Source organism: Escherichia sp. E14V7 (assembly GCF_004212225.1).
Lineage (GTDB): Bacteria > Pseudomonadota > Gammaproteobacteria > Enterobacterales > Enterobacteriaceae > Escherichia.
The window spans coordinates 229,645-344,987 of record NZ_RHJJ01000010.1; the positions used below are offsets into that span (position 1 = coordinate 229,645).

Sequence of the window (115,343 nt, forward strand, 5' to 3'; positions counted from 1 at the left end):
TCATTAACAGAATACCGATACTTTTATGCAACTCTGGCGCCTTGTGATACCAACCGTCGTAATAACTTAACGTTACCATCCACAAACCTAAAGCAAACATGCCATAGACAATAATTGCCGTCAGCCAATGTAAAGCGGCAGAAATAACACCATAGCGTTGAGGGGAATTTATGAATTGCATAACTGCATCCAGAACATATTCACGAGGTAATGAAAATGGCCTGTCATGAGATGAATTGCAACTTAAAAACAACAATCCGAATGATATTTATTTTTATTTCAATAATTTTGATTTAATAATGAAAGAACCTTCATAAGTTTAGTGGTTCCAGGCTGAGGGATGTCTGGTGAATGCTGCTGCGACTGGAATAAGCTTATTCAAATTTTCACGCCAAATGAAAGGGAAATTAAATTTTTGTCAGTTTGTGTCAGCGCCTGGTGATTAAAAATAAAACACATAGATCAGATCCATAATCGCCAATACCCCCCAGAGAAAAAGATAAAGCATGAGATGTTCGCGAATATTATTGATGAGATAGTTCACCAGGCGACGCATTAAAAGCTCCTGTAAAAACGGCCTCAACTTGGAGGCCGTGAAGATGATTATTGGAAGCGGGAAAGCCGGAATGGCGTTAAATCAAAATCGATTTTTTTGTCTTGCGCAAAGTCAGCGGCTATTTCCCCTAATACCGAAGCAAATTTAAAGCCATGCCCACTCAGGCCGGTAATCAGTAGCGTATTAGCGTGTCCTGGTAGGGTATCGATAATAAAATCTTCGTCAGGCGAATTATCATAGGTGCAAGCCGCGCCATACAGGCAGCAGCTGATACCTGGCAACACACTACGTAAGAATGGGAAAGCTTCGGAACCGTCACTGTCAATTTCCGCAAACGGAACACGTTCATCCGCTGAATGAATGACCTGACCACCGTTATGTTTCCCAATCTTCAGAGCATCGTTTTCCGCCGGAAAACCGTAGTATTGATCGCCATTGGGCAATTCACCGGTAAAGGCCGGGAATTTATTTTTCACGCTATAGCGGCCATCGGCCTGATACCAGGCGAATACTTTACGTACGGGCTGGATGGGCAGTTCTGGTAGCAGCTCTTTTACCCAGGTACCCGCACAGACGATCGCTTTCTTCGCCTGGTACTCGCCGTCCGCCGTTTCAATAGTTACGCCGTTATCATCATGACGAATTGCGGTGACCGGACAGTTAAACAGTTGCGCGCAGCCAGCTTCATTCGCCAGTTTGATCCAGGTTTTAATCGCCAGTTCGCTGCGTAAAAAACCGGAATCGGCCTCAAACAAGCCGATGTAATTGTCAGGGACGCGTATTTCCGGCCAGCGGGCCATAATGGTCTGTGCATCCAGTTTTTCGACGTTGAGTTGCCATTGTTCCGCGCTGTGGGCTACATTGGCGAGAAACTCGGAGTCGGCAGGGCCGAGGTTGATGACGCCGGAGCGCACAAAAACGGGGTCTTCTTCGTTGTGACGGGAGAGTTCATCCCACAGGGTTTGCGCACGGAGTACTAGCGGGACATACTTTTCGCCTTCGCCATAAGCATGGCGAATTAATCGGGTATCTCCGTGGTGACTGCCGTGTTGATGTGGCGGCATATGGCTGTCGGTCATCAGCACTTTCAAACCGGCCTGGGTGGCATAATACCCGGCTGCAGCGCCTACGGAACCGCTGCCAATAATGATGAGATCGTATTTCATTTTTTTCTCTCTGCTCTCATGGTTTAAGCAGAGTAAATAAGTAACAAACGATATACAACCCAGAAATGGTAAAGGCACCGTTAAGGTGCCTTTTGGGTGGATGGTCATGTCATGTTAATGACGACGATACTCATTGACATGGAAATCACCAGATTCAATTTTGGCGATTCCTGCTTCTAATATCGAAATAAATTGTCTGGCAACATCAGTAGTTAACCAGAGTGTCTGACCAACTTCAGTCCCTTCCTGCTCGGACTTATTTGGGGTCTGGTAGTGCAAACGCAACATCAGCGCATCATAGCTATCAACGGTGCTGATGTCCCACCCTACGAGCGGATGAGTCTGAATGACTTCATTGTTTTTTTCCATCATGGCCCCCTAATTCGTGTTACTAGACAACGTTATTCGAGGTTCAATGCGTTTTTATCTGAAGCAACTTCAGTATATCAATAAATATGGCTATTCACCGAAATTTTAAAGGGGTAGTGAGATATTTTTTTGCTTTTAAGATTTATATGAACAATAAAACAGCATGTCGTTCATATTTTTTTAGCATATTGTGCAATTATTTTGAGGGAGTGTAAAATTTGTACGAACAATCTTAAAATATAAAAAAGCCGGGGCGACCCGGCAAAAACAAACATCACTGCATATTATTCGCTAACAAACCAGTCATCGGCGCTTTCCCACGTTTCTTGTAGAATTTCGCTAATGCGCTGTTTATCTTCTTTTGTTGCGCCAATAACCGATAAATTATTTGCCGCAGCATATCGTACCGATACGTGACCTTCATTGTCCGGAAACGCATACTGAATGCGACGAGAAAGTTCACCCGCCAGAGCGTCAATGGCCCCAGTGGGTAGTGGAGAAGTTTTCGCTATGGTGACTTCAATTCGCATAATAGCCCCCTGTTGAATATACTGGTTATTTATACAGGTAAAATAACCTAATGACAACAGGAAGCTACGATTTTTATTGTTTAACGGACCAGCGTACCGTTTCCCCGGCGAGGAATGGCACCAGTGTGTCATCAGTCAGTGCGATGCTTTCAGCAACCTGTTGCTCTTCACGTACCAGTTCGATGAATGTGTCGTTGACCGGTAATCCATAGAATTTCGGCCCGTTTAAAGAACAGAATGCTTCAAAATGCTGTAGTGCATTCATCTCTTCAAATACGGTTGCATAGCTACCCAGTGCCGATGGCGCATTAAAGCAACCTGCACAGCCGCAGCTACTCTCTTTACGATGACGAGCATGAGGCGCGGAATCGGTACCCAGAAAAACGCGATCAAAACCACTGGCGACCAGCTCACGCAGCGCCTGTTGGTGAATATTGCGTTTGAGGATCGGCAGACAGTAGAGATGCGGACGCACACCGCCAACCAGCATATGGTTACGGTTAAACATCAGATGCTGGGGAGTAATGGTGGCAGCCAATAGTTCATTTCCGTCACGGACATAGTCGGCAGCGTCTTTGGTGGTGATGTGCTCAAAAACGACTTTCAGCGCGGTCAGGCGCTGGCGTAGCGGCTCCATGACCGTCTCAATAAAGCGCGCTTCACGGTCAAAAATGTCGATGTCAGCATGGGTCACTTCACCATGCACCAGCAGCGGCATACCGATTTTTTCCATGCGCTCAAGTACTGGCATGATTGCGTCAACCGACGTCACACCGTGGCTGGAGTTGGTGGTGGCGTTCGCAGGGTAAAGTTTTGCGGCGGTGAACACGCCTTCGTTAAATCCACGCTCCAGCTCATTGGGGTCCAGCGAGTCTGTTAAATAACAGGTCATCAGCGGGGTGAAATCGTGTCCGTCCGGTACGGCGTCAAGGATACGTTGGCGATAAGCCACAGCAGCCTCAACGGTTGTTACAGGCGGTGCCAGATTGGGCATAACGATGGCCCGACCATAGGTTTCGCTGGTATACGGCACGACAGTTTTTAACATGTCGCCATCGCGGAGGTGAAGGTGCCAGTCGTCTGGGCGGCGGATCTTTAATACCTGGGATGGTGCAGTCATTAATTTCTATGCTCCGGCTGAAGGGATGTTTTTGCCGGACACAAAGGATAAGCGGAAACGTTTTCCTTTGCACGAAAAATAAAGGGCGCAAATACGCCCTCGTAATTAATCAGTGAACGGAATGACTATTTCACCTGGTTTCACTTCAATGCCTTTTGCCAGTTTTTTAGCCATTGCTTCGCCTTTGCTGCCATCTTCGCGCAGGACGTAAGCCGGCTGCTGGTTAAAGTAATTGCGTAATGCCTGATTCAAATAGGGAAGTAACGTTTGCATCACGGTTTGCATTTTTTCCGGCTGCACGGTCGCGTCGACCACTTCCATCTCTTTCAGGAAGATGGCGCCTTTCTCTTTATCAAACACAGGCAGCGCTTTCAGCTTCAGTTTCATGGTTGCTTTTTGGCTACCGAACAGAGAGTTCATATCCAGATTGGCGTCCCCGGTTAGGGTAACCTTATTAGGTTCTTCACGACCAATTTGGCTGGTCAGGTTTGTCAGAACTATATGGGCGTCAGCCACGCCGGGCAAACCGATATCTTTTGAGAAATTATTATGTTTCGCAAGCGACTGGTTAATCTCTTGTTCGGTGATGGTGTATTGGGTGAGTTGATTACAGCCAACGAGCAGGCCACTGACGATTAATGCAGCGGCAAATAAAAACTTGTTCATGGTAGTCCTCGACATGAAATCTGCGTCAATATCCTGACACAACGCAGCATGTGTCACCAGCGATAAACTCGCCAGCAGAAAAAACTGAAAACAGCGGCAACCCGCGAATACAGGCTGCCGCGGCAGGCCAGGATTAAATCGCCATTGATGATAGCAAATTGATTTGCGTCTGTTTGGCCATGTTATCGCGGTAATCAGCGACGCGGCTTGGCCAGTTTATTCCTGCAACCAGCGTCAGATTACGCAGCAGCGGAAAAAGTTGAATGTCATCTTCCGAAAGCTCGCCATTCACGGCGTTTGGCTTGACGATGAGTTTATCCAGTGCACGTAAATCATCGCTGATATTTTTAATTAACCCATCAGAATGAGAGAGAAGCTCGGCAAAATTACCCGCGCTGGCCTCTTTCTTGTCGATGAAGTATTTGCGTGCGGCGGGAGTAGAAAACTCATCAAAAGCCGATTTGGCAAAACGCGGCAACAGCAGTTTATTGGCATAGCCGTTGACCTTGCGCAGCCACTCTTCAATGGCAGGGGAGCGTTTACCCGTCAGTAACGGTTTGCCGTCGAGCTTATCAACATAGTGAACAATGTCCATGCTTTCTGGCATATAGCGGCTGTCATCTTTTTGCAGAATGGGAACCTGTTTTTGACCGACCATCCGGGTGGGTGTTTCTGCATCGTCGTTGAGCAGAACGTGTAATTCGACGGGGATATTTTTCAGGCCGAAAATCATGCGGGCTTTGAGGCAGTAAGGGCAGTGATCGTAAATATATAGCTTCACGTGACTCCTCCATTTGGCTGTCAGTTCACTTTCAGTATGGAGGAGTCAGGGGGGAGTATCAAATCAGGCGTCGTGTTCCAGCAACCGACGCGCGGCACGTTTATGGCTAAATTGCCAGCCCAACGCAAGGAAGGTGATGATGCCAATAACGCCCAACATCATCCACGGCAACTCCGGTTGTTGCGTGGATTTACCCAGGTCAAACAGCCAGCCGCCGCCGATATAGCCAATAGCGCCGCCTATTGCCAGGCCCAGCCGACTAAATCCCATATAACTGCCGCGCGCTCGTGCATCCGCTAACGAGGCGCTAAGAGTTTCACGCGCAGGTTCGGCAATGATCGAGCCAATATAAAACAGACAAATCAGGGTGAAAAGTTGTTGCAGGCCACTGACCATGCCCACGGGTATCATGCTTAATGACATCACCAGTAGCCCCGCCATCAACCGGTGTTCCAGACGAAAACGCTTTTCGCTCCAGCGGGCGATAGGGTAGAGCAACGTTAACGACAGACACGCTTCGATGGCATACATCCATTTAACGGCAGAGGGCGCTCCGGCAACGTCGTTGACCATAATCGGCAGCATCAACATCACCTGCACAGCCAGCATGTAGTAGCCCGCGAGTGTCAGGACATAGGTGACAAAACGTTTATCGCGCATCACGCGGGTCATGCCTTCGCGGACTGGCGTGCGCACGGTAGAGAGTTTCCATGCGGGCAACAGCCAGGCGTTAAACGCTGCACACAATACAAACAGAATTGCCCCCGTGGCGCAGACCAGGCGAAAATCGTATTGCAATAACCAACTCCCCAACAGCGCGCCAATGACCGCACCGGCACTGTCCTGCATCATCAACAGGGAGAAAAAACGGCCCCGTTGTTCCGGACGAATTAATTTCACCACCAGCGCCGAACGCGGCGGATCAAATAACGTACCGCCGAGGCCCGAGAGCAAACAAGAAAACCACAGCATCCAGGGCTCATGGGCGATGCCCATGGTGGCGAATCCGGCGGCGCGCATCAGCATACCGGTAACGATCATCGGTTTAGCGCCAAAACGGTCGGCAATAGCACCGCCGAAAATGCCTAATCCTTGCTGAATGAACTGACGCAGACCGAGGGCAATACCGACCATTACGGCGGCCCAGCCCATTTGATCAACGAAGCGGATAGAGATCAGCGGGAAGACAACAAAGAACCCCAGCACGACCAGCATATTATCGACGAGAAGGAAATATTTACCCAGGTTCCTCGCCTGCGACACGCGCGACATTTCCCCTCCCGGGAAATAAAAGATGAGCACTTTCTATTCTGCATTGCTGCTAAGATTTTTCCCATCATATCGGGGACAATATTTTTTTATCAAAACGTCGCTTTGATAGAGAGTTTTTATCAAATATGTGAATAATGCAGAAAATGGCATTTTGGACTTTTCACAGGCTCTGGTTGCGCAGGTATAGTAATACTTACAGCGTATTAAAGACGTTACGGGAAGGAGTAGGTATAGAATGTTTGGCTATCGCAGTAACGTGCCAAAAGTGCGCTTAACCACCGACCGACTGGTCGTGCGTCTGGTGCATGAACGTGATGCCTGGCGACTGGCGGATTATTACGCAGAGAATCGCCATTTCCTGAAGCCCTGGGAGCCGGTGCGCGATGAAAGCCACTGCTATCCTTCAGGCTGGCAGGCCAGGTTAAGCATGATTAACGAATTTCATAAACAGGGCTCAGCCTTTTACTTTGGATTATTTGATCCAGATGAGAAAGAGATTATCGGCGTAGCCAATTTTTCCAATGTGGTACGCGGCTCTTTTCACGCCTGTTATCTCGGTTATTCGATCGGACAAAAATGGCAGGGTAAAGGACTGATGTTTGAAGCTCTGACCGCCGCCATTCGCTATATGCAACGTACCCAACATATTCATCGCATTATGGCCAACTATATGCCGCACAATAAACGCAGCGGTGATTTGCTGGCGCGGTTGGGGTTTGAAAAAGAAGGCTATGCGAAAGATTATTTGTTGATTGATGGAAAATGGCGCGATCACGTACTGACGGCATTAACCACCCCGGACTGGACGCCCGGCCGCTAAGGAGAATTTCATGAAGTATCAACTTACCGCACTGGAAGCCCGTGTGATTGGCTGTTTGCTGGAAAAACAGGTGACGACGCCAGAGCAATACCCGCTTTCCGTGAATGGCGTGGTAACGGCCTGTAACCAGAAAACAAACCGTGAACCGGTAATGAATCTGAGCGAATCCGAGGTGCAGGAGCAACTGGATAATCTGGTAAAACGCCATTATCTGCGCACGGTGAGTGGCTTTGCTAATCGAGTCACCAAATATGAACAGCGTTTCTGCAACTCTGAGTTTGGTGACCTGAAATTTAGCGCCGCGGAAGTCGCATTAATTACCACCTTGTTGTTGCGTGGTGCTCAGACGCCAGGTGAACTGCGCAGTCGCGCGGCGCGGATGTATGAATTCAGCGATATGACGGAAGTAGAAACGACGCTGGAACAACTGGCTAATCGCGAAGATGGGCCTTTTGTCGTTCGTCTGGCTCGCGAACCGGGTAAACGCGAAAGCCGCTATATGCATCTTTTCAGTGGCGAGGTGGATGATCAGCCTGTGCTTACGGAAACGTCGGACGCGGTTGGCGGTGATTTACAATCCCGCGTCGAAGCCCTGGAAATCGAGGTGGCAGAACTGAAACAGCGTCTTGATTCGTTGCTGGCCCATCTGGGAGATTAACGTGAAAAAATTACGTATCGGCGTAGTGGGTTTAGGCGGCATCGCGCAAAAAGCGTGGCTGCCAGTGCTGGCAGCGGCGTCTGACTGGACGCTACAAGGGGCGTGGTCGCCAACGCGTGAGAAAGCCATCTCAATTTGTGAAAGCTGGCGCATTCCTTACGCCGATTCGTTATCTAACCTTGCCGCCAGTTGCGATGCGGTATTTGTCCACTCCAGCACCGCCAGTCATTTTGAGGTGGTCAGTGCATTATTAAATGCAGGTGTACATGTCTGTGTCGATAAACCGCTGGCGGAAAATCTGCGCGATGCCGAGCGACTGGTTGAACTCGCAGCGCGCAAAAAACTGACACTGATGGTCGGCTTTAACCGCCGTTTCGCGCCGCTGTACTGTGAGCTAAAAACACAACTTGCCAGCGCGTCCTCGCTAAGAATGGATAAACATCGTACCAATAGCGTCGGGCCACACGATCTTTATTTCACCTTGCTGGATGATTATTTGCATGTGGTTGATACCGCGCTGTGGTTGTCTGGCGGCAATGCAACTCTCGAAAGCGGTACGTTGCTGACCAATGAGTCCGGCGAAATGCTGTTTGCCGAGCACCATTTTTCGGCAGGTCAGTTACAAATCACCACCTGTATGCATCGTCGTGCCGGAAGTCAGCGTGAAGCGGTGCTGGCAGTGACTGAAGGGGCATTAATCGACATCACCGATATGCGTGAATGGCGTGAGGAGCGCGGGCAGGGCGTGGTGCATAAACCGATTCCTGGCTGGCAAAGTACCCTCGAGCAGCGTGGATTTGTCGGTTGTGCGCGCCATTTCATTGAATGCGTGCAAAATCAGACAGTTCCGCAAACCGCGGGTGAACAGGCGGTGCTGGCGCAGCGCATCGTTGATAAGATCTGGCGCGATGCGATGAGTGAATAAACCCTGTAACATCTGGCGGTAGCAATTCACCATAATCCAGGTAGACTATTCGCCTCTTTCAGCGCCTGCCTTGCAGGCGTTTTGCCGTGGGTCTGGATTAGAACACCGATGAATTTATTAAAATCGCTGGCCGCCGTCAGCTCGATGACCATGTTTTCGCGTGTGCTTGGCTTCGCACGCGACGCTATTGTCGCCAGAATCTTTGGCGCAGGGATGGCAACCGACGCCTTTTTTGTCGCGTTCAAACTTCCTAACTTGTTACGCCGTATCTTTGCTGAAGGGGCATTCTCCCAGGCTTTCGTGCCAATTCTGGCGGAATATAAAAGCAAGCAGGGCGAAGACGCCACGCGGGTCTTTGTCTCCTATGTCTCTGGCCTGCTGACACTGGCGCTGGCGGTTGTGACGGTCGCCGGTATGCTCGCCGCACCGTGGGTGATCATGGTAACTGCGCCGGGCTTTGCGGATACTGCCGACAAATTCGCACTTACCAGCCAGTTATTACAGATTACCTTTCCTTATATCTTATTGATTTCACTGGCATCGCTGGTGGGGGCAATTCTGAATACCTGGAACCGTTTCTCGATTCCGGCATTTGCCCCAACGTTACTCAACATCAGCATGATTGGCTTTGCGCTGTTTGCTGCGCCGTACTTTAATCCACCCGTGCTGGCGCTGGCGTGGGCAGTTACGGTGGGCGGCATCCTGCAACTGGTTTATCAGCTACCGCATCTGAAGAAGATTGGCATGTTGGTATTGCCGCGCATTAACTTCCACGATGCCGGGGCGATGCGCGTAGTGAAACAGATGGGACCGGCGATTCTTGGCGTCTCTGTTAGCCAGATTTCCTTAATCATCAACACTATTTTTGCCTCATTTCTTGCCTCCGGCTCGGTGTCATGGATGTATTACGCCGACCGTTTGATGGAGTTTCCGTCTGGTGTACTGGGCGTGGCGCTGGGGACCATTTTGCTGCCGTCGCTGTCGAAAAGTTTTGCCAGCGGTAATCACGATGAATACAACCGTCTGATGGACTGGGGGCTGCGTCTTTGTTTCCTGCTGGCGCTGCCAAGTGCGGTGGCGCTGGGCATCCTCTCCGGTCCGTTAACTGTTTCGCTGTTCCAGTACGGTAAATTTACCGCCTTTGATGCGTTGATGACCCAGCGGGCGTTAATTGCCTACTCGGTAGGTTTGATTGGCCTGATTGTGGTGAAAGTGCTGGCTCCGGGCTTTTATTCACGGCAGGATATTAAAACGCCGGTGAAAATTGCCATCGTCACGCTGATTTTGACGCAATTGATGAACCTTGCATTTATCGGCCCGTTGAAACATGCCGGACTGTCGCTTTCCATTGGTCTGGCGGCGTGTCTGAATGCTTCGCTGCTTTACTGGCAGTTGCGTAAGCAGAAAATCTTTACTCCACAACCCGGCTGGACTGCGTTTCTGCTGCGTTTACTCGTGGCGGTTCTGGTGATGTCTGGTGTGCTTTTAGGCATGTTGCATATTATGCCGGACTGGTCGTTAGGCACTATGCCCTGGCGTTTACTGCGTTTGATGGCGGTCGTTGTTGCGGGAATTGCAGCGTACTTTGCCGCACTGGCCGTGTTGGGCTTCAAAGTAAAAGAATTTGCTCGTCGCACTGCTTAACGTAGAATTCCGGCCTGCATCGCAGGCCGGAGAAAATCTTCAAATAGAAATCTTTTTACCACCGCGCCAGGGTGTTGAGGTCTGACCGTTCGCCCCGTACAGTGTCGGCTCCTGATGCGGTTTCAGCATTTCCAGTGCCTGTTGATTGCGCTCAATCTGCCCTTCCAGTAGCCAGCCGTTATGCTGATTTAACTGGCGCAATTGCTGCGTTTTCTCGGTGATTTCCTGCCAGCATTGCGCAATATCTTCACTTATTTCTGTATCCGGTGCCTGTCGACGCAGCTGTTCCAGGTAATCCAGAGTCGCCAGCATTGAGCTTTTTTGTTCTGTAATATGTTGCAACTGGCTACCGGTGAACTGCCCCATAGAGAGATGTTGCTGCTCCTGGACCATCACTATATTAAGCTCGTTAAGCACCACAGACATCTGGTTGAGAATCTCAGCAAGACGCGGCATCTGATTATTTACTCATTAAATCTTGTTGCACTTCGTTGATCAGCGCATCGGCAATTTTGCCGACATCCATTTTTAGTTCACCATTACGAATCGCCAATTTTAATGCTTCAACGCGTTCAAGATTGATATCACTGCTGCCCGGTTGTATCAGTGTGGCCTGCGCATCGCTTAACTTGACGTTAGTACTGGCGGTAGCCGTCGTTTTTGCTGCGCGGGTATTGGCTACCGGAGCGTCACTGGTTTCACGTGGCTGAACGGTGCTTACAGGCTTCAGGGGGGAAGTGCGGTCAATACTCATGGTTTATTCCTCATTGAGGGCGCTTTATCATTTGTTGCTTATTTATCGGCAATGGACGGGCAATCTTTAATAGCTTACAGGTTTATAAGAATATTCCCATCGGCATCCACTACGCCACTGACTACCTGACCCGATATCATTCTCACGCGGGCTTTTTGCGCGACAGAAGCGTTATTCAGCGCCAGACCTTCAGCATTTGCACTGAACCCATCGCCACTGGCAATCACGTTAACGCGTTGTCCTGCTTTTACCCGCCAGGCCTGACGCAGCATAGTCAGCTGTATAGGTTGTTCGGGGACCAAATCGCGCAGGCTAACCGCATCAACCAGTTGATTAACATCCAGAACGGTACGCGGCGGTAGTGTATCCAGTCTGCCACGTTTAAGTTTTACACTGCCAGCGTCAAGCTTTCCCCCACGCACAACAGGCATTGCTGCAACAACATAATTCCCTGTCGCCTGTACATTCACTTGCACGTAATGCTTATCGTTGCCACAACGTGCCAGCACATTCACATTGCCCCACAGGCGGGCGTTATTAGTCATGGAAAGCAGCGGCTGTTCGCATGGCGGCAATAAATTGGGAGCAGTACGAATAGAGACGTTGACCTCATCACTTAGCCCTGCCAGTTGTGCAACGAAAAAGGTTTGCAATTGTGAGGGAAAATCGCCAGCCGCACTAAGTGGACTGAACAACATCGAGATGATCGCCACACAGCGCATTATTGTCAGCATTTTTGCCCCCGGCCATTTTCACAGCCTGAATTGTACCCGTACGCAATGACCATCAACGGCATAAATAGCAACCCATTTTGCTTTTATTCCGCCGATAACGCGCGCGTAAAGCCTTTAAGCTGACGGCAGAATTTTGATATCTGCGGAGGAGATATGCTCGATATGCTCGATAAGCTCGACGCCGCCTTACGTTTTCAACAAGAGGCACTCAATCTGCGCGCCCAGCGTCAGGAAGTGCTGGCGGCAAATATCGCCAATGCCGATACCCCTGGTTATCAGGCGCGCGATATGGATTTTGCCAGTGAACTTAAAAAAGTGATGCAGCGCGGGAGAGATGAAACCAGCGTGGTCGCGCTGACGTTGACCTCGTCGCAGCATATTCCAGCACAGGCGTTGTCACCTCCTGCCACAGAATTGCAATACCGTATTCCGGACCAGCCTTCACTGGACGGCAATACCGTGGATATGGATCGCGAACGCACCCAGTTTGCCGATAACAGCCTGCAATACCAGATGAGCCTTAGCGCGTTGAGCGGGCAAATCAAAGGCATGATGAACGTATTACAAAGCGGAAATTAACGGATGGCACTGCTGAATATTTTTGATATCGCCGGATCGGCGTTAACCGCTCAGTCTCAGCGTCTGAACGTGGCTGCCAGCAACCTGGCCAACGCCGACAGCGTGACGGGGCCAGATGGTCAGCCGTATCGGGCAAAACAGGTGGTGTTCCAGGTGAACGCCGCGCCAGGGGCTGCGACGGGCGGAGTCAAAGTGGCTGACGTGATTGAAAGCCAGGCCCCGGACAAACTGGTCTATGAACCGGGTAATCCGCTGGCGGACGCGAAGGGCTACGTGAAAATGCCAAACGTCGATGTGGTAGGCGAGATGGTTAACACCATGTCGGCGTCGCGCAGCTATCAGGCTAATGTTGAAGTGCTCAACACGGTGAAAAGCATGATGCTGAAAACCCTCACGCTCGGTCAATAAAGGAGAAAGCCATGTCCATTGCGGTAACCACCACCGATCCGACAAATACCGGCGTCAGCACTACCAGCAGTAGTTCGATTACGGGCAGTAACGCCGCCGATTTACAGAGCAGCTTTCTGACTTTGCTGGTGGCGCAACTGAAAAACCAGGATCCGACCAATCCAATGGAAAACAACGAGCTGACGTCACAACTGGCGCAAATCAGCACGGTCAGCGGGATTGAAAAGCTCAACACCACACTCGGTTCGATTTCCGGGCAGATTGATAACAGCCAGTCGCTACAGGCCAGCAACCTGATTGGTCACGGCGTGATGATCCCCGGCACCACCATTCTTGCCGGTACTGGCAGTGAAGAAGGGGCGGTGACCACCACCACGCCGTTTGGTGTTGAGCTGCAACAGGCCGCAGACAAAGTGACCGCGACCATAACCGATAAAAATGGCGCAGTTGTGCGCACCATTGATATTGGTGAGCTCAGCGCCGGAGTCCACAGTTTCACCTGGGACGGCACGTTGACTGATGGTACGACCGCGCCGAACGGTTCTTATAACGTGGCAATTAGTGCCAGCAACGGCGGTACGCAGTTGGTTGCCCAGCCATTGCAGTTTGCGCTGGTACAGGGCGTGATTCGCGGCAATAACGGTAACACGCTGGATCTCGGCACTTACGGCACCACCACCCTCGACGAAGTACGGCAGATAATTTAAGCCTTCACATTTCAGGAGTCAGTCATGGCCTTTTCTCAAGCGGTTAGCGGATTAAACGCTGCCGCCACCAATCTCGATGTCATTGGCAACAATATCGCCAACTCCGCCACCTATGGCTTTAAATCCGGCACGGCTTCTTTTGCTGATATGTTTGCTGGTTCGAAAGTGGGACTGGGGGTAAAAGTTGCAGGCATCACTCAGGATTTTACCGATGGCACGACCACAAATACTGGTCGTGGGCTGGACGTTGCTATCAGCCAGAACGGTTTTTTCCGTCTGGTAGACAGTAACGGTTCGGTGTTTTACAGCCGTAACGGGCAATTCAAACTGGATGAAAACCGTAACCTTGTGAATATGCAAGGTTTACAGTTGACTGGGTATCCGGCAACCGGTACGCCTCCGACCATCCAGCAAGGGGCGAATCCGGGTAATATTTCGATTCCAAATACCTTGATGGCGGCGAAGACCACGACCACGGCGTCCATGCAGATTAACCTTAACTCCAGTGATACGCTTCCTACCGTTACGCCATTCAGCGCCAGTGATGCCGATAGCTATAACAAAAAAGGTTCGGTAACGGTGTATGACAGTCAGGGTAATGCCCATGACATGAGCGTCTACTTTGTGAAGACGCAAGATAATACCTGGGATGTCTACACCCAGGATAGTAGTGCTCCAAACAGCATTGCAACGATAGCGACAACACTGGAATTTGATGCCAATGGTGTTCTGACGTCGGATCCAACAAAGGATATTACCACTGGCGCGATTAATGGCGCGGATCCTGCAACATTCTCCCTCAGCTTCCTCAACTCTATGCAGCAAAACACCGGCGCTAACAATATTGTGGCAACCACCCAGAACGGTTACAAACCGGGCGATCTGGTGAGTTATCAAATCAACGATGACGGCACGGTAGTCGGGAACTATTCGAACGAACAAACCCAATTGCTGGGGCAGATTGTGCTGGCCAACTTTGCCAACAACGAAGGGCTGGCATCAGAGGGGGACAACGTCTGGTCTGCAACGCAATCTTCTGGTGTCGCGCTGCTGGGAACCGCCGGGACCGGCAATTTTGGCGCACTGACCAACGGCGCCCTGGAAGCGTCCAACGTCGATCTCAGCAAAGAACTGGTCAATATGATTGTCGCCCAGCGTAACTATCAGTCTAACGCCCAGACCATCAAAACTCAGGACCAGATCCTCAACACGCTGGTTAACTTACGCTAATTGCTGACGGGATAGCTCGATGGATCACGCAATCTATACCGCGATGGGCGCCGCCAGCCAGACGCTGAATCAACAGGCGGTGACCGCCAGCAATCTGGCGAATGCCTCCACGCCCGGTTTTCGCGCGCAGTTAAACGCCTTGCGCGCAGTGCCGGTGGAAGGGCTTTCTCTGCCCACACGCACTCTGGTGACGGCATCTACGCCAGGTGCAGATATGACGTCCGGCAAGATGGATTACACCTCGCGCCCCCTGGATGTTGCGTTGCAGCAGGATGGCTGGCTGGCCGTGCAAACCGCTGACGGCAGCGAGGGGTATACGCGTAATGGCAGCATTCAGGTTGATCCCGGTGGACAACTGACGATTCAGGGGTATCCGGTGATTGGCGAGGCGGGGCCGATTGCCGTGCCGGAAGGGGCGGAAATTACTATCGCCGCCGATGGCACCATTTCGGCGCTCAATCCGGGCGATCCGGCAAATACCGTTGCGCCAGTAGGACGATTGAAACTGGTGAAAGCCATGGGCAGTGAAGTGCAGCGTGGTGATGACGGGATCTTTCGTTTGAGTGCGGAAAGTCAGGCCACGCGTGGTCCGGTGTTACAGGCTGACCCGACGTTACGGGTGATGTCGGGCGTGCTGGAAGGTAGCAACGTCAATGCCGTTTCGGCAATGAGCGACATGATTGCCAGTGCGCGGCGTTTTGAAATGCAGATGAAGGTAATAAGCAGCGTCGATGATAACGCTGGTCGCGCCAACCAACTGCTGTCGATGAGTTAATTGAAAGGATACATGACAAACATAAGTTGCCCGACGGGCCTGCGGGATGATTCGCAATTTATTGATTTTGCGAGCTCTTGTAGGCCGGATAAGGCGTTTACGCCGCATCCGGCAAGAAGACATATGCGATTTGTCAGCAATCCACTACAGGACATTTTATGATCAGTTCATTATGGATCGCCAAAACGGGCCTTGACGCCCAGCAAACCAATATGGACGTCATTGCCAACAACCTGGCAAACGTCAGTACCAATGGTTTCAAGCGCCAGCGGGCGGTGTTTGAAGATTTACTTTATCAAACTATTCGCCAGCCTGGCGCGCAGTCTTCCGAACAAACTACCTTGCCATCCGGGTTACAAATCGGTACGGGAGTACGTCCGGTCGCCACTGAACGCTTACACAGCCAGGGCAACCTGTCGCAAACCAATAACAGCAAAGATGTGGCGATTAAAGGGCAGGGCTTTTTCCAGGTCATGCTGCCGGATGGCTCATCAGCCTATACCCGCGACGGCTCTTTTCAGGTGGATCAGAACGGACAACTGGTGACGGCGGGCGGTTTTCAGGTGCAGCCAGCAATCACCATTCCGGCGAATGCGTTAAGTATTACCATTGGTCGTGATGGCGTGGTCAGCGTTACCCAGCAAGGCCAGGCTGCTCCGGTTCAGGTTGGACAACTCAATCTCACCACTTTTATGAACGACACTGGCCTGGAGAGCATTGGCGAAAACCTCTACACCGAAACACAATCCTCCGGCGCACCGAACGAAAGCACGCCAGGTCTGAACGGCGCTGGGCTGTTGTATCAAGGATATGTTGAAACGTCTAACGTCAACGTGGCGGAGGAACTGGTCAACATGATTCAGGTACAGCGCGCCTACGAAATCAACAGTAAAGCGGTATCCACCACCGACCAGATGCTGCAAAAACTGACGCAACTCTAAAGCATACCGGTAGGGCAACTTACCGGTTTATTGATTTTTGAAGATGATAGCCATGCAAAAAAACGCTGTGCACACTTACGGCATTTCCACCTTGTTGGTGCTTTCACTGACCGGCTGCGCCTGGATCCCGTCTACCCCACTGGTGCAGGGGGTGACCACGGCACAACCTGTACCCGGCCCGACGCCCGTCGCCAATGGTTCCATTTTTCAGTCTGCCCAGCCGATTAATTATGGCTATCAGCCGTTATTTGAAGATCGCCGACCACGCAATATCGGCGATACGCTGACTATCGTGTTGCAGGAGAATGTCAGCGCCAGCAAGAGTTCGTCTGCTAATGCCAGCCGCGACGGAAAAACCAACTTCGGGTTTGATACTGTGCCGCGCTATTTGCAAGGGCTGTTTGGTAATGCCCGTGCCGATGTCGATGCCTCTGGCGGTAATAGCTTCAATGGTAAAGGCGGGGCGAATGCCAGCAATACCTTTAGCGGTACCTTGACCGTGACGGTTGATCAGGTGCTGGTCAACGGCAACCTGCATGTGGTGGGCGAAAAACAGATAGCCATTAATCAGGGTACGGAATTTATTCGTTTCTCCGGCGTGGTCAATCCACGCACTATCAGTGGCAGCAACACTGTACCGTCAACCCAGGTGGCAGACGCGCGTATTGAGTACGTTGGCAATGGCTACATTAACGAAGCACAAAACATGGGCTGGTTACAGCGTTTCTTCCTTAACCTGTCGCCAATGTAAGTGAGGCTGTGGTGATTAAATTTCTCTCTGTATTCATTCTTCTGCTGGTAGCGACCGTTGCACAGGCTGACCGCATCCGCGATCTCACCAGCGTACAGGGCGTACGACAAAACTCGCTGATTGGTTATGGTCTTGTTGTTGGCCTTGACGGTACGGGCGATCAGACGACCCAGACACCGTTTACCACTCAAACACTTAATAACATGCTCTCACAGTTGGGAATTACCGTTCCGACTGGCACCAATATGCAGCTAAAAAACGTCGCTGCGGTAATGGTGACGGCGTCACTTCCGCCGTTTGGACGCCAGGGGCAAACCATCGATGTGGTGGTTTCTTCCATGGGTAATGCCAAAAGCTTGCGTGGCGGTACGTTGTTGATGACACCGCTTAAGGGCGTCGACAGCCAGGTTTATGCGCTGGCGCAGGGCAATATTCTGGTCGGTGGCGCGGGGGCATCAGCGGGAGGCAGCAGTGTTCAGGTTAACCAACTGAATGGCGGGCGGATCACCAACGGTGCGATTATTGAGCGCGAATTGCCCAGCCAATTCGGCGCTGGCAATACCCTCAATTTGCAGCTAAATGACGAAGACTTCGCGATGGCACAGCAGATCGCCGATACCATCAACCGCACCCGAGGATTCGGCAGTGCCACGGCGTTAGATGCCCGAACTATTCAGGTTCGCGTGCCGAGCGGTAATAGTTCCCAGGTGCGTTTCCTTGCCGATATCCAGAATATGCAGGTCAATGTCACCCCGCAGGACGCCAAAGTAGTGATTAACTCGCGCACCGGTTCGGTGGTGATGAATCGTGAAGTGACCCTCGACAGCTGCGCGGTGGCGCAGGGCAATCTCTCGGTTACGGTAAATCGTCAGGCCAATGTCAGCCAACCAGATACGCCGTTTGGTGGCGGGCAGACCGTGGTAACGCCACAAACACAGATCGACTTACGCCAGAGCGGCGGTTCGCTGCAAAGCGTGCGTTCCAGCGCCAGCCTCAATAACGTGGTGCGCGCGCTCAACGCCTTGGGAGCCACCCCGATGGATTTAATGTCCATACTGCAATCTATGCAAAGCGCGGGATGTCTGCGGGCAAAACTGGAAATCATCTGATGATTAGCGACAGCAAACTGCTGGCGAGCGCCGCCTGGGATGCACAATCACTTAACGATCTGAAAGCGAAAGCGGGCGAAGATCCAGCAGCAAATATTCGCCCGGTAGCTCGCCAGGTGGAAGGGATGTTTGTGCAGATGATGCTAAAAAGTATGCGTGAAGCCTTACCGAAAGATGGCCTGTTCAGCAGCGAGAATACCCGGCTCTACACCAGCATGTATGACCAGCAGATAGCCCAACAGATGACAGCAGGCAAAGGTCTGGGACTTGCGGAGATGATGGTAAAACAGATGACGCCAGAGCAGCCATTATCAGCAGAAGAAATGCCTGCCGGACCGATGAAATTCCCACTTGAAACAGTGATGAGTTTTCAAAATAAAGCGCTCAAGCAGATGGTGCAAAAAGCTTTACCGCACAATTTCGATGCTTTGTTGCCTGGTGACAGCAAAGCGTTCCTTGCACAGCTCTCGCAGCCAGCTCAATTGGCAAGTCAGCAAAGCGGTGTGCCACATCACCTGATTCTCGCCCAGGCTGCACTGGAATCAGGATGGGGACAACGACAAATTCGTCGCGAAAATGGCGAGCCGAGCTACAACGTGTTTGGCGTAAAAGCGTCAGGTAACTGGAAAGGGCCAGTTACTGAAATCACTACTACCGAATATGAAAACGGCGAAGCGAAGAAAGTTAAGGCGAAGTTTCGTGTTTACAGTTCTTATTTCGAAGCATTGTCAGATTACGTTGGGCTGTTAACCCGTAATCCACGCTACGCCGCCGTGACTCGCGCTGCCAGCGCCGAGTTGGGGGCGCAGGCATTACAGGACGCGGGCTATGCTACCGATCCTGAGTATGCCCGCAAACTCACCAATATGATTCAGCAATTGAAATCGGTAAGCGACAAGGTGAGCAAAACCTACAGTATGAGTATCGATAATCTGTTCTGAATAATTCAAGTCCGGCGGGTGTCTGCCGATAATGCTCTGTAATTGAAGGCTTACAAGGAACCTCCATGTCCAGCTTGATTAATAACGCCATGAGCGGACTTAACGCTGCCCAGGCGGCGTTAAATACGGCGAGTAATAATATTTCCAGCTATAACGTTGCCGGATATACCCGACAAACCACCATTATGGCGCAGGCTAACAGTACGTTAGGTGCGGGCGGTTGGGGAGGCAATGGCGTCTATGTTTCTGGCGTGCAGCGTGAATACGATGCGTTTATTACCAATCAGTTACGTGCGGCCCAGACCCAGAGTAGCGGCCTGACTTCCCGTTATGAGCAAATGTCGAAAATCGACAATATGCTCTCTGGCAGCACCACGTCGCTGGCAACGCAAATGCAGGACTTCTTTACCAGTTTGCAAACGCTGGTCAGTAACGCAGAAGATCCGGCTGCGCGGCAGGCGCTGATTGGCAAGGCGGAAGGTCTGGTAAATCAGTTTAAAACCACCGACCAGTATCTGCGCGACCAGGACAAACAGGTCAATGTCGCGATAGGTGCCAGCGTCGACCAGATCAATAATTATGCCAAACAAATCGCCAGCCTGAACGATCAGATCTCCCGTTTAACAGGCGTGGGAGCAGGGGCTTCACCCAACGATCTCCTTGATCAACGCGATCAACTGGTGAGTGAATTAAACCAGATCGTTGGTGTTGAGGTCAGCGTTCAGGATGGCGGTACTTACAATATCACTATGGCCAATGGGTATTCGCTGGTTCAGGGCAGTTCGGCACGTCAGCTTGCAGCAGTCCCATCCAGTGCCGATCCTTCTCGTACGACAGTCGCTTATGTTGATGGGACGGCGGAACATATTGAGATCCCGGAGAAATTACTGAATACGGGGTCACTGGGCGGTATTCTGACATTTCGTTCTCAGGACCTGGACCAGACGCGTAATACGCTCGGGCAACTGGCGCTGGCATTTGCTGAGGCTTTCAATGCCCAACATAACAAGGGGTATGATGCCAATGGTAAAGAAGGGGAGGATTTCTTTGCTATTGGTAAGCCCGCTGTTCTGGAAAATAGCAAAAACAAAGGAAGCTCCGCGATCGGTGCTACGGTGACCGATAGTTCCGCTGTGCTGGCGACAGATTACAAAATCTCGTTCAAAGATAATCAGTGGCAGGTCACCCGTCTGGCCAGCAATACCACTTTTACGGTGGTGCCGGATGCCGACGGTAAAGTCTCATTTGATGGTCTGGAACTGACCTTCACCGGAACGCCAAAACCAAACGACAGCTTCACGTTGAAACCGGTAAGCGATGCCATCGTCAATATGGATGTACTAATCACTGACGAAGCGAAAATCGCCATGGCAAGCGACGAAACTGCCGGTGAAAGCGACAACCGCAATGGTCAGGCGCTGCTGGATTTGCAAACTAATGGCAAAACGGTCGGCGGGGGGAAATCCTTTAACGATGCCTATGCCTCGTTGGTTAGCGATATCGGGAATAAAACCGCCACGTTGAAAACCAGCAGCACTACTCAAAGTAATGTGGTGACGCAACTTTCTAATCAGCAGCAGTCTATCTCTGGCGTCAATCTCGACGAAGAGTACGGCAATCTGCAACGTTTTCAGCAGTATTATCTGGCCAATGCCCAGGTTCTGCAGACGGCGAATGCCATTTTTGATGCGCTGATTAACATTCGCTAAGGGGAGATAAGATGCGTTTCAGTACCCAGATGATGTACCAGCAAAATATGCGTGGTATCACCAATTCTCAGGCGGAATGGATGAAGTACGGCGAACAGATGTCGACGGGTAAGCGAGTCGTTAACCCTTCTGACGATCCCATTGCAGCATCACAAGCCGTAGTTCTCTCCCAGGCGCAGGCGCAAAACAGCCAGTACACACTGGCGCGGACTTTTGCAACCCAAAAGGTGTCGCTGGAAGAAAGCGTGCTTGGCCAGGTGACGACGGCAATCCAGAATGCCCAGGAAAAAATTGTTTATGCCAGCAACGGCACGTTAAGTGATGATGACCGGGCATCGTTGGCAACGGATATTCAGGGGATCCGCGACCAGTTGTTAAACCTGGCGAATACCACGGATGGGAACGGGCGCTACATTTTTGCCGGTTATAAAACAGAATCCGCGCCGTTTAGTGAGGCTGACGGTGATTATGTCGGCGGAACAGAAAGTATTAAGCAGCAGGTCGATGCCTCTCGCTCAATGGTGATAGGGCATACCGGTGACAAAATTTTCAACAGTATCACCAGCAACGCGGTAGCGGAACCTGACGGTAGCGATTCTGAAACTAACCTGTTTGCTATGCTGGATAGCGCCATCGCGGCGCTAAAAACGCCAGTCGCAGATAGCGAAGCGGATAAAGAAACCGCCGCTGCGGCATTGGATAAAACCAACCGTGGCCTGAAAAACTCACTGAATAATGTCCTGACCGTACGCGCGGAACTCGGCACGCAACTGAATGAACTGGAGTCGCTGGATTCATTAGGAAGCGATCGCGCTTTAGGGCAAACGCAGCAGATGAGCGATCTGGTTGATGTGGACTGGAATGCAACTATTTCCTCTTACATCATGCAGCAAACGGCATTGCAGGCATCGTATAAAGCATTTACCGATATGCAGGGATTGTCACTCTTCCAACTCAACAAATAAGCTCGCTTTAAAACATATCATGAAACTGGGTATGTTTTGTCTGCCTGCTCTGGGATCGCCGGGGCGGGCATTTTTTTGCTATGAGTTCACCGATACTGATCTGCGTTGATGTCATTCACTGAAATAAAAAGCCCCGGCGGTTGCCAGGGCTTGATCACTTTGAGTTAAGTTTTACTCAACAGGTTGCGGACGCGCAGGGCCAGCAGATGCATGATGTGTTGCCGCATGACCACCTGCGGCACCTTTACCTTCAAAGGCAAAGCTTGGGCGCTGCCAGTCACTGTGACGCGGTGCTTCCGGAACATATTCCGGTGCCGGAGCGCGCGTCATCGGCGCGGTAGCGTGGTTATGTTCAACGATTACCTCGGATACAACAGGAGCTACCGTTTCAACTTCAGCTGCGACTTCAGCGACGACCGGGGCGGCAGGTTGAGCGACAACTTCAGGTTCGGTAACCACAACCTCGGCAGTTTCGGCAACTTCTTCAATGTCTGCCGTCTCTTCCTGCGGTTCAACTACCGGTTCTGCGTGCTCTGCAACGTCCTGCGCTACGGCAACATCGGCCTCGGCAATCACCTGAGGCTGTTCTGTTACCGCTGCGGCAATCACGTCAGGATGCGTTGTTTCAACAACTTCTGGTTGCGGTTCTGCAACCTGAACAGGTGTTTCTACAACTTCAGCCACCTCTTCAACAACCGGCGCAGCAACAACAGGTTCGACAGCGGCAGCAACAGGGACTTCTGTCACCATCGGCTGCACCTGCACTTCTTCCTGTTCGCGTTGCTCCTCAACCTGTACATCTTGCGGACGTACAATTGGATAGCGGATCCAGACTTTGCCAGAGGCCAGTTCCGGAGACGCGCACGCTACGGTCAACGGCATTGGCGACTGGGTTGGATAACGCTCATCACGATAGCGACGACGACGCTGACCACTCACGCGCAGGTGACGAGGCGAACGGCGAGAACGACGCGGCATGCCACCGTTGTCACGGTTGTCGGCATTGTTCTCTTCTTGCTGTTCCGGCGCAGTTTGCGCTACGACTGGCAGCGGTACTTTCACCAGTTCAGTGCTCGGGGCTTGCGCTTCCTGAGTAACCGGCTCGGCAGCGACAGTTTCTTCAACCACCGGTGCGGTGACCACTTCTTCCGCAACGCTTTGTTCATAGCGCACTTTCTGATTCAGCTGACGTTGTTTACGACGCGGCTGAACCGGACGTACACGTTCTTCCTGTTCGGTTTCCTGAACAGATTGCTCTTCAACATTCAGCGCCTTCACTTCTTGTTGCGCCTGACGTTTATCATCGTTACGGCGGCGGCTACGTTCACGACGCGGCGCTTGCTGTTCGTCTGTGGTACGCGCTTTTTCCGTTACATCAGCCTGCTGACGGCTCTCACGCGTCTCAGCCGTTTGCTGCTGCGCCTGGCGACGATTACGACGGTTCTCTTCGCGATTATCGCTACCCTCCGTACGTTCGTTACGCGTGTCGCGGCGTTCATTACGGTCACGGCGGTTGTTCTGACGAGGCTTACGGCGATCCTGTTGGCGTTCCGGTTTCGCTTCCTCTTTTGGTGCAGGTTGCTCGACCGATTTGGTTTCTTCACCGCCACTGAACAGCGATTTCAGTACACTGAAAAGGCGGCTCAACAGACCCGGTTGTGCCGGAGCTGCTGGCGTTGCTGGTGCCGCTTTAGGTGCCGGGGCTGCTGCAGGCGCTACAGGTTCAGCCGGAGCTGGCGCTGGTGGCACATCCGGCATAGCAAAGGTTGCCAGTGCAGGTTGTTCCGGGCGCTTACGTTCAGCGAACTCTTCTTCAGACGGCAACGCCATCGCTTCTTCATGCAGTTTCGGCAGCATGTAGCTTAAGGTCGGCGTTTCTTCCCCTTTACGCACGCGCAGCACGTGGTAGTGCGGAGTTTCCATCTGATCGTTTGGTACAATCACACAGCGTACGCCGTCCTGACGAGTTTCAATGGCATTTACCGCAGAACGTTTTTCGTTCAGCAGGTAAGAAGCGATTGGCACAGGAACAATGGCGTGGACTTCTTGGGTGTTCTCTTTCAGCGCTTCTTCTTCAATCAGACGCAGAATAGAGAGCGACAGGGATTCATTGTCACGCACGGTGCCAGTACCGGAACAACGCGGACAAACGTGATGACTGGATTCACCCAGCGACGGGCTCAGGCGCTGACGGGACATCTCCAGAAGGCCAAAGCGAGAAATATGGCTGATTTGAATACGCGCACGGTCCTGACGCACCGCTTCACGCAGACGGTTTTCTACCGCACGCTGGTGGCGTACTGGCGTCATGTCGATGAAGTCGATAACAATCAGACCACCGAGGTCACGCAAACGCAGCTGACGAGCAATTTCATCAGCAGCTTCCAGGTTGGTGTTAAACGCAGTTTCTTCGATATCGCCGCCGCGAGTTGCACGTGCGGAGTTGATGTCGATGGCGGTTAACGCTTCGGTGCTGTCGATAACAATGGAGCCACCAGACGGCAGACGGACTTCACGCTGGAAGGCGGACTCAATCTGGGATTCAATCTGGTAGTGGCTGAACAGCGGAATTTCACCGGTGTACAGTTTGATTTTGCTACTGAAATCCGGGCGACCTAATGCAGCGATATGCTGACGCGCCAGTTCGAGCACTTTCGGATTATCGATAAGAATTTCGCCGATGTCCTGGCGTAAGTAATCGCGGAATGCGCGAACGATTACGTTGCTCTCCTGGTGAATCAGGAACGGAGCAGGGCGGCTTTCAGCGGCTTTTTTGATCGCTTCCCAGTGTTTCAGACGGAAGCTTAAATCCCATTGCAGCGCCTCGGCAGATTTGCCGACGCCAGCGGTGCGCACGATAAGCCCCATGCCTTCCGGCAGTTCCAGGCTTGCCAGTGCTTCTTTTAATTCGGTACGGTCGTCGCCTTCAATACGGCGAGAAATGCCACCCGCGCGCGGGTTGTTCGGCATCAGAACCAGATAGCTACCCGCCAGGCTGATAAAGGTGGTCAGCGCAGCCCCTTTGTTGCCGCGCTCTTCTTTATCAATCTGAACAATAACTTCCTGGCCTTCACGCAACACATCTTTAATGTTGGGGCGACCATGAGCACTGTAGTTAGCTGGGAAATATTCGCGGGCAATTTCTTTAAGAGGGAGGAAACCGTGACGTTCAGCGCCGTAATCAACAAAAGCAGCTTCCAGACTCGGTTCAATGCGGGTGATTTTACCTTTGTAGATGTTAGCTTTTTTCTGCTCATGCCCCGGGCTTTCGATATCCAGGTCATACAGACGCTGCCCATCTACAAGGGCAACGCGCAACTCTTCCTGCTGAGTTGCGTTAATTAACATTCTTTTCATCGTAACTTACTCATTATTCTTACATTGACGACTAAGCTGCGGGCAAAGTAACGCCTTGCCGGGTGTGAACCGATGGCCTCGTGTCTAGTCGCGTCGCCAACCTCACGGTTATCGTCAGCTCAAAGAGGCGCAGAGTGTCGGTTGCCCGTTTTTCATGCGGAAAAACAGCGCAATTATCAGAGAAACAGACTGGGTATTACTCTCCAGAAATATTTCCATCTACCGGTAAGGACTGCAACCCGCAGCCCGCTAACTGCCTGAAAGATCAATACGTCTTACGCCATTGCTGCGTTGATGATCGGTCGGGCAAAATGGGTTATTCCGTAAAATTTCTTGTTTTAACAAGGTTGGACACGGAAACGTTCTCATTATTCCATTGCAAGCCTTGTTATAGCAAGATGACTTTTACCATTTATCACCCACTTACTCACAGTTTTTTCACTTCTTGCTGGCGATTGGTTTAATAACCACCAATTAGGTGATCACCCTGCGAAGTAATAAGGTGCAAAACTAAATATAAGCATAGAAAAATGAGTGGCGCGAATCCTGCTGGCTATTTAGAATCGCCCACCATGAAAACAGAGACTCCATCCGTAAAAATCGTTGCTATCACTGCTGACGAAGCAGGGCAACGTATCGATAATTTTTTGCGTACCCAACTGAAAGGCGTACCAAAAAGTATGATCTACCGTATTTTGCGTAAAGGTGAAGTACGGGTGAACAAAAAACGTATTAAACCTGAATATAAACTCGAAGCTGGCGACGAAGTGCGTATTCCGCCAGTTCGCGTTGCCGAACGGGAAGAAGATGCGGTGTCGCCACATCTGCAAAAAGTGGCGGCGCTGGCGGATGTCATCTTATATGAAGATGATCATATTCTGGTGCTGAATAAACCGTCCGGCACGGCGGTACATGGCGGCAGTGGTTTAAGTTTCGGCGTTATTGAAGGTTTGCGGGCGTTGCGCCCTGAAGCGCGGTTCCTCGAACTGGTGCATCGACTCGACAGAGACACTTCAGGCGTGCTGCTGGTGGCGAAAAAACGCTCGGCGTTACGTTCGCTGCATGAGCAGTTACGTGAAAAAGGCATGCAGAAAGATTACCTGGCGCTGGTGCGCGGCCAGTGGCAGTCACACGTGAAGAGTGTACAAGCGCCGTTATTGAAGAATATTTTGCAAAGCGGTGAGCGTATTGTGCGTGTGAGTCAGGAAGGTAAACCATCCGAAACGCGTTTTAAAGTGGAGGAACGCTATGCGTTTGCCACCCTGGTGCGTTGTAGCCCGGTTACCGGACGTACTCATCAGATCCGTGTGCATACTCAGTATGCCGGTCATCCGATAGCGTTTGACGATCGTTACGGCGACCGTGAATTCGATAAACAACTAACTGAATCGGGAACGGGGTTAAATCGTTTGTTCCTGCATGCGGCGGCGTTGAAATTTACGCATCCGGGGACCGGTGAGGTGATGCGTATCGAAGCGCCAATGGATAATGGTTTGAAGCGTTGTTTGCAGAAACTGCGTAACACGCGTTAATGCGAGCATATAAACCTGGTAGTCGGCGGTAGGCCTGATAAGGCATTTTCGCCGCATCAGGCAGTCAGCACCAATTGCCGGATGCGGCGTAAACGCGTCCGGCCCATAAAATTATCCCATCAGCGGGTTTTGCCCTTCCCGGCGCAACATCTGACAGAGCGCGATAAGCGGCAAACCAACCAGCGTGTTAGGGTCACGCCCCTCTAAGCGCTCAAACAGCGTAATACCAAACCCTTCACTCTTAAAGCTGCCTGCGCAGTGCAGGGGATGTTCTTTACGCACGTAATTATCAATCTCCGCCTCGCTCAGGTGACGGAAATGGACGTCAAAAGGTTCAACTTCTGTTTGCAGATGCCCATTCGCCGAATTAAACAGCGCCAGCCCGGTATAGAAGGTGACAATATTGCCACTGGCTTTACGTAATTGCAGACGGGCATTTTCTTCCGTTAACGGTTTGCCAGTGATTTCACCGTCCAGTACACACACCTGATCAGAACCAATAATTAAATGATCCGGATAACGTGACGCCAGGGATTGCGCTTTTTCCTGCGCCAGTCGAAGCACCAACTGGCGCGGTGATTCATCGCTGCGCGGGGTTTCGTCGGCCTCCGGCGCGGCACATTCGAAAGAGATTTGCAGTTTTTCCAGTAGGACGCGGCGCCAGGGCGATGTGGAGGCTAAAATAAGTTTAGGCATATTTTTTTCCATCAGATATAGCGTATTGATGATAGCCATTTTAAACTATGCGCTTCGTTTTGCAGGTTGATGTTCGTTGTCAGCACTGAACGAAAATAAAGCAGTAACCCGCAATGTGTGCGAATTATTGGCAAAAGGCAACCACAGGCTGCCTTTTTCTTTGACTCTATGACGTTACAAAGTTAATATGCGCGCCCTATGCAAAAGGTAAAATTACCCCTGACTCTCGATCCGGTTCGTACGGCTCAAAAACGCCTTGATTACCAGGGTATTTATACTCCTGATCAGGTTGAGCGCGTCGCCGAATCTGTGGTCAGTGTGGACAGTGATGTGGAATGCTCCATGTCGTTCGCTATCGATAACCAACGTCTCGCGGTGTTAAACGGCGATGCGAAGGTGACGGTAACGCTCGAGTGTCAGCGTTGCGGGAAGCCGTTTACTCATCAGGTCTACACAACGTATTGTTTTAGTCCTGTGCGTTCAGACGAACAGGCTGAAGCACTGCCGGAAGCGTATGAACCGATTGAGGTTAACGAATTCGGTGAAATCGATCTGCTTGCAATGGTTGAAGATGAAATCATCCTCGCCTTGCCGGTAGTTCCGGTGCATGATTCTGAACACTGTGAAGTGTCCGAAGCGGACATGGTCTTTGGTGAACTGCCTGAAGAAGCGCAAAAGCCAAACCCATTTGCCGTATTAGCCAGCTTAAAGCGTAAGTAATTGGTGCTCCCCGTTGGATCGGGGATAAACCGTAATTGAGGAGTAAGGTCCATGGCCGTACAACAGAATAAACCAACCCGTTCCAAACGTGGCATGCGTCGTTCCCATGACGCGCTGACCGCAGTCACCAGCCTGTCTGTAGACAAAACTTCTGGTGAAAAACACCTGCGTCACCACATCACTGCCGACGGTTACTACCGCGGCCGCAAGGTCATCGCTAAGTAATCACGCGTCTGCGTGATGAAGCTTAGTGAGGATTTTCCCCAGGCAACTGGGGAAAGACCAAACCGGGCGGCGACGATACCTTGACACGTCTAACCCTGGCGTTAGATGTCATGGGAGGGGATTTCGGTCCTTCCGTGACAGTGCCTGCAGCTTTGCAGGCACTGAATTCTAATTCGCAACTCACTCTTCTTTTAGTCGGTAATCCCGACGCCATCACGCCATTACTTGCTAAAGCTGACTTTGAACAACGTTCGCGTCTGCAGATTATCCCTGCGCAGTCAGTTATCGCCAGTGATGCCCGGCCTTCGCAAGCTATTCGCGCCAGTCGCGGTAGCTCAATGCGCGTGGCGCTGGAGCTGGTTAAAGAAGGTAGAGCACAAGCCTGCGTCAGCGCTGGTAATACCGGAGCGTTGATGGGACTGGCAAAATTATTACTCAAGCCCCTTGAGGGGATTGAGCGTCCTGCGTTGGTGACGGTGCTGCCGCATCAGCAAAAGGGCAAAACGGTGGTCCTTGATTTAGGGGCCAACGTCGATTGTGATAGCACGATGTTGGTGCAATTCGCCATTATGGGCTCTGTTTTGGCTGAAGAGGTGGTGGAAATTCCCAACCCTCGCGTGGCGTTGCTCAATATTGGTGAAGAAGAAGTGAAGGGTCTTGACAGCATTCAGGATGCCTCAGCTGTGCTGAAAACAATCCCTTCTATCAATTACATCGGCTATCTTGAAGCCAATGAGTTATTAACTGGCAAGACAGATGTGCTGGTCTGTGACGGCTTTACAGGAAATGTCACATTAAAGACGATGGAAGGTGTTGTCAGGATGTTCCTTTCTCTGCTGAAATCTCAGGGTGAAGGAAAAAAACGGTCGTGGTGGCTACTGTTATTAAAGCGTTGGCTACAAAAGAGCCTGACGAGGCGATTCAGTCACCTCAACCCCGACCAGTATAACGGCGCCTGTCTGTTAGGATTGCGCGGCACGGTGATAAAAAGTCATGGTGCGGCCAATCAGCGAGCTTTTGCGGTCGCGATTGAACAGGCAGTGCAGGCGGTGCAGCGACAAGTTCCTCAGCGAATTGCCGCTCGCCTGAAATCTGTATACCCAGCTGGTTTTGAGCTGCTGGACGATGGCAAAAGCGGAACTCTGCGGTAGCAGGGCGCTGCCAGCGAACTCGCAGTTTGCAAGTGACGGTATATAACCGAAAAGTGACTGAGCGTACATGTATACGAAGATTATTGGTACTGGCAGCTATCTGCCCGAACAAGTGCGGACAAACGCCGATCTGGAAAAAATGGTGGATACTTCTGACGAGTGGATTGTTACTCGTACCGGTATTCGCGAACGCCATATTGCTGCGCCAAACGAAACCGTTTCAACCATGGGTTTTGAAGCGGCAACGCGTGCAATTGAAATGGCAGGCATCGATAAAGACCAGATTGGCCTGATTGTTGTGGCAACGACTTCTGCCACCCACGCCTTCCCGAGCGCAGCATGTCAGATCCAAAGCATGCTGGGCATCAAAGGCTGCCCGGCGTTTGACGTTGCCGCAGCCTGCGCAGGTTTCACCTATGCATTGAGCGTGGCCGATCAATACGTGAAATCTGGCGCGGTGAAGTATGCTCTGGTCGTCGGTTCCGATGTACTGGCGCGCACCTGCGATCCCACCGATCGTGGGACCATTATCATTTTTGGCGATGGCGCGGGCGCTGCGGTGTTGGCTGCCTCTGAAGAGCCGGGAATCATCTCTACCCATCTGCATGCCGACGGTAGTTATGGTGAATTGCTGACGCTGCCAAACGCCGACCGCGTGAATCCAGAGAATTCAATTCATCTGACCATGGCGGGCAACGAAGTCTTCAAGGTTGCGGTAACGGAGCTGGCGCACATCGTTGATGAGACGCTGGAAGCAAATAATCTTGACCGTTCCCAACTGGACTGGCTGGTTCCACATCAGGCGAACCTGCGTATTATCAGCGCAACGGCGAAAAAACTCGGCATGTCAATGGACAATGTCGTCGTGACGCTGGACCGCCATGGTAATACCTCTGCCGCTTCTGTACCGTGCGCGCTGGATGAAGCCGTACGCGACGGGCGTATTAAGCCGGGGCAGTTGGTTCTGCTTGAAGCCTTTGGCGGTGGATTCACCTGGGGCTCCGCGCTGGTTCGTTTCTAGGATAAGGATTTAAACATGACGCAATTTGCATTTGTGTTCCCTGGTCAGGGTTCTCAAACCGTTGGCATGCTGGCTGATATGGCGGCGAGCTATCCAATTGTCGAAGAAACCTTTGCTGAAGCTTCTGCGGCGCTGGGCTATGACCTGTGGGCGCTGACCCAGCAGGGGCCAGCCGAAGAACTGAATAAAACCTGGCAAACTCAGCCAGCACTGTTAACTGCCTCTGTTGCACTGTACCGTGTATGGCAGCAGCAGGGCGGTAAAGCACCGGCGATGATGGCCGGTCACAGCCTGGGTGAATACTCCGCGCTGGTTTGCGCTGGTGTGATTGATTTTGCTGATGCGGTACGTCTGGTTGAGATGCGCGGCAAGTTCATGCAAGAAGCCGTACCGGAAGGAACTGGCGCAATGGCGGCAATCATCGGTCTGGATGATGCGTCTATTGCGAAAGCTTGTGAAGATGCAGCAGAAGGTCAGGTCGTTTCTCCGGTAAACTTCAACTCTCCGGGCCAGGTGGTTATTGCTGGTCACAAAGAAGCGGTTGAACGTGCTGGCGCTGCCTGTAAAGCTGCGGGCGCGAAACGTGCGCTGCCGTTGCCGGTGAGCGTACCTTCTCACTGTGCGCTGATGAAACCCGCTGCCGACAAACTGGCGGTTGAATTAGCGAAAATCACCTTTAACGCGCCGACCGTTCCGGTTGTGAATAACGTTGATGTCAAATGCGAAACCAATGGCGATGCCATTCGTGATGCACTGGTACGTCAGTTGTATAACCCGGTTCAATGGACGAAATCCGTTGAATACATGGCAGCGCAAGGCGTTGAGCATCTTTATGAAGTGGGACCGGGCAAAGTGCTTACTGGCCTGACGAAACGTATTGTCGACACCCTGACCGCCTCGGCGCTGAACGAACCTTCAGCGATGGCAGCGGCGCTCGAGCTTTAAAAGAGGAACAACATGAATTTTGAAGGAAAAATCGCACTGGTAACCGGTGCTAGCCGCGGGATTGGCCGTGCAATCGCTGAAACGCTCGCGGCTCGTGGCGCGAAAGTTATCGGTACTGCGACCAGTGAAAGCGGCGCTCAGGCGATCAGTGATTATTTAGGCGCCAACGGTAAAGGTCTGATGTTGAATGTGACCGACCCGGCATCTATCGAATCTGTTCTGGAAAAAATTCGCGCAGAATTTGGTGAAGTCGATATCCTGGTCAATAATGCCGGTATCACTCGTGATAACCTGTTAATGCGAATGAAAGATGATGAGTGGAACGATATTATCGAAACCAACCTTTCATCTGTTTTCCGTCTGTCAAAAGCGGTAATGCGCGCTATGATGAAAAAGCGTCATGGTCGTATTATCACTATCGGTTCTGTGGTTGGTACCATGGGAAATGGCGGTCAGGCCAACTACGCTGCGGCGAAAGCGGGCTTGATCGGCTTCAGTAAATCACTGGCGCGCGAAGTTGCGTCACGCGGTATTACTGTAAACGTTGTTGCTCCGGGCTTTATTGAAACGGACATGACACGTGCGCTGAGCGATGACCAGCGTGCGGGTATCCTGGCGCAGGTTCCTGCGGGTCGCCTCGGCGGCGCACAGGAAATCGCCAACGCGGTTGCATTCCTGGCATCCGACGAAGCAGCTTACATCACGGGTGAAACTTTGCATGTGAACGGCGGGATGTACATGGTCTGACCGCGATTTGCACAAAATGCTCATGTTGCGCGCAGTCTGCGTGGTTATGAGTAATAATAAGTGCAAAATGATTTGCGTTGTTGGGGGGTATGGCCTCAAAATAACGCAAAATCGTGGTAAGACCTGCCGGGATTTAGTTGCAAATTTTTCAACATTTTATACACTACGAAAACCATCGCGAAAGCGAGTTTTGATAGGAAATTTAAGAGTATGAGCACTATCGAAGAACGCGTTAAGAAAATTATCGGCGAACAGCTGGGCGTTAAGCAGGAAGAAGTTACCAACAATGCTTCTTTCGTTGAAGACCTGGGCGCGGATTCTCTTGACACCGTTGAGCTGGTAATGGCTCTGGAAGAAGAGTTTGATACTGAGATTCCGGACGAAGAAGCTGAGAAAATCACCACCGTTCAGGCTGCCATTGATTACATCAACGGCCACCAGGCGTAAGTGAACATCTCCAGGCGGTCGTTCGACCGCCTGAGTTTTTTCTTTTTTGTCCCACTAGAATCATTTTTTTCCCTCCCTGGAGGACAAACGTGTCTAAGCGTCGTGTAGTTGTGACCGGACTGGGCATGTTGTCTCCTGTCGGCAATACCGTAGAGTCTACCTGGAAAGCTCTGCTTGCCGGTCAGAGTGGCATCAGCCTAATCGACCATTTCGATACTAGCGCCTATGCAACGAAATTTGCTGGCTTAGTAAAGGATTTTAACTGTGAGGACATTATCTCGCGCAAAGAACAGCGCAAGATGGATGCCTTCATTCAATATGGAATTGTCGCTGGCGTTCAGGCCATGCAGGATTCTGGCCTTGAAATAACGGAAGAGAACGCAACCCGCATTGGTGCCGCAATTGGCTCCGGGATTGGCGGCCTCGGACTGATCGAAGAAAACCACACATCTCTGATGAACGGTGGTCCGCGTAAGATCAGCCCATTCTTCGTTCCGTCAACGATTGTGAACATGGTGGCAGGTCACCTGACTATCATGTATGGCCTGCGTGGCCCAAGCATTTCTATCGCGACCGCCTGTACTTCTGGCGTGCACAACATCGGTCAAGCTGCGCGTATTATCGCGTATGGCGATGCTGACGTGATGGTTGCAGGTGGCGCAGAGAAAGCCAGTACGCCGCTGGGCGTTGGTGGTTTTGGCGCGGCACGTGCATTATCTACCCGCAATGATAACCCGCAAGCGGCTAGCCGTCCGTGGGATAAAGAGCGTGATGGTTTCGTACTGGGCGATGGCGCCGGTATGCTGGTACTTGAAGAGTACGAACACGCGAAAAAACGCGGTGCGAAAATTTACGCTGAACTCGTCGGCTTTGGTATGAGCAGCGATGCTTACCATATGACGTCGCCGCCGGAAAACGGCGCAGGCGCAGCACTGGCAATGGCAAATGCTCTGCGTGACGCAGGAATTGAGCCTGGCCAGATTGGCTACGTGAATGCGCACGGTACTTCTACGCCAGCTGGCGATAAAGCTGAAGCGCAGGCCGTGAAAACTATCTTCGGTGAAGCTGCAAGCCGTGTGCTGGTAAGCTCCACGAAATCCATGACCGGTCACCTGTTAGGTGCAGCAGGTGCAGTAGAGTCTATCTACTCCATCCTGGCGCTGCGCGATCAGGCTGTTCCGCCGACCATCAACCTGGATAACCCGGATGAAGGTTGCGATCTGGATTTTGTGCCGCATGAAGCGCGTCAGGTCAGCGGAATGGAATACACCCTGTGTAACTCCTTCGGCTTCGGTGGCACCAATGGTTCTTTGATCTTCAAAAAGATCTAAGTCGCCATTTCCCACCTACATAAAAGGTCCGCTTGCGGGCCTTTTTTCTTAGATTTTATTCAGACTTGTTCCGCAGTGAACATGCTGCCACACTTACAATCCTATTATAAGGAGCCGGTATGTTCTTAATTAACGGTCATAAACAGGATTCGCTGGCAGCAAGCGATCGGGCCATACAATTTGGCGATGGCTGTTTCACGACAGCCAGAATTATCGACGGTAAAGTCAGCTTATTATCCGCGCACATTACGCGACTACAGGAAGCCTGTCAGCGGTTAATGATCGTTTGTGACTTCTGGGTGCAGCTTGAGCACGAGATGGCAACTCTGGCGGCAGAGCAGCAGAATGGAGTGCTGAAAGTGGTGATCAGTCGTGGCAGTGGTGGGCGAGGTTACAGTACGTTAAACAGCGGACCGGCAACGCGCATGCTCTCAGTTACGGCTTACCCAACGCATTACGACCGCTTACGCAAAGAGGGAATGCTGCTGGCACTAAGCCCGGTACGCCTGGGACGCAATCCTCATCTTGCGGGAATTAAACATCTTAATCGTCTTGAGCAAGTGTTGATTCGCTCTCATCTTGAGCAGACAAACGCCGACGAGGCGCTGGTTCTTGACAGTGAAGGGTGGGTTACGGAATGCTGTGCAGCTAATTTGTTCTGGCGTAAAGGCAACGTGGTCTACACGCCGCGTCTGGATCAGGCTGGAGTTAACGGTATTATGCGACAATTCTGTATCCGTTTACTGGCACAATCCTCCTATCAGATTGCCGAAGTGCAAGCCTCGTTGGAAGATGTAATGCAGGCAGATGAAGTGATGGTTTGTAATGCGCTGATGCCAGTTATGCCTGTGCGTGCCTGTGACGATGTCTTCTTTTCGTCAACAACGCTATATGAATATTTAGCCCCACTTTGTGAGCACCCGAATTAGTCATGAAAAAAGTGTTATTGATTATCCTGTTATTGCTGATGGTACTGGGTATCGCCGCTGGTGTGGGCGTCTGGAAGGTTCGCCATCTTGCCGACAGCAAATTACTTATTAAAGAAGAGACGATATTCACCCTGAAACCTGGAACCGGAAGAATGGCTCTCGGTGAACAATTGTATGCCGATAAAATCATCAATCGCCCCCGCGTCTTTCAGTGGTTGCTGCGTATTGAGCCGGACCTTTCCCATTTCAAAGCCGGGACTTATCGCTTTACGCCGCAGATGACCGTGCGCGAAATGTTACAGCTGCTGAAAAGCGGGAAAGAAGCGCAGTTTCCGCTACGCCTGGTAGAAGGGATGCGTCTGAGCGACTACCTCAAACAATTGCGTGAGGCACCCTATATCACGCACACGTTAAGCGACGATAAATACGCTACCGTGGCGCAGGCCCTGGAACTTGAAAATCCGGACTGGATTGAAGGCTGGTTTTGGCCAGACACCTGGATGTATACCGCTAATACCACTGATGTCGCGTTACTCAAACGAGCGCACAAGAAAATGGTGAAAGCGGTCGATAGCGCCTGGGATGGGCGAGCGGATGGTCTGCCGTATAAAGATAAAAACCAGTTGGTAACGATGGCGTCGATAATCGAAAAAGAAACCGCCGTTGCCAGCGAGCGCGATCAGGTTGCCTCAGTATTTATCAACCGTTTACGTATCGGCATGCGCCTGCAAACCGACCCGACGGTGATTTACGGGATGGGAGAGCGTTATAATGGCAAACTTTCTCGTGCAGATCTGGAAACGCCGACAGCGTATAACACCTACACCATTACTGGTCTGCCGCCAGGCGCGATTGCTACGCCGGGGGCGGATTCGCTGAAGGCTGCTGCGCATCCGGCGAAAACGCCGTATCTCTATTTTGTGGCCGATGGTAAAGGTGGTCACACGTTTAATACCAACCTTGCCAGTCATAACAAGTCTGTGCAGGATTACCTGAAAGTGCTTAAGGAAAAAAATGCGCAGTAAGTATATCGTCATTGAAGGGCTGGAAGGCGCAGGCAAAACCACCGCGCGAAACGTGGTGGTTGAGACGCTTGAGCAACTGGGGATCCGCGACATGGTTTTCACTCGAGAACCCGGCGGTACGCAGCTGGCGGAAAAATTAAGAAGCCTGGTGCTGGATATCAAATCGGTAGGCGATGAAGTCATTACCGATAAAGCCGAAGTACTGATGTTTTATGCCGCGCGCGTTCAGTTGGTGGAAACTGTCATCAAACCGGCGCTGGCGAAAGGCACCTGGGTGATTGGCGATCGGCACGATCTCTCCACTCAGGCATATCAGGGCGGTGGTCGTGGCATTGACCAGCATATGCTGGCAACGCTGCGTGATGCTGTTCTGGGGGATTTTCGTCCTGACTTGACGCTTTATCTTGATGTGACCCCAGAAGTGGGGCTAAAACGCGCCCGTGCGCGTGGCGAACTGGACCGCATTGAGCAAGAGTCATTCGATTTCTTTAATCGTACTCGCGCCCGCTATCTTGAACTGGCGGCACAGGATAAAAGCATTTACACCATTGATGCCACTCAGCCACTGGAATCAGTGATGGAGGCGATTCGCACCACCGTGACTCACTGGGTTAAGGAACATAACGCATGAGATGGTATCCGTGGTTAAGACCCGATTTCGAGAAACTGGTAGCCAGCTATCAGGCCGGAAGGGGTCACCATGCGCTACTCATTCAGGCGTTACCTGGCATGGGCGATGACGCCTTAATCTACGCGTTAAGCCGTTACCTCCTGTGCCAACAACCAGAGGGGCATAAAAGCTGCGGCCACTGTCGTGGATGTCAGTTGATGCAGGCGGGAACTCATCCCGACTATTACACCCTTGCTCCCGAAAAAGGGAAGAACGCGCTGGGCATTGATGCGGTGCGTGAAGTCACTGAAAAACTGAATGAACACGCGCGTTTAGGCGGTGCTAAGGTTGTCTGGATAACCGATGCCGCCTTGCTGACCGACGCTGCGGCGAACGCTTTGCTAAAAACACTGGAAGAGCCGCCGGCAGAAACCTGGTTTTTCCTTGCTACCCGGGAGCCTGAACGTTTACTGGCGACATTACGTAGTCGTTGTCGGCTACATTACCTCGCACCACCGCCAGAACAGTACGCCGTGACCTGGCTTTCACGTGAAGTGACAATGTCACAGGACGCGTTACTTGCCGCACTGCGCTTAAGCGCCGGTTCGCCTGGCGCGGCGTTGGCGTTGTTTCAGGGAGATACCTGGCAGGCCCGCGAAACACTTTGCCAGGCGTTGGCTCACAGTGTGCAATCTGGCGACTGGTATTCCCTGTTGCCGACACTTAATCATGAACAAGCTCCGGCGCGTCTGCACTGGCTGGCAACCCTGATGATGGACGCGCTCAAGCGCAAGTATGGCGCTTCGCAGGTTACCAATGTTGATGTGCCGGGCGTTGTTGCTGCGCTGGCAAACCAGCTTTCTCCCGCGCGCCTGCAGGCTATACTGGGGGATGTTTGTCACACCCGTGAGCAGTTAATTTCTGTCACTGGCGTAAACCGCGAGCTTCTCATCACCGATCTTTTACTGCGTATTGAGCATTACCTGCAACCGGGCGTTGTGCTACCGGTTCCTCATCTTTAAGAGAGACATCATGTTTTTAGTCGACTCACACTGCCATCTCGATGGTCTGGATTATGAATCTTTGCATAAGGACGTGGATGACGTTCTGGCAAAAGCCGCTGCGCGCGATGTGAAATTTTGTCTGGCGGTCGCCACGACATTACCGGGTTATCTGCATATGCGGGATCTGGTAGGCGAACGTGACAATGTCGTATTTTCTTGCGGTGTGCATCCGCTCAACCAGAACGATCCCTATGATGTGGAAGATTTACGCCGCCTTGCGGCGGAAGAGGGCGTTGTTGCCCTTGGGGAAACCGGGCTGGATTATTATTACACGCCGGAAACTAAAGTGCGTCAGCAAGAGTCTTTCATCCACCATATCCAGATTGGTCGTGAACTGAACAAGCCGGTTATTGTCCATACGCGTGACGCCCGCGCCGATACGCTGGCAATTCTGCGCGAAGAAAAGGTGACGGATTGCGGTGGCGTACTACACTGTTTTACAGAGGACAGAGAAACGGCAGGCAAATTACTGGATCTTGGATTTTACATCTCCTTCTCCGGCATTGTGACCTTCCGTAATGCAGAACAACTACGTGATGCCGCGCGTTATGTGCCGCTCGACCGGTTACTGGTCGAAACTGACGCGCCTTATCTGGCACCTGTGCCGCATCGAGGAAAAGAGAATCAACCTGCAATGGTTCGTGATGTTGCTGAATACATGGCTGTGTTGAAAGGTGTTGCCGTTGAAGAGCTGGCGCAGGTAACCACCGATAACTTCGCCCGCCTGTTTCACATCGACGCTTCCCGCCTTCAATCCATCCGTTAAATGAATTTATTTTAAGGCTCGTAATTAATTACTAAAACGAGTAAAGTTCACCGCCGCAAATTGGGCGGTGAATAACCATGTTTGACGCATTATGGCATTTATTTTGTCAATACGTGCAACTTCGCTAAAGGTCCGAAGTTGAAACGTGATAGCCGTCAAACAAATCGGCCATGAATTATTTTACTCTGTGTAATAAATAAAGGGCGCTTAGACGCCCTGTACACGGCAAGGTTCTCCCCCCCTTGCCACGCGTGAGAACGTTAAAAGCACCCATACTCAGGAGCACTCTCAATTATGTTTAAGAATGCATTTGCTAACCTGCAAAAGGTCGGTAAATCGCTGATGCTGCCGGTATCCGTACTGCCTATCGCAGGTATTCTGCTTGGCGTCGGTTCCGCGAATTTCAGCTGGCTGCCCGCCGTTGTATCGCATGTTATGGCAGAAGCGGGCGGTTCCGTTTTTGCAAACATGCCACTGATTTTTGCAATTGGTGTCGCCCTCGGCTTTACCAATAACGATGGCGTATCCGCGCTGGCCGCAGTTGTTGCCTATGGCATCATGGTAAAAACCATGGCCGTGGTTGCGCCGCTGGTACTGCATTTACCTGCTGAAGAAATCGCCGCTAAACACCTGGCGGATACGGGCGTACTCGGGGGGATCATCTCCGGTGCGATCGCAGCGTACATGTTTAACCGTTTCTACCGTATTAAGCTGCCTGAGTATCTTGGCTTCTTTGCCGGTAAACGCTTTGTGCCGATCATTTCTGGCCTGGCTGCCATCTTTACTGGCGTTGTGCTGTCCTTTATTTGGCCGCCAATTGGTTCCGCCATTCAGACCTTCTCCCAGTGGGCTGCTTACCAGAACCCGGTAGTTGCGTTTGGCATTTACGGCTTCATCGAACGCTGCCTGGTACCGTTTGGTCTGCACCACATCTGGAACGTACCTTTCCAGATGCAGATCGGTGAATACACCAACGCCGCAGGTCAGGTATTCCACGGTGACATTCCGCGTTATATGGCGGGTGACCCGACCGCGGGTAAACTGTCTGGCGGCTTCCTGTTCAAAATGTACGGTCTGCCGGCTGCCGCGATTGCTATCTGGCACTCTGCTAAACCAGAAAACCGCGCTAAAGTGGGCGGTATCATGATTTCCGCGGCGTTGACCTCGTTCCTGACCGGTATTACCGAGCCAATCGAGTTCTCCTTCATGTTCGTTGCGCCGATCCTGTACATCATCCACGCGATTCTGGCAGGTCTGGCATTCCCGATCTGTATCCTGCTGGGTATGCGCGATGGTACGTCGTTCTCGCACGGCCTGATCGACTTCATCGTACTGTCTGGTAACAGCAGCAAGCTGTGGCTGTTCCCGATTGTCGGTATCGGTTATGCGATTGTTTACTACACCATCTTCCGCGTGCTGATTAAAGCTCTGGATCTGAAAACCCCGGGCCGTGAAGACGCAACTGAAGATGCGAAAGCTACCGGCACCAGCGAAATGGCACCGGCTCTGGTTGCTGCATTTGGTGGTAAAGAAAACATCACTAACCTTGACGCATGTATTACCCGTCTGCGTGTTAGCGTCGCTGATGTGTCCAAAGTGGATCAGGCTGGCCTGAAGAAACTGGGCGCAGCGGGCGTAGTGGTTGCTGGTTCCGGTGTTCAGGCGATTTTCGGTACGAAATCCGATAACCTGAAAACCGAAATGGATGAGTACATCCGCAACAACTAATCCGTAAGACGTTGGGGAGACTGAGGCAGCCGAATGGCTGCCTTTTTTACAGCCGCTAATCAGACCGGTCATCATTAAATTGCGTGTTGCGCCCGGGACGATAGTTCCTTTCACGTTGATATCGTAGGTTTTGTCGAGCAGATTATTTCCAGCAATGAGACGTTTGGGGTTGCCTGATAACAGGCGAACAGTTCCACCTGCGCATAGCAATTTTGCCCGGCAGTGGAAGGAAACTGTCAAAGCAATGCTGGTGGTAGCAGGAAGGGCCTTGTCGCCGATATCCCTGTTATTATCTAAACCAAAGAGAAAAGGTGTTTTCGGCCCATTCATAGGCAAAAATGGGAATAATGGCGATGTAAACGGCAGTAAAACGATTTTTTGCTTAATAAATCGTGGCTTAAGGTTGAAAGAGCAGGTTTAACTCGACCATACTCTATACTCGCAGTGTAGCGCGGCGTAGCATGGCGCAACGCATGGCAATTTGAAAAAGGAAAATGTCGTGGCAGAAGAAACTATTTTCAGCAAAATTATTCGTCGTGAGATCCCCTCCGATATCGTCTACCAGGATGAGCTGGTAACGGCGTTTCGCGATATTTCGCCGCAAGCGCCAACGCATATTCTGATCATTCCAAATATCCTTATCCCTACCGTGAACGACGTGTCTGCCGAGCATGAGCAGGCGTTGGGGCGTATGATAACCGTAGCGGCAAAAATTGCTGAGCAAGAAGGTATTGCCGAAGATGGCTATCGTTTGATCATGAATACCAACCGTCATGGCGGACAAGAGGTCTATCACATTCATATGCACCTGCTGGGTGGCCGTCCGTTGGGACCAATGCTGGCGCATAAAGGCCTGTAACGATGAGAAAAGGATGCTTTGGACTGGCGTCTTTGGCGTTGCTATTGCTGGTCGGTTGTCGTTCGCATCCGGAAATTCCGGTGAATGATGAACAGTCACTGGTGATGGAGTCATCTTTGCTGGCAGCGGGCATTAGCGCAGAAAAGCCCGTTCTTTCAATGTCTGATATTCAGCCTTCAGCATCCTCGACGCTTTATAACGAAAGGCAAGAACCCGTTACCGTTCATTATCGTTTTTACTGGTATGACGCCAGGGGGCTTGAGATGCACCCTCTGGAAACGCCGCGCAGCGTCACCATTCCCGCTCGTTCAGCGGTGACTCTGTACGGCAGCGCCAATTTTCTTGGGGCGCACAAAGTCAGACTTTATCTTTATTTGTAAGGGGTGAATCTTGATGACAAAAATGAGTCGCTACGCTTTAATCACCGCGCTGGCGATGTTTCTTGCCGGGTGTGTGGGGCCACGTGAACCCGCACCGGTAGAAGAAGTAAAACCTGCGCCGGAGCAACCGGCTGAGCCGCAACAGCCAGTACCCACAGTACCCACAGTGCCATCAGTGCCGACGATCCCGGAGCAGCCAGGGCCAATTGAGCACGAAGACCAAACCGCACCGCCTGCGCCGCATATTCGTCATTATGACTGGAATGGCGCAATGCAGCCGATGGTCGGTAAGATGCTTGGGGCCGATGGCGTGACCGCAGGTAGCGTCTTGCTGGTTGATAGCGTCAATAACCGCACCAATGGTTCTTTGAATACCGGGGAAGCGACAGAAACGCTGCGCAATGCACTGGCTAATAACGGTAAATTTACCCTCGTTTCCGCCCAGCAGCTTTCGATGGCCAAGCAGCAGTTAGGTTTGTCGCCGCAGGATAGCTTAGGCACCCGTAGTAAAGCCATTGGTATTGCTCGCAACGTGGGGGCTCATTACGTGCTGTACTCCAGCGCCTCTGGCAACGTTAACGCTCCGACCCTGCAAATGCAGTTGATGCTGGTGCAGACGGGCGAAATTATCTGGTCAGGTAAAGGTGCCGTTCAGCAACAATAATCCCATCACGCGCGACGAGTTATTGTCGCGCTATTTCCCGCAGTATCACCCCGTCGCGACGTTTAACAGTGGACTTAGCGGCGGGAGTTTTCTCATTGAACATCAGGATCAGCGTTTTGTTGTGCGTCAGACTCACGATCCTGATGCGCCGCAGTCCGTGTTTCTGCGCCAGTACCGGGCGTTATCACGATTACCGGCATACCTTGCACCAAAGCCACATCTCTATCTCCGTGGCTGGATGGTGGTCGACTATTTGCCCGGCGAGGTAAAAACGCAATTGCCGGATACCGACGAACTGGCAGGCTTGCTGTATTATCTGCATCAACAACCGCGTTTTGGCTGGCGAATAACCTTGCTGCCGTTACTGGAACGGTACTGGCAGCGAAGCGATCCGGCGCGGCGGACAGTGGGTTGGCTGCAACTATTAAAACGTCTGCGCAAAATACGGGAACCACAGCCATTACGTTTAAGCCCGTTGCATATGGATGTTCATGCAGGGAACTTAGTCTATACCTCGTCAGGGCTAAAGCTCATCGACTGGGAGTATGCCGGTGATGGTGATATCGCTCTGGAACTGGCGGCGGTGTGGGTGGAAAATAGTGAGCAGCACCGGCAATTAGTTAATGACTATGCCGCGCGGGCGAATATTAATCCGGCGCATTTGTGGCATCAGGTCAGGCGCTGGTTTCCCTGGTTACTGATGCTGAAAGCAGGGTGGTTTGAGTACCGCTGGCAACAAACCAGCGATCAACAATTTATCAGGCTGGCCAATGACACCTGGCGGCAGCTATCAATAAAATAATAAGGAGAGCAGTGTGGGTCCAGTAATGTTGGATGTTGAAGGTTATGAACTGGACGCGGAAGAGCGCGAAATACTTGCGCATCCGCTGGTGGGAGGGCTGATTCTCTTTACACGTAACTATCATGATCCAGCACAGTTGCGCGAACTGGTACGCCAGATCCGCGCAGCTTCACGCAATCACCTGGTGGTGGCGGTGGATCAGGAAGGTGGACGTGTGCAGCGTTTTCGTGACGGTTTTACCCGCTTACCGGCAGCACAATCATTCGCTGCGCTGTTAGGTATGGAAGAGGGGGGCAAACTGGCGCAAGAGGCAGGTTGGCTGATGGCCAGCGAAATGATCGCTATGGATATTGATATCAGCTTTGCACCAGTGCTGGACGTAGGACATATCAGCGCGGCGATTGGTGAACGTTCTTATCATGCCGATCCAGAAAAAGCCCTCGCAATCGCCAGTCGGTTTATTGATGGGATGCATGAAGCCGGAATGAAAACCACCGGTAAACATTTTCCTGGTCACGGTGCCGTAACTGCAGATTCACACAAAGAGACGCCGTGCGACCCACGCCCGCAAGCGGAAATTCGTGCCAAAGATATGTCGGTTTTCAGTACGTTAATTCGCGAAAATAAACTCGATGCCATTATGCCCGCGCATGTGATCTACAGCGATGTTGATCTGCGTCCGGCGAGCGGTTCTCCCCACTGGCTGAAAACTGTTTTACGTCAGGAGCTGGGGTTTGACGGCGTGATTTTCTCTGACGATTTATCGATGGAAGGTGCCGCGATTATGGGCAGTTATGCCGAGCGTGGACAGGCATCACTGGATGCAGGTTGCGATATGATCCTGGTCTGCAATAATCGTAAAGGGGCCGTCAGCGTGTTAGATAATCTGTCACCGATCAAGGCAGAACGTGTTACACGTTTGTATCATAAAGGTTCATTTTCGCGACAGGAACTGATGGACTCGGTTCGCTGGAAAGAGATCAGCGCCCGTCTGAATCAGTTACATGAACGCTGGCAGGAAGAGAAGGCAGGTCACTAACCCTGGCTTATGTGAGGAAGCGATGATTATCTATTTGCACGGTTTTGACTCTAACAGTCCGGGTAACCACGAGAAAGTCTTACAATTGCAGTTTATTGACCCGGATGTACGGCTAATAAGCTACAGCACGCGGCATCCGAAACATGATATGCAGCATTTGCTCAAAGAAGTGGACAAAATGCTGCAACTGAACGTCGATGAGCGCCCGCTCATTTGTGGTGTTGGTCTGGGCGGTTATTGGGCAGAGCGGATTGGTTTTCTCTGTGATATTCGCCAGGTGATCTTCAACCCCAATTTGTTCCCTTATGAGAACATGGAAGGGAAGATTGATCGCCCGGAAGAGTATGCCGATATTGCCACCAAGTGTGTGACCAACTTCCGTGAGAAGAATCGCGATCGTTGCCTGGTGATTTTGTCGCGTCACGATGAAGCGCTTAACAGTCAGCGGACATCTGAAGAGCTGCATCATTATTACGAGATTGTCTGGGACGAAGAGCAGACGCACAAATTCAAAAATATCTCTCCGCATTTGCAGCGCATTAAAGCATTCAAAACCCTCGGTTAATTGGCATCGTCGCATCAGGTAACCTTGTCGGTACCTGATGCGACCCGGATTAAGGCGTTCACGCCGCATCCGACAGCCGAGCACCAATGCCTGATGCGATGCTGCGCATCGTATCAGGCCTGGCAAACGCCCTCCATACACGCCTCACGCTATATAACCCTTCCGAATTAGCTCAAATAGTAAACAATAAACTCTGTTTTTTGATCTCAACAGGTAAATCCGCCTATCTTTTCAGCAACAAAACTTGATTAACATCAATTTTGGTATGACCAATGCACCATTCATGTTATTCTCAATAGCGAAGAACATTTTCATTGCTGTAACCTGTTGTTAATTAAGAGCTATGTTAATAACCATTAATTAACAATTGGTTAATAAATTTAAGGGGGTCACGTTGACTACGCCATTGAAAAAAATTGTGATTGTCGGCGGCGGTGCTGGTGGGCTGGAAATGGCAACACAGCTTGGAGATAAGCTGGGGCGCAAGAAAAAAGCCAAAATTACGTTGGTCGATCGTAACCATAGTCACCTGTGGAAACCGTTGCTGCACGAAGTGGCGACCGGATCGCTCGATGAAGGCGTTGATGCGCTGAGCTATCTGGCCCATGCGCGTAATCATGGTTTCCAGTTTCAGCTGGGTTCTGTGGTTGATATCGATCGTGAAGCGAAAACAATCACCATTGCTGAACTGCGCGACGAAAAAGGTGAATTGTTAGTTCCAGAGCGGAAAATTGCTTACGACACGCTGGTGATGGCGCTGGGTAGCACCTCTAACGATTTCAACACGCCGGGCGTAAAAGAGAACTGCATTTTCCTTGATAACCCGCATCAGGCACGTCGTTTCCATCAGGAGATGCTGAATCTGTTCCTGAAGTTTTCTGCTAACCTGGGCGCCAATGGCAAAGTGAATATTGCGATTGTTGGCGGCGGCGCGACCGGCGTAGAGCTCTCTGCCGAATTGCACAATGCCGTGAAACAACTGCACAGTTACGGTTACAAAGGGCTGACCAACGAAGCCCTGAACGTTACTCTGGTGGAAGCGGGAGAGCGAATTTTGCCAGCGTTACCGCCGCGTATCTCTGCTGCGGCTCACAATGAGTTAACGAAACTGGGCGTTCGCGTGCTGACGCAAACTATGGTTACCAGTGCCGATGAAGGCGGTTTGCACACTAAAGATGGTGAATATATTCAGGCCGATCTGATGGTGTGGGCTGCCGGGATAAAAGCACCAGATTTCCTGAAAGATATTGGTGGTCTTGAAACCAACCGTATTAACCAACTGGTGGTGGAACCGACGCTGCAAACCACGCGCGATCCAGACATTTACGCTATTGGCGACTGTGCGTCATGCCCGCGTCCGGAAGGGGGCTTTGTACCGCCGCGCGCTCAGGCCGCACATCAGATGGCGACCTGCGCAATGAACAACATTCTGGCGCAGATGAACGGTAAACCGCTGAAAAATTATCAGTATAAGGATCACGGTTCGCTGGTATCGCTGTCCAACTTCTCCACCGTCGGTAGCCTGATGGGTAACCTGACGCGCGGTTCAATGATGATTGAAGGACGAATTGCGCGCTTTGTGTACATCTCGCTATACCGAATGCATCAGATTGCGCTGCATGGCTACTTTAAAACCGGATTAATGATGCTGGTGGGCAGTATCAACCGCGTTATCCGTCCGCGTTTGAAGTTGCATTAATCGACGTACACTGGCGGATGTGGCGTAAACGCCTCATCCGCCCTGGACAAATGGTACGAGCGGTAGGCCTGATAAGACGCGTTAAGCGTCGCATCAGGCATTCCTTCAGACTCCTCCGAATCCTTAAGTATTTCCAGCTATTCCCACGCTTTTCATCTTCTGTCTGATAGCTGCTTTTCCCCTTTGCTTGCATGATTGTCATAACTGCAAATAAGGAGGTGTTCCCGTGAATAAATCAATGTTGGCGGGTATCGGGATTGGTGTAGCGGCTGCGCTTGGCGTAGCGGCAGTGGCCAGTCTGAACGTGTTTGAACGTGGCCCGCAATACGCTCAGGTTGTCTCAGCAACCCCAATCAAGGAAACGGTTAAAACACCGCGTCAGGAGTGTCGCAATGTCACGGTGACCCATCGCCGACCGGTGCAGGATGAAAACCGCATTGCTGGTTCGGTCCTCGGGGCCGTCGCTGGCGGGGTGATAGGGCATCAGTTTGGCGGTGGTCGCGGTAAAGATGTCGCCACTGTTGTGGGGGCGCTGGGCGGTGGATATGCCGGTAACCAGATCCAGGGCTCTCTCCAGGAAAGCGATACTTACACTACCACGCAGCAGCGTTGTAAAACGGTGTATGACAAGTCAGAAAAAATGCTCGGTTATGATGTGACCTATAAGATTGGCGATCAGCAGGGCAAAATTCGGATGAACAGCGATCCGGGTACGCAAATCCCATTAGATAACAATGGGCAACTGGTTCTGAATAACAAAGTATAACAAGGCTGTACTCTGCAATTTAGCCCCTCATTCGCTCAGGCTGAGGGGCTTTTTTTTGCGTCTTACTTCACCAGTTCAGGCCATAAACGCAGCGTTGTCCGGGCAACCAGCATCAGTTTTTCCAGCGATGCGCCTTCACGGGCGCTTATCGACATCCCCTGAATAATACAATTAAGAAATTCCGCAAGATGCGTTACGTCACAGTGGGCGGGAATTTCCCCGCGTGCCTGGCGTTGACTTAAAAACTGCTGCAAGGTGCGTTCTTGCATTGCGTGACGTGATTTCACCGTATGAGCAATATCGCCCAAATCCGCTGAAAGCGTGGTGCAGTTGTTAATCATAAAGCAACCCGCGGGGGTATCTTTGCTGGTAAAGCAGTTGGCGACGGCAGCGAAATAGTCCGCCAGTGCAGACTCCACGCTTTTTTCTTCACAAAACAACTGCGCTTCATGCTTAGCGGCAAAGCGATCGATATAACGGTCGAGTACGGCGCGAAATAACCCCTCTTTGTTGGTAAATTCCGCGTAGAGCGTTGGCGCTTTGGCTCCGGTCGCTTCAACGAGGTCCGCAAGGGAAGTCGCTTCATAACCGTGCTGCCAGAACAATTTCATGGCCTTATCAAGCGCGGCTTCCCTGTCGAACACTTTTGGGCGGCCACGGCTTTTTTTTACACAATGTGTTGAGTCTGTTGCCATGATGCCATTGTACCTGGTGGCTGTGAATGAATGGTTATTATAAAAATAATCACCTCCCTTCACCAGTCCAGAAAATAGAAAAATAAAAACTCTCTATTTAACTGAAATTTAAAGTTTTTTAATTTAATTAATGATTGTTATAAAAAACCTCTTGTATGTGATCCAGATCACATCTATCATTTAGTTATCGATCGTTAAGTAATTTCTTGCGACGCCATTCACCTGCATAAGGCCACTATTATGAAAAACGTAAAAACCCTCATCGCTGCGGCGATTTTAAGTTCCATGTCATTTGCCAGCTTTGCGGCTGTCGAAGTTCAGGCAACACCAGAAGGCCAACAAAAAGTGGGTACTATTAGTGCTAACGCGGGGACAAATCTGGGATCGCTGGAAGAACAGCTGGCACAAAAAGCGGATGAGATGGGCGCAAAATCTTTCCGTATTACTTCAGTAACCGGTCCGAATACCCTCCACGGAACGGCAGTCATTTATAAATAAGCATTAACCCTCATTAATGCCCGCTATTGCTGCTTTTTTCCCCGCGACATACTGTGCCGCGGGGATTTTTTTATCCGGGAGTTACAGCGATTGTGGGCTCAGTTGATGGCGGCGCACATCTACCGGCATCCCGGAACGGACATCCATCACATGCTGCATCACTTCAGTGTCAGTTTGTGCTGCATCTTTAAATGATTGCATTGCACTATTCAGCGTTATCGGCAATAGCTGCGGATCGTCATCAATCTTCTCTGATAGCGGCTGATGCACTTCAACCAGACGCGCACCGTTTGGTTCGGCAGAGACTTTAATCGGTGTGTTGATGATATTCACTTTGGTGCCTGGGGTGACCTGGCTAAAGAGTGTTTTGATATCGTCATCACGCAGACGAATACAGCCAGAACTTACCCGCATGCCAATGCCGAAATCGGCGTTCGTACCGTGAAGCAAATAAACGCCGCCATAGGCCGCCAGACGAATCGCATGATGGCCCATAGGGTTATCTGGTCCAGCCGGAACTACCGCAGGCAACTCAATTCCCTGTGCTTTATACCGCGCGCGAATGTTTGCCGTTGGCGTCCAGGTTGGGTTTGCACGCTTGTCAGAAACGGTGGTCACCATTGTCGGTGTCAGCGTGTCACCACCCAACTGACCAATGCCGATGGGATACACGGTCACTGAATTTTTACCCGGTGGGTAGTAATAGAGACGCAGCTCCGCAATGTTGATCACAATGCCTTCGCGCGGCGCGTCTGGTAGTAGAGTTTGCAATGGGATCGTTAACACGCTACCCGCGCGTGGCACGTAAGGATCAACGCCGGGGTTAGCCTGTAACAGAGCGAGAAAGCCGACGTTATATTTTTTGGCGATCGCTTCCAGCGACCCACCGTCATTTTCCACTACATGAAATTTGTTTTCGCCAACCAGGCGACTGCCCGCTGGCGGCAGCGGCCAGGTGTTAGCTTTTGCCGGTAGCGCCAACGCCACGGCTGCGGCGAACGTAAAAAACGTTAGCCAGCGAGAAAAACGCGTTTTGATCATCACCAAAAATCCATAATAAATATAAGGTTATTGTAATAAAAAGATAAGCCTGAATTATGGATGGTGACAGTGTCGGATAGTGCAGGGAAGTGCAAAGAATTTGTAAATGTTGCAGATGGGGGCGCAGAAACACCCCCGATCTCACCATTAAGCGATCGCGTTCTCTTCCAGTTCACGCATAAACTGTCGAACCCATTCGATACGTGTTTTCCGCTCGCTCAAATCCTGAATAAACTTCAGGCGCGTCGGGCCATCAAGGCGATAATGCTGCGGCTGTTTTTGCAGCAAACCAATCAACCAGGCTGGATTAACGTGATTTTTCTCGGCAAATTCGATCACGCCGCCTTTCTCATTACCTTCCAGCTTCCGGATCCCCAGTTTCTGCGCTTGCTGGCGCAGACGGGCAATATCCAGCAGGGTACGCGCCGGATCAGGCAGCAGGCCGAAGCGATCGATAAGCTCGACTTTGATCTCTTCCAGTTCGTTTTCCGTTTTGGCGCTGGCAATACGTTTATAGAACGACAGACGCGTGTTCACGTCAGGGATGAAATCATCTGGCAATAGCGACGGCATCCGCAGCTCGACTTCTGTTTGCTGGCTGGTGAGATCTTCCAGCGACGGCTCGCGTCCGGCTTTCAGTGCATCGACGGCGTTTTCCAGCAACTCCATATACAGCGAGAAACCGATGGTTTCCATCGAGCCGCTCTGTTCTTCGCCAAGCAATTCACCCGCGCCGCGGATCTCCAGATCGTGCGTTGCCAGCGCAAAGCCTGCCCCGAGATCTTCCAGCGAGGCAATCGCTTCAAGACGTTTTTGCGCATCGGTAGTCATCGCTTTCGGATGCGGCGTCAGCAGCCATGCATATGCCTGATGATGCGAACGTCCGACGCGACCGCGCAACTGGTGCAGCTGCGCCAGACCGAAGTGATCCGCGCGTTCAATGATAATGGTGTTGGCAGTCGGGATGTCGATTCCGGTTTCGATAATGGTGGTACAAACCAGCACGTTGAAACGTTGATGATGGAAATCATTCATCACCCGTTCCAGCTCGCGCTCGCGCATCTGCCCGTGACCGATAGCAATCCGCGCTTCTGGCACCAGTTCCGCCAGCCGTTCGGCGGCTTTCTGGATGTTTTCCACATCGTTGTAGAGATAATAAACCTGACCGCCGCGCAGAACTTCACGCAGGATCGCCTCCCGGACCACCAGACTGTCATACTCACGGACAAAGGTTTTAACTGCCAGACGACGGGCGGGCGGCGTGGCGATAATCGACAGGTCACGCATTCCGCTCATCGCCATATTCAGCGTACGTGGGATCGGCGTAGCGGTAAGCGTCAGAATATCCACGTTCGCACGCATCGCTTTAATGCGCTCTTTATGACGCACCCCGAAGCGGTGTTCTTCATCGACAATCAGCAGGCCTAAATCTTTAAACTTGACGTCATTTTGCAGCAGTTTGTGCGTACCGATCAGAATATCGATTTTCCCTTCCGCCACTTCCGCAAGGATTTGCGTCTGCTCTTTGGCGCTGCGGAAACGGGAGATCATTTCGATACGTACCGGCCAGTTGGCGAAACGGTCGCGGAAGTTGTCGTAATGCTGTTGCGCGAGAAGGGTGGTAGGCACCAGCACCGCTACCTGCTTGTGGTTATCTACTGCCAGGAAAGCGGCGCGCATCGCCACTTCTGTTTTCCCAAAGCCAACATCGCCGCACACCAGACGGTCCATTGCCAGCGGCTGACACATGTCGCTAAGCACCGCATTAATGGCCTGCGCCTGATCCGGCGTGGTTTCAAACGGGAAGCTGTCGCAGAACAACTGATACTGCTCACGATCGTGTTTAAACGCGAAGCCCTCTTTGGCGGCGCGTTGCGCGTAGATATCCAGCAATTCCGCCGCCACATCACGCACTTTTTCCGCCGCTTTCTGCCGCGCGCGTGACCACGCATCGCCGCCAAGTTTATGCAGCGGGGCGTTTTCTTCCGCGCCACCTGCGTAACGGCTAATCAGATGCAGTGACGACACCGGAACATATAGTTTGGCGTCGTTGGCATAGGTGAGCATCAGGTACTCGCCAGTAATGCCGCCCGCTTCCAGCGTGGTCATTCCGGCATAGCGCCCGACACCGTGCTCCAGATGGACCACCGGCTGACCAATATGCAGCTCCGCGAGGTTGCGGATCAGTGTATCGGGGTTGATGGTGCGGCGAGAATCCTGACGACGGCGGGCAACGCGTTCACCGAGCAGATCGCTTTCGCAGATCAGCGCCAGATTACGCACCGTATCGACAAAACCATGTTCGGCAGCGCCAATCATCAAATAACGCCCACGGTCGCTGGCTTCATCAAGACGCATAATGCGTTGCGGAGCAATTTTAATTCGCGCGAGCAGTTCACCCAGCGCTTCACGGCGACCTTCACTTTCTACCGAGAACACCACCGGACCATCGAAAGACTCGAGGAACTTACGCAGCGCATCCAGCGGCGCTTTTTGTTGCGCCTGAACGGCCAGGTCTGGCAGCTTCTCGAAGCCTAAATTGGCATTCGCTGCTTTTGTCGGTAAATGTTCAGCTTTTAGCTGCACGCGGGGCCAGTTTTTCAGCTCTGAGAAGAGCTCGTCCACCCGCAGCCAGAGCGATTGTGGTGGCAACAGTGGGCGCATTGGGTCGACGCCACGGCTTTCAAAACGCGCCAGCGTGTCAGCCTGGAAACGTTCGGCACTGTTTTCCAGATCACCAGTATTCACCAGCAGCGTATTGGCAGGGAAATAACTGAACAGTGGCGGCAGCGGTTCGCTGAAGAATAGCGGCTGCCAGTACTCGATCCCGGCAGGCAATGTGCCTTTACTCACTTGCTGGTAAATATGTTCCGGATCGCGCTTCACTTCGAAGGTATCGCGCCACTGGCTGCGGAACAGTTCAATTGCCGCTTTATCGGTCGGGAATTCGTGTGCGGGCAGCAGGTTGATGGCTTCAACTTCTTCCAGCGTGCGCTGGCTATCGACGTCAAATACACGCAGGCTGTCGATTTCATCATCAAAGAAATCAAGACGATAAGGCAGTTCGCTGCCCATCGGGAAGAGATCCAACAACGCGCCGCGCGTGGCGTATTCGCCGTGCTCCATCACCTGATCAACATGGCGATAACCGGCGCTGTCCAGTTGGGTTCGCAATGCATCTCGTGACAGGCGCTGACCTTTTTTCATTACCAGTGCATGACCGTGGAGAAAACTGTGCGGGCAAACGCGCTGCATAAGCGTATTCACCGGAACAATCAGTACGCCACGCTGCATTGTCGGTAGCTGGTAAAGGGTGGAAAGGCGCGAGGAGATAATGTCCTGATGAGGCGAAAAACTGTCGTAAGGGAGGGTTTCCCAGTCCGCCAGATTCATCACCATCTGATCGGTGAACTGGCTGATTTCATCATGCAAACGCAGAGCATTTTGCATATCTGGTGCAATGAGTACCACCGGACCGGCGTGACGTTCGGCAATTTCCGCCACCAGCGTCGCGCAGGCAGCGCCAGTTAACTCGCCCAGCAGACGCTGCTCACCCGCTTTGACGGGCAGCGTATAACGATATTGTTCAGGCATAACGGTTGTCAGAGTCTCGTTAGGATATGCCCCAACATATGGGGGCATATCTCTGATAAGCAATGCTGTTCATTATCCGTAAACAACATGGTTTAGCAAATTGAATCGCCCCGGCTGGGGCGATGGCTTAACGAGAGTAACTGGTGGCAGGCAGAGAAGGCGGGGAGAACAACAGGTCGCTGAATGCGCGTTGTGAAAATTTTCGCACCAGTAATCCAGCAACAGTACAAATCAACAAACTGACAAAGGGATAAACCAGCAGGAGCGTCAGTTCGAGTTGCGGCGACCAGCGGGCTGCATTCATTTGCGGAATCAGACTTAAGCTGAATATCTCTACCAGAATGCGATGGGTGGTGTAGATGGCAATGGTGTTAGAACCAATCACATTCAGCAGGCTGGAGGAACGCATACCGAAACGCTGCTCGTACTGATAAAACAGTTTCATGATCACCACAATCGATACCAGCGACAACAGCAGCGAGATATTAAACAACCAGGCAGCAACCGCCAGAACAGCCAGCAAAGAAGCCATCAGCAGATGGCGGCGCAACGGCACCTCTTTAACACAGGTCATTAATGTTGCGCCAAACCATGCACCAAGGCTGTAATAAGGCAAATTGCGGATCACACTGTTCATTCCCCACCACGGCGTGGGAACGAAATTAACCGCCACACTCATCAGCACAAACAGAACGAATAACGGCAGAGCCAGGCGGTTAAAAATTTTACATATCACGAAATAGACAATTAAAGCGTACAGATACCACAAGCTGGTGCTGGCGGTGAGCATCCCGTGCAGGAACTCGCCAGTGGAATCGGCATAAGCAGCATTGGAGGCATTGCTTAAATCGCGCTCAGGTGCCAGCCACGGGTTCAGTGCACTTAACGCCAGCCACTGCACCACGCCCCAAAGCGCCAGCACCCAGAAGATGTTCCAGATGCGTTTATCGAGACAATTTCCCCAGGGTACGCTGTCGATATAGCGGCGAATCAAATAGCCGGAAATAAAGAAAAAAACCGGCATACGAAAGGGCGCAAGGTAAAGATTGAAATAGATCCAGCATTTGCTCAGGACTTCCGATAACGGATGCTGGAAAGTGGTCAGATGCGGATAAAAGGTAATGACCGAGTGATAAATCACCACCAGACAAATACATAACCCTTTGATCTGGTTAATCCATAGCTCTTTTTGTTTCATCAGGACAACACGCTCTTTTTATTTAACATGCTGTTAATCCTGCGGGGCGAGTCGCGTGGTGTAATGCGTATCTGTCTGTATTTGGTTATTTTTCAGATAAAGATCAGGCCACAAGGCCGATGATAAAATGAGGCCCTTTAGCCGATTGATTTGCTGGTACTTTTCAGATTAGCCCTGACGATCACTTACAGTTCAGACGTTTACCCATCCCGCTTTCGCTTATATACTCGTGTCTTTGCTAACAGCAACCAGACGGATTTCATGTACCAACCTGTCGCTCTATTTATTGGCCTGCGTTACATGCGTGGGCGTGCAGCGGATCGCTTCGGTCGTTTCGTCTCCTGGCTTTCGACCATCGGCATTACCCTCGGGGTGATGGCGCTGGTCACAGTATTGTCAGTGATGAACGGCTTTGAGCGCGAGCTGCAAAACAACATCCTTGGCCTGATGCCACAGGCAATTCTCTCTTCTGAGCATGGCTCTCTTAACCCGCAGCAACTCCCGGAAACGGCAGTCAAACTGGACGGCGTTAATCACGTCGTACCTATCACTACCGGTGATGTGGTACTGCAAAGCGCGCGCAGCGTGGCGGTCGGGGTGATGCTGGGTATCGACCCGGCGCAAAAAGATCCACTAACGCCGTATCTGGTCAATGTGAAACAAACTGACCTCGAGCCGGGGAAATATAATGTCATCCTCGGTGAACAGCTGGCCTCACAGTTGGGCGTTAATCGCGGTGATCAAATCCGCGTGATGGTGCCATCTGCCAGCCAGTTCACGCCAATGGGGCGTATTCCAAGCCAGCGCCTGTTCAATGTGATTGGCACTTTCGCCGCCAACAGTGAAGTCGATGGCTATGAAATGCTGGTGAATATTGAGGATGCTTCGCGTCTTATGCGCTATCCGGCAGGCAATATTACCGGCTGGCGTTTGTGGCTGGATGAGCCGCTGAAAGTCGACTCATTAAGTCAGCAAAAACTGCCTGAAGGCAGCAAATGGCAGGACTGGCGTGACCGTAAAGGCGAGCTTTTCCAGGCCGTACGCATGGAAAAAAATATGATGGGCTTACTGCTGAGCCTGATTGTCGCCGTTGCGGCGTTTAACATTATTACCTCGCTAGGGCTGATGGTGATGGAGAAGCAGGGCGAAGTAGCGATCCTGCAAACGCAAGGCTTAACTCCGCGACAAATCATGATGGTCTTTATGGTGCAAGGGGCCAGCGCCGGGATTATCGGTGCAATCCTCGGAGCAGCGCTTGGCGCACTGCTTGCCAGCCAGTTGAATAATCTGATGCCGATAATCGGCGTCCTGCTTGATGGCGCGGCGCTGCCGGTCGCTATCGAACCTTTACAGGTCATTGTTATTGCGCTGGTGGCGATGGCTATCGCGCTGTTGTCTACGCTTTACCCTTCCTGGCGCGCTGCCGCCACTCAACCCGCTGAGGCTTTACGTTATGAATAAGATCCTGTTGCAATGCGACAACCTGTGCAAACGCTATCAGGAAGGCAGTGTGCAAACCGATGTGCTGCACAATGTCAGTTTCAGCGTGGGCGAAGGTGAAATGATGGCGATTGTCGGTAGCTCTGGTTCTGGTAAAAGTACCTTGCTGCACCTGTTAGGCGGGTTGGATACGCCAACTTCCGGCGATGTGATTTTTAACGGTCAGCCGATGAGCAAACTGTCTTCGGCGGCGAAAGCAGAGCTGCGCAACCAGAAGCTGGGCTTTATTTATCAGTTTCACCACCTGCTGCCGGATTTTACTGCCCTGGAAAACGTGGCTATGCCGCTGCTGATTGGCAAGAAAAAGCCCGCTGAAATCAACAGTCGAGCGTTGGAAATGTTAAAAGCGGTGGGGCTGGAGCATCGTGCGAATCACCGCCCGTCAGAGCTTTCCGGTGGTGAGCGCCAGCGTGTGGCGATTGCCCGTGCGCTGGTCAATAACCCGCGCCTGGTACTGGCGGATGAACCTACCGGTAACCTTGACGCGCGTAACGCAGACAGCATCTTCCAGTTGCTTGGGGAGTTGAATCGCTTGCAGGGCACCGCCTTCCTGGTGGTCACTCACGACCTGCAACTGGCGAAACGTATGAGCCGCCAACTGGAGATGCGTGATGGTCGTCTGACGGCGGAACTAAGCCTGATGGGGGCGGAGTAATGGCGATGCCTTTATCGTTATTAATTGGCCTGCGTTTTAGTCGCGGACGGCGGCGCGGCGGCATGGTGTCGCTGATCTCCGTCATTTCTACCATTGGCATTGCACTTGGCGTGGCGGTATTGATCGTCGGCTTAAGCGCGATGAATGGCTTTGAACGCGAACTGAACAACCGTATTCTGGCGGTGGTACCGCACGGTGAAATTGAGGCGGTAGATCAGCCGTGGATTAACTGGCAGGAAGCACTGGATAAAGTGCAGAAAGTGCCGGGTATTGCCGCCGCTGCGCCGTATATCAATTTCACCGGGCTGGTGGAGAGTGGCGCGAATCTGCGCGCTCTGCAGGTTAAAGGCGTTGATCCGCAACAGGAACAGCGTCTGAGCGCGCTGCCATCATTTGTCCAGGGCGATGCCTGGAACAATTTTAAAGCGGGCGAACAGCAAATTATCATCGGCAAAGGCGTGGCGGATGCGCTGAAAGTGAAGCAGGGCGATTGGGTGTCGATCATGATCCCAAACTCGAATCCCGAGCATAAGCTGATGCAGCCGAAACGTGTGCGTTTGCACGTTGCGGGTATTTTGCAGTTGAGTGGCCAACTCGATCACAGTTTTGCCATGATCCCGCTGGCGGATGCCCAACAATATCTTGATATGGGTTCCAGTGTGTCAGGCATTGCCCTTAAAATGACGGATGTTTTCAACGCTAACAAACTGGTACGTGACGCGGGTGAAGTAACCAACAGCTACGTTTATATTAAAAGCTGGATTGGTACTTACGGCTATATGTATCGCGATATCCAGATGATCCGCGCCATTATGTATCTGGCGATGGTACTGGTGATTGGCGTGGCCTGTTTCAACATCGTCTCCACGTTGGTGATGGCGGTGAAAGACAAGAGTGGCGATATCGCAGTATTAAGAACGCTGGGGGCGAAAGACGGTTTAATTCGCGCCATCTTTGTCTGGTATGGATTGCTGGCAGGGCTGTTCGGCAGCCTGTGTGGTGTGATTATCGGCGTAGTGGTTTCACTGCAACTTACCCCGATTATTGAGTGGATTGAAAAGCTGATCGGTCATCAGTTCCTCTCCAGCGATATCTATTTTATTGACTTCCTGCCATCGGAATTGCACTGGCTGGACGTCTTCTACGTACTGGTCACAGCATTGTTGCTGAGTCTTTTGGCAAGTTGGTATCCGGCGCGACGCGCCAGTAATATTGACCCTGCGCGAGTCCTTAGCGGCCAGTAAAGGCAGTACATTAAAACAAGGAGCGGCAATGTATTACGGGTTTGATATTGGTGGAACGAAAATTGCGCTAGGCGTGTTTGATAGCGGTCGGCAGTTGCAGTGGGAAAAGCGGGTGCCGACACCGCGTGACAGCTATGACGCATTTTTAGATGCAGTGTGCGAACTGGTGGCCGAAGCCGATCAGCGTTTTGGCTGTAAAGGTTCTGTCGGCATCGGTATTCCGGGAATGCCGGAAACAGAAGATGGCACGCTGTATGCCGCCAATGTCCCCGCCGCCAGCGGTAAACCGCTACGTGCCGATCTGAGCGCCCGCCTTGAACGCGATGTGCGCCTTAATAACGACGCCAACTGCTTTGCCCTTTCTGAAGCCTGGGACGATGAATTTACCCAATATCCACTGGTGATGGGACTGATCCTGGGGACTGGCGTTGGCGGTGGACTGGTATTCAATGGTAAACCGGTAACGGGTAAAAGCTATATTACGGGTGAATTTGGGCATATGCGCCTTCCCGTCGATGCGTTAACCATGATGGGGCTGGATTTCCCGTTACGTCGCTGCGGCTGTGGTCAGCACGGTTGCATTGAAAATTATCTGTCTGGTCGCGGCTTTGCGTGGCTGTATCAACACTATTACCATCAACCGTTGCAGGCTCCCGAAATTATTGCGCTTTATGAGCAAGGCGATGAGCAGGCAAGGGCGCACGTTGAGCGTTATCTGGATTTATTAGCGGTTTGTCTGGGAAATATCCTGACCATTGTTGACCCTGATTTGCTGGTCATTGGCGGTGGCTTATCGAATTTCCCGGCAATCACAACGCAACTGGCGGACAGGCTGCCTCGTCATCTCTTACCTGTAGCTCGTGTTCCGCGCATTGAACGTGCGCGTCATGGGGATGCAGGAGGAATGCGTGGTGCGGCCTTCCTACATCTAACCGATTAATCAACAGAGGTTGCTATGTTGTCGCGTCGGGGTCATCGGTTAAGTCGTTTTCGTAAAAATAAACGCCGCCTGCACGAGCGTTTGCGTCAGCGTATTTTTTTCAGAGATAAAGTGGTGCCGGAAGCAATGGAAAAACCAAGAGTACTCGTACTGACAGGGGCAGGAATTTCTGCGGAATCAGGTATTCGTACCTTTCGCGCAGCAGATGGCCTGTGGGAAGAACATCGGGTTGAAGATGTGGCTACACCGGAAGGTTTTGATCGCGATCCTGAACTGGTGCAAGCGTTTTATAACGCCCGTCGCCGTCAACTACAGCAGCCAGAAATTCAGCCTAACGCTGCGCATCTTGCTCTGGCTAAACTGCAAGACGCCCTCGGCGATCGCTTTTTGCTGGTGACGCAGAATATCGATAATCTGCATGAACGCGCAGGTAATACCAATGTGATTCATATGCATGGGGAATTGCTGAAAGTACGTTGTTCGCAAAGCGGGCAGGTTCTCGACTGGACCGGAGACGTTACGCCAGAAGATAAATGCCATTGTTGCCAGTTCCCGGCACCCATGCGACCGCACGTAGTTTGGTTTGGCGAAATGCCACTCGGCATGGATGAAATTTATATGGCGTTGTCGATGGCCGACATTTTCATTGCCATTGGTACTTCCGGGCATGTTTATCCGGCGGCTGGGTTTGTTCACGAAGCGAAACTGCATGGCGCGCATACGGTTGAACTCAATCTCGAACCGAGTCAGGTCGGTAATGAATTTGCCGAGAAATATTACGGCCCGGCAAGCCAGGTGGTACCAGAATTTGTTGAAAAGTTGCTGAAGGGCTTATAAAGCAGGAAGCATTGCCTGATGCGCTACGCTTATCAGGCCTACAAGGGGACGCAATTAATTGAATTTGCGGGTTTTGTGGGCCGGATAAGGCGTTCGCGCCGCATCCGGCATAATACGCGCACACTTTACTGCCTCTTTTACCGTTTACTCGTCAATAACAACGCGGCAATAAACGTACAGACACCAATCAGTCCTGCCCAGAGCGGCGATATTCTGGTAATCGCAAAGCTGTCATCGATATACAAACATAAAGCCTGATAACCCATATTGGCAATAGTCATCGCCACTGCAAACTTTAATGCATAAATAAAACGAGTCGTGTAGTTAAAAAATGCAGTAAAGACGATGAATGCAACCGCCCAGGCAAAAAGGCCTAATGTCGTGGTGCTGCCGGGAGGATCATTCTCCTGCTGTTGTCTGGGATGCGGATAATATGTCAATGGCGGCGTCGGTTGTTTTAATATCTGTGCTTGTAAAACAGCCAATGCATTATTGATTCCCTGATACCAGAGGTCCGCATGTAAATAAGCCAGCGTGTGATTTTCTACCAGAAGGCCGAGATGCTTATCGTCCATGCTGCTTTCAACCTGGCCGTTGGTGATCATAATTAACCGTGGCTCGCGGGTAGTAAAAAGTAACAGAACACTTCCTTTTACATCACTCAATGAAGATGATGCATGCGCCAGCATCGCTTTGCCATTTTGCCTGAAGCTTGCTTCATTAACGCCAGGTACAACCACGATAAACGGCGCAATCCCTGTTTGTTGACGAAAAAGCTCCGCTTTCCGCGCAATCTCCTCAGCATCCGGTACAGTACCTGTAACATCCGTAAAAAGTGTCTTCATTATTGGGATTAAGGGCTTACTGGTTACCGTCAGAGGCAGAAGTATCAGCAAACTGAGCAGTATTATGATTTTTTTCATGGGCGGGACTTCCGTTTCCTGCGTGACTTTTTAGAGGAGGGCATACTGATTAATAAACCGACGGCGATAAAAATAACGCCCATAATGCCGATAAACCCCCATTTAAAAAAATTAACCCACGGGTTATTTATCTCAGCCTTTTCAGGATGCCCCGGAGAATAATAAACATTAACTTTATCGCCTTCGCTGTCTTCATAAAAATCGCTGCCGATACTCGAAGTGAAAATTAGCGTGTAATCTGGCGTCGGGCGAAAGGCAACGACGGGATACCACGAACCATCTTTACCCGTGCGATGAGAATGACTGGAGTGCCAGACGGTATCAACAATGACGCCTTCGGTATGAATCGCATCTTTGCTATAGGTGAACTGGTTATAAAAGATAACAATAGAAATGAGGGTCAGTACCAGACCGATACCGAGGAATATACGAAAGAAAACTTTACTGTCCTGACTCATTAGCTACATCCTTGCTAAATAAAAAACGGGCGGTAATACCACCGCCCGTTTGCTGAATTAACGTCCTGCTTTCAGCTTCTGATAATACTCTTCATAAATGCTGCTGGCTGGGCCAACGTCACTCTGCCATTCGCCATTTTTAATGGTTTCAGCATCCGGGTAGAGCGTCTTGTCGTTCGCTATTTCCGGGCTTAACAGTTTGCGCGCGGCGAGGTTTGGTGTTGGATAACCGATAGTTTCGGCAACCTGTTTTGCCACATCCGGGCGCAGCAGGAAGTTGATCAGTTTCAGCGCGCCTTCTTTGTTTTTGGCATTTGCCGGGATCGCCAGGCTGTCCATCCAGAAAATGCCGCCTTCTTTCGGCCATACCACGTCAATTGGCGTACCCGCCTGGCGAGCAACGAAAGCAGAGCCGTTCCAGATCATGCCGAGGTTAACTTCGCCTTCCATGTACGGGTTTGCCGGGTTATCGGAGTTAAACGCCGCGACGTTTGGCATCAGTTTTTTCAGCTCGTTATACGCAGCTTCAATCTCTTTCGGATCGGTGGTATTACCGGAGTAGCCCAGCTTACGCAGCGCCATCTGGAATACTTCACGGGCATCGTCGGTCAGCAGCAGGCTGCCTTTGTACTCAGGCTTCCACAGATCGGCCCAGCTGGTGACAGATTTCGGATCCACCGCATCGCCGTTAACGCCAATCGCCGTCGCACCCCAGATATACGGAATGGAGTAGTCGTTATTCGGATCAAACGGCTTGTTGAGCATTTCTGGATCGAGATTGCTGAAGTTTGTTAACTTCGACTTGTCGATCTTCTGGATCATCCCTTCTTTACGCATTTTATCAACGTAATAGGTTGAAGGAACCACCAGGTCATAGGCACCGTCTTTGTACGTTTTCAGTTTGGCGTACATGGTTTCGTTCGACTCGTAAGTCGAATAGATAACCTTAATGCCGGTTTCTTTGGTGAACTGTTCGAGCAGTCCTGGCGGTACGTACTCGGTCCAGTTGTAGAAATACAGTGTGTTGTTGTCATCAGCGTGAGCGGCGCTCATGCCCAGTGCCAGAGCACCCGCCGCGAGCAGGTGGCGTGACCATTTTTTCATTTAACGTCCCCTGTGTTACCTTTCGTTTTATCACGAGCAATAAGCTGGCTGGCAATAACCATCACCAGCGACAGCACCAGTAATATGGTTGCCAGCGCGTTAACTTCCGGCGATACGCCGACTTTGACCATCGAATAAATTTTTAACGGCAGAATTTCATAACTCGGCCCGGTGACAAACGAAGAAACCACCACATCGTCCATCGACAGGGTAAAGCTTAACACCCAACCCGCCGCCACCGCTGGCATTGCCAGTGGCAGGATGATTTTTCGCAGAATGGTAAATTCACTGGCACCGAGATCTTTCGCCGCTTCCAGCATTCGCACGTCAAAACCTTTCAGGCGCGAATACACCGTCACCACCACAAACGGCAGGCAGAAGGTGATATGCGAGAACAGCAGCGACCAGAAGCCAAGCTGAATACCCAGCAGCATAAACAGCACCAGCAGAGAAATCGCCATCACGATATCTGGCGACATCATCACCACAAACAGCATTCCGCTAACGAACGGCTTACCACGAAAGCGATAGCGGTACAGCGCAACTGCCGTCAGTGAACCGATAAGCGTGGCAAACGTCGCCGAAAACACCGCCATCGTCAGTGAATGCTGCGCTGCCTGTAACAGGCTGTCGTTGTTCATCAGCAGGCTATACCATTTGGTGGTAAAACCCTGCCAGTTGATGCCAAAGCGCGAGCTGTTGAAGGAGTTCACAATCAAAATAATGATTGGGATATACAGGTACGCGTAGATAGCGGTCATAAAACCGCCGCGAAGCAGTCGACCGATCATTCGAGTTCCACCTTCTTATTCAGCAAACGAGAAGCGCGCCAGTAAACCAGCAACATCAGGCCCATTACGATAGTCAGCGTAATGCTGGTGGCTGCACCAAACGGCCAGTCACGAATATTAAGGAACTGGACCTTGATGACGTTACCGATCAGCAGGTTTTTCGCACCGCCCATCAGGTCGGACACATAGAACAGGCCCATCGCTGGCAGCATCACCAGCAGACATCCGGCAATAATCCCCGGCATCGTCAGTGGAATAATGATGCGGATAAAAGTCTGCAACTTGCTGGCACCGAGATCGCGCGCCGCCTCCAGCAACGGCTTATCCAGTTTTTCGATACTGGAGTACAGCGGCATCACCATAAACGGCAGCAGAATGTAAACCAGACCGATAATCACCGCACTGGGCGTGAACATGATACGAATTGGTGTGTCGATAACGCCCAGCCAGAGCAAAAACTCGTTGAGATAGCCTTTGGTGCTGAGGAAAATTTTCAGCCCGTAGATGCGAATCAGTGAGTTGGTCCAGAAGGGAACAATCAGCAGAAACAGCAGCAGCGGACGCACCTTGTGTGGCAGCTTCGCCAGAAACCAGGCAAACGGGTAGCCCAGCACCAGGCAGGCGAGGGTGGCGATCAGCGCCATATTCAGCGAGTGCAATAGCACTTCAAAATAGAGCGGATCGAGCAGACGCGTGTAGTTATCCAGCGTAAAGACCATTTTGACAAAACTGGCGTCGTCGCGGGTCAAAAAGCTGGTGCCAATGATCATCAGGTTGGGCAGAAAGACAAACAACACAAGCCAACCGACAATAGTGACAATCACTACATTCTGGAACTTACTTGTGTTCTTCATCAGCCAGTACGACCTCCCAGCTTTCTACCCAATTAATGGCCATTTTTTGGTCGAGAGAGTGGTCAAAGTCAGGATCGTCTTCATTGAAGAATTCGCTCACCATCACCATCTTGCCATTTTCCAGTTCAACAACCGACTCCAGCGTCATGCCTTTGTAGTTACGCTCGCGAACGTAACCAATCAGCCCTTCAGCGTGGTTGTCGTCGTTAATCTCTTCAACACGTAAGTCTTCCGGGCGCAGCAGAACATGCAGTTTTTGCCCCGGTTCTACGGCGAAGTTAACGTAGATATTACACTCGCGACCTTCAACGTTAGCCCGTACGCGCTGCTCGTCGAGTCGCTCGATCACCGTGGCGTTGAACATATTGATCTCGCCAATGAATCCGGCAACAAATAAATTCTTCGGCTCTTCGTAAATTTCGCGCGGTGTACCATCCTGCTCAATACGACCCTCGCGCATCACCACAATCCTGTCTGACATGGTGAGCGCTTCTTCCTGATCGTGAGTGACAAAGACGAAGGTAATACCAAGCTTACGCTGTAACGCTTTCAGCTCGTTCTGCATTTGCTTGCGCAGTTTGTAATCCAGCGCCGAGAGCGACTCATCAAGCAGCAGCAGGCGAGGCTTGTTAACCACCGCGCGGGCAATGGCGACGCGTTGCTGTTGACCGCCTGAGAGTTGATGCGGTTTGCGTTGAGCGAAGCTTTCCAGTTGCACCATCCGCAAAGCTTCCATCACGCGAGGCGTAATTTCAGCAGCAGGGGTTTTTTGCATACGCAAACCAAAGGCCACATTTTCGAATACGGTCATGTGGGGGAATAGCGCGTAGCTTTGGAAAACGGTGTTCACATAGCGGTTTTCCGCCGGAACGTGGGTGATGTCCTCGTTATCCAGCATGATGCGTCCAGAATCAACAGTTTCCAGACCCGCAATCAGGCGAAGAACGGTTGTTTTACCGCAGCCAGAAGGGCCAAGCAGCGTGAGGAACTCGCCATTGTTGATAGTCAGATCCAGCTGGGGAATGACCTCTTTACCATCAAAGCATTTGCGAATTCCCGCCAATTGCACCAGCGGTGAAAGCGAACTCGGTTGTTTATTCAATTTTTTACTCTGTCCCATGTAAACGCAACGGATGGCTTACCGAAGCGGGGTTTGTGGTTAACCACCTTGGTGACTCTTAAAGAGGGCCGTAATTCTACGGCAAACTACTTGGATCGCCAATCCTTGTTGTGAATTACTGGCTTAGCTTTATATTCATTAAGGTAATGTTGATAAATATTCCCGATTGCAGGGGTAAAAGTGACCTGACGCAATATTTGTCTTTTCCTGCTTCTTAATAATGTTGTCACGAAAAGTGAGGGTGACTACATGGATAAACTACTTGAGCGTTTTTTGAACTACGTGTCTCTCGATACCCAATCAAAAGCGGGGGTGAGACAAGTTCCCAGCACGGAAGGCCAGTGGAAATTATTGCATCTGCTGAAAGATCAGCTGGAAGAAATGGGTCTTATCAATGTGACCTTAAGTGAGAAAGGAACGTTGATGGCGACGCTACCGGCTAACGTTCCTGGCGATATTCCGGCGATTGGCTTTATTTCTCATGTGGATACCTCACCGGATTGCAGCGGTAAAAATGTGAACCCGCAGATTGTTGAAAACTATCGTGGCGGCGACATTGCGTTGGGCGTCGGCGACGAAGTCCTGTCACCGGTCATGTTCCCGGTACTGCATCAACTGCTGGGACAGACGCTGATCACCACTGACGGTAAAACATTGTTGGGTGCTGACGACAAAGCAGGTATTGCAGAAATCATGACCGCGCTGGCGGTATTGCAGCAGAAAAATATTCCGCATGGCGATATTCGTGTTGCCTTTACGCCTGATGAAGAAGTGGGTAAAGGGGCGAAACATTTTGATGTTGAAGCCTTTGATGCCCGCTGGGCTTACACCGTAGATGGTGGTGGCGTAGGTGAACTGGAGTTTGAAAACTTCAACGCTGCTTCGGTGAATATCAAAATCGTCGGCAACAATGTTCACCCGGGTACGGCAAAAGGTGTGATGGTGAATGCGCTGTCGCTGGCGGCACGCATTCATGCGGAAGTACCGGCAGATGAAAGCCCGGAAGCTACGGAAGGTTATGAAGGCTTCTATCACCTGACAAGCATGAAAGGCACTGTTGAGCGCGCCGATATGCACTACATCATCCGTGATTTCGACCGTAAACAGTTTGAAGCGCGTAAACGTAAAATGATGGAAATTGCCAAGAAAGTGGGAAAAGGGTTACACCCGGATTGCTACATTGAACTGGTGATTGAAGACAGTTACTACAACATGCGCGAGAAAGTCGTTGAGCATCCGCATATTCTTGATATTGCCCAGCAGGCGATGCGCGATTGCGATATTGAACCAGACCTGAAACCGATCCGTGGTGGTACTGACGGTGCGCAGTTGTCGTTTATGGGATTACCGTGCCCGAATCTGTTTACCGGCGGTTATAACTATCATGGCAAACATGAGTTTGTCACTCTGGAAGGAATGGAAAAAGCAGTGCAAGTGATTGTGCGAATTGCCGAGTTAACGGCGAAACGGAAGTAAGCGAAATTGGATGCGGCATATGATGCCGCATCCGGCTTCAATTCAAATTTACCCTTCGAAGAACCAATACCCGCTATTGACCAGCGCCGCGAGCATCGCGAGGAATGACGGATCTTCCAGTGCGTCGCCAAAATTCTCAGCGGTCAGTGCAATATTGCTGGCGAGTGCATCCAGCGCCGGACGGTGCGGGGAATCAATTTTCTCACCATTGGCATAAACATCGTCGCCGATGCGCAAGACGCGCAGACCACCCAGGCGCACCAGCACATCACCTTGTTTCAGCGCATCGTAGATTTCATCTGGCTGATAAGGCGGCTCCGGCGGCGCGATATCCAGTTCATGACGTGACTGGGATATAAACTCGCCAAACCATTGCTTAAAGTGTTCCGGCTGGTTGATCAACTCAAGCATCATCTCACGCAGTTTATCCATCTCCTGCGGCAGAACGTCTGCCGGATGATCGCGAGGCGGGACATCCGGATCGCTGTAGTAATTACCGCCCAGCTCACGTTGCAGCACGTAATCGGCAAATCCGCTGATCAGTTCCCGCGTATTCGGCGCACGAAAACCAACGGAATAGTTCATCGCATTTTCCAGCGCGTAGCCTTCGTGCGGGAACCCTGGCGGAATATAAAGAATATCGCCTGGCTCCAGCTCTTCATCAATAATCGCTTCAAACGGATCAACCTGTAACAGATCCGGGTGAGGGCAGTGCTGCCTCATGTGCAGTTTTTCACCTACCCGCCAGCGACGGCGACCTGTACCCTGAATAATAAACACATCGTACTGATCGAGATGCGGACCGACGCCGCCTCCAGGCACAGAAAACGAGATCATCAGGTCGTCAATGCGCCAGTCCGGTAATTCACGGAACGGACGCATCAGCGCGGCGGCCGGTTCATGCCAGTGATCAACCGCCTGGACCAGCAATGACCAGTTGGTTTCGCCCAGATGGTCGTAGCTTTCGAATGGCCCGTGACTGACCTGCCATTTGCCATCCTGATGACTGACCAGCCGGCTGTCGACCTCACTTTCCATCGCCAGGCCCGCCAGCTCGTCGGGAGAAATAGGGTCAATAAAATTATTAAAGCCGCGTTTTAACACCACGGGACGTTTCTGCCAGTGACGTTCAAGAAAATCGGGCCAATTAAGGGTGAGTTGGTATTCCATGTTAAGCGTCCATAGGCGGGTATCTGCAACCGATTATAACGGATGCATACTGTTATGCGTGAACAAAGGACATATTTATTCATCTTTCGGCAAGGAATGCTGGCGACCAAAAATCACCTCCATTCGCGCACCGCCGAGCATGCTCTCTCCGGCGATGATTCTTCCGTCGTACTGTTCAGTAATTTCACGAGCGACCGCCAGCCCCACGCCTTGCCCGGGGCGTAAAGTATCAACACGCTGACCACGGTCGAAAATTACCTCACGCTTGCTTTGCGGGATCCCTGGTCCATCATCTTCGACCACGATGTAGAGATGTTTGTCAGTTTGCCTTGCGGAGATTTCGACAAACTCGAGGCAATACTTACAGGCGTTATCCAGTACATTGCCCATTACCTCAACAAAATCGTTCTGCTCGCCGACAAAGCTAATTTCTGGCGAGATATCGAGGGAAATATTGACGCCTTTACGCTGATAAACTTTATTCAGTGCCGATGTGAGATTGTCCAACAACGGGGCCACTGGATGTAGTTCGCGGCTAAGTAATGTCCCGCCACGCATACTGGCTCGGTGTAGGTAGTAACCAATTTGTTGCGAGATACGGCTAATTTGTTCCAGCATCACCGGTTCCGCCTCACTGACGTTCATCTTTTCACTTCGCAAAGAACGTAGCGTACTTTGTAGCACCGCCAGAGGCGTTTTCAGGCTGTGAGTCAGGTCTGTGAGCGTAGTGCGGTATTTGTCGTAACGCTCACGCTCGCTTTTTAAAAGTCGGTTTAGGTTACCCACCAGGCTGGTCAGTTCTCTCGTTGTTGTAGGGTTGAGCAGTTCACGGTGGTGTTCTTCCAGTTCGCGGACTTCTCGCGCCAGGGCTTCAATAGGGCGTAAGCTCCACCAGGCGGCGACCCACAGTAACGGGATCACTAACAGCAGGTTGGCCAGGAGTACATAGAGAAACCAGCTCCATACCGTATAGGAACTTTTAAGCTCTACGGGAATGGTATCGACCACCACAATGGTGAGTTTTGGCATTCGCGCCGTTGCCGGATAGACATTAACGGCTACCGAGTGGGTCATTTCTGCATCGTCGTCGTCTTCCCGAACTTCCTGCAACTGCTGCTGAATAGAGAGATCGTTACTCAGTAGCAGGCTGGTATCGTTCACGTCAGCCTCTATTTCGTGAAAACCATTGGATTTCAGCCAGTCAGGCTGGATCATTTTCATCAGCCAGGGAACGTCACGCTGCGCCCACAATAATTTGCCGTTCTCGTCATAAATCAGAGACATCGTGGGACTTTGCTTGTCGATATTTTCCGGCAGTTCAACATGTAGCTTATTGTTTTCCCATTTCGCCAGTGTATAGAATAAATTGCTCTCGCCGCGTAACAGACGAAACGTCGTTTTATCGAAACTAACGCTATAACCGATCAGGGCAACCATACCGTAGGAAAGTGAAAGCACCAGTACTACCGCGGCCGTCGCCAACAGAAAACGTACCCGCAGCGAGAGCGGGAAAAAAACACGCAGTAATTTTTTCATCAGCGCAATTCGAAAAGATAACCCTGGCCGCGAACGGTGGTAATCACCTCGTGCGGGTATTGCGCCTGAATTTTTTTGCGCAGCCTGCCCATCAGAACATCAATGGTATGACTTTCCCGCAGTTCGGCATCTGGGTAGAGTTGTAGCATCAATGAATCTTTACTGACCACTTTGCCGTTGTTACGGATCAAGGTTTCCATAATGGTGTATTCAAATGCGGTCAGTTTGATGACTTCGTCACTAATGGATAATTCGCGACGGGAGAGATCAACCTGAAACGGCGGCAGTGAAATAACCTGTGAAGCCAGGCCGCTATTACGCCGCATTAATGCCTGCATCCGTGCCATCACTTCTTCAATATGAAAGGGTTTAGTCACGTAATCGTCAGCACCGGCGCTTAATACTTCGACTTTGTCCTGCCAGCTTTCACGGGCGGTTAAAACCAGAATTGGCAGTGAAACATCATTACTACGCCAGCGACGGATCAGCGACAAACCATCTTCGTCAGGCAAACCGAGATCGACAATCGCAATATCCGGTAAATGTTCGTTGAGATAATAATCGGCTTCTTTGGCATCTTCTGCGTCATCGACCTGATGACCAGCGTCCTGAATCTGAACTTTAAGATGGTGACGTAACAACGCATTGTCTTCGACAACCAGTACGCGCATTTTTATTTCTCCCTGTCTTAATTATAAAAATAGTGTAACGCGATTATGTGGTTGTGGGGGTAAACATTAAATAAACCAGTGGGGAAGGGAGGTGTAAATAGAAAAGCGGATTATCTTAATAAACAGGCCGGACGGCATCACCATCCGGCACTGATACGAGGCTTATTTCAGCTCATCAACCATAGTGATGGCACGACCAATATAGTTAGCCGGCGTCATCGCTTTCAGGCGTGCTTTTTCTTCTTCTGGCAGCGCCAGACCGTCGATAAATTGCTTCATGCCTTCGGCGTCAACGCGCTTACCGCGAGTCAGCTCTTTCAGCTTCTCGTACGGTTTTTCGATGCCATAGCGACGCATAACAGTCTGGATTGGCTCAGCCAGCACTTCCCAGTTGTGATCCAGTTCATCCAGCAGATGATCACGGTTCACTTCCAGTTTGCTCACGCCTTTCAGGGTGGATTGATACGCAATCAGCGCATAACCGATACCCACGCCGAGGTTACGCAGCACGGTGGAGTCGGTCAGGTCACGCTGCCAGCGGGAAACCGGCAGTTTGCTTGCCAGATGCTGCAATACCGCGTTGGAAAGGCCCAGATTCCCTTCGGAGTTTTCGAAGTCGATCGGGTTAACTTTATGCGGCATGGTGGAAGAACCAATCTCACCAGCAATGGTTTTCTGTTTGAAGTGGTTAAGGGCGATATAACCCCAAACGTCACGGTCAAAGTCGATCAGAATGGTGTTAAAGCGCGCAACGCAATCAAACAGCTCGGCGATGTAGTCGTGCGGTTCGATCTGGGTGGTGTACGGGTTCCACTGAATACCCAGCGAGGTGACGAACTCTTCGCTGAACTGATGCCAGTCAACTTCCGGGTAAGCGGCGATGTGGGCGTTATAGTTACCGACCGCGCCGTTGATTTTTCCGAGGATCTCCACCTGGTTAAGCTGGCGGTACTGGCGCTCCATACGGTAGGCGACGTTTGCCATCTCTTTACCGATGGTTGACGGCGTGGCTGGCTGACCGTGGGTACGGGACAGCAGCGGGATATCGCGATACTGAACGGCGAGATCTTTAATGCCGTCAATCAGTTGACGCCAGTATGGCAGGATCACTTCATCACGCGCAGTTTTCAGCATCAACGCGTGGGAGAGGTTATTGATATCTTCCGAAGTACAGGCAAAGTGAATGAATTCAGAAACCGCGTGCAGTTCCGGGATCTCCGCCACTTTTTCTTTCAGGAAATACTCAACCGCTTTAACGTCGTGGTTAGTGGTACGCTCGATGGTTTTGATTCGCGATGCATCTTCTTCACTGAAATTAGCGACGATTGTATCAAGGTAACCGATTGCGTCGGCAGCAAAAGCAGGAACTTCCTTGATCGCTGCGTGCGCGGCCAGTTTTTGCAGCCAACGTACTTCAACTTGTACACGGAATTTCAGCAAACCGTATTCGCTGAAAATCCCGCGCAGCGCGCTGACTTTATCGCCGTAGCGTCCATCGACAGGGGAAACGGCGGTCAGTGAGGATAATTCCATAGATCACAACTCCGGGGTTAAATGAGCAAGAATTTGTTTTGCCTGAGTGGTCAGGCGATTACGAGAAAACATCAGTTGCAGACGTCCGCCGCCAACCTGGTGCCAGAGCACGGCGGCGCGAATGCCTGCCAGCAGGGTTGCGCGAACTTTCGCCTGCACCTGTGGGCTTTGCAGTACGGCAGGGGAGCCGGTGACCTGAATGCGCGGGCCAAGCGGGCTTATCACATCAACATAGATGGCGGCCATCGCGCTCATCAGCGTTTCGGACTGTAAATCGAAGTGTTCGAGCTGGCGTTGCAGGCCGTTGATCCGGTTGCCCAGAGTGTCGAGCGCACCTTTCGCTGAGGAAAGTTTGCGCTCAAGCACCATCAGGCTTAGCGTGTAGCGGGTTAGCTCAGCGTTTAAGCCCTGACGACTGCTGGCATTGAGCACGCCGAGCAGGGTTTCCAGCCCGACGCGCAGGTTGGCTTCGCTACCGCCAAAAACCGCCAGCGTCGAGCTGGGGTTCATATCAATAATACTGTTGAGTGAGACGTGTAGCGCATCGGCATCACAATGCCCCTGGTGAGCGAGTTGTTGCACCAGGCGTGCCGACTGACAAATACCGGCCAGGGCGAGGGTGATGTCATAGTAATTCTTTGCCACGTTCACTGCTTCCTTGTTGTAATTAAAGACAATAATCAGACCGGCAGCGGCAGACGCTGCTCAATGATACCGCCACCGAGGCACACTTCACCGTTATAGAAGACGGCAGACTGGCCCGGCGTCACGGCGGCAACGGGCTCATCGAAAATCACTTCAATGCGATCATCGTCCAGCGCCTTGACGGTGCACGGAATGTCAGTCTGGCGATAGCGGGTTTTTACCGTGCAACGCATAGTGCCGGTGAATGGTTCGCGATCGACCCAGTGCAACTGCTGGGCAATCAGACCGACAGACATCAGACGTGGGTGTTCATGGCCCTGCGCAACAATCAGAATGTTGTTTTCGACGTCTTTATCGACCACATACCACGGTTCTTCGGTGCCTTCTTTAGTGCCACCGATACCCAGACCTTTACGCTGACCGAGGGTGTGATACATCAGCCCCTGGTGCTCACCAATTTCATCGCCATCGACGGTAATGATTTTGCCCGGTTGCGCCGGGAGATAACGGCCCAGGAACTCGCGGAATTTACGTTCGCCAATGAAGCAAATGCCGGTAGAGTCTTTTTTCTTCGCGGTGACCAGACCGAGATCTTCAGCAATCTTACGCACCTGCGGTTTTTCCAGTTCGCCGACCGGGAACAGGCTTTGCGCAATTTGCTCATGGCTGAGCGTATAAAGGAAGTAGCTCTGGTCTTTATTGCTGTCCAGACCACGCAGCAGGCGGCTCTTGCCATCGACATCTGCCCGACGCACGTAATGACCGGTAGCGATATAATCGGCACCTAAATCTTCGGCGGCAAATTCGAGGAAGGCTTTAAATTTGATCTCTTTGTTGCACAGAATATCCGGATTCGGCGTGCGACCGGCTTTATATTCGGCAAGGAACAGTTCGAAGACGTTGTCCCAGTATTCGGCAGCAAAGTTGACGGTGTGCAGTTCAATGCCGAGCTTATCGCAGACCGCCTGGGCATCAGCCAGATCCGCTGCCGCTGTGCAATATTCCTCACCGTCGTCTTCTTCCCAGTTCTTCATAAACAGGCCTTCGACCTGATATCCCTGTTGTTGCAACAGCCAGGCAGAAACGGAGGAATCGACACCGCCGGACATGCCGACGATCACTTTTTTTGCGGTTTCAGACATTGGATTACTCACGACATTGAACTTCAAGGCGGCGTATTCTATCACGCAGCCTTTTAGATGACACCCTTTGTAAAAGGCCAGTTAAAATCGCCAATCATCTCCAGCGGATAGCGTTGCCCGCTTTGATAACAACGAATACTTTCCGCCACCAGCGGCGAACGCAAATTTAACGCCTGTAAAATTTCTTCGGCGCTGACCCAACGGCAGCAGTCGATATCGCTGTCATGAGGTTGCGTCGGGCAAATTTGCTCAAGCTCAATAGCAAACAGGAAACGCAAAAACGGCGTTTTATCTGGCGCAATCCACTGATGCATGCGGATGAAGTGTTGCGGTCGCGCGCTGATGCCGGTTTCTTCCCACAGCTCACGCGCAGCCGCTTCCACTAGCGTCTCATCCGCTTCCAGATGTCCCGCCGGTTGGTTCCATAACGCTTTACCGTTAATCGTCTCTTCAACAACTAAAAATTTGCCCTCTGCGTGTACCACGCAGGCGACGGTAACGTGCGGTTTAAACATTGTGCATCCTTATTCTGTTGCTTCTCGCCATTCGCCGTTAGCGAGATTATCCAGTGTGTAATTGCCCATGGCATAACGAATCAGTCGCAGCGTAGGGAAACCGACATGGGCGGTCATGCGGCGCACCTGGCGATTACGTCCTTCATATAAAGTAATCTTCAGCCAGCTGGTGGGAATACTTTTACGTTCACGAATTGGCGGATTACGTGGCCATAACCACTCTGGTTCTTCAACCAGCTCCGCGCCTGCGGGCAGGGTAGGGCCATCATTTAAGGTTACGCCATTGCGCAAGGCTTCAAGTGCGTCTTGTGTGGGAATGCCTTCCACCTGCACATAATAGATTTTCCCGGTGCGTTTGCCCGGCTGAGTTAAACGTGCCTGTAGTGCACCATTATTGGTCAGCACCAGTAACCCTTCGCTATCTCTGTCAAGACGACCTGCCGCATAAACGCCCTGAACCGGGATGAATTCTTTTAATGTTTTGCGCCCGGCTTCATCGGTGAACTGTGGCAGGACATCGTAAGGTTTATTGAACAGGATCACACGCGTGGGCTGGTTTTCTGGCTTGCGTTTGTTAGTGCGTTGCGAGCTGAATCGCTTAACCTGGTGATTTCTAAAAGAAGTTTTTTGCATGGTATTTTCAGAGATTATGAATTGCCGCATTATAGCCTAATAACGCGCATCTTTCATGACGGCAAACAATAGGGTAGTATTGACAAGCTAATTACAAATCATTAACAAAAAATTGCTCTAAAGCATCCGTATCGCAGGACGCAAACGCATATGCAACGTGGTGGCAGACGAGCAAACCAGTAGCGCTCGAAGGAGAGGTGAATGGAAAGTAAAGTAGTTGTTCCGGCACAAGGCAAGAAGATCACCCTGCAAAACGGCAAACTCAACGTTCCTGAAAATCCGATTATCCCTTACATTGAAGGTGATGGAATCGGTGTAGATGTAACCCCAGCCATGCTGAAAGTGGTCGACGCTGCAGTCGAGAAAGCCTATAAAGGCGAGCGTAAAATCTCCTGGATGGAAATTTACACCGGTGAAAAATCCACACAGGTTTATGGTCAGGATGTCTGGCTGCCTGCTGAAACCCTTGATCTGATTCGTGAATATCGCGTTGCTATTAAAGGCCCGCTGACCACTCCGGTTGGGGGCGGTATTCGCTCTCTGAACGTTGCCCTGCGCCAGGAACTGGATCTCTACATCTGCCTGCGTCCGGTACGTTACTATCAGGGCACCCCAAGCCCGGTTAAACACCCTGAACTGACCGATATGGTTATCTTCCGTGAAAACTCGGAAGACATTTATGCAGGTATCGAATGGAAAGCAGACTCTGCCGACGCTGAGAAAGTAATTAAATTCCTGCGTGAAGAGATGGGTGTGAAGAAAATTCGCTTCCCGGAACATTGCGGTATCGGTATTAAGCCGTGTTCGGAAGAAGGCACCAAACGTCTGGTTCGTGCAGCGATCGAATACGCAATTGCTAACGATCGTGACTCTGTGACCCTGGTGCACAAAGGCAACATCATGAAGTTCACCGAAGGCGCGTTTAAAGACTGGGGCTACCAGCTGGCGCGTGAAGAGTTTGGCGGTGAACTGATCGACGGCGGCCCGTGGCTGAAAGTTAAAAACCCGAACACCGGCAAAGAGATCGTCATTAAAGACGTGATTGCTGATGCATTCCTGCAACAGATCCTGCTGCGTCCGGCTGAATATGATGTTATCGCCTGTATGAACCTGAACGGTGACTACATTTCTGACGCCCTGGCAGCGCAGGTTGGCGGTATCGGTATCGCCCCTGGCGCAAACATCGGTGACGAATGCGCCCTGTTTGAAGCTACCCACGGTACTGCGCCGAAATATGCCGGTCAGGACAAAGTTAACCCAGGCTCTATCATCCTTTCCGCTGAGATGATGTTACGCCATATGGGCTGGACTGAAGCGGCTGACCTGATTGTTAAAGGTATGGAAGGCGCAATCAACGCGAAGACCGTAACCTATGACTTCGAACGTCTGATGGAAGGCGCTAAGCTGCTGAAATGTTCAGAGTTTGGTGATGCGATCATCAAGAACATGTAATTCGGTAATTTATTAAATCCAATAACGGGAGCGTAACGCTCCCGTTATTTTTGTCAGGATGCTAACGGTTATCAAAATAAGTTATCAAAATCCCCAGGTAGTTGGGGGATGGTCAGATGGTTGTTTTACTGCCAGGTTCCAATTCTGTGCCAGAATCGGACGTCGCAATCGCGACAACGACGAATCCGTTAGTCCACAATAAAGAGTTTTGCTCCTGTCTCCGTTCTGGACTGATGTGGCTCTGCGTTATCACCAACCTGATAACTCATCCCCGCAGTTAAAGTGAATTTGCGGCCATCTGCGAGCTGTGTTTCGAGTTCTCCCTCTATGCATAAAAGGATATGACCTTTACTGCATCAATGATCCGCCAGGTAACCTGGGGTATATTCAACCATTCGAACACGGATTTGGTTCGGCTTGTGACCAAAAAATTGTGTGCGCCAGTAGGCCATGCCTGTTTCCCCGGGATGTTCTGTTTTTTCGACTTCACCCCAGTTGGTGGTGCCAAAAGCAAATGCTTCGATATTCATTTTATGGCCTTTCGTTGTTAAGAAAGAGTGCTTGAGCTCAGGTTGGAATGAATTAACATTAACATAAGAAAAAATAATTTATATATCAACACATTATTTTTGCCTTAGGTATTATTATAGCGTTTCAATAATTAAGAGCAAAAAGCTAAAACTAAATCCGAAAAATAATCTGGTAACATTTTAAAATAATAAAAAATTAAAGTGCCGCTATACATTTATCTTATTTCTAATTCTCATAGACGAAATTTTCCATGTTATGATATAATATGACGAAAATCGCAGGTTATCAACCTGTTATTGATGTAAATAAATTTCGAGGAGATTATTCCAGTGGGACGTAAATGGGCCAATATCGTAGCTAAAAAAACGGCTAAAGACGGGGCAACGTCTAAAGTATACGCAAAATTCGGTGTGGAAATCTATGCTGCGGCTAAACAAGGTGAACCAGACCCGGAATTAAACACTTCTTTAAAGTTTGTTATTGAACGCGCGAAGCAGGCGCAAGTTCCAAAACACGTTATTGATAAAGCTATTGATAAAGCCAAAGGTGGCGGAGACGAAACGTTCGTACAAGGACGTTATGAAGGCTTTGGACCCAATGGTTCAATGATTATCGCTGAAACGTTGACTTCAAACGTTAACCGTACGATTGCTAACGTTCGTACAATTTTCAATAAAAAAGGCGGTAACATTGGCGCGGCAGGTTCTGTCAGCTATATGTTTGACAATACTGGCGTGATTGTATTTAAAGGAACTGACCCTGACCGTATTTTTGAAATTTTGCTTGAAGCTGAAGTGGATGTCCGTGATGTGACCGAAGAAGAAGGAAACATCGTTATTTATACTGAGCCTACAGACCTTCACAAAGGAATTGCAGCTCTAAAAGCAGCTGGAATTACTGAGTTCTCAACAACAGAATTAGAAATGATTGCTCAATCAGAAGTTGAGCTTTCACCAGAAGATTTAGAAATCTTTGAAGGACTTATTGATGCCCTCGAAGATGACGACGATGTTCAAAAAGTATATCATAACGTTGCAAATCTCTAATTATAAATTAAAGAAATCTGTCTTTATGGCAGATTTCTTATTATTAAAGAATGTTAAAAAACATATAAAAAGACTCTCATCTAAAAAATAAGACTAATCGAAATTACTGATTTTAATTATCTCATGATTAACGGCAAAGGATCATCCGATGGGTGGGCATTGCGCGAAAAACGTAATGGTTTACAGTCGAAATATCAGAATGTAATGCCTGTTAATTGTTACGTAAAATATCAAGAATGATCATCAAGAACTGAATTTTTAAAATGGCAGTTTTCACCAAAATGTTGCCCGGTACCAGGAAGATATGGCATTGTATTCTTGATACTCGGGCAATGGGCATGTTACTTCAGAATATAATCATGGATACGCAGTTTTATAGCGCCCATTAAAAATGAAAAGTGCTTTTTAAATTGGAGGTAGCCCATATTTTGCGCGGGCGCGATTACATGCCTCATTAATCTTCCCATCCTCGCCAGACATGGCGAATTCTCGACATGTCGATGAGCGATTCTTATATATGGTGCAACATGCGTTTTTTCCAGGCGTTCCTGCCAGGGCGACACAACGTGGATCCTTCTGGTTAGTACCGCTCATACATCGGTGGTAAGGGGATATTTGCTCAGTAAGATGAGCCGGGATAGTGCCGCCTGCATCATCTGCTTCGGCCCAGTAAAAAGAGACGCGGAAAAATGCACAACAGGCACCACACGCCAGGCATGGATTCAGATTGCTCATAATTCACCAGTACTACTATATACATCACAATACATCATAACAAAAAATGCAGACACGCCCTGTAAAGATGCGTGTCTGTGACCGGCTGGCGAATTTTCTATAGTCAACTACTGAATGATCACCAGCTGTTATTAATTTTACATATCCACTGAGATATAACCAGACAGTCAAAATATAAACAAAGTAAATTAATCTTTACAATTTGTAACTGCAGCGTTTCGGAAGGGAGTGCTTTATGGAATCAGAGTCTACATTATCTTGTTACCATAGGGTGATTTTATAAACATAGTGGATATTGCGATTGTTTTAATTCTGGTTGATTAAAGGGACTCATCAGAAAATGTTATTTCTCTGATGTTCAAAAATATGAGCAAGCTCAGGTTATAATATTTTGTATTTATATTACGGTTGTCTCATCGTTCACATTGATTATTGTGTTAATGGTAAAAACGTTATGATTCAATTCAATAGTGCATTTGACTTCGAACATACCAGAACACGTCTTCTTAAGGCGGTATCAGATAATGGTCTGGTTTTATTTGGCGAGTTTGACCACGCAAAAGCTGCCCGTAATGCAGGGCTTGTAATGCCGCCAACTACTGTTCTGGTATTTGGTAATCCTGAAAAGGGAACGCCTTTGATGTTGGAACATCCAGACCTCGCTCTGGATTTACCTTTCAGGGTACTCCTTCGCCAGTTACCCGGAGGTCAGGTCAACGTTAGATTTCACTCGGCAGAAGAATTGAAATGTTATGGACTTGACTCAACGGCGATACAAACGCTGAAAAAGCTGGAATTGCTGGTACAGAAATACATTCAACCTATTGATTAACATATGCATAAAGGCGAAAGTTAAAGCTAAACAGAAACGTGCTCAACCTGTATTTTTGTTCCCGAATTATTACCCCATGCCTCTTCTCTGCTTAAAGACCCATTGATCAGCGCGAACATTAGTTTTTCATCAGTCATTGAAAGACTTGCGGCATGTTGGGCAAAATTTCATCTGATGCGTGGATATTTCTGATTCTCTCGACCATGCTCTCTGTAGACGCCAGATTGAGCGAATGAATGTCAACCCCCTCTATTAACCTGTTGTCAGGGACACGCAGATGCGCAATACACTTATCCCTATCCTCGCTGCGGTTTGCCTGTTTATTACCGGCGTCTCTATTTTGAACATCCAGCTCTGGTATTCCGCAAAAGCGGAGAGCCTGGCAGGGGCGAGATATGCCGCAAACAATATCAATTATATACTTGAGGAAGCGTCACAGGCGATTCAAACGGTACGGGAAATAGCCAGAAAAGGGTGTGATCTGGATGAACAATATCAACTAGGTACAGAAGCAGCGCTCAAGCCACATCTGCGTACGATCATCATTCTCAAACAAGATGCGGTCTGGTGTACTTCATTGCCGGGGAACCACGTACTGCTATCACGTATACCCGTGATTCCTGAAAGCAATTTACTGCTAGCTCCGGCAATCGATACTGTTAATAAAATGCCCATTTTGCTTTATCAGAATCAGTTCGCAGATACCCGAGTTTTGGTGACTATTAGCGATCAACATATTCGTGGCGCGCTCAATGTGCCGTTGAAGGGGGCGAAATATACTTTACTCGTTGGCGGTAGCATTATTGGCCCGTCGGGAGATGTGACAGCTCTCAATGGTAAAAATCATTTTTCTGGACGAGTCAGTTCCACAAAATATCATTTCAGTATTATTTATAACCAGCCGCCTCTATTTAGCTTTAGCAGACTTATCGATAAAGGTCTGGGGATTTTGATATTCATTTTGTTGATTTCCTGCGCCGTTGTCTTCCTGCTTGATAAATATTTCAACAAAAGCGCGACACCGGAAGAGATCCTGCGGCGGGCAATACATAACGGTGAAATTGTGCCTTTTTATCAACCAGTGGTAAATGGGCTGGAAGGGACGTTACGCGGCGTGGAAGTCCTTGCCCGCTGGAAACACCCTCGGGGAGGATATATCTCTCCTGCGGCTTTCATTCCTCTTGCCGAAAAATCAGGGTTGATAGTTCCGCTCACCCAAAGTTTGATGAGCCAGGTCGCCAAACAAATGAATGCGATCGAAAGTAAACTGCCAGAAGGTTTTCATGTTGGGATAAATTTCAGCGCCTCGCATATTATTTCGCCGACATTTGTTGAAGAATGCCTGAAATACAAGGGCAGCTTCACGCGCCGTGATTTGAATCTCGTGCTTGAAGTCACTGAGCGTGAGCCTTTGCATGTTGATGAAAGTCTGGTCCAGCGACTAAACATTTTGCATGAAAATGGTTTTGTCATCGCACTGGATGATTTTGGTACTGGATACTCGGGGCTTTCTTATCTCCATGATCTACATATTGATTATATCAAGATTGATCACAGCTTCGTCGGGCGGGTCAACGCAGATCCCGATTCCACCCGGATCCTGGACTGCGTGCTGGATCTGGCGCGCAAACTTTCTATCAGTATTGTCGCTGAAGGTGTTGAGACGAAGGAGCAGCTCGATTACCTGAACCAAAACAACATCACGTTCCAACAGGGATACTATTTCTATAAACCGGTGACATATATTGAGCTGGTCAAAATTATTCTCTCAAAACCGAAGGTGAAAGTGGTGGTTGAGTGAAAAATGATCGCTTGAGCGTGAGGTGACGTAATTATAGACAGCTAATTAGCTCGTTTCGTCTTGTTACTATTGTTCATTATTTTGTTTGCTATAATTGTCTGAAATTTTTGACAGGATTACCATCAGTAGCATGAACAAGAGTAATAATCTGGATTATTTTACTTTATATATCATTTTCTCCATTGCATTTATGCTAATCACTTTCCTGGTTATCCTTTTTGCCAAACCCAGCACCTGGTTGGGAGAAGTGCTTGTTACTATAAATTTGCTAAATGCGTTGGTTTGGTTGGCGATCAATGTGGTTAATCGGTTAAGAGGAAAACTCGTTAGCCATAGGGATCAGCCTTAATCCTTCTGTTATCACTGTCAGAAAACGGCTAAATGAGTTGCTGGCAGTGCGCGTAATCAGGGGGAAATTAAACCTGGCGTAAATGGCAATCTGAATCCAGCGGTCAGCGTCTGGGGAAATGTTGGCGTTCAACTCGGTGATAATGGCTACAATGACACCGCAGTGATGGTGGGATTTAAATATAAGTTCTGATTCCTTCGCCTGCTAAAAAAACGCGCCGAATCAATCGGCGCGGTACTGCATTAATGATTATTTTTTGCCAATGGCACGCATGGTGTCATCAATGGCGGTAATTAACAGCATTTGCGGATCTTTAGCACAAACCTGGTTCAGTTTTTCTACCACTTTGGCACTGAGTTCCGGAGATTGCTCGATTTTTAAATCACGGCTCGTAACGCTGGCGTTACCCATTACAGCCACAATTTCTGCAACCTGTGCGCTGTCAGTTTTTGCCATTTCGTTAGCTTCAGCACAAGTAATATAGGTTTCTGCCGGCAAACCGTTCTTAATATTGTAGTCCTGCGCCCAGCTCATTGGTGCGAAAACAAACAGACCAGCCAGTAATGCAAATTTTTTCATCATCATTCCTTATTTCATTTTACCCAGAATGGCACCACCTGTGCCGCCAATTACAGCACCTTTAATCGCGCCTTCCAGACCATTGCCGGTCAACACGCCAGTGACTGCACCAACGGCAGCACCCACTTTCGCACCTTTGCGGGCATTTTTGCCGTCACGACCTTTTTCAGTTACTGCACCAACACCAGCGCCCACAGCAGCGCCTTTCAGCACACCATTAACGCCATTGCCAGTCAGTAAACCTACGCCTGCACCTAACAGCGCACCTTTCGTGGTGCGATTCATATCCGCCATTGCTGGTGCGGAGCAGAACAATGCTGAGATAAGCCCGAAGGCGAGTATTTTTTTCTTCAACTTAGATGTCCGGTATTAAGTAAGTTGCACACACAATAATTTCGTCTTTAATTAATATTCACTTAACTAAAGAACGCTCGCTATTATTCAGATAATTCAAAATGAGCGCGAATGGTATAATAATAATTGTGTTTTATGCTTGAATGGGAATAATCTTAAATAAGGATTAACTCATTGATTTGAAATATTTTCTTCAAGAAATGTCATCAGGTGTTAACATGGTATTGTAAAGGTTAGGCGATCTGAAATATCAATATTGTTGTGTGATTTAAATGTAAAAAATATTTGTCAAAAAAGGCAAGGTAAGTAATTTCGCTCTGGTGGCAATAGTGTGAATTAGCGGCGATTTGAGCTGACAATAGAAGGGGAGAACAAAATTTAGACCAAATGCAATCTGACAGATACCAGTATAAACAACCGGTAACTGTCAGATCAGGTTTGAGCTAATACAGCTTATTTCAGCTCTTCTGCTTCTGGTAAGGTCACGTTAAGCTCAAGAATGGAAATATCGCCATCCTTTTGCTCGAGTTGTACGGTTACCATCTCGGGATCAATTTGTACGTATTTACAAATGACATCAAGAATATCTTTACGCAACTGCGGCAGATAGTGTGGTTCTGCATCGCTGCGACGACGTTCAGCAACAATAATCTGCAGCCGTTCTTTTGCAATGTTGGCCGTGTTTTTCTTCCGTGAGAGAAAGAAATCGAGTAATGCCATAACTTATCCTCCGAACAAGCGTTTGAGGAAGCCTTTCTTCTCTTCTTCAATGAAGCGGAAAGGGCGTTCTTCACCCAACAGGCGTTCTACGGTATCTGCGTAGGCTTTACCCGCATCGGCATTGATGTCGAGAATGACTGGTTCACCCTGGTTAGAGGCGCGCAATACGGATTGATCCTCTGGGATCACACCGACGAGTTTGATGCGCAGGATTTCCAGCACGTCTTCCATACTCAGCATGTCTCCTCTGTGCACGCGACCAGGGTTATAGCGCGTTAACAACAGGTGCTCTTTAATGGGTTCTTCGCCGTTTTCTGCGCGACGTGATTTCGACGCCAGAATACCTAAAATACGGTCAGAGTCACGAACTGATGAGACTTCCGGGTTCGTGGTAATAATGGCTTCATCAGCGAAATAAAGAGCCATTAATGCACCGGTTTCAATACCCGCCGGTGAGTCACAAACGATAAACTCAAAGTCCATCGCTTTTAGGTCATCAAGAACTTTGGCCACCCCTTCGCGGGTGAGGGCATCTTTATCGCGAGTTTGCGATGCCGGGAGAATGTAGAGGTTATCAGTACGCTTATCCTTAATTAGCGCCTGATTTAGCGTTGCATCGCCCTGAATGACGTTGACGAAATCGTACACGACCCGACGCTCACAACCCATAATCAGGTCGAGGTTACGCAAGCCGATATCAAAATCGATCACGACAGTTTTCTTTCCCTTCTGGGCCAAACCAGTGGCGATGGCCGCGCTGGAGGTGGTCTTTCCAACGCCCCCTTTCCCCGAAGTAACAACAATAATGCGTGCCATAAAAATTCCTTGTTAAAAAGGGATCAATTTAACGATTGAACGGTCAAAGCGTTTTCGACTAATTGCAGCCGTGCCGCTTTGCCATAAAATTCTACTGGGATTTTATCACTCAGCCAGTATTCACCAGCAATAGATACTAGTTCGGCCATCAGGTTAGTACAAAATATTTGCGCTTCCCGGTCACCACTTGCCCCGGCCAGCGCACGACCGCGCATCATGCCATAGACATGAATGTTACCATCCGCGATCAATTCTGCTCCTGCACTTACATTACTTGTAACAATCAAATCACATTGTGGAGCATAAATGCGCTGACCGGAACGCACAGGCGTATCTATTAAACGTGTTTTTGTGTCCGGGATCGTATTTTGCGCTGGTGCCTGGGGAACGGGAGCTGAACGTGGCGCTTTTTCCTTTCCTTCAGTCAGGATTGGTAGCCCCATCTTTTCTATTTCAGCTTTCAGTTTCGCATTTTTACAACCGCTGACGCCAATTATCCGCAAGCCAGTTGCTGAGATAGCTTTGTGCATTGCTGACCAGTTGACCCGTTCTTCGAGGCCACTGACATTGAGTACGACGGGTGCATGTTTTAAAAATGCGGGGGCCTGAGCGATTTTGTCTTCCAGCGCTTGATGAATAATCTTAGGCTCTGCCTCATGCAGATGAACCACTGATAAGGTGAAGTTGCTACCTTTAAGCTCGATTGGCGTGTTTGACATCCTGGCCTTACTCAATTAGCTAATTATCATCATCAGCGAGCGATGATATTACGAAGACTATCAGGCATGTTATAGTCTGGATTATATTGAGGCAAGTCACCCCCACATTTATTCAGAGTAAAATTATGTTTTGTGTGATCTATCGAAGTAGCAAACGTGACCAGACCTATTTATATGTCGAAAAAAAAGACGATTTTTCGCGTGTTCCAGAGGAGCTGATGAAAGGGTTTGGCCAACCTCAACTCGCGATGATTCTGCCATTGGATGGGCGGAAAAAACTGGTAAATGCCGATATTGAGAAAGTTAAACAGGCATTAGCCGAGCAAGGTTATTATCTCCAGTTACCACCACCACCTGAAGATTTGCTTAAACAACATCTTTCTGTGATGGCGAAAAATACAGACAGTACTGACAAATAACCGATATCCGGCGGTGGCATCATATTCGTTGGAGCGGGTTTTAAGAACCACGATGAAGTGAGAGGAACGTTATGTATCAACATCACAACTGGCAAGGTGCGCTGCTGGATTATCCGGTGAGTAAGGTCGTCTGTGTTGGCAGTAACTATGCCAAACATATTAAAGAGATGGGGAGTGAAGTGCCCGAAGAGCCCGTGTTGTTTATTAAACCTGAAACGGCACTGTGTGATCTGCGCCAGCCCCTGGCTATCCCCTCTAATTTCGGCTCGGTTCATCATGAAGTTGAACTGGCGGTGTTGATTGGCGCGACGCTACGTCAGGCCACGGAAGAGCATGTGCGCAAAGCTATTGCAGGTTACGGTGTGGCGCTCGATCTGACATTACGTGATGTTCAGGGAAAAATGAAGAAAGCCGGACAGCCGTGGGAAAAGGCCAAAGGGTTTGATAACTCGTGTCCACTTTCTGGGTTTATTCCTGCAGCAGAGTTCAGCGGTGATCCACAAAATACGTCGCTGGGTCTAAGTGTAAACGGCGAACAACGCCAACAAGGTACGACTGCGGACATGATCCACAAAATCGTTCCACTGATTGCTTATATGAGCAAGTTTTTTACCCTTAAGGCCGGTGACGTTGTGCTGACAGGCACGCCTGATGGTGTTGGTCCGCTGCACAGTGGCGATGAATTGACGGTTACTTTCGGCGGTCATTCTTTGACAACTCGCGTTTTGTAATACTTTTGCCGCCTGAAAGGGGCGGCAAAGCTTGCATCGCCGTGCCAGACTGGTTATAAGGTGCGTTTTAACGTAATGGTGGAACACCTGATGAGCGATATACCTTTCTGGCAAAGTAAAACCCTGGACGAAATGAGCGATGCAGAATGGGAGTCGTTGTGTGATGGTTGTGGTCAGTGCTGCCTGCATAAACTGATGGATGAGGACACCGACGAAATCTACTTCACTAACGTTGCCTGCCGTCAGCTCAATATTAAAACCTGTCAATGTCGGAACTACGAACGCCGCTTCGAGTTTGAACCCGACTGCATTAAATTAACTCGTGAAAATCTGCCCACGTTCGAATGGCTACCGATGACTTGTGCTTATCGCTTGTTGGCGGAGGGTAAAGATTTACCTGTGTGGCATCCGTTACTTACCGGTTCAAAAGCAGCCATGCATGGCGAACGCATTTCAGTGCGCCATATCGCGGTGAAAGAGTCGGAAGTGATTGACTGGCAGGACCATATCTTAAATAAACCTGACTGGGCGCAATAATCCGCATCAGTCAAGCCGCAGCGAAAATGGTCCTTGCGGTTTTCTGGTCATCAATAACAAGGTCTGGCGCACAGTGTATTAGCGATTTGCTACCCGGGAAGAAATGACCCCGATTTTCCAGACGTGTCGCCAGAGTGCCGTGATGAAGTTAGGGCTGGCGGTATATTGGAAGTATGAAATATTTTGTACTGATGGGCTGAAGTATTAATCCTGAATCCTGCAAAAAATTTTCGAGCTAAAAAGTGAGAGCGTCATCGCTGTTTCTAAGTAAATCGTAGCACGCGAAAAAAGATAATCTACGGTATGACAATAATTCAAATGCCGTAACCAATGGACACATTCATTAGACCGCCTGAACATGCATGCTTATTCTACTCAGGTGTTCTGATGGGTATAAAGCGAAAGGCGGTAAATTCGGACATCAAACGACGTCGTTATATATCCGATCTACAGGTAGTTGATATAAAAATACTCGTGAATATGCTTGTAGAATATGCAAAAAAAATTCATAAAGTCCTTTTATGTTGTTAGTTTTATTTAGCGCTATGCACTGGCGGTTGAAACTGAGAATCATCCGCTATATGGGTGATTCTGATTACGTGAGACTGTTCAATTCCAGTCTATGTTTACTCTACAATCATGCAAATGACAGTGGACAAAGAAGCGCCATCAGGCGATGGATTCGCCGTAGAATGCTACTGCCTGAGCAGGATAAACCACAGCAAGATCCTGATCTTCCCCATGATTTTCAACATAATAAACACACCCATCTTCCTGAGCATAAATATCCAACGTTACGCAACGCCCTCCACTCATGGAAAAGTCCTGCATTAACTTTTTGTCTGTCATATTGCTTTTCATTATCCAACTCTGGCGTGATTAATATCACGCCGTGCTGAAAAAACTCCATTCATACTGTTAATCCATGGTAACGTGTCTTTAGCTGATCGATAAACTTTAGCGCTATATTAAAAACGCTTCACGATAAAAATATAAATATCGGAAGGTATTATTGACTTGACCATTTTCAATGACCATCTTGAAGGACGCCACCAGGAACAATGTGTCAGGAAAACAATAACTCCTCTTTATATCATTTTAATATCGAAGATATCCCATTAACTAAAATACCTGTAATTCTATTGATCATTAAATCCTCGTTGTTAATAAAACAAATGGCTTCTTTTATTATTTTTTTTTGAGGCTTATTTATGGTCAGTGTTATTGCTCTCGTTGTCCATCTTCTCAGATTTATTGTGGTGGGCAGAGTCCGAAGTGATGAAACCAAAGAACTGGTTGATGTCGTAACCGGATAACTCACTGCTATCCATTCATTACGTGGCCAGGATCACACGGGTACAGGATGAGCCGTAGATCAAGGTCCGTAGGTTTACGGTAGGTTAGATAGTAAAAAGAAACGCGGCTGTCGGATTGTAGCCGCGGGACAAGGTCCAAAAATTTCCAAGAGTCGTTGAATTTCCCAGCTTTTTTGGAAGCCCAAGTATCTTACTAATAACTAAAAAAGGTTTAAACTATAAAATTAACCGTATTTTTAGGTAATGCTTACCGACATATCCATACCGCGTTCAGACGGTTAACAGTGGGGCGGCAATCCTTAAGGATCAGCCTACGCAGCGACAGATATTGATAGCCTGAATCAGTATTGATCTGCTGGTAAGAACAGACTACTGTATATAAAAACAGTATTACTTCAGGCAGATTATTATGTTGTTTATCAAGCCTGCGGATCTCCGCGAAATTGTGACTTTTCCGCTATTTAGCGATCTTGTTCAGTGTGGCTTTCCTTCACCGGCAGCGGATTACGTTGAACAGCGTATCGATCTGAATCAATTGCTTATTCAGCATCCCAGCGCGACTTACTTCGTCAAAGCGAGCGGAGACTCCATGATTGACGGTGGGATTAGTGACGGTGATTTATTGATTGTCGATAGCGCTATTACCGCCAGCCACGGTGATATCGTCATCGCTGCTGTCGATGGCGAGTTTACGGTGAAAAAATTGCAGTTGCGCCCGACGGTACAGCTTATTCCCATGAATAGCGCGTACTCGCCGATTACCCTCGGCAGCGAGGATACGCTGGATGTCTTTGGCGTAGTTGTCCATGTAATAAAGGCGATGCGCTGATGTTTGCCCTTTGCGATGTGAACTCGTTTTATGCCAGTTGTGAAGCGGTGTTTCGCCCTGACTTATGGGGTAAACCGGTGGTTGTGCTATCGAATAATGACGGTTGCGTTATTGCCCGAAACGCTGAGGCAAAGGCGCTGGGCGTTAAAATGGGCGATCCCTGGTTCAAACAAAAAGAGCTGTTTCGTCGCTGTGGCGTTGTCTGCTTTAGCAGCAATTATGAGCTTTACGCAGACATGAGCAATCGGGTGATGTCGACGCTGGAAGAGCTGTCTCCTCGCGTGGAGATTTACAGTATTGATGAAGCGTTCTGCGATTTGACGGGGGTACGTAACTGCCGCGATCTCACTGACTTTGGCAGAGAAATTCGCGCAACGGTACTGCAACGCACGCATCTCACCGTGGGGGTGGGTATCGCTCAGACCAAAACGCTGGCAAAACTTGCCAATCATGCGGCAAAAAAATGGCAGCGGCAGACCGGTGGGGTGGTGGATTTATCCAATCTGGAACGCCAGCGTAAATTAATGGCCGCTTTACCCGTAGATGAAGTCTGGGGAATTGGACGGCGCATCAGCAAAAAATTGAACGCGATGGGTATCAAAACCGTTCTGGATTTGGCGGATACAGATATCCGGTTTATTCGTAAACACTTTAATGTGGTACTCGAAAGAACGGTGCGTGAACTGCGCGGCGAACCCTGTTTGCAGCTGGAAGAATTTGCACCGACGAAGCAGGAAATTATCTGTTCCCGCTCGTTTGGCGAACGTATCACGGATTATGAATCGATGCGGCAGGCCATTTGTAGTTACGCCGCCCGGGCGGCAGAAAAACTCCGCAGTGAGCATCAATATTGTCGGTTTATCTCCACGTTTATTAAAACGTCGCCATTTGCGCTCAATGAATCCTATTACGGCAATAGCGCGTCGGTAAAACTGTTGACGCCTACCCAGGACAGCAGAGACATTATTAACGCGGCTACGCGATCTCTGGACGCCATCTGGCAATCGGACCATCGCTACCAAAAAGCGGGCGTGATGCTGGGTGATTTCTTTAGTCAGGGAGTGGCGCAACTAAATTTGTTCGATAACAACGCACCGCGTCCCGGTAGTGAACAATTGATGGCGGTAATGGATATGCTGAATGCTAAGGATGGCAGGGGAACACTCTATTTTGCAGGGCAGGGGATCCAGCAACAATGGCAGATGAAGCGAGCCATGCTTTCACCACGTTATACAACACGAAGTTCTGATTTACTGCGGGTCAAATAAACATAGCGGCAGGAAAAAGACGCTCCCGCAGGAGCGCCGAATTGATTAGCGACCAAACAGATCACGTTTTTTCGCTTTAAACGGCTGGGAAATCACCACCAGCACCGCGACAATCAGGTAAGCGATAAAAATACCGAGCAACCACTGTGGCATTTCCAGACCTAAAAATTCCCACTGACGCTCGGCACAATCGCCAGAGGCGACAAACACTTGTGGCACCCATTTATCCAGCGGCAGCCAGTCCGGGAAGCGAACCATAAAATCACAGGTCGCAAACGGTGACGGATAGAGTTGAAGCATAGTGTGTTCGTAAGTTAACTGCACACCGCGGAACGCACTGTATAACCAGATAATCATCGCCACATAACGCAGCGGAGTTTTCGGAGCAATAGCGCCAATCAGCGCGGCACCCAGAACGCCGAATAACGCACAGCGTTCATAAATACAGAGCACGCAAGGTTTAAGTAACATCACATGCTGGAACCACAGCGCCGTCAGTTCCAGTGCCAGAGCGGTAAACGCCATCAACAGCCACGCACCCCGACCCTGTGAACATTGGTTCAAAAATCGCAACATAATAATATCCCTGCAATATGCATAGAATGCGCAGTTTAAACCAATTCATTCGCTGCGCCACCAGGGGGAATCAAAAATCGATCGTAATCGAACAATTATCGGGCGAAAAGACAAACCGGGCATCAATATGCCCGGTTAGTTGTTATCAAAGCGCTGCTATCCAGCCCATTTGCATAAACCATTCGGTTACAGGGGCAAGCGTAAACTCGACGCAGAGCAGTCCGACGAGAGTCAGTACGAGGGTATAAGGCAGGGCCATCCACACCATGCGACCATAAGAGAGGCGAATCAATGGCGCGAGTGCAGAGGTCAGCAGGAACAGGAACGCAGCCTGACCGTTCGGCGTAGCGACGGAGGGCAGGTTGGTCCCGGTATTAATGGCAACTGCCAGAAGTTCGTATTGCTTCAACGTAATCGCACCACTCTCCATTGCCGCTTTCGCTTCGTTGATATAAATCGTCCCCACAAAGACGTTATCCGAAATGGATGACAGCAGACCGTTGAAAATATAGAACAGCGAAAGCTGAGCATGTTCCGATGCCTGCAGCACAAACTGGATAATCGGGGAGAACAGCTGCTGGTCGATAATTACTGCGACTACCGAGAAAAAGACGGTCAACAGTGCGGTGAATGGCAGAGATTCGGTGAAGGCTTTGCCGATGGCATGTTCATCGGTGACACCGGTCAATGATGTCGCCAGAATAATGACCGACAAACCAATCAAGCCAACTTCCGCCAGATGCAACGCCAGTGCAGTCACCAGCCAGACGCCGATAATCGCCTGGACAATCAGACGAATTTTATCCTGACGGGTACGCTGGTGGCGGCTTTGATCGTCAAACTGTTGCAGCACTTCGCGGACTTTCTCCGGCAGCGTTTCACCGTAGCCAAACCAACGCAGCTTCTCCACCAACAGGCAGGTTAACAGACCGCAAACCAGAACCGGAACGGTCACTGGTGACATGCGCAGGAAGAAATCGCCAAAATGCCAGCCAGCGGCTTTGGCGATAATCAGGTTTTGCGGCTCACCCACCATGGTCATTACGCCACCTAATGCGGTACCGACGCCAGCGTGCATCATCAGACTACGCAGGAACCCACGGAACTGCTCCAGAACAACTTTGTAATGCTGGTCGATATGACTATCGTCTTGCAGGTCGGTATCTTCGGTACGGGAAGAGGCTACGCGGTGATAAATGCCATAAAAGCCTACTGCAACACTGATCACCACCGCCACGACGGTTAAAGCATCGAGGAACGCGGAGAGAAACGCTGCCGCAATGCAAAAAGAGAGCGATAGCAGCATTTTGGAGCGAATGCTTAACAGCAAGCGAGTAAAAATGAACAGCAACAGCTGTTTCATAAAATAGATGCCCGCCACCATAAACATCAGTAACAGCAAGACTTCAAGGTTTGCCGCCACTTCTTCACGGACATGTTTCGCGCTGGTCATGCCGATGAAGACGGCTTCGATAGCCAATAGACCGCCGGGGAGCAGCGGGTAGCATTTCAGGGCCATTGCCAGTGTGAAAATAAACTCCGCTACCAGCAGCCAGCCAGCAACAAAAGGACTGATGAGAAAAATGAGCGGGTTAATAATTAAAAAAATGATGAGGGCAAGTTTGTACCAGTCGGGTGACTGGCCTAAAAAATTGCGCCATAACGCGCGGCCCCAGGAGATTTCCATGATGGTTTCCCTTACCTTAGTAATAATCAATGATGTTTTTATGTTTAAGCGCAAAGCTTAACGGTCGTGCAGGAGTGAGGCAAGTATTGATGATCAAGGAGAAAGAGATGCAGAAAATGAAGCCTTGATCCCTTTTTTCTTCTTTTTGTCTGCTATCAGCGTGATTAGCCCTCTGGTATGATGAGTGCAACTTTGTTTTGCTGTGTTATGGAAATCTCACTATGGTCATTAAGGCGCAAAGCCCGGCGGGTTTCGCGGAAGAGTACATTATTGAAAGTATCTGGAATAACCGCTTCCCTCCCGGGACTATTTTGCCCGCAGAACGTGAACTTTCAGAATTAATTGGCGTAACGCGTACTACGTTACGTGAAGTGTTGCAGCGCCTGGCGCGAGACGGCTGGCTGACTATTCAACACGGCAAACCGACGAAGGTGAATAATTTCTGGGAAACCTCCGGGTTGAATATTCTTGAGACGCTGGCGCGACTGGATCACGAAAGTGTGCCGCAGCTTATTGATAATTTGCTGTCAGTGCGTACCAATATTTCGACAATTTTTATTCGCACCGCGTTTCGTCAGCATCCTGATAAAGCGCAAGAAGTGCTGGCAACCGCCAATGAAGTGGCCGATCACGCCGACGCCTTTGCTGACCTGGATTACAACATTTTCCGCGGTCTGGCGTTTGCTTCCGGTAACCCAATTTACGGTCTGATCCTCAACGGGATGAAAGGGCTGTATACGCGAATTGGTCGTCACTATTTCGCTAATCCGGAGGCGCGCAGTCTGGCACTGGGCTTCTATCACAAGCTATCGGCATTGTGCACTGAAGGCGCGCATGATCAGGTTTACGAAACAGTGCGCCGCTATGGGCATGAGAGTGGCGAGATATGGCACCGGATGCAGAAAAATCTGCCGGGTGATTTAGCCATTCAGGGGCGATAATCCCTTCCGTTTAAAAAGTAAACCCCTCAAACGAGGGGTTTTTTGTTGTTTTTACAGATTTCCCATTCTCGGCGGGCAACGTTCCAGCAACTCGACGCTGCCGTCTTCGTTTTGCTGTTCGAGCATTACATCAAATCCCCACAGGCGATGCACATGCTTCAACACCTCTTTACGCCCCCGGTCCAGCGGAGCGCGGTTATGCGGAATGTAGCGCAGCGTCAGTGAACGGTCGCCGCGTAAATCCACGTTCCAGATCTGAATATTCGGCTCCAGATTACTTAAGTTATATTGCGACGATAATCGGTTACGGATCTCCCGATAACCTTCCTCATTATGAATGGCAGAAATTTCCAGATAATTATGGCGATCGTCATCCAGCACGGTGAAGAAGCGGAAATCACGCATCACTTTCGGTGACAGGAACTGGCTGATAAAACTCTCATCTTTGAAATCACGCATCGCAAAATGCAATGTTTCCAGCCAGTCAGAACCGGCGATATCCGGGAACCAGTATTTGTCTTCTTCCGTCGGCGACTGACAAATCCGTTTAATATCCTGGAACATGGCGAAACCAAGCGCATACGGATTTATTCCGCTGTACCACGGGCTGTTATAGGGCGGCTGGAAAACCACATTGGTGTGGCTGTGCAAAAACTCCAGCATAAAGCGTTCGGTCACTTTCCCTTCATCGTACAGATGGTTAAGGATGGTGTAGTGCCAGAAGGTCGCCCAGCCTTCGTTCATCACCTGAGTCTGTTTTTGCGGATAAAAATACTGGCTCACCTTACGCACAATACGCAGAATTTCACGCTGCCATGATTCCAGCAGCGGCGCATTTTTCTCCATAAAATAGAGCAGGTTTTCTTGTGGTTCGGATGGATAGCGACGCGCTTCGGCAACGGTTTTCTCTTCCTCGCGTTTAGGCAGCGTTCTCCAGAGCATATTGACCTGGCTTTGCAGATACTCTTCGCGACTTTTCTGCCGGGCTTTCTCCTCTTGCAGCGAGATTTTTTGTGGGCGTTTATAACGATCCACACCGTAGTTCATCAGGGCATGACAGGAGTCCAGCAGCTTTTCTACTTCATCAACGCCATAACGCTCTTCGCACTCGGTAATATATTTACGGGCAAAAATCAGATAATCGACAATCGAACTGGCGTCGGTCCAGCTGCGAAACAGGTAATTGTTTTTGAAGAAAGAGTTGTGACCATAGCAGGCATGTGCCATCACCAGCGCCTGCATGGTAATGGTGTTCTCTTCCATCAGGTAAGCGATACACGGGTTAGAGTTAATGACAATTTCATAGGCCAGCCCTTGTTGACCGTGCTTATACAGACGTTCGGTTTCGATAAACTTTTTACCGAATGACCAGTGCGGATAGTTAATCGGCATGCCGACGCTGGAGTAGGCATCCATCATCTGTTCCGAAGTGATCACTTCAATCTGGTGCGGGTAGGTATCCAGCCGATAGAGTTTCGCCACCCGGTCTATCTCTGCAAGGTAAACATCCAGCAGGTCGAACGTCCAGTCGGGTCCATCGCTCAAACGTGTGGTGTCCTTATTCATAGAATCGATCGTCGCCATACGCGCACCTCATTGTTGTCGGCGCTCTCTGTGTGGAGCACCTCATTTCAAGCATAGAACACCTGTTAAAAACCGCGTCGCCGGAGAATTTTTTTCTTTGCGATTTCTTATTATCGGAGTGCCAATAATTAGCTTCTCAACGGAATTTTCTGCTGGATAAAAAGCACGTTCAGCAGGAGATGCCAAAGACAGCATATTCCCGCTGTGTCAGGGAGATGTGAGCTGGCTCACCATAAAAAACCCATATGTTGAATAATATTTTCAACTGAGTTATCAAGATGTAATTAGATTATTATTCTTTTACTGTATCTACCGTTATCGGAGTGGCTATGCGAGTTGTCATACTGGGAAGTGGTGTGGTAGGCGTTGCCAGCGCCTGGTATCTGAATCAGGCAGGACATGAGGTCACCGTCATTGATCGGGAACCGGGGGCGGCTCTTGAAACCAGCGCAGCGAATGCCGGGCAAATCTCCCCTGGCTATGCCGCGCCGTGGGCAGCACCAGGCGTGCCTTTAAAAGCGATTAAATGGATGTTTCAGCGCCATGCGCCGCTGGCCGTTCGTCTCGACGGTACGCAGTTCCAGTTGAAATGGATGTGGCAAATGTTACGTAACTGCGACACCAGCCACTATATGGAAAATAAAGGGCGGATGGTGCGCCTGGCGGAATACAGCCGTGATTGCCTGAAAGCATTACGCGCAGAGACAAATATCCAGTATGAAGGTCGGCAGGGCGGGACGCTGCAACTGTTCCGTACCGAACAACAGTATGAAAATGCCACCCGCGATATCGCCGTGCTGGAAGATGCTGGTGTGCCGTACAAATTACTGGAATCCAGCCGCCTGGCAGAAGTGGAGCCCGCACTGGCAGAAGTGGCGCATAAACTGACCGGCGGTCTGCAATTGCCCAATGATGAAACCGGAGACTGCCAGCTGTTTACCCAGAATCTGGCGCGGATGGCGGAGCAGGCGGGGGTTAAATTCCGCTTTAATACGCCCGTTGATCAACTACTTTGCGACGGCGAGCAAATCTACGGCGTGAAGTGTGGTGATGAAGTGATTAAGGCCGATGCGTATGTGATGGCGTTTGGTTCTTACTCGACGGCGATGCTCAAAGGCATTGTTGATATTCCTGTGTATCCGCTGAAGGGGTATTCCCTGACCATTCCAATTGCGCAGGAAGATGGCGCGCCGGTATCCACCATTCTTGATGAAACCTACAAAATCGCCATTACCCGTTTCGATAACCGTATCCGCGTTGGCGGGATGGCGGAAATTGTTGGCTTTAACACTGAACTGTTACAGCCGCGTCGTGAAACGCTGGAAATGGTCGTTCGCGATCTCTATCCGCGCGGCGGTCATGTCGAGCAGGCTACTTTCTGGACCGGTCTGCGCCCGATGACGCCAGACGGCACGCCGATTGTTGGTCGTTCACGCTTTAAAAATCTGTGGCTGAATACCGGTCACGGCACGCTCGGCTGGACGATGGCTTGCGGTTCCGGTCAGTTGTTAAGCGATCTGCTCTCGGGGCGCACGCCAGCGATCCCGTATGAAGATCTAAGCGTAGCGCGCTACAGCCGTGGATTTACGCCATCACGCCCGGGCCATTTACATGGCGCGCACAGCTAAGGAATCGAGATGACCAGACCGATACAGGCCAGCCTCGATCTACAGGCATTAAAACAGAATCTGAACATTGTCCGCCAGGCCGCGCCGCATGCGCGCGTCTGGTCGGTGGTAAAAGCGAACGCGTATGGGCATGGTATTGAACGTATCTGGAGTGCGCTCGGGGCGACTGATGGCTTTGCCTTACTTAATCTGGAAGAGGCCATTACCCTACGTGAGCGCGGCTGGAAAGGGCCGATCCTCATGTTGGAAGGTTTTTTCCACGCCCAGGATCTGGAGATTTATGACCAGTATCGCCTGACTACCTGCGTTCACAGTAACTGGCAGCTCAAAGCGTTGCAAAACGCGCGACTAAAAGCACCACTGGATATTTATCTTAAAGTGAACAGTGGAATGAATCGGCTGGGCTTCCTGCCCGATCGCGTGTCCACCGTCTGGCAGCAGCTGCGGGCGATGGCGAATGTTGGCGAAATGACCCTGATGTCGCATTTTGCCGAGGCCGAACATCCTGATGGGATTACCGAGGCGATGGCTCGTGTTGACCAGGCGGCGGAAGGGCTGGAGTGTCGACGCTCGTTGTCTAACTCGGCGGCGACGCTGTGGCATCCGGAAGCGCATTTTGACTGGGTGCGTCCGGGGATTGTTTTGTATGGTGCATCACCGTCCGGTCAGTGGCGCGATATCGCCAATACCGGATTACGTCCGGTAATGACGTTAAGTAGCGAGATTATTGGTGTCCAGACGCTGAAAGCGGGAGAGCGCGTGGGCTATGGCGGTCGCTATACCGCGCGTGATGAACAGCGAATCGGCATTGTCGCCGCCGGATACGCTGACGGTTATCCGCGGCATGCGCCAACCGGTACCCCTGTTTTAGTCGACGGCGTACGCACCATGACGGTAGGGACTGTCTCGATGGATATGCTGGCGGTCGATTTAACGCATTGCCCGCAGGCGGGTATTGGTACCCCGGTTGAGCTGTGGGGCAAAGAGATCAAAATTGATGATGTCGCCGCCGCTGCCGGAACCGTTGGCTATGAGTTGATGTGCGCGCTGGCGTTACGTGTGCCTGTTGTGACGGTGTAACTTGTTGTAGCCGGATGTGACCAGCGTCGTATCCGGCGATACAAGACGGATCAAACTTAAGATTCGGCTTCTTCCTCCGCTACCCGAACGCCAATCTTCAGCACTTCATTATCTTCTTTCTCGGCCACCGTCCAGATCATCCCGGCAAACTCCACCTGATCACCGACAACCGGAGCCGCGCCTAACAATTGCTGGACAATTTCCCCCAGCGTTTGCTGTTTATCGCGATACTCCCGACCGTCTTCCAGACCATATATCAGCGCCACATCGGCATATTTGGCACTGGCTTCAAGAATGAAGTCACCAAAGAAGCGTTGATCCAGCGCGACTGGCGGTGACTGGCTGAACAGTTTACCGAGCGCCGGGAGATCGCGTTCCCGACCAATCACGCACAAGACATCGCCTTCACGCAGTCGGGTGCTGCCAGTGGGATGAAGCAACTGGTTATCACGAAACAGTGCCGCAATACGCGTCTCTTTTGGCATATGCAGATCGCGCAGCGCCGCGCCCACGCACCATTTATCGGCACTCAACTGATAAACAAACTGTTCCCACGGGTTTTCCGGATGAATATCAAGGCCAACGCGTGATACCGGGCGTCCGACGGGCGGAACCACCACTTTGGCTTTTTTCGCCGCCCACGAGAGCGATGTTCCCTGTAACAACAGCGAAACCAGAACCACGAAGAAGGCGACATTAAAGAACAGACGCGCATTCTCCAGGCCCGCCATCATCGGGAATACCGCCAGGATAATCGGCACCGCGCCGCGCAGCCCGACCCAACTGATAAATATGCGCTCACGCAAATTGAAGCCACGGAACGGCAGCAATCCGGCAAATACCGAAAGGGGACGAGCGAAGAAAATCATCCATGCGGACAAAATGAGCGCCGGAATGGCAATAGGCAGTAAGTCGCTTGGGTTAACCAACAGCCCAAGTACCAGGAACATGGCGATTTGCGCCAGCCAGGCGAGGCCGTCGAAATTCTGCAGAATGCCGTAGCGGTTGCGAATAGGGCGATTACCCAGCAGAAAACCGCACAGATACACCGCCAGAATACCGCTACCTTCCAGCGCAGTAGTTAATGAGAAAATCAGAATACCGCCACTTAATGCCAGCAATGGATATAATCCGGCGGGCAGGGCGATGCGGTTGATCATTTGCAGCAGTAAATAACCGCCGCCAAGACCTATTACAATGCCCAGACCAAATTGTTGCAGAATATCGACAATGAACATCCAGCTAATATTGCTCTCATGATGCTGGATCATCGCAATCAGGGTAATGGTCAGAAACACGGCCATCGGATCATTACTGCCGGATTCTATTTCCAGCGTAGAGCCAACACGTTCGTTAAGCCCCTTGCCGCCAAGCAGAGAAAATACCGCAGCGGCATCCGTGGAACCGACAATGGCGCCGATTAATAAGCCTTCAATCAAATTGAGATTAAACAGCCACGCCGCCATCATGCCGGTTAAACCAGAAGTAATCAGCACGCCCACCGTCGCCAGTGACAGCGCCGGACCTAACGCCACGCGAAATGAACTGGCCTGGGTACGCATCCCACCGTCGAGCAAAATAATCGCCAGCGCGAGGTTACTTACCATGTAAGCAAAAGGATAATTATCAAACGGGATGCCGCCGACGCCATCAACCCCCGCCAGCATGCCGATCGCCAGAAAAATAACCAGAATGGGAATGCCAAGACGGGAAGAAAATGAACTAAGTAAAATACTGCTGGTGACAAGGATGGATCCTAAGATGAAAAGGCTAATTATTGTTGTGGCATCCAACGGTCGGTTACTCCTGATTACGCTGTCTCTTATATAAACCCTACCATATTAGCGGCAGAAACAGCGTTTTACTTAGCCCTGAAACGTGATTTTTTTACACTTTAAGAACAGGATGACCACTAATCGTCAACTGTGTGCCTTCCTGGGTGTGATTAAGCGTGGCATGTGCGCCCAACGGCAGCGTAACTGTGCGTTGTTCATGACCAAAATCGAGGCCAGTTATGAGTGGAATAGACAGGCGGGAACGCAAGAACGCGTACACCGACTCCAGGTTGTAACCCGCGTCATAATCATTGGGCGTGCTACCACTGAAGCTACCGAGGATAATCGCCTTTTGACGCGGTAAAATTCCGGCATGATAGAGCTGTAACAGCATACGTTCGACGCGGAAAGGGTGCTCGTTAATATCTTCCAGCACCAGAATACCGTTCTCAATTTGCGGCATCCACGGCGTACCAATCAGCGAAATCAGCATCGCGAGATTGCCTCCCCACAACGTGCCTTCGGTCCGACACGTCTGGCCTTCCCCTTGCCATTCAATGGTGAATGTTTCATTGCGTAATGCCAGCCAGAAATGGTGCTCGGTAAAGGCGTTCAGCTCTACCGCGCCAAAATTCGCCACCAGCATCGGGCCGCTAAAGGTGATGACATTACCCTGGGTCAGCAGCCCACACTGGATGGCTGTGAAATCGCTATGCCCGCAGATCAGCAACGGATCATGTTGTTGGCGAGCAACCAGCGCCTGCCAGTCAATATCCGCCAGTAAGCGGCTGGCGCCGTAACCGCCGCGAACCGCCAGTACGATAGTGTTGGGTGATGTCAGCCCTGCAAGAGAATTAATATCCGCCAGACGCTCCGTTTCCGTACCTGCAAACCGCTCACAGCGACGGGCAATGACCTCTACGTTATTGACCTGATGACCCGCATCCATCAGGCGTTGAATACCGCGCTGCGCGGCGTGCTGATTAATGCAGTAACCCGACGGGGCGATTAAGTGAAACTGAGACATGGCAATTCCTTGCTGACAACAGAAACGAATTGTATATCATGCCGCTTAGGTGTGCCGTTGTCACCTCAACGGCGATTCCAGGCTATAAGGATAGATGAAGTGAAATTGAGATGGTTTGCCTTTTTGATTGTGTTATTAGCGGGTTGTTCATCAAAACATGACTATACGAACCCTCCGTGGAATGCGAAAGTTCCGGTACAACGTGCAATGAAGTGGATGCCAATAAGTCAGAAAGCCGGTGCGGCCTGGGGTGTCGATCCACAATTGATCACGGCGATTATCGCTATCGAGTCGGGCGGTAACCCGAACGCGGTGAGTAAGTCGAATGCGATTGGTCTGATGCAGTTAAAAGCCTCCACGTCCGGACGCGATGTTTACCGTCGCATGGGCTGGAGCGGCGAACCAACGACCAGTGAGCTGAAAAATCCAGAGCGTAATATCTCAATGGGGGCAGCTTACCTGAATATTCTGGAAACCGGCCCGCTGGCAGGTATTGAAGATCCGAAAGTACTGCAATATGCGCTGGTGGTGTCATACGCTAATGGGGCAGGCGCACTGTTACGGACTTTCTCCTCAGATCGAAAAAAGGCGATCAGCAAAATCAACGATCTGGACGCTGACGAGTTCCTCGATCACGTCGCGAGAAATCACCCCGCGCCGCAGGCTCCACGCTATATCTACAAACTCGAGCAGGCTCTGGACGCAATGTAACTCAGTCGCGTACTTTGTCCGCTTTCTCACGGGCTTCCCGCTCGAGTGAGAAAATAATTCGCTGTAATTGCCGCTCCACCGTCGGGCTGACGTTAAGAAAACGAAAGCTCAGACGGGGAGTGGAGACGGTTTCATTTTTACCATCGATCAATTTACGCTCGCTGATCGTCAGTAACTGGGCATCAAAGTGAAAAATGCCCCATTGTCCCATGTTGACTTCAATCTGTGCGAAGCGCATGCCTTCTTGCAATCCGGCAGGCTTTGCCGTTTCCAGTAATGCGCCCATGCCGCCTAACGACAAATCATACAGGCGAAAACGTAACGTGCTGTTATCCGCCAGTTTGGTCTGGCAAAAATAAGGCGGATGGAGCGGGGCGGAGATGCGGAAATATCGGCGTCGTTGTACAAACCATAAGGTGGGAGGCGGTGCGGTAATAAAGGCCGGAAGCTGCAGGTATTCACTTTGCTGTAATTGTTCAACAGTAAACTCGACTTTCGCACCCTGAGTTTCGGCGGTTATGGTAATGTGCTGCGCCTTAAGCACTGCATTGTTGTCTTCTGCTTGACTGCCGTAATCCAGCACCAGTTTATCCGGGCTTATTGCCAGTATTTTGCTGATCAGTTGACCGTCACTCCAACTGATACGCAAGGGAATTGCGGCTTTATGCAAATCGCGTAAAACGCCCAGTACTGCTAAAGGATTTTGTTTCAGGAACTGCTCATGGTAGTGACTCACGCGGAAAAACTCCTGACCGACAAACTGTCTTTGGTTTATCGGTAGCGATTAACAAAACTTTATACAAACGCGAATTTTTTTTTACATGTTGACTGCAAATCAACCACCAGACGCCCGACATCAAACTTACCCTTGCCTATACTTAGAGCGTTGACGTAAGCATTTCTTGCGTCCTGTTCATAGAAACGAGGGCCTGAACATGGGAATTATTGCCTGGATTATTTTTGGCCTGATAGCCGGCATTATCGCCAAGCTAATCATGCCGGGGCGTGATGGTGGTGGATTTTTCCTGACCTGTATTCTCGGAATAGTCGGTGCGGTGGTCGGCGGCTGGCTGGCGACCATGTTTGGCATTGGCGGCTCCATCAGCGGTTTTAATTTGCACAGCTTCCTGGTGGCGGTGGTGGGAGCTATTCTCGTTCTGGGCGTATTCCGCCTCCTGCGAAGAGAATAAGATTTTCATAAGGCGGATAGCGATACAGATGCCGCTATCCGCTTTCACATCAGAACGTATACTCGACACCTGCCCAGAAATTGCGACCTTCTTCAATAAACCCTTCACTGTAGGCATATTGGGTATCAAACAGGTTATTGACCGACGCATTGACGCTGAAGCCATGACCTAAGGCGTAATCAGCTCGAATGTGGGTCACCGCAAAACCGGCGGCTTTTTGTGAACCGTCACTGTTGCTGTAGCTGGAGGAACGCGCCTCTTCCGACAGTGTTACGCTTAACGGCTCCCACGGTTTGAGAGTCATCCATGCGGTCATGGTCTGCGTTGGCAGATCGGTTATCTTGCCGATGTCTTTGCGTTTAGCGTCAGCGTGGATCAGGGCGTAGCTCAATCCTACATCCAGTATATTGCTGATTTTCCCCTTAATACCGGCATCCAGACCGCTGTAATCCACCGTGCCGCTGTTCTGGTTTTGAATGGTATCGGCATCGATATTGTGCGAGAGGATGGCATCACTCACCCGGTTATAGTAAACGCTGACCTCAAATCCCCAGTCGCGCGTGAAGGCACCATTCCAGGTTAAATCTACCCCGCGCGCGCGTTCCGGCTTGAGCTGCGGGTTAACAATCGCTATCTGGTTATACGCTGGTTTGGACGTGGTATAGCGTTCTTTCAGCGTCGGAAAGCGTGTGCGGTCATAGTACGAAAGCGCCAGCGTGTCTTCATTGGCAAAGTGGTATTTCCCCATCACCTGCCAGTTAAAAGCTGACTGATTGTTGTCGTCATAATGGGTGATGCTGCCATCGTTCTCATGTTTTTTCGCTTCTACGCTATCGCGCCAGTCATAGCTGATTCCCGCCACGACATCGACATTATCGGCGGCAGCCCATTGATATTCACTGGCGAGCGACCAGGTGCGATCTTCATAGCGATCGTAAGCGGCGTGCGGCGCACCTTTTTCCCGGTGTACGTCATCTTTCCAGTTAACGGCAAACGACAGCAGATCGTTTTCACGCACATCGGCTGCCAGTTGTAACCCGGCACCGTCGCTGTAATCGGAATAATGGCTGTAGCTGCCTTTTTTATTTTTCAAATCAGCCAGCGAGTTGTACATCATCAGCGTATTTTCAAAGGTGTCGCGATACAGCCGACTTTTCAAAGTAAAACGCTCGTTTAGCTGGGTCGTTCCCTGATAGTAAAAACTTTCTTTGTCATACTCCGGCCACTGCCAGTAGCGTGATTTCTGACCACTGTTTCCGCTGTATGGCGGGTTATCTTTTTCACCATCCTGCTTAATGTAAGTCAGTGTGTATTCATCGTTTTCGCGTGGTGTAAAACCGAGCTTCACAATGCCGCGTTTGTCATCAGCCGATGAGTGAATCATCTTGCCGTGTTTGCCTGCAATATCGTTATTCACACCATGCGGCAGGCCGAGAAAATCCTGCTTTAGCTGGCTACCGCTGACTTGCAAATACCCCAGATCGTTGCTGGCGGCAAATGAAGCATGCATATCGTAGGCATTGTCCTGGCTACGGCTCCATCCCTGGCGATATCCCAGACTTGCTTCCAGAGGTTTCGTTGGCTTCTGGGTGGTGATATTAATGGCTCCGCCCATCTGATTAGGCCCCTGAAGCAGCGACGAGTACCCTTTGGAAACTTCGACCGCGCCCAGATTGTTGGTCAGAATCCGCGCCAGATCGAGGTTGCCGTCATAGGGAACATAAATCGGCACGCCGTCGAAATAGACCGGTACCTGACGGCTATCAAAACCACGAACTTTGACCTGTTCTTCGTTGCGGCTGCCTGACTTTTGCAGCACTACGCCAGGGACGACGCTTAATGCCTTAGCGACATTCTGTTTATCCAGGGCCTTCATGGTGGGTTGATCGAGAACGGTGGTCGTCGTCGATGATACGGGGCTGGACCATACGGTCAGCGTGTCGCTCTCCGGAGCCGCTACGGCCTGCTGGGTAAAGGCAAGTGATAATGCTGTGCAGAGATAACGTTTTTTGAGTCTCATAGAATAAATTCCGTTTAACAAAGAATTAAATAGAGGCTGCGGGTTGCAGACTGACTTTGATGTCAGCCGGTGTCGCGTAATAAGGCGCGGAAGTAATAAAAAGGCGAATGCCGCAGTCGAGGTAATTTTTGAGTGTCGTCAGATTAATTCCGCCGGTCAGAGCCAGCGTACAGTGGGGAGCCAGCGACGGCGCTATTTGCGCAATTTCAGTTGCCTGCTGCGGACTAAATTTGTCGAGCTGAAGTACGTCTGGTTGCGCGCGTAACGCGGCGATAGCCTCTTCAGACGTGTCGGCTTCAACAACAATTTTCTTCTCGGGGGCGTGGCGACGTAACTGGGCGATTGCGCCCGACCAGTCCTGATTGTCAGCAAGAAAATGACGGTGGTTGGCGAACAATAATATGGTTTCCGCACATCCGGCACGGTGAATCAGCCCGCCAGCGGCAATGACAGCTTGTGTTGCCAGCAACCGGGTTCCAGGGATAGCTTTTCGGGTGCAGGCGATATTGCCGTCAGGATAACGTTCACGAAGCAACGCCAGCATTTGAGCGAGATAATCTGAGACGCCGCAACTCCACTCCAGTACGTTCTGGACCGCTTTCCATCCCTGATGAAGTGCTGCAGCGTCGCCGTAGGCTTGGATCAGCCGCTGACCTGCATCCGCTTGTGAACCGTCGCTGACCGCGTCATCAATGGTTAACCCCAGCGTGGTTAACATCTTACACGCGACAGAAACGCCGCTGACGCAGCCGCCCTGGCGGTGAAAAAACTCAATATAGCCAGGCTGGTGTCCAATATTTAATGCCCGCGTGGTCAGGTCACCGCCCTGGATATCTTCCAGAAGTAACGCATCGATTTGTGCCTGAGAAATGAAGATCATCGCAGTGCCTCCGGCGGCACGCTATCCCACCAGATGAGCGCCCAGTCGCGGCTGGCAGGGGCGAGGGTACGAGCATCTTGTTGTTGATACCAGCGATATAACCGCTCACGCTCATCGTCGTTAAGCGTGCCAAGACTCCAGCTGACATTCTGCTCAAAACGTTCCCAGGTGCTGTTATCCTGTTGGCAATTTTGTCCACGGATAAAATCGACGTGAGCATAAATTCCCATTTGATACAGGACGTTGAGCGCAAAGATATAGTTGGGTAATTCGATCACTTCCCGACCTGCCGCCCGCTGAATGGCCGGGGAGACGAACGAGGTACTGACCAGATGGGTGGTGTAGACGCGCAGCCGTGCCTGATTATTCAGTTTGCTCATTGCCTGGCGCATATCTGCCACCAGTGTGGATCGGGAAGCCACGGCAATATCGCAGCGTGGCAGGTCACTCCAGTCCTCTTCCCAGGCGCGCTGGATCCAGTGGACATTGTCTGCCTTCAGCGCGGCGGCGCGGCGGGCGGCAACGTTCAGCATTCCCTGACTGTAATCAACGCCATAAACCGTCGTAAGTTTGTCAGCCAGCGCCAGCGATACGGTACCTGGTCCGCAGCCCATATCGAATAAGGTCTGCGCGCCTTGCAGGTCAATTTTAGCGATCAGTTGTTGCAGGTAGCTGTCCGTTGGCGAGGCACAATTTTCAGCCATTTTCTCCGCCCGTTGGTCCCAGTGATCGGGCGTTTTTTCTGTGCGGTGAGCCAGTTTGAGTTGCTGCAGATAAAGGTCTGCAAAATCAATATCATCAATGAGCATGATTGTTCCTTAGCGGCTAATTGCAGAGAGGTGATGATGAATTTGGTCGGCAGAAACCCGATACAGGGCCGCCAGTTTGTTCGTTGTTAACTGTTCGGTCGGTAAGCCTTGTGTTACTCGTCCATCTGGCTCTACCTGGATAATGCTATCGGCAATGGCGTTGGCATGGAGCGGATGGTGAGTCGACATTAACATTGTCATGCCGTTATTTTTTAGCTGCGCCAGCGTGTCCAGAAGTTGGATCTGATGACCGAAATCGAGGCTGGAGGCGGGCTCATCCAGTAACAACAAGCGCGGTTGTTGGACGAGTGCACGGGCGATTAAAGCCAGCTGGCGTTCACCACCGCTAAGGGTATTCCAGCGTCTTGTCGCCAGATGCAAAATACCCAGCTTTTCCAGTTGTTCCGTTGCTTTCAGGCGTTCTTGCTTACCGGGAACGGAAAAAGCGCCCATGGTGGGGGCCAGGCCCATCAACACCATATCCAGCACACTGAAAGCAAAAATACCGTCGTGCGCCTGCGGTACCCAGGCAATTGCTTGCGCGCGCTGGCGATGGCTAAGTGTCTGAACAGGGATGCTATCCAGTAAGATCTCGCCCTTTAATAACGGAATAACGCCAAGAATGGAGCGCATGAGTGTGGTTTTGCCGCAACCATTGGCGCCAAGCAGACAACAAATTGTTCCTTGCGACAGGGCGAAGGAAACGTCACTTAGCACCGGATGGCGGGAGTAACCCAGAGACGCATGACGGACGGCAAGCAAAGTCACTGGCGACCTCCGCGTAACAACAAAAGCAGGAAAAACGGTGCGCCAACAAAAGCGGTCAGAATGCCGAGCGGGATTTCTGTTGTCCCAATGCTGCGCGCCAGCGTATCGGTAAGCAGGAGCAGAATCGCGCCAGTACACATTGCCATGGGCAACTGTTGCTGATGGTTATGACCGGTCAACAAGCGGGCAATGTGCGGAACGACCAGACCAACCCAACCAATAATGCCCGCTATTGCTACCGTGCTGGCGGTGATTAGTGTGGCGCAGACAATCAATCCTAATCGCAGACGCGCAACATTCAGCCCCAGCGAACGGGCTTCGTCATCAGAAAGCGTGAGTAAATTCATGCGCCAGCGGAGGAATAGCAGAGGAACGGTGCCAGCCAGAATGAGCGGTGCCGCGTAGTAAAGGTCGCGTAAGGTTACCGTAGACAGGCCACCGAGTAGCCAGAAGGTAATCGAGGGCAACTGGGTATAGGGATCGGCCAGCGTTTTAATTAGCGATATCCCCGCTCCACACAGCGTTCCTAACGCAATGCCGACCAGCACCAGCGTGAGCACCGGATCGTGACGAGTCACCCGACATGTAATCAGCCAGACGCCTGCGACCACCAGCAGACCGCCGCAAAATGCATAGAGTTGGATGTAAGCTATCGATAATCCCCACAGGATTGCCGCGCAGGCACCAAGTCCGGCACCGGCGGAGACGCCTAAAATATCCGGTGAAACTAAGGGATTACGGAACATACCCTGATAGGTGGTTCCGGCGCCTGCCAGCGCAGCGCCCAGTAACAACGCCGCCAGAATGCGCGGCACGCGGATTTGCCAGAAGACAATTTGTTCCTGCACAGGAACATCTTCTTGACGAAGAATTAGCGCCAGCAGTTGCTGTATATCGAGATGATAAGCCCCATTTACGGCGGCAAAAGTGATACTGATAGCTGCCAGCAGCAGAATACATCCGTTCGCGGTTCTCATTAGCTCGCCACCATTTTTTGATAGTCGGCGTCACTTAATGGGCAATGCCAGAACAGTTGAGCGTAACGTTGCATATCGTTTTTAAACTGGCTGTTGACTGCGGGATCCAGCCAGGCGTGGAGTCTGCGCAATCCCAGAAGACGGTTGATTCCCGGCGGGGCATCCAGCCAGCCGAAAGGCAAGCCACTCAAAAACAGGATGCGATGTTCCGCAACGGCATTTACGCCCTGCCAGAGAGGATCGTTACGGATAAAGTTTGCAGTCACAGCATCCTGAACCAGAATAATATCCGGCTGCCAGCGCAGTAGATTTTCCATGGAAACCTGTGCCAGGCCGTGGCGATCGGCTATTTGCGCGACGTTGTGCAAACCTAATAATTCCGCCGCCTCGGTATGCAACGAACCCTGTAAGCCCGTTTCCAGCCCTCGGGGACCGCGCGCAGCATAAAAGCGGAGGTTAGCGGCGGGTGAGGTGGCGAATGCCTGAGCTTCACCAACGAAGCGGCTGGCGAGATTGGCTTGTTCTGCGGCGCGGTGCTCTTCGCCTAACGTTTTGCCCAGCGTTGTTAACTGTTCTGCCGATTGCTCCAGTTTCCCATTAAGCAATAACCAGGGTATTTGTGTCTGTTCGCTAACCTGCCGTGCCTGGGAGATCCAGGTTTCATCCGTATTGCCGCAATCAACGACCAAATCGGGCTGCAATGCCATAAGCCCTTCCATTGAAAGCGAACTGGCGCGTCCGGCGAGTCGTCCAAGTTTAGGTAAATGACGTATTGCCGGAGTTAATGGAATTGCCGCCTCGCGAGCAAAGTCAAAAGAAGAAAAACCGACCAGTTTTTCTGGCGCGACAGCCAGCAAAAGCAGATCGGCAGGCGCACCGGCACTGACAATACGCGTAATTTTTTTGGCTTCAGGAAGCGTCAATGAGGCCCAGAATTTAACTGATTGTGCAAAGGACGGCAGATGATGCAGGAACAAGGTAGACGCAAGAGCCTGCGTAAACATCCGTCTGGTTAGTGACATAAGTAATATCCTGACAATTAAAACCGCTATATATTTACATATATATCGATAAAGATCATGTTTGATGTCAAGATTTGTCTAAAGAAACAGAATGATCTGCTTATTTGCTAAACAACGCTTTGTTCAACAAGAAAATTGTCAGGGAGAATGCGTGAGTGGCGGAAAAATATAAATAGAAGAGTAATGATTAATAAATTGATAATGTAAAATTAATATCTTCTCTGATATAAGAAAATTAAGACATAGACCGTATAATAATCGATGTTTGGTTTTTCGTGGAAAAAAAGAGCAATGCCAATTTTATGCGCACAATGGCATTGCCCGATATACAGTAAAGTTAAGACGTAGGTTCCGCCTCTTTTTGTTTAACCGGCGGTGTGGTTGATTTACTGGTCGGACGCGTTGCCGGAACGTTGTCACACGGTTGCTCTTTCGGGCAGATCAAATCGAGCATTTTCAGCGTGACGCCATTGGTCCAGCCAAAGCCATCCTGCAACGGGTATTCGCCACCGCCACCACCTGTTCCGGTGGTACTGACATCATATTTCTCGACCAGCTTCTTCTCCCGGTCATAAGTGTGCTGAACATTGGTCAGGAAGTGCCAGCTAATGTCCATCGCCACCTCGTTCTGCCCGTAGTTTTGCAACCCTTCGGTCGCGACCCATTGCAGCGGAGCCCAGCCATTTGGCGCATCCCATTGCTGTCCACTTTTCACCGATGTGGTGTTCAGTCCGCCTGGTTGCAACAGATGTGTTTTAGTGGCAGCAGCCATTTTGGTCGCGCGATCTTTTGCCGCTGCATTGACATAAAGCGGGAACAGGGCGGCGGCAGTTAACTGATTGCGTACTTTATCGCTCTTCAGATCGTAGTCGGCATACCAGCCATGTTGATCGTTCCACAGGTATTTTTCGATCCCTTTCTGACGGGCATCGGCGAGCGTTTCATATTGGCTGGCCATCGCGTTATCCCCGGCGGCTTTACTGGCGCGGGAGAGGATTTTCTCCATTTTATACATCAGACTATTGAGATCGACCGGTACGATGCTGGTGGTGCGTAATGTATTTAACTGCTGCGGGTTGTCCATCCAGCGTGAGCTGAAATCCCAGCCAGACGCGGCGGCAGAACGCAGATCGCGGTAAATTTCAGTGGCAGGGCGGTTCGGATTGCTTTTGGCGGTGGCAATATCTTCTACCCACGACTCCGGGCGTGGCGTATCGTGGTCATCCCAGTAGCGGTTAAGAATAGTGCCATCCTTGAGTTTAACAACGCGCTTTTCCTGTTGTCCGGCCTGCAGATTTTCAATACCGTCCATCCAGTACGCGTACTCTTTTTGCAGTTGCGGCAGATATTGTTTCAACGCGTCGTCACCTTCGTGTTGCGCGAGTAACTCTACCATCAAGGCAAAAAAGGGCGGCTGCGAGCGGCTCAAATAATAGCTGCGGTTACCGTTTGGAATATGCCCATAAGTATCTATTTCATGACCAAAGTTGGCCACCATGTCCGCCACTTTATCCCAGTGACCGCTTTCGGCAAGCCCCAGCATGGTAAAGTAACTGTCCCAGTAATACACTTCGCGAAAACGACCTCCCGGCACGACATAGGGTTTCGGCAACGGCAACAGAGAATCCCATTGTTCGGTACTTTCGGTAGAACGGGTTAACACCGGCCAAAGTCCGTCAATGTGTTCGCGCAGTGACTGCCCCTTTGGAGGCACATATTTTTCTCCCTCTTTCGGCAGGGTGAAATTGACGTTAACGAAATGGCGCAGATCGAACCCGCTCTGATTCTGCTGCATCCGGTAGTCTGCGAGGATCATTAATGGATCGCTGTTAGGAATGGCATCGGCAAAAGTTTTTTGATCAGGAAAAAGTTTGGCGTTTTGCACATCGTTAAACAGAGGGCCTAACAAAATATCAGGCGATTGTGGCGTCACCGGTGTTTCTTCTGCCTGTGCAGATAGCGCGGTGGCACACAATAATACGGCAGCAGGTATTAACGCCACTTTCTGCGAGCGACGAGGGACAAGTGGTTTCATCAATCATTCTCCTTTGGCGATACCGAACAAAACGGTATTCAAGTATCAGAAAACCTTAGTTCAGGATCGCCGTAAGAGCATGATTGAAATCTTTTTCTGCGAACTGACAGACAAATCTAATTTAACTCTGATGCCTGAAGCATTGTGCTTTTACATCCAGCGTTAGCGTCTCTTCAGGTTGAATCGAATACAGCTTCTCTCCCTGCTGACAAATCCAGCCAATACCCAGTTCACGGGCAATTAGAGCGCTGTGGGATACCGGACTTCCGGCACTAAGGCCGATGCCCTTAACGACTGTCGGATCCAGTTGAAGTACCGTGGAGGGATAAATGTTCTCCGCCAGTAAAATGGTCGGCGCGCTAAACTGAGGGAGTTCTTCTTTTGTCTGTGTCAGGTGGAGCAGGGTGCGATGCAGAAGATCGTCCACATCAATATAGCGAGCCTGCAAATATTCATCATCAATCTGCTGGTATTGCTGGCTAAGTTCTTTAAGAACCTGCTGCCAGGCATACTCCGCCGTGCAATGTTCATGCTGAAGGAGTTCGCTTGCCGCTACCCGCAGTTCAGGATCGTCTAATAGTGTATGGTGGCCGGAAAAAATTGCTGCGATATCGTCGAGCCCGCTTGCTTCTGCCTTTGCCGTTAACGTCATCAGATCTAACAACGTGAAGTCAATTGCCTGGCGTAACCGTTCCTGTTCTTCTTCCACGCTCAGTGATGATTTTGCCTGTACTGTGCATAAAACCGGTTGATAATAAAAGGCTTTGCCTGTGACAGGCGGAACTGGACGCAGAGTTGGCGGTGCTATCTCTTCCATTTCACCAAAGTTATCTTCAGCCAACTGGCGAAAAGCGGCTAACGCCTCTTCAGCCTCTGGCCCTTTTGCAATCAGGCGCAGCGTATCGTTACAGCGGACTTGTAACAGCGCAATCTGGTTAATACTCTCCGGTGTTACGCACTTACCGTTTTTCTCCAACAACATGTCTGCATTAAATGTCGATAAGGTATAGACCAGTCGGGAGGCTGGACGGACGTGGAGTCCGTTACGGTTTTTAATCACCACTGCCAGAGAACGGGCTTCTTCATCGTGCGAGGGGCATATGTCGGAGATTTCAGTAGCGGATGATGGTAAACCCAGTTGTTCTCGTTTGGCTTCCAGCGCATGCATGGCGTCATGGATGACTTTGTCGATAGCCGCCCCCGAGGCTGCGCTGACGGCGGCTGCTAACGTTCCTTCGACCAACGGTGCAGCGCACAAACGTACTCTCGCGGCGATCTCTGGCGCAAGCAATTCCAGTGCGGTTTCTGCACTCAATAACGCACTCCCCATATCCATCATGACCAACACATGGTCGGCATCGGCAACGGATTCGATGGCTTCCATCACTTTGACGGCATCTGTACCGATGGGATTCTGTGGATCGTCAATTCCTGCGGCAATGGCGATTTTACAACTATCGCCCATTAACATCTGGCGAGCTAATTCACCGACACCTTCTCCCAGTCGGGCGCTATGTGAAACTATGACCAGGTTTACCATCACCAATTCCTTACTCTTTTGCGGCTAACGCCAACATTTGCATCATAAACATCACGGAGGTTGCACCAGGATCCTGGTGACCAATACTGCGTTCACCGAGATAACTGGCGCGGCCTTTGCGGGCTTGCATCGTAATCGTGCTTTGTGCGGCGGATTCCGCGACGCTACTGGCGGCTTCGAGCGCCGCCGGAACAGAAAGGTTTTGCTCACTGGACTGGCGTAACGACTCAACCACCGGCCCCCAGACATCGCACATGGTTTTATCGCCTGGTTCTGCTTTCCCCCGACTGATTACGCCGTCTGCGCCATCACGGAACATCTGATAAAGCTCTATCAACGTCAGGCTTTGACGTGCCTGAGTTGCCTGTGCCGCACGGATAAAGAACGTACCGAACAGTGGGCCGCTGGCACCGCCGACGCTGGAAAGCAACGTCATGCCGGTATTCTTGAGAATGAAACCGATGTCTTTATCCGCGATGGCAGGGAGTTTTTCTACCACTTTGCTAAAGCCACGATTCATATTCAGCCCGTGGTCAGCGTCGCCAATTTCACGATCCAGCCCGGTAAGATAATCGCTCTCTTTGCTGAAAATTTCTCCACAGCGAGTGAGCCAGGTAACAATTTGAGTTCTGCTCAGTGACATGGTTATCTCCTTATTTACCCCAGTTAAGCGCCGGGGTGTGGACCGGGGCGTCCCATAACGCCAGCGTTTCGTCATCAACTTTCAGTAAGGTGATGGAAAAACCGGTCATGTCCAGTGAGGTGCAGTACGCGCCGATTAAATTACGCTCGATAGTCAAGCCAGCTTGCTGGCAACGCGTGGTCAGGCGGTTATAGACGCCATACAGTTCAGAAAGCGGTGTCGCGCCAAGATTGTTGACCAGCGCAATCACGCGATCGCCAGACTGAAGCGGTTGTTTAGTTTGCGTCTCTTCCTGCCAGCTACCTTGTCGATAATCCCAGAAGCGCAGCGTGCGGTGATATGTGCCATTTTCCAGCAGCGTGTCGAACATTTCATCGACAGTTTGATCAAGAGAGGAGAAGGGGCGGCGGTCAATACCCGGCTCACCATGAATGCCGACACCAAATTCCATTTCATTATCTGCCAGCGTAAAAGAAGGTTTGCCTGCAGCAGGGACGGTACAGGCACCGAGGGCGATACCAATAGAGTGGCCCTGATTGTTCAACTTACGCCCCAGTTGTGCACAAGCCTCCAGCGAGTCACCGCGTTCTGCCGCTGCGCCAACAATTTTTTCAATTAATACTGTATTGGCAACGCCGCGCCGCCCGGCGGTATAAAGACTGTCTTTTACTGCAACGTCGTCATCAATGACCACGGTGGTCACTTTTACGCCACTATCGTGCAGTAATTCGGTCGCTGTCTCGAAGTTAAGAATATCGCCGGTATAATTTTTGATAATCAGCAGTACACCTTCGCCACCATCGATTTGCATGGCACATTCAAAAATTTTATCGGGCGTCGGTGAGGTGAAAATTTCGCCAGGACACGCCCCCGAGAGCATACCCTGGCCAATATAACCACAGTGCATGGGTTCGTGTCCGCTGCCGCCTCCCGACAATAACGCCACTTTTCCTGCAATTGGCGCATCGGCTCGGGTGACATACACCGGGTCCTGATGCAGTGCCAGCGAAGGATACGCTTTCGCCAGTCCCGCCAGTTGTTCGTTCAGTACGTCTTGCACATCATTGATCAATTTTTTCATTATTTTGCTCCAGCAATTAGGGTAGGGCATGGATGATGTTCAACGACACGGCGACCACTGACTGCCGGTAAATCCATTGTGCATCAGGCGGGAGAAAAGAAAATTAACCCAAATTATGTTTCACAATGAAACATATGTTTTAATAAATGTTCCATAACGGAACAATGCCGAATCTGGATAAGTAAATTTGCGATGCGGAACACCTTTTTGTCATAAGGGCAGCAAATATGAATGACGGTTTTAACAACCAGCAACAGAGCGTATCTCCCTTGATAGCAGCATCCTGGGAGCGATGCCGCAAGCTGATGAAACGGGAGTCATGGAGCGTACCGCATCAGGCTCGGGGCGTGACATTTGCTTCTATCTATCGGCGTAAGGAAGCGATGCTGGCACTCGGGCAAGCGGCACTGGAAGATGCCTGGGAATATATGGAATCGCGGGCGTGTGGACTGTTCATCCTTGATGAAACCGCCTGCATCCTTAGTCGTTATGGTGATCCGCACACGCTGCACCAGCTTAGTGTCCTGGGATTCAATGACGGCACGTATTGCGCAGAGGGAATTATTGGTACTTGTGCGCTATCGTTAGCGGCTATCTCCGGTCAGGCAGTGAAAACGCTGGCCGATCAACATTTCAAGCAGGCGCTATGGGATTGGGCATTTTGCGCAACGCCACTGTTTGACAGCAAGGGCCGATTAACGGGAACGATAGCGCTGGCGTGTCCGGTTGAGCAAACCACCGCAGCCGATTTGCCGTTGACGCTGGCAATTGCGCGCGAGGTAGGAAATTTACTGCTGACAGACAGTTTACTGGCTGAAACAAACCGGCATTTAAATCAGCTTAACGCCTTGCTGGAAAGTATGGACGATGGCGTGATTAGCTGGGATGAGCAGGGTAATTTGCAATTTATCAATGCCCAGGCGGCGCGAGTTTTGTGTCTGGACGCAACGGCAAGTCAGGGAAGGGCGATCACTGAGCTATTAACGCTACCAACCGTATTGCAACAGGCAATAAAGCAAGCTCATCCCCTCAAACATGTGGAAGCGACTTTTGAAAGTCAGCACCAGTTTATTGATGCGGTCATTACCCTTAAACCGATAATTGAAACGCAAGGGACCAGCTTTATTCTGTTGCTCCATCCGGTAGAACAGATGCGGCAGTTGATGACCAGTCAATTAGGAAAAGTCAGCCATACCTTCGCTCATATGCCACAGGACGATCCGCAAACCCGCCGGTTGATCCATTTTGGCCGCCAGGCGGCGCGCAGCAGTTTCCCGGTGCTACTCTGTGGAGAAGAAGGCGTTGGCAAAGCACTGTTAAGCCAGGCCATTCACAATGAAAGCGAGCGTGCGGCGGGTCCCTATATCGCGGTTAATTGCGAGTTATATGGCGATGCGGCGCTGGCGGAAGAATTTATTGGTGGCGATCGAACGGAGAATGAAAATGGTCGTCTGAGTCGGCTGGAACTGGCACATGGCGGCACGTTGTTCCTTGAAAAGATTGAATATCTGGCGGCAGAGTTACAGTCTGCGTTGCTCCAGGTTATCAAACAAGGCGTCATCACAAGACTGGATGCGCGGCGTTTAATACCCATTGATGTCAAAGTGATTGCCACTACAACAGCGGATCTGGCGATGCTGGTGGAGCAAAATCGCTTTAGTCGTCAGCTTTATTACGCGCTTCATGCATTTGAAATTACCATCCCGCCTTTACGGATGCGGCGCGACAGTATTCCGGCGCTGGTGAATAACAAATTGCGCAGTCTTGAAAAACGCTTCTCTACGCGTCTGAAAATTGATGACGATGCGCTTACTCGCCTGGTTTCTTGCGCATGGCCCGGCAATGATTTTGAACTTTACAGCGTCATCGAGAATCTTGCGCTGAGTAGCGAAAACGGACGCATTCGTGTCAGTGATTTGCCGGAACACCTGTTTACTGAACAGGCGACAGATGATGCCAGCGCTACACGCCTTTCTACCAGTCTGTCATTCGCGGAAGTTGAAAAAGAAGCGATTATTAACGCGGCCCAGGTGACTGGTGGACGTATTCAGGAAATGTCGGTTTTACTCGGGATAGGTCGCACTACGCTGTGGCGAAAAATGAAGCAATACGGCATTGATGCAAGTCAGTTTAAGCGTCGTGGATAGCGGGAAAGTAGGCACTCTCCCGCGTATGACTTGCTAATTAATAGCGACCATGACTGCCATGATTTGGCCCACCATTTGAAGGTGGCATTGGCTTACCGGAAGCCGCAGGACCACGCGGGCCATCGTTGTGGCGGTGATGATGGTGAGGAACACAAGCACTTAACAGGCTTGCGAAGACAATTGCTAACAGACTGAAGGTAAATGTTTTTTTCATGACAAACTCTTGAACGGTTAATG

117 protein-coding genes and 2 pseudogenes (1 of these 119 running past the window's edge) are annotated in these 115,343 nt (G+C 50.6%); 62 read left to right on the forward strand and 57 right to left on the reverse strand.

The genetic code is table 11. The features are described 5' to 3' along the window. The 9 genes from D9741_RS12240 to mdtH form a co-directional block, all read right to left on the reverse strand. Positions 1 to 181, reverse strand: the start of a protein-coding gene (locus D9741_RS12240; protein ID WP_130215864.1) for a cytochrome b. It extends 386 nt beyond the left edge of the window; only the first 181 of its 567 coding nucleotides appear in the window; it begins with the start codon at positions 179 to 181; its stop codon lies off the left edge, out of view. A 261-nt stretch (positions 182 to 442) separates the two neighbouring features. Continuing rightward, positions 443 to 556 carry a YceO family protein gene (locus D9741_RS12245; protein WP_001253741.1) on the reverse strand — a complete coding sequence of 38 codons (114 nt, stop codon included), beginning with the start codon at positions 554 to 556 and terminating at the stop codon, positions 443 to 445. A gap of 47 nt (positions 557 to 603) precedes the next feature. Continuing rightward, positions 604 to 1,722, reverse strand: a complete 1,119-nt coding sequence (gene solA / locus D9741_RS12250; protein WP_130215866.1) for an N-methyl-L-tryptophan oxidase — start codon at positions 1,720 to 1,722, stop codon at positions 604 to 606. 114 nt (positions 1,723 to 1,836) lie between these two features. Continuing rightward, positions 1,837 to 2,091: a biofilm formation regulator BssS gene (bssS, locus tag D9741_RS12255; RefSeq protein ID WP_000414435.1), complete on the reverse strand. Its 255-nt coding sequence runs from the start codon at positions 2,089 to 2,091 to the stop codon at positions 1,837 to 1,839. Between the two features lie 284 nt (positions 2,092 to 2,375). Continuing rightward, positions 2,376 to 2,621 (reverse strand): DNA damage-inducible protein I, encoded by a 246-nt coding sequence (gene dinI, locus D9741_RS12260; RefSeq protein WP_001217771.1) that lies wholly within the window; start codon positions 2,619 to 2,621, stop codon positions 2,376 to 2,378. A 73-nt stretch (positions 2,622 to 2,694) separates the two neighbouring features. After that, positions 2,695 to 3,741 (reverse strand): dihydroorotase, encoded by a 1,047-nt coding sequence (gene pyrC, locus D9741_RS12265; protein ID WP_130215868.1) that lies wholly within the window; start codon positions 3,739 to 3,741, stop codon positions 2,695 to 2,697. Positions 3,742 to 3,846: 105 nt separating this feature from the next. Then, positions 3,847 to 4,407 carry a lipoprotein gene (locus D9741_RS12270; protein ID WP_032183927.1) on the reverse strand — a complete coding sequence of 187 codons (561 nt, stop codon included), beginning with the start codon at positions 4,405 to 4,407 and terminating at the stop codon, positions 3,847 to 3,849. 133 nt (positions 4,408 to 4,540) lie between these two features. Next, positions 4,541 to 5,188 (reverse strand): glutaredoxin 2, encoded by a 648-nt coding sequence (grxB, locus tag D9741_RS12275; protein WP_064670262.1) that lies wholly within the window; start codon positions 5,186 to 5,188, stop codon positions 4,541 to 4,543. A gap of 63 nt (positions 5,189 to 5,251) precedes the next feature. Continuing rightward, on the reverse strand, positions 5,252 to 6,460 hold the full coding sequence (gene mdtH, locus D9741_RS12280; RefSeq protein ID WP_130215870.1) for a multidrug efflux MFS transporter MdtH: 1,209 nt from the start codon (positions 6,458 to 6,460) through the stop codon (positions 5,252 to 5,254). A 235-nt stretch (positions 6,461 to 6,695) separates the two neighbouring features. On the opposite strand from mdtH, the gene rimJ reads away from it, so the two are divergent. The 4 genes from rimJ (at position 6,696) to murJ (ending at position 10,507) form a co-directional block, all read left to right on the forward strand. Further along, positions 6,696 to 7,280 carry a ribosomal protein S5-alanine N-acetyltransferase gene (gene rimJ, locus D9741_RS12285; RefSeq protein WP_130205501.1) on the forward strand — a complete coding sequence of 195 codons (585 nt, stop codon included), beginning with the start codon at positions 6,696 to 6,698 and terminating at the stop codon, positions 7,278 to 7,280. Between the two features lie 10 nt (positions 7,281 to 7,290). Next, the gene (locus tag D9741_RS12290; protein ID WP_130215872.1) at positions 7,291 to 7,938 is read left to right on the forward strand and encodes a YceH family protein; all 648 of its coding nucleotides are present in this window, start codon (positions 7,291 to 7,293) and stop codon (positions 7,936 to 7,938) included. Between the two features lies 1 nt (position 7,939). Next, positions 7,940 to 8,863, forward strand: a complete 924-nt coding sequence (locus D9741_RS12295; protein ID WP_130215874.1) for a Gfo/Idh/MocA family oxidoreductase — start codon at positions 7,940 to 7,942, stop codon at positions 8,861 to 8,863. A gap of 108 nt (positions 8,864 to 8,971) precedes the next feature. Further along, a complete protein-coding gene (gene murJ / locus D9741_RS12300; RefSeq protein WP_130205507.1) occupies positions 8,972 to 10,507 on the forward strand; it encodes a murein biosynthesis integral membrane protein MurJ in 1,536 nt (511 codons plus the stop codon). 39 nt (positions 10,508 to 10,546) lie between these two features. Here murJ and flgN read toward each other — a convergent pair whose 3' ends face one another. The 3 genes from flgN to flgA form a co-directional block, all read right to left on the reverse strand. After that, positions 10,547 to 10,963, reverse strand: coding sequence for a flagella biosynthesis chaperone FlgN (gene flgN, locus D9741_RS12305; RefSeq protein WP_130205509.1), 417 nt, complete (start codon positions 10,961 to 10,963; stop codon positions 10,547 to 10,549). A gap of 4 nt (positions 10,964 to 10,967) precedes the next feature. Then, complete coding sequence (gene flgM, locus D9741_RS12310; RefSeq protein WP_130215876.1) at positions 10,968 to 11,261, reverse strand: flagellar biosynthesis anti-sigma factor FlgM; 294 nt, start codon at positions 11,259 to 11,261, stop codon at positions 10,968 to 10,970. Between the two features lie 74 nt (positions 11,262 to 11,335). Beyond that, on the reverse strand, positions 11,336 to 11,995 hold the full coding sequence (gene flgA / locus D9741_RS12315) for a flagellar basal body P-ring formation chaperone FlgA (protein WP_130215878.1): 660 nt from the start codon (positions 11,993 to 11,995) through the stop codon (positions 11,336 to 11,338). A gap of 162 nt (positions 11,996 to 12,157) precedes the next feature. Here flgA and flgB point away from each other — a divergent pair, with 162 nt between their 5' ends. From flgB to flgL, 11 genes are all read left to right on the forward strand, one after another. Continuing rightward, positions 12,158 to 12,574: a flagellar basal body rod protein FlgB gene (flgB, locus tag D9741_RS12320; RefSeq protein ID WP_130216143.1), complete on the forward strand. Its 417-nt coding sequence runs from the start codon at positions 12,158 to 12,160 to the stop codon at positions 12,572 to 12,574. 3 nt (positions 12,575 to 12,577) lie between these two features. Then, positions 12,578 to 12,982 carry a flagellar basal body rod protein FlgC gene (gene flgC / locus D9741_RS12325; RefSeq protein WP_001196460.1) on the forward strand — a complete coding sequence of 135 codons (405 nt, stop codon included), beginning with the start codon at positions 12,578 to 12,580 and terminating at the stop codon, positions 12,980 to 12,982. An 11-nt stretch (positions 12,983 to 12,993) separates the two neighbouring features. Further along, positions 12,994 to 13,689, forward strand: a complete 696-nt coding sequence (gene flgD / locus D9741_RS12330; protein ID WP_064528545.1) for a flagellar hook assembly protein FlgD — start codon at positions 12,994 to 12,996, stop codon at positions 13,687 to 13,689. A gap of 24 nt (positions 13,690 to 13,713) precedes the next feature. Further along, positions 13,714 to 14,919, forward strand: coding sequence for a flagellar hook protein FlgE (gene flgE / locus D9741_RS12335; protein ID WP_130215880.1), 1,206 nt, complete (start codon positions 13,714 to 13,716; stop codon positions 14,917 to 14,919). Between the two features lie 19 nt (positions 14,920 to 14,938). Further along, entirely contained in the window at positions 14,939 to 15,694 is a 756-nt protein-coding gene (gene flgF, locus D9741_RS12340; protein WP_130215882.1) for a flagellar basal-body rod protein FlgF, read from the forward strand. Between the two features lie 158 nt (positions 15,695 to 15,852). After that, positions 15,853 to 16,635: a flagellar basal-body rod protein FlgG gene (gene flgG / locus D9741_RS12345; RefSeq protein ID WP_000625837.1), complete on the forward strand. Its 783-nt coding sequence runs from the start codon at positions 15,853 to 15,855 to the stop codon at positions 16,633 to 16,635. A gap of 52 nt (positions 16,636 to 16,687) precedes the next feature. Then, positions 16,688 to 17,386: a flagellar basal body L-ring protein FlgH gene (gene flgH / locus D9741_RS12350; RefSeq protein WP_130215884.1), complete on the forward strand. Its 699-nt coding sequence runs from the start codon at positions 16,688 to 16,690 to the stop codon at positions 17,384 to 17,386. A gap of 11 nt (positions 17,387 to 17,397) precedes the next feature. Further along, positions 17,398 to 18,495, forward strand: a complete 1,098-nt coding sequence (gene flgI / locus D9741_RS12355) for a flagellar basal body P-ring protein FlgI (RefSeq protein ID WP_130215886.1) — start codon at positions 17,398 to 17,400, stop codon at positions 18,493 to 18,495. Next, a complete protein-coding gene (gene flgJ / locus D9741_RS12360) occupies positions 18,495 to 19,436 on the forward strand; it encodes a flagellar assembly peptidoglycan hydrolase FlgJ (RefSeq protein ID WP_130215888.1) in 942 nt (313 codons plus the stop codon). Before flgI ends, flgJ begins: the two co-directional genes overlap by 1 nt. A gap of 65 nt (positions 19,437 to 19,501) precedes the next feature. Further along, positions 19,502 to 21,145 (forward strand): flagellar hook-associated protein FlgK, encoded by a 1,644-nt coding sequence (gene flgK / locus D9741_RS12365; RefSeq protein ID WP_130215890.1) that lies wholly within the window; start codon positions 19,502 to 19,504, stop codon positions 21,143 to 21,145. Positions 21,146 to 21,156: 11 nt separating this feature from the next. Then, positions 21,157 to 22,110, forward strand: coding sequence for a flagellar hook-associated protein FlgL (flgL, locus tag D9741_RS12370; protein ID WP_130215892.1), 954 nt, complete (start codon positions 21,157 to 21,159; stop codon positions 22,108 to 22,110). A 171-nt stretch (positions 22,111 to 22,281) separates the two neighbouring features. Here flgL and rne read toward each other — a convergent pair whose 3' ends face one another. Next, complete coding sequence (rne, locus tag D9741_RS12375; protein WP_130215894.1) at positions 22,282 to 25,467, reverse strand: ribonuclease E; 3,186 nt, start codon at positions 25,465 to 25,467, stop codon at positions 22,282 to 22,284. Between the two features lie 572 nt (positions 25,468 to 26,039). Between rne and rluC the strand changes: the two genes are divergently transcribed. Further along, positions 26,040 to 26,999, forward strand: coding sequence for a 23S rRNA pseudouridine(955/2504/2580) synthase RluC (gene rluC / locus D9741_RS12385; RefSeq protein ID WP_130215896.1), 960 nt, complete (start codon positions 26,040 to 26,042; stop codon positions 26,997 to 26,999). A 111-nt stretch (positions 27,000 to 27,110) separates the two neighbouring features. Here rluC and yceF read toward each other — a convergent pair whose 3' ends face one another. After that, positions 27,111 to 27,695, reverse strand: coding sequence for a 7-methyl-GTP pyrophosphatase (gene yceF, locus D9741_RS12390; protein WP_130215898.1), 585 nt, complete (start codon positions 27,693 to 27,695; stop codon positions 27,111 to 27,113). Between the two features lie 198 nt (positions 27,696 to 27,893). Here yceF and yceD point away from each other — a divergent pair, with 198 nt between their 5' ends. From yceD to D9741_RS12500, 22 genes are all read left to right on the forward strand, one after another. Continuing rightward, the gene (gene yceD, locus D9741_RS12395; RefSeq protein ID WP_001174481.1) at positions 27,894 to 28,415 is read left to right on the forward strand and encodes a 23S rRNA accumulation protein YceD; all 522 of its coding nucleotides are present in this window, start codon (positions 27,894 to 27,896) and stop codon (positions 28,413 to 28,415) included. Between the two features lie 51 nt (positions 28,416 to 28,466). Beyond that, complete coding sequence (gene rpmF / locus D9741_RS12400) at positions 28,467 to 28,640, forward strand: 50S ribosomal protein L32 (RefSeq protein ID WP_000290727.1); 174 nt, start codon at positions 28,467 to 28,469, stop codon at positions 28,638 to 28,640. A gap of 80 nt (positions 28,641 to 28,720) precedes the next feature. Next, the gene (gene plsX, locus D9741_RS12405) at positions 28,721 to 29,791 is read left to right on the forward strand and encodes a phosphate acyltransferase PlsX (RefSeq protein ID WP_074399521.1); all 1,071 of its coding nucleotides are present in this window, start codon (positions 28,721 to 28,723) and stop codon (positions 29,789 to 29,791) included. Positions 29,792 to 29,858: 67 nt separating this feature from the next. Further along, positions 29,859 to 30,812 (forward strand): beta-ketoacyl-ACP synthase III, encoded by a 954-nt coding sequence (fabH, locus tag D9741_RS12410; RefSeq protein WP_130205541.1) that lies wholly within the window; start codon positions 29,859 to 29,861, stop codon positions 30,810 to 30,812. A gap of 15 nt (positions 30,813 to 30,827) precedes the next feature. Further along, the gene (gene fabD / locus D9741_RS12415) at positions 30,828 to 31,757 is read left to right on the forward strand and encodes an ACP S-malonyltransferase (protein ID WP_130215900.1); all 930 of its coding nucleotides are present in this window, start codon (positions 30,828 to 30,830) and stop codon (positions 31,755 to 31,757) included. 12 nt (positions 31,758 to 31,769) lie between these two features. Beyond that, a complete protein-coding gene (fabG, locus tag D9741_RS12420; RefSeq protein WP_001008542.1) occupies positions 31,770 to 32,504 on the forward strand; it encodes a 3-oxoacyl-ACP reductase FabG in 735 nt (244 codons plus the stop codon). 210 nt (positions 32,505 to 32,714) lie between these two features. Then, a complete protein-coding gene (acpP, locus tag D9741_RS12425; protein ID WP_000103754.1) occupies positions 32,715 to 32,951 on the forward strand; it encodes an acyl carrier protein in 237 nt (78 codons plus the stop codon). Between the two features lie 89 nt (positions 32,952 to 33,040). Next, positions 33,041 to 34,282: a beta-ketoacyl-ACP synthase II gene (fabF, locus tag D9741_RS12430; RefSeq protein ID WP_130205545.1), complete on the forward strand. Its 1,242-nt coding sequence runs from the start codon at positions 33,041 to 33,043 to the stop codon at positions 34,280 to 34,282. Between the two features lie 119 nt (positions 34,283 to 34,401). Further along, on the forward strand, positions 34,402 to 35,211 hold the full coding sequence (pabC, locus tag D9741_RS12435; protein ID WP_130215902.1) for an aminodeoxychorismate lyase: 810 nt from the start codon (positions 34,402 to 34,404) through the stop codon (positions 35,209 to 35,211). Between the two features lie 2 nt (positions 35,212 to 35,213). Further along, entirely contained in the window at positions 35,214 to 36,236 is a 1,023-nt protein-coding gene (yceG, locus tag D9741_RS12440; protein WP_130215904.1) for a cell division protein YceG, read from the forward strand. Then, positions 36,226 to 36,867: a dTMP kinase gene (gene tmk, locus D9741_RS12445; protein ID WP_130205551.1), complete on the forward strand. Its 642-nt coding sequence runs from the start codon at positions 36,226 to 36,228 to the stop codon at positions 36,865 to 36,867. Before yceG ends, tmk begins: the two co-directional genes overlap by 11 nt. Next, positions 36,864 to 37,868 (forward strand): DNA polymerase III subunit delta', encoded by a 1,005-nt coding sequence (holB, locus tag D9741_RS12450; RefSeq protein ID WP_130215906.1) that lies wholly within the window; start codon positions 36,864 to 36,866, stop codon positions 37,866 to 37,868. Before tmk ends, holB begins: the two co-directional genes overlap by 4 nt. Before the next feature lie 10 nt (positions 37,869 to 37,878). After that, positions 37,879 to 38,676: a metal-dependent hydrolase gene (locus tag D9741_RS12455; protein WP_130205555.1), complete on the forward strand. Its 798-nt coding sequence runs from the start codon at positions 37,879 to 37,881 to the stop codon at positions 38,674 to 38,676. A gap of 294 nt (positions 38,677 to 38,970) precedes the next feature. Continuing rightward, a complete protein-coding gene (gene ptsG, locus D9741_RS12460) occupies positions 38,971 to 40,404 on the forward strand; it encodes a PTS glucose transporter subunit IIBC (protein WP_000475698.1) in 1,434 nt (477 codons plus the stop codon). Positions 40,405 to 40,903: 499 nt separating this feature from the next. Further along, positions 40,904 to 41,263 carry a purine nucleoside phosphoramidase gene (gene hinT / locus D9741_RS12465; protein WP_054445830.1) on the forward strand — a complete coding sequence of 120 codons (360 nt, stop codon included), beginning with the start codon at positions 40,904 to 40,906 and terminating at the stop codon, positions 41,261 to 41,263. A 2-nt stretch (positions 41,264 to 41,265) separates the two neighbouring features. Next, on the forward strand, positions 41,266 to 41,643 hold the full coding sequence (locus D9741_RS12470) for a YcfL family protein (RefSeq protein WP_130215908.1): 378 nt from the start codon (positions 41,266 to 41,268) through the stop codon (positions 41,641 to 41,643). A gap of 13 nt (positions 41,644 to 41,656) precedes the next feature. Continuing rightward, positions 41,657 to 42,307 (forward strand): penicillin-binding protein activator LpoB, encoded by a 651-nt coding sequence (gene lpoB / locus D9741_RS12475; RefSeq protein WP_130215910.1) that lies wholly within the window; start codon positions 41,657 to 41,659, stop codon positions 42,305 to 42,307. Further along, positions 42,288 to 43,109 (forward strand): thiamine kinase, encoded by an 822-nt coding sequence (thiK, locus tag D9741_RS12480; RefSeq protein ID WP_130215912.1) that lies wholly within the window; start codon positions 42,288 to 42,290, stop codon positions 43,107 to 43,109. The genes lpoB and thiK overlap by 20 nt, the downstream gene beginning before the upstream one ends. Before the next feature lie 13 nt (positions 43,110 to 43,122). Next, positions 43,123 to 44,148 (forward strand): beta-N-acetylhexosaminidase, encoded by a 1,026-nt coding sequence (nagZ, locus tag D9741_RS12485; RefSeq protein WP_130215914.1) that lies wholly within the window; start codon positions 43,123 to 43,125, stop codon positions 44,146 to 44,148. Positions 44,149 to 44,170: 22 nt separating this feature from the next. Continuing rightward, complete coding sequence (ycfP, locus tag D9741_RS12490; protein ID WP_075331716.1) at positions 44,171 to 44,713, forward strand: alpha/beta hydrolase YcfP; 543 nt, start codon at positions 44,171 to 44,173, stop codon at positions 44,711 to 44,713. Positions 44,714 to 45,107: 394 nt separating this feature from the next. After that, positions 45,108 to 46,412 carry an NADH-quinone dehydrogenase gene (ndh, locus tag D9741_RS12495; protein ID WP_064528597.1) on the forward strand — a complete coding sequence of 435 codons (1,305 nt, stop codon included), beginning with the start codon at positions 45,108 to 45,110 and terminating at the stop codon, positions 46,410 to 46,412. Positions 46,413 to 46,638: 226 nt separating this feature from the next. Then, positions 46,639 to 47,178, forward strand: a complete 540-nt coding sequence (locus D9741_RS12500) for a glycine zipper 2TM domain-containing protein (RefSeq protein ID WP_064528599.1) — start codon at positions 46,639 to 46,641, stop codon at positions 47,176 to 47,178. A 62-nt stretch (positions 47,179 to 47,240) separates the two neighbouring features. Here the strand turns inward: D9741_RS12500 and comR are convergent, their stop codons facing one another. Further along, complete coding sequence (gene comR / locus D9741_RS12505) at positions 47,241 to 47,873, reverse strand: TetR family copper-responsive transcriptional repressor ComR (protein WP_130215916.1); 633 nt, start codon at positions 47,871 to 47,873, stop codon at positions 47,241 to 47,243. 240 nt (positions 47,874 to 48,113) lie between these two features. Here comR and bhsA point away from each other — a divergent pair, with 240 nt between their 5' ends. Continuing rightward, on the forward strand, positions 48,114 to 48,371 hold the full coding sequence (gene bhsA / locus D9741_RS12510; RefSeq protein WP_000800147.1) for a multiple stress resistance protein BhsA: 258 nt from the start codon (positions 48,114 to 48,116) through the stop codon (positions 48,369 to 48,371). An 81-nt stretch (positions 48,372 to 48,452) separates the two neighbouring features. Here bhsA and ldtC read toward each other — a convergent pair whose 3' ends face one another. The 3 genes from ldtC to D9741_RS12525 all read right to left on the reverse strand — a co-directional run bounded on the left by ldtC (position 48,453) and on the right by D9741_RS12525 (position 54,204). Next, positions 48,453 to 49,415, reverse strand: a complete 963-nt coding sequence (gene ldtC, locus D9741_RS12515) for a L,D-transpeptidase LdtC (protein WP_165383447.1) — start codon at positions 49,413 to 49,415, stop codon at positions 48,453 to 48,455. 144 nt (positions 49,416 to 49,559) lie between these two features. After that, complete coding sequence (gene mfd / locus D9741_RS12520) at positions 49,560 to 53,006, reverse strand: transcription-repair coupling factor (RefSeq protein WP_130215918.1); 3,447 nt, start codon at positions 53,004 to 53,006, stop codon at positions 49,560 to 49,562. Between the two features lie 127 nt (positions 53,007 to 53,133). Next, complete coding sequence (locus D9741_RS12525) at positions 53,134 to 54,204, reverse strand: acyltransferase family protein (RefSeq protein ID WP_130215921.1); 1,071 nt, start codon at positions 54,202 to 54,204, stop codon at positions 53,134 to 53,136. 261 nt (positions 54,205 to 54,465) lie between these two features. Here D9741_RS12525 and lolC point away from each other — a divergent pair, with 261 nt between their 5' ends. From lolC to cobB, 5 genes are read left to right on the forward strand one after another with little or no spacing between them, the layout of a single operon-like run. Beyond that, the gene (gene lolC, locus D9741_RS12530; protein WP_130215923.1) at positions 54,466 to 55,665 is read left to right on the forward strand and encodes a lipoprotein-releasing ABC transporter permease subunit LolC; all 1,200 of its coding nucleotides are present in this window, start codon (positions 54,466 to 54,468) and stop codon (positions 55,663 to 55,665) included. After that, positions 55,658 to 56,359, forward strand: a complete 702-nt coding sequence (lolD, locus tag D9741_RS12535) for a lipoprotein-releasing ABC transporter ATP-binding protein LolD (RefSeq protein WP_001033695.1) — start codon at positions 55,658 to 55,660, stop codon at positions 56,357 to 56,359. The genes lolC and lolD overlap by 8 nt, the downstream gene beginning before the upstream one ends. Beyond that, positions 56,359 to 57,603 carry a lipoprotein-releasing ABC transporter permease subunit LolE gene (gene lolE / locus D9741_RS12540; protein WP_130215925.1) on the forward strand — a complete coding sequence of 415 codons (1,245 nt, stop codon included), beginning with the start codon at positions 56,359 to 56,361 and terminating at the stop codon, positions 57,601 to 57,603. The genes lolD and lolE overlap by 1 nt, the downstream gene beginning before the upstream one ends. Before the next feature lie 28 nt (positions 57,604 to 57,631). Next, positions 57,632 to 58,543: an N-acetylglucosamine kinase gene (gene nagK / locus D9741_RS12545; RefSeq protein ID WP_130205577.1), complete on the forward strand. Its 912-nt coding sequence runs from the start codon at positions 57,632 to 57,634 to the stop codon at positions 58,541 to 58,543. A 15-nt stretch (positions 58,544 to 58,558) separates the two neighbouring features. After that, a complete protein-coding gene (gene cobB / locus D9741_RS12550) occupies positions 58,559 to 59,380 on the forward strand; it encodes a Sir2 family NAD+-dependent deacetylase (protein WP_130215927.1) in 822 nt (273 codons plus the stop codon). 137 nt (positions 59,381 to 59,517) lie between these two features. On the opposite strand, the gene D9741_RS12555 is transcribed toward cobB, so the two are convergent. Genes D9741_RS12555 through potA form a run of 6 tightly spaced genes read right to left on the reverse strand, consistent with a single transcriptional unit; the run spans position 59,518 to position 64,630 of the window. After that, the gene (locus tag D9741_RS12555; protein ID WP_130215929.1) at positions 59,518 to 60,303 is read right to left on the reverse strand and encodes a TPM domain-containing protein; all 786 of its coding nucleotides are present in this window, start codon (positions 60,301 to 60,303) and stop codon (positions 59,518 to 59,520) included. Then, entirely contained in the window at positions 60,300 to 60,761 is a 462-nt protein-coding gene (locus tag D9741_RS12560) for a DUF3592 domain-containing protein (protein ID WP_130215931.1), read from the reverse strand. Before D9741_RS12560 ends, D9741_RS12555 begins: the two co-directional genes overlap by 4 nt. 57 nt (positions 60,762 to 60,818) lie before the next feature. Then, positions 60,819 to 61,865, reverse strand: a complete 1,047-nt coding sequence (gene potD / locus D9741_RS12565) for a spermidine/putrescine ABC transporter substrate-binding protein PotD (RefSeq protein WP_130215933.1) — start codon at positions 61,863 to 61,865, stop codon at positions 60,819 to 60,821. Beyond that, the gene (gene potC, locus D9741_RS12570; RefSeq protein WP_000580316.1) at positions 61,862 to 62,656 is read right to left on the reverse strand and encodes a spermidine/putrescine ABC transporter permease PotC; all 795 of its coding nucleotides are present in this window, start codon (positions 62,654 to 62,656) and stop codon (positions 61,862 to 61,864) included. The genes potD and potC overlap by 4 nt, the downstream gene beginning before the upstream one ends. Continuing rightward, a complete protein-coding gene (gene potB, locus D9741_RS12575) occupies positions 62,653 to 63,510 on the reverse strand; it encodes a spermidine/putrescine ABC transporter permease PotB (protein ID WP_000799401.1) in 858 nt (285 codons plus the stop codon). The genes potC and potB overlap by 4 nt, the downstream gene beginning before the upstream one ends. Further along, the gene (potA, locus tag D9741_RS12580; RefSeq protein WP_130205581.1) at positions 63,494 to 64,630 is read right to left on the reverse strand and encodes a spermidine/putrescine ABC transporter ATP-binding protein PotA; all 1,137 of its coding nucleotides are present in this window, start codon (positions 64,628 to 64,630) and stop codon (positions 63,494 to 63,496) included. The genes potB and potA overlap by 17 nt, the downstream gene beginning before the upstream one ends. A 249-nt stretch (positions 64,631 to 64,879) precedes the next feature. Here potA and pepT point away from each other — a divergent pair, with 249 nt between their 5' ends. Then, positions 64,880 to 66,106, forward strand: coding sequence for a peptidase T (gene pepT, locus D9741_RS12585; protein WP_130205583.1), 1,227 nt, complete (start codon positions 64,880 to 64,882; stop codon positions 66,104 to 66,106). Between the two features lie 48 nt (positions 66,107 to 66,154). On the opposite strand, the gene roxA is transcribed toward pepT, so the two are convergent. The 8 genes from roxA to rluE all read right to left on the reverse strand — a co-directional run bounded on the left by roxA (position 66,155) and on the right by rluE (position 73,981). Continuing rightward, a complete protein-coding gene (roxA, locus tag D9741_RS12590) occupies positions 66,155 to 67,276 on the reverse strand; it encodes a [50S ribosomal protein L16]-arginine 3-hydroxylase (RefSeq protein WP_130215935.1) in 1,122 nt (373 codons plus the stop codon). Positions 67,277 to 67,351: 75 nt separating this feature from the next. Then, positions 67,352 to 68,812 (reverse strand): two-component system sensor histidine kinase PhoQ, encoded by a 1,461-nt coding sequence (phoQ, locus tag D9741_RS12595; protein ID WP_130215937.1) that lies wholly within the window; start codon positions 68,810 to 68,812, stop codon positions 67,352 to 67,354. After that, positions 68,812 to 69,483 carry a two-component system response regulator PhoP gene (gene phoP, locus D9741_RS12600; protein WP_130205589.1) on the reverse strand — a complete coding sequence of 224 codons (672 nt, stop codon included), beginning with the start codon at positions 69,481 to 69,483 and terminating at the stop codon, positions 68,812 to 68,814. The genes phoQ and phoP overlap by 1 nt, the downstream gene beginning before the upstream one ends. Positions 69,484 to 69,645: 162 nt before the next feature. Then, positions 69,646 to 71,016, reverse strand: coding sequence for an adenylosuccinate lyase (gene purB / locus D9741_RS12605; RefSeq protein ID WP_130215939.1), 1,371 nt, complete (start codon positions 71,014 to 71,016; stop codon positions 69,646 to 69,648). A gap of 3 nt (positions 71,017 to 71,019) precedes the next feature. Then, positions 71,020 to 71,661 (reverse strand): high frequency lysogenization protein HflD, encoded by a 642-nt coding sequence (gene hflD / locus D9741_RS12610; protein WP_001297479.1) that lies wholly within the window; start codon positions 71,659 to 71,661, stop codon positions 71,020 to 71,022. 35 nt (positions 71,662 to 71,696) lie between these two features. Further along, positions 71,697 to 72,803 carry a tRNA 2-thiouridine(34) synthase MnmA gene (gene mnmA / locus D9741_RS12615; RefSeq protein WP_001353282.1) on the reverse strand — a complete coding sequence of 369 codons (1,107 nt, stop codon included), beginning with the start codon at positions 72,801 to 72,803 and terminating at the stop codon, positions 71,697 to 71,699. 53 nt (positions 72,804 to 72,856) lie between these two features. Further along, positions 72,857 to 73,318 (reverse strand): phosphatase NudJ, encoded by a 462-nt coding sequence (gene nudJ / locus D9741_RS12620; protein ID WP_130215941.1) that lies wholly within the window; start codon positions 73,316 to 73,318, stop codon positions 72,857 to 72,859. A 9-nt stretch (positions 73,319 to 73,327) separates the two neighbouring features. After that, the gene (gene rluE / locus D9741_RS12625) at positions 73,328 to 73,981 is read right to left on the reverse strand and encodes a 23S rRNA pseudouridine(2457) synthase RluE (protein ID WP_130215943.1); all 654 of its coding nucleotides are present in this window, start codon (positions 73,979 to 73,981) and stop codon (positions 73,328 to 73,330) included. Positions 73,982 to 74,152: 171 nt separating this feature from the next. Here rluE and icd point away from each other — a divergent pair, with 171 nt between their 5' ends. Further along, complete coding sequence (gene icd / locus D9741_RS12630; protein ID WP_000444487.1) at positions 74,153 to 75,403, forward strand: NADP-dependent isocitrate dehydrogenase; 1,251 nt, start codon at positions 74,153 to 74,155, stop codon at positions 75,401 to 75,403. Positions 75,404 to 75,591: 188 nt separating this feature from the next. Here the strand turns inward: icd and D9741_RS12635 are convergent. Further along, a pseudogene (locus tag D9741_RS12635) lies at positions 75,592 to 75,933 on the reverse strand (DHCW motif cupin fold protein). A gap of 330 nt (positions 75,934 to 76,263) precedes the next feature. Here D9741_RS12635 and D9741_RS12640 point away from each other — a divergent pair. After that, positions 76,264 to 76,980, forward strand: coding sequence for a YebC/PmpR family DNA-binding transcriptional regulator (locus tag D9741_RS12640; protein WP_130205599.1), 717 nt, complete (start codon positions 76,264 to 76,266; stop codon positions 76,978 to 76,980). A gap of 405 nt (positions 76,981 to 77,385) precedes the next feature. On the opposite strand, the gene D9741_RS12645 is transcribed toward D9741_RS12640, so the two are convergent. Continuing rightward, positions 77,386 to 77,715: a YkgJ family cysteine cluster protein gene (locus D9741_RS12645; RefSeq protein ID WP_130205601.1), complete on the reverse strand. Its 330-nt coding sequence runs from the start codon at positions 77,713 to 77,715 to the stop codon at positions 77,386 to 77,388. A 454-nt stretch (positions 77,716 to 78,169) separates the two neighbouring features. Here D9741_RS12645 and D9741_RS12650 point away from each other — a divergent pair, with 454 nt between their 5' ends. The 4 genes and pseudogenes from D9741_RS12650 to D9741_RS12665 all read left to right on the forward strand — a co-directional run. Next, positions 78,170 to 78,547 (forward strand): DUF302 domain-containing protein, encoded by a 378-nt coding sequence (locus D9741_RS12650; RefSeq protein WP_130215945.1) that lies wholly within the window; start codon positions 78,170 to 78,172, stop codon positions 78,545 to 78,547. Between the two features lie 277 nt (positions 78,548 to 78,824). Continuing rightward, on the forward strand, positions 78,825 to 80,348 hold the full coding sequence (locus D9741_RS12655) for a cyclic diguanylate phosphodiesterase (protein ID WP_130215947.1): 1,524 nt from the start codon (positions 78,825 to 78,827) through the stop codon (positions 80,346 to 80,348). Between the two features lie 130 nt (positions 80,349 to 80,478). Beyond that, positions 80,479 to 80,697, forward strand: a complete 219-nt coding sequence (gene ymgF / locus D9741_RS12660) for a cell division-associated protein YmgF (RefSeq protein ID WP_130215949.1) — start codon at positions 80,479 to 80,481, stop codon at positions 80,695 to 80,697. A 48-nt stretch (positions 80,698 to 80,745) separates the two neighbouring features. Then, positions 80,746 to 80,889, forward strand: a pseudogene (locus D9741_RS12665) (autotransporter outer membrane beta-barrel domain-containing protein); the annotation flags it as partial. 57 nt (positions 80,890 to 80,946) lie between these two features. Here D9741_RS12665 and D9741_RS12670 read toward each other — a convergent pair. From D9741_RS12670 to minC, 5 genes are all read right to left on the reverse strand, one after another. Beyond that, on the reverse strand, positions 80,947 to 81,282 hold the full coding sequence (locus tag D9741_RS12670) for a YmgD family protein (protein WP_074399524.1): 336 nt from the start codon (positions 81,280 to 81,282) through the stop codon (positions 80,947 to 80,949). Between the two features lie 3 nt (positions 81,283 to 81,285). Beyond that, positions 81,286 to 81,630 (reverse strand): YMGG-like glycine zipper-containing protein, encoded by a 345-nt coding sequence (locus D9741_RS12675; RefSeq protein WP_064528662.1) that lies wholly within the window; start codon positions 81,628 to 81,630, stop codon positions 81,286 to 81,288. Positions 81,631 to 82,083: 453 nt separating this feature from the next. Next, positions 82,084 to 82,350 (reverse strand): cell division topological specificity factor MinE, encoded by a 267-nt coding sequence (minE, locus tag D9741_RS12680; RefSeq protein WP_001185664.1) that lies wholly within the window; start codon positions 82,348 to 82,350, stop codon positions 82,084 to 82,086. A gap of 3 nt (positions 82,351 to 82,353) precedes the next feature. Further along, on the reverse strand, positions 82,354 to 83,166 hold the full coding sequence (gene minD / locus D9741_RS12685) for a septum site-determining protein MinD (RefSeq protein WP_064528664.1): 813 nt from the start codon (positions 83,164 to 83,166) through the stop codon (positions 82,354 to 82,356). Positions 83,167 to 83,189: 23 nt separating this feature from the next. Further along, positions 83,190 to 83,885, reverse strand: a complete 696-nt coding sequence (gene minC / locus D9741_RS12690; protein WP_130215951.1) for a septum site-determining protein MinC — start codon at positions 83,883 to 83,885, stop codon at positions 83,190 to 83,192. A gap of 125 nt (positions 83,886 to 84,010) precedes the next feature. On the opposite strand from minC, the gene D9741_RS12695 reads away from it, so the two are divergent. From D9741_RS12695 to D9741_RS12705, 3 genes are all read left to right on the forward strand, one after another. Next, entirely contained in the window at positions 84,011 to 84,304 is a 294-nt protein-coding gene (locus D9741_RS12695; protein ID WP_130205736.1) for a YcgL domain-containing protein, read from the forward strand. 71 nt (positions 84,305 to 84,375) lie between these two features. Next, positions 84,376 to 85,035 carry a fumarylacetoacetate hydrolase family protein gene (locus D9741_RS12700; protein WP_130205613.1) on the forward strand — a complete coding sequence of 220 codons (660 nt, stop codon included), beginning with the start codon at positions 84,376 to 84,378 and terminating at the stop codon, positions 85,033 to 85,035. Between the two features lie 90 nt (positions 85,036 to 85,125). Next, a complete protein-coding gene (locus tag D9741_RS12705) occupies positions 85,126 to 85,572 on the forward strand; it encodes a YcgN family cysteine cluster protein (RefSeq protein ID WP_205712849.1) in 447 nt (148 codons plus the stop codon). Positions 85,573 to 86,241: 669 nt separating this feature from the next. Here the strand turns inward: D9741_RS12705 and D9741_RS23590 are convergent. Beyond that, entirely contained in the window at positions 86,242 to 86,433 is a 192-nt protein-coding gene (locus tag D9741_RS23590) for a hypothetical protein (RefSeq protein WP_135384655.1), read from the reverse strand. Between the two features lie 864 nt (positions 86,434 to 87,297). Here D9741_RS23590 and D9741_RS12715 point away from each other — a divergent pair. Both D9741_RS12715 and umuC read left to right on the forward strand, forming a co-directional pair. Continuing rightward, a complete protein-coding gene (locus D9741_RS12715) occupies positions 87,298 to 87,717 on the forward strand; it encodes a translesion error-prone DNA polymerase V autoproteolytic subunit (protein WP_130205617.1) in 420 nt (139 codons plus the stop codon). Then, complete coding sequence (umuC, locus tag D9741_RS12720) at positions 87,717 to 88,985, forward strand: DNA polymerase V catalytic protein (RefSeq protein ID WP_130215956.1); 1,269 nt, start codon at positions 87,717 to 87,719, stop codon at positions 88,983 to 88,985. The genes D9741_RS12715 and umuC overlap by 1 nt, the downstream gene beginning before the upstream one ends. 45 nt (positions 88,986 to 89,030) lie before the next feature. Here the strand turns inward: umuC and dsbB are convergent, their stop codons facing one another. Both dsbB and nhaB read right to left on the reverse strand, forming a co-directional pair. Then, complete coding sequence (dsbB, locus tag D9741_RS12725; RefSeq protein WP_130215958.1) at positions 89,031 to 89,561, reverse strand: disulfide bond formation protein DsbB; 531 nt, start codon at positions 89,559 to 89,561, stop codon at positions 89,031 to 89,033. Positions 89,562 to 89,706: 145 nt separating this feature from the next. Then, positions 89,707 to 91,248, reverse strand: coding sequence for a Na(+)/H(+) antiporter NhaB (gene nhaB / locus D9741_RS12730; RefSeq protein ID WP_130215960.1), 1,542 nt, complete (start codon positions 91,246 to 91,248; stop codon positions 89,707 to 89,709). Positions 91,249 to 91,469: 221 nt separating this feature from the next. Between nhaB and fadR the strand changes: the two genes are divergently transcribed. After that, positions 91,470 to 92,189, forward strand: a complete 720-nt coding sequence (gene fadR, locus D9741_RS12735) for a fatty acid metabolism transcriptional regulator FadR (protein WP_130215962.1) — start codon at positions 91,470 to 91,472, stop codon at positions 92,187 to 92,189. Between the two features lie 51 nt (positions 92,190 to 92,240). On the opposite strand, the gene D9741_RS12740 is transcribed toward fadR, so the two are convergent. Then, a complete protein-coding gene (locus tag D9741_RS12740; protein ID WP_130205627.1) occupies positions 92,241 to 93,773 on the reverse strand; it encodes a SpoVR family protein in 1,533 nt (510 codons plus the stop codon). Between the two features lie 329 nt (positions 93,774 to 94,102). Between D9741_RS12740 and dadA the strand changes: the two genes are divergently transcribed. Together dadA and dadX are read left to right on the forward strand one after the other, a co-directional pair. Continuing rightward, complete coding sequence (gene dadA / locus D9741_RS12745; protein ID WP_130205629.1) at positions 94,103 to 95,401, forward strand: D-amino acid dehydrogenase; 1,299 nt, start codon at positions 94,103 to 94,105, stop codon at positions 95,399 to 95,401. A 9-nt stretch (positions 95,402 to 95,410) separates the two neighbouring features. Beyond that, positions 95,411 to 96,481, forward strand: a complete 1,071-nt coding sequence (dadX, locus tag D9741_RS12750) for a catabolic alanine racemase DadX (protein WP_130215964.1) — start codon at positions 95,411 to 95,413, stop codon at positions 96,479 to 96,481. 56 nt (positions 96,482 to 96,537) lie between these two features. Here dadX and D9741_RS12755 read toward each other — a convergent pair whose 3' ends face one another. Beyond that, positions 96,538 to 98,274, reverse strand: a complete 1,737-nt coding sequence (locus tag D9741_RS12755) for a potassium/proton antiporter (protein ID WP_130215966.1) — start codon at positions 98,272 to 98,274, stop codon at positions 96,538 to 96,540. Positions 98,275 to 98,368: 94 nt separating this feature from the next. Next, a complete protein-coding gene (gene ldcA / locus D9741_RS12760) occupies positions 98,369 to 99,283 on the reverse strand; it encodes a muramoyltetrapeptide carboxypeptidase (RefSeq protein WP_130215968.1) in 915 nt (304 codons plus the stop codon). Between the two features lie 99 nt (positions 99,284 to 99,382). Here ldcA and emtA point away from each other — a divergent pair, with 99 nt between their 5' ends. After that, positions 99,383 to 99,994, forward strand: coding sequence for a membrane-bound lytic murein transglycosylase EmtA (gene emtA, locus D9741_RS12765; RefSeq protein WP_130205637.1), 612 nt, complete (start codon positions 99,383 to 99,385; stop codon positions 99,992 to 99,994). Position 99,995: 1 nt separating this feature from the next. On the opposite strand, the gene D9741_RS12770 is transcribed toward emtA, so the two are convergent. After that, positions 99,996 to 100,730 (reverse strand): flagellar brake protein, encoded by a 735-nt coding sequence (locus D9741_RS12770; RefSeq protein ID WP_130215970.1) that lies wholly within the window; start codon positions 100,728 to 100,730, stop codon positions 99,996 to 99,998. 199 nt (positions 100,731 to 100,929) lie between these two features. Between D9741_RS12770 and D9741_RS12775 the strand changes: the two genes are divergently transcribed. Next, the gene (locus D9741_RS12775) at positions 100,930 to 101,184 is read left to right on the forward strand and encodes a GlsB/YeaQ/YmgE family stress response membrane protein (protein ID WP_000511315.1); all 255 of its coding nucleotides are present in this window, start codon (positions 100,930 to 100,932) and stop codon (positions 101,182 to 101,184) included. A gap of 49 nt (positions 101,185 to 101,233) precedes the next feature. Here the strand turns inward: D9741_RS12775 and D9741_RS12780 are convergent, their stop codons facing one another. From D9741_RS12780 to dhaK, 10 genes are all read right to left on the reverse strand, one after another. Continuing rightward, a complete protein-coding gene (locus D9741_RS12780; RefSeq protein WP_130215972.1) occupies positions 101,234 to 103,204 on the reverse strand; it encodes a TonB-dependent receptor in 1,971 nt (656 codons plus the stop codon). A 25-nt stretch (positions 103,205 to 103,229) separates the two neighbouring features. Further along, positions 103,230 to 104,084 (reverse strand): ModD protein, encoded by an 855-nt coding sequence (gene modD / locus D9741_RS12785; RefSeq protein ID WP_130215974.1) that lies wholly within the window; start codon positions 104,082 to 104,084, stop codon positions 103,230 to 103,232. Beyond that, positions 104,081 to 104,893: a class I SAM-dependent methyltransferase gene (locus D9741_RS12790; RefSeq protein ID WP_130215975.1), complete on the reverse strand. Its 813-nt coding sequence runs from the start codon at positions 104,891 to 104,893 to the stop codon at positions 104,081 to 104,083. The genes modD and D9741_RS12790 overlap by 4 nt, the downstream gene beginning before the upstream one ends. A 9-nt stretch (positions 104,894 to 104,902) precedes the next feature. Beyond that, positions 104,903 to 105,661, reverse strand: coding sequence for an ABC transporter ATP-binding protein (locus D9741_RS12795; RefSeq protein WP_130215977.1), 759 nt, complete (start codon positions 105,659 to 105,661; stop codon positions 104,903 to 104,905). After that, positions 105,658 to 106,638, reverse strand: a complete 981-nt coding sequence (locus tag D9741_RS12800; RefSeq protein WP_130215979.1) for an iron ABC transporter permease — start codon at positions 106,636 to 106,638, stop codon at positions 105,658 to 105,660. The genes D9741_RS12795 and D9741_RS12800 overlap by 4 nt, the downstream gene beginning before the upstream one ends. Continuing rightward, on the reverse strand, positions 106,638 to 107,660 hold the full coding sequence (locus D9741_RS12805) for an iron ABC transporter substrate-binding protein (protein ID WP_130215981.1): 1,023 nt from the start codon (positions 107,658 to 107,660) through the stop codon (positions 106,638 to 106,640). The genes D9741_RS12800 and D9741_RS12805 overlap by 1 nt, the downstream gene beginning before the upstream one ends. 337 nt (positions 107,661 to 107,997) lie before the next feature. Continuing rightward, positions 107,998 to 109,695 carry an alpha,alpha-trehalase gene (locus D9741_RS12810; RefSeq protein ID WP_130215983.1) on the reverse strand — a complete coding sequence of 566 codons (1,698 nt, stop codon included), beginning with the start codon at positions 109,693 to 109,695 and terminating at the stop codon, positions 107,998 to 108,000. Positions 109,696 to 109,816: 121 nt separating this feature from the next. Further along, positions 109,817 to 111,235, reverse strand: coding sequence for a dihydroxyacetone kinase phosphoryl donor subunit DhaM (gene dhaM / locus D9741_RS12815; protein WP_130215985.1), 1,419 nt, complete (start codon positions 111,233 to 111,235; stop codon positions 109,817 to 109,819). Between the two features lie 10 nt (positions 111,236 to 111,245). Further along, the gene (gene dhaL, locus D9741_RS12820) at positions 111,246 to 111,878 is read right to left on the reverse strand and encodes a dihydroxyacetone kinase subunit DhaL (RefSeq protein WP_130205657.1); all 633 of its coding nucleotides are present in this window, start codon (positions 111,876 to 111,878) and stop codon (positions 111,246 to 111,248) included. Between the two features lie 10 nt (positions 111,879 to 111,888). Next, positions 111,889 to 112,959 carry a dihydroxyacetone kinase subunit DhaK gene (gene dhaK, locus D9741_RS12825; RefSeq protein WP_130215987.1) on the reverse strand — a complete coding sequence of 357 codons (1,071 nt, stop codon included), beginning with the start codon at positions 112,957 to 112,959 and terminating at the stop codon, positions 111,889 to 111,891. Between the two features lie 227 nt (positions 112,960 to 113,186). On the opposite strand from dhaK, the gene dhaR reads away from it, so the two are divergent. Further along, complete coding sequence (gene dhaR / locus D9741_RS12830) at positions 113,187 to 115,106, forward strand: dihydroxyacetone kinase operon transcriptional regulator DhaR (protein ID WP_130215989.1); 1,920 nt, start codon at positions 113,187 to 113,189, stop codon at positions 115,104 to 115,106. A gap of 37 nt (positions 115,107 to 115,143) precedes the next feature. Here dhaR and D9741_RS23365 read toward each other — a convergent pair whose 3' ends face one another. Then, positions 115,144 to 115,320 carry a hypothetical protein gene (locus D9741_RS23365; RefSeq protein WP_165383448.1) on the reverse strand — a complete coding sequence of 59 codons (177 nt, stop codon included), beginning with the start codon at positions 115,318 to 115,320 and terminating at the stop codon, positions 115,144 to 115,146. Positions 115,321 to 115,343 lie beyond the last annotated feature (23 nt).

Bases quoted from the DNA above. Each gene is read 5' to 3' on its own strand.
- D9741_RS12245 (WP_001253741.1), bottom strand. From the start codon at position 556: ATGCGTCGCCTGGTGAACTATCTCATCAATAATATTCGCGAACATCTC.
- solA (WP_130215866.1), bottom strand. From the start codon at position 1,722: ATGAAATACGATCTCATCATTATTGGCAGCGGTTCCGTAGGCGCTGCA.
- bssS (WP_000414435.1), bottom strand. From the start codon at position 2,091: ATGGAAAAAAACAATGAAGTCATTCAGACTCATCCGCTCGTAGGGTGG.
- dinI (WP_001217771.1), bottom strand. From the start codon at position 2,621: ATGCGAATTGAAGTCACCATAGCGAAAACTTCTCCACTACCCACTGGG.
- pyrC (WP_130215868.1), bottom strand. From the start codon at position 3,741: ATGACTGCACCATCCCAGGTATTAAAGATCCGCCGCCCAGACGACTGG.
- D9741_RS12270 (WP_032183927.1), bottom strand. From the start codon at position 4,407: ATGAACAAGTTTTTATTTGCCGCTGCATTAATCGTCAGTGGCCTGCTC.
- mdtH (WP_130215870.1), bottom strand. From the start codon at position 6,460: ATGTCGCGCGTGTCGCAGGCGAGGAACCTGGGTAAATATTTCCTTCTC.
- rimJ (WP_130205501.1), top strand. From the start codon at position 6,696: ATGTTTGGCTATCGCAGTAACGTGCCAAAAGTGCGCTTAACCACCGAC.
- D9741_RS12290 (WP_130215872.1), top strand. From the start codon at position 7,291: ATGAAGTATCAACTTACCGCACTGGAAGCCCGTGTGATTGGCTGTTTG.
- murJ (WP_130205507.1), top strand. From the start codon at position 8,972: ATGAATTTATTAAAATCGCTGGCCGCCGTCAGCTCGATGACCATGTTT.
- flgN (WP_130205509.1), bottom strand. From the start codon at position 10,963: ATGCCGCGTCTTGCTGAGATTCTCAACCAGATGTCTGTGGTGCTTAAC.
- flgM (WP_130215876.1), bottom strand. From the start codon at position 11,261: ATGAGTATTGACCGCACTTCCCCCCTGAAGCCTGTAAGCACCGTTCAG.
- flgA (WP_130215878.1), bottom strand. From the start codon at position 11,995: ATGCTGACAATAATGCGCTGTGTGGCGATCATCTCGATGTTGTTCAGT.
- flgB (WP_130216143.1), top strand. From the start codon at position 12,158: ATGCTCGATAAGCTCGACGCCGCCTTACGTTTTCAACAAGAGGCACTC.
- flgC (WP_001196460.1), top strand. From the start codon at position 12,578: ATGGCACTGCTGAATATTTTTGATATCGCCGGATCGGCGTTAACCGCT.
- flgD (WP_064528545.1), top strand. From the start codon at position 12,994: ATGTCCATTGCGGTAACCACCACCGATCCGACAAATACCGGCGTCAGC.
- flgE (WP_130215880.1), top strand. From the start codon at position 13,714: ATGGCCTTTTCTCAAGCGGTTAGCGGATTAAACGCTGCCGCCACCAAT.
- flgF (WP_130215882.1), top strand. From the start codon at position 14,939: ATGGATCACGCAATCTATACCGCGATGGGCGCCGCCAGCCAGACGCTG.
- flgG (WP_000625837.1), top strand. From the start codon at position 15,853: ATGATCAGTTCATTATGGATCGCCAAAACGGGCCTTGACGCCCAGCAA.
- flgH (WP_130215884.1), top strand. From the start codon at position 16,688: ATGCAAAAAAACGCTGTGCACACTTACGGCATTTCCACCTTGTTGGTG.
- flgJ (WP_130215888.1), top strand. From the start codon at position 18,495: ATGATTAGCGACAGCAAACTGCTGGCGAGCGCCGCCTGGGATGCACAA.
- flgK (WP_130215890.1), top strand. From the start codon at position 19,502: ATGTCCAGCTTGATTAATAACGCCATGAGCGGACTTAACGCTGCCCAG.
- flgL (WP_130215892.1), top strand. From the start codon at position 21,157: ATGCGTTTCAGTACCCAGATGATGTACCAGCAAAATATGCGTGGTATC.
- rne (WP_130215894.1), bottom strand. From the start codon at position 25,467: ATGAAAAGAATGTTAATTAACGCAACTCAGCAGGAAGAGTTGCGCGTT.
- rluC (WP_130215896.1), top strand. From the start codon at position 26,040: ATGAAAACAGAGACTCCATCCGTAAAAATCGTTGCTATCACTGCTGAC.
- yceF (WP_130215898.1), bottom strand. From the start codon at position 27,695: ATGCCTAAACTTATTTTAGCCTCCACATCGCCCTGGCGCCGCGTCCTA.
- yceD (WP_001174481.1), top strand. From the start codon at position 27,894: ATGCAAAAGGTAAAATTACCCCTGACTCTCGATCCGGTTCGTACGGCT.
- rpmF (WP_000290727.1), top strand. From the start codon at position 28,467: ATGGCCGTACAACAGAATAAACCAACCCGTTCCAAACGTGGCATGCGT.
- fabH (WP_130205541.1), top strand. From the start codon at position 29,859: ATGTATACGAAGATTATTGGTACTGGCAGCTATCTGCCCGAACAAGTG.
- fabD (WP_130215900.1), top strand. From the start codon at position 30,828: ATGACGCAATTTGCATTTGTGTTCCCTGGTCAGGGTTCTCAAACCGTT.
- fabG (WP_001008542.1), top strand. From the start codon at position 31,770: ATGAATTTTGAAGGAAAAATCGCACTGGTAACCGGTGCTAGCCGCGGG.
- acpP (WP_000103754.1), top strand. From the start codon at position 32,715: ATGAGCACTATCGAAGAACGCGTTAAGAAAATTATCGGCGAACAGCTG.
- pabC (WP_130215902.1), top strand. From the start codon at position 34,402: ATGTTCTTAATTAACGGTCATAAACAGGATTCGCTGGCAGCAAGCGAT.
- yceG (WP_130215904.1), top strand. From the start codon at position 35,214: ATGAAAAAAGTGTTATTGATTATCCTGTTATTGCTGATGGTACTGGGT.
- tmk (WP_130205551.1), top strand. From the start codon at position 36,226: ATGCGCAGTAAGTATATCGTCATTGAAGGGCTGGAAGGCGCAGGCAAA.
- holB (WP_130215906.1), top strand. From the start codon at position 36,864: ATGAGATGGTATCCGTGGTTAAGACCCGATTTCGAGAAACTGGTAGCC.
- D9741_RS12455 (WP_130205555.1), top strand. From the start codon at position 37,879: ATGTTTTTAGTCGACTCACACTGCCATCTCGATGGTCTGGATTATGAA.
- ptsG (WP_000475698.1), top strand. From the start codon at position 38,971: ATGTTTAAGAATGCATTTGCTAACCTGCAAAAGGTCGGTAAATCGCTG.
- D9741_RS12470 (WP_130215908.1), top strand. From the start codon at position 41,266: ATGAGAAAAGGATGCTTTGGACTGGCGTCTTTGGCGTTGCTATTGCTG.
- lpoB (WP_130215910.1), top strand. From the start codon at position 41,657: ATGACAAAAATGAGTCGCTACGCTTTAATCACCGCGCTGGCGATGTTT.
- ycfP (WP_075331716.1), top strand. From the start codon at position 44,171: ATGATTATCTATTTGCACGGTTTTGACTCTAACAGTCCGGGTAACCAC.
- comR (WP_130215916.1), bottom strand. From the start codon at position 47,873: ATGGCAACAGACTCAACACATTGTGTAAAAAAAAGCCGTGGCCGCCCA.
- bhsA (WP_000800147.1), top strand. From the start codon at position 48,114: ATGAAAAACGTAAAAACCCTCATCGCTGCGGCGATTTTAAGTTCCATG.
- mfd (WP_130215918.1), bottom strand. From the start codon at position 53,006: ATGCCTGAACAATATCGTTATACGCTGCCCGTCAAAGCGGGTGAGCAG.
- D9741_RS12525 (WP_130215921.1), bottom strand. From the start codon at position 54,204: ATGAAACAAAAAGAGCTATGGATTAACCAGATCAAAGGGTTATGTATT.
- lolC (WP_130215923.1), top strand. From the start codon at position 54,466: ATGTACCAACCTGTCGCTCTATTTATTGGCCTGCGTTACATGCGTGGG.
- lolD (WP_001033695.1), top strand. From the start codon at position 55,658: ATGAATAAGATCCTGTTGCAATGCGACAACCTGTGCAAACGCTATCAG.
- lolE (WP_130215925.1), top strand. From the start codon at position 56,359: ATGGCGATGCCTTTATCGTTATTAATTGGCCTGCGTTTTAGTCGCGGA.
- nagK (WP_130205577.1), top strand. From the start codon at position 57,632: ATGTATTACGGGTTTGATATTGGTGGAACGAAAATTGCGCTAGGCGTG.
- cobB (WP_130215927.1), top strand. From the start codon at position 58,559: ATGTTGTCGCGTCGGGGTCATCGGTTAAGTCGTTTTCGTAAAAATAAA.
- D9741_RS12555 (WP_130215929.1), bottom strand. From the start codon at position 60,303: ATGAAAAAAATCATAATACTGCTCAGTTTGCTGATACTTCTGCCTCTG.
- D9741_RS12560 (WP_130215931.1), bottom strand. From the start codon at position 60,761: ATGAGTCAGGACAGTAAAGTTTTCTTTCGTATATTCCTCGGTATCGGT.
- potD (WP_130215933.1), bottom strand. From the start codon at position 61,865: ATGAAAAAATGGTCACGCCACCTGCTCGCGGCGGGTGCTCTGGCACTG.
- potC (WP_000580316.1), bottom strand. From the start codon at position 62,656: ATGATCGGTCGACTGCTTCGCGGCGGTTTTATGACCGCTATCTACGCG.
- potB (WP_000799401.1), bottom strand. From the start codon at position 63,510: ATGAAGAACACAAGTAAGTTCCAGAATGTAGTGATTGTCACTATTGTC.
- potA (WP_130205581.1), bottom strand. From the start codon at position 64,630: ATGGGACAGAGTAAAAAATTGAATAAACAACCGAGTTCGCTTTCACCG.
- pepT (WP_130205583.1), top strand. From the start codon at position 64,880: ATGGATAAACTACTTGAGCGTTTTTTGAACTACGTGTCTCTCGATACC.
- roxA (WP_130215935.1), bottom strand. From the start codon at position 67,276: ATGGAATACCAACTCACCCTTAATTGGCCCGATTTTCTTGAACGTCAC.
- phoQ (WP_130215937.1), bottom strand. From the start codon at position 68,812: ATGAAAAAATTACTGCGTGTTTTTTTCCCGCTCTCGCTGCGGGTACGT.
- phoP (WP_130205589.1), bottom strand. From the start codon at position 69,483: ATGCGCGTACTGGTTGTCGAAGACAATGCGTTGTTACGTCACCATCTT.
- purB (WP_130215939.1), bottom strand. From the start codon at position 71,016: ATGGAATTATCCTCACTGACCGCCGTTTCCCCTGTCGATGGACGCTAC.
- mnmA (WP_001353282.1), bottom strand. From the start codon at position 72,803: ATGTCTGAAACCGCAAAAAAAGTGATCGTCGGCATGTCCGGCGGTGTC.
- nudJ (WP_130215941.1), bottom strand. From the start codon at position 73,318: ATGTTTAAACCGCACGTTACCGTCGCCTGCGTGGTACACGCAGAGGGC.
- rluE (WP_130215943.1), bottom strand. From the start codon at position 73,981: ATGCGGCAATTCATAATCTCTGAAAATACCATGCAAAAAACTTCTTTT.
- icd (WP_000444487.1), top strand. From the start codon at position 74,153: ATGGAAAGTAAAGTAGTTGTTCCGGCACAAGGCAAGAAGATCACCCTG.
- D9741_RS12645 (WP_130205601.1), bottom strand. From the start codon at position 77,715: ATGAGCAATCTGAATCCATGCCTGGCGTGTGGTGCCTGTTGTGCATTT.
- D9741_RS12650 (WP_130215945.1), top strand. From the start codon at position 78,170: ATGATTCAATTCAATAGTGCATTTGACTTCGAACATACCAGAACACGT.
- D9741_RS12655 (WP_130215947.1), top strand. From the start codon at position 78,825: ATGCGCAATACACTTATCCCTATCCTCGCTGCGGTTTGCCTGTTTATT.
- ymgF (WP_130215949.1), top strand. From the start codon at position 80,479: ATGAACAAGAGTAATAATCTGGATTATTTTACTTTATATATCATTTTC.
- D9741_RS12670 (WP_074399524.1), bottom strand. From the start codon at position 81,282: ATGATGATGAAAAAATTTGCATTACTGGCTGGTCTGTTTGTTTTCGCA.
- minE (WP_001185664.1), bottom strand. From the start codon at position 82,350: ATGGCATTACTCGATTTCTTTCTCTCACGGAAGAAAAACACGGCCAAC.
- minD (WP_064528664.1), bottom strand. From the start codon at position 83,166: ATGGCACGCATTATTGTTGTTACTTCGGGGAAAGGGGGCGTTGGAAAG.
- minC (WP_130215951.1), bottom strand. From the start codon at position 83,885: ATGTCAAACACGCCAATCGAGCTTAAAGGTAGCAACTTCACCTTATCA.
- D9741_RS12695 (WP_130205736.1), top strand. From the start codon at position 84,011: ATGTTTTGTGTGATCTATCGAAGTAGCAAACGTGACCAGACCTATTTA.
- D9741_RS12700 (WP_130205613.1), top strand. From the start codon at position 84,376: ATGTATCAACATCACAACTGGCAAGGTGCGCTGCTGGATTATCCGGTG.
- D9741_RS12705 (WP_205712849.1), top strand. From the start codon at position 85,126: ATGAGCGATATACCTTTCTGGCAAAGTAAAACCCTGGACGAAATGAGC.
- D9741_RS23590 (WP_135384655.1), bottom strand. From the start codon at position 86,433: ATGAAAAGCAATATGACAGACAAAAAGTTAATGCAGGACTTTTCCATG.
- D9741_RS12715 (WP_130205617.1), top strand. From the start codon at position 87,298: ATGTTGTTTATCAAGCCTGCGGATCTCCGCGAAATTGTGACTTTTCCG.
- umuC (WP_130215956.1), top strand. From the start codon at position 87,717: ATGTTTGCCCTTTGCGATGTGAACTCGTTTTATGCCAGTTGTGAAGCG.
- dsbB (WP_130215958.1), bottom strand. From the start codon at position 89,561: ATGTTGCGATTTTTGAACCAATGTTCACAGGGTCGGGGTGCGTGGCTG.
- nhaB (WP_130215960.1), bottom strand. From the start codon at position 91,248: ATGGAAATCTCCTGGGGCCGCGCGTTATGGCGCAATTTTTTAGGCCAG.
- fadR (WP_130215962.1), top strand. From the start codon at position 91,470: ATGGTCATTAAGGCGCAAAGCCCGGCGGGTTTCGCGGAAGAGTACATT.
- D9741_RS12740 (WP_130205627.1), bottom strand. From the start codon at position 93,773: ATGGCGACGATCGATTCTATGAATAAGGACACCACACGTTTGAGCGAT.
- dadA (WP_130205629.1), top strand. From the start codon at position 94,103: ATGCGAGTTGTCATACTGGGAAGTGGTGTGGTAGGCGTTGCCAGCGCC.
- dadX (WP_130215964.1), top strand. From the start codon at position 95,411: ATGACCAGACCGATACAGGCCAGCCTCGATCTACAGGCATTAAAACAG.
- ldcA (WP_130215968.1), bottom strand. From the start codon at position 99,283: ATGTCTCAGTTTCACTTAATCGCCCCGTCGGGTTACTGCATTAATCAG.
- D9741_RS12775 (WP_000511315.1), top strand. From the start codon at position 100,930: ATGGGAATTATTGCCTGGATTATTTTTGGCCTGATAGCCGGCATTATC.
- D9741_RS12780 (WP_130215972.1), bottom strand. From the start codon at position 103,204: ATGAGACTCAAAAAACGTTATCTCTGCACAGCATTATCACTTGCCTTT.
- modD (WP_130215974.1), bottom strand. From the start codon at position 104,084: ATGATCTTCATTTCTCAGGCACAAATCGATGCGTTACTTCTGGAAGAT.
- D9741_RS12790 (WP_130215975.1), bottom strand. From the start codon at position 104,893: ATGCTCATTGATGATATTGATTTTGCAGACCTTTATCTGCAGCAACTC.
- D9741_RS12800 (WP_130215979.1), bottom strand. From the start codon at position 106,638: ATGAGAACCGCGAACGGATGTATTCTGCTGCTGGCAGCTATCAGTATC.
- D9741_RS12805 (WP_130215981.1), bottom strand. From the start codon at position 107,660: ATGTCACTAACCAGACGGATGTTTACGCAGGCTCTTGCGTCTACCTTG.
- D9741_RS12810 (WP_130215983.1), bottom strand. From the start codon at position 109,695: ATGAAACCACTTGTCCCTCGTCGCTCGCAGAAAGTGGCGTTAATACCT.
- dhaM (WP_130215985.1), bottom strand. From the start codon at position 111,235: ATGGTAAACCTGGTCATAGTTTCACATAGCGCCCGACTGGGAGAAGGT.
- dhaL (WP_130205657.1), bottom strand. From the start codon at position 111,878: ATGTCACTGAGCAGAACTCAAATTGTTACCTGGCTCACTCGCTGTGGA.
- dhaK (WP_130215987.1), bottom strand. From the start codon at position 112,959: ATGAAAAAATTGATCAATGATGTGCAAGACGTACTGAACGAACAACTG.
- dhaR (WP_130215989.1), top strand. From the start codon at position 113,187: ATGAATGACGGTTTTAACAACCAGCAACAGAGCGTATCTCCCTTGATA.
- D9741_RS23365 (WP_165383448.1), bottom strand. From the start codon at position 115,320: ATGAAAAAAACATTTACCTTCAGTCTGTTAGCAATTGTCTTCGCAAGC.